This window comes from Vibrio sp. T13N, from assembly GCF_032970445.1.
In the GTDB taxonomy this organism is placed as follows: Bacteria; Pseudomonadota; Gammaproteobacteria; order Enterobacterales; family Vibrionaceae; genus Vibrio; species Vibrio diabolicus.
Genome location: NZ_JAWJYE010000004.1, coordinates 115,343 through 230,685, shown reverse-complemented (window position 1 = coordinate 230,685; position 115,343 = coordinate 115,343). Strand labels below are relative to the sequence as shown.

Genomic DNA, 115,343 nt, shown 5'->3' with positions numbered 1-115,343 from the left:
ATTTAGTCTCTCATTTGTCATCTTTTTTCCCCTCGCATTATTTGTAGTGGTTTTGCTTGTTACGACAAAAAACTACTACGATGCGGTCAATCGCTATATTGATTCTGAGTATGCACGTATTGATCGTGCCATGTCCCGTGGTATTAAAGTCCTCACCGCCTTAGATTATAGTTTTACTAACTATACGAATTACGCTAACCCATTGTCTGAAGAGCACAATTCTTTAGTCAAAAAGGGGCTTTGTTATATTTGGCCGATAGACGTCTTGTTGCTAGAGAGTGTCTACAGTGAGGGGTTACCTGCGGTTGATCTTGATTACATGATTGTGGGCGATGAAAGCTTATGTCAGCAAGGTTCAACGATTAACCAATTAGCTGAACAAAAGGCGGGTTTTGCACCGTCATTGTCTTTTCTGCACGATATTGAATCCCATATCGTTGGTATTCATTACATCGATAAGCGTGGTTACGTCATTTCGTCTCCTGACACGTACGCGAAAAACTTCACTAGAGAGCTTTGGTCAACGCTAAAAGCGCGCCCATTTTGGCAAAAAACCGCACAAGATAAAGTGAACATCACATTGGCCGGACCTGGGCCGATGTTGGATTCGATGGAAGGTCAAATCATTAGTATGACGGTGCCTGTTTACGAAAAAGGGAGGCATCAAGGTGTGCTGTCCATTGATTTTGATGTCAATGCGTTGATGGCTTCGTCGCTAGGTCTTGTTGGTAAGTTTCATTTGGTTTCCAATTTACAATCCATTCCTTCAAACAGTACACGAATCAAACCAGTCGAGTTAGAGCGATTGAGTGCGAATCACAGCATGTATTACGAGTACAACCTTTGGGATGAAGCTAAGAACCTAGCGGTGTTCGAAAAATACAGCCTTATTGTTGCGATCTCTATTTACGTTTTGAGCACAGTCGTATTGTTCTATGTGAATATGCATAGTGAGCGACGTTATTTTAAAGATCTCGCCGCCAGAGATCCGATGACGAGCTTGTTGAACCGTCGAGGAATGCAAACCGTGTGGCGCAATAAGATGACGAAAAAACAGGTTGCATTAGCAGTGTTCGATATTGATAACTTCAAGAAGATCAATGATACCTATGGTCATGATGTCGGCGATTCTGCGATTCAGCTAGTTGCAAAATGTATACGTGAAAATATTCGCCACACAGATGTCGCCTCAAGATTTGGTGGCGAAGAGTTTGTGTTGGCGATTTACGACGAAGACTCGGAAGGCATTAAGCTAATTTTAGAGCGGGTAAAAAAAGCCATAGACGAACGCTCGACACGCGTGACTAAAGAAGGCTTTACGATCTCTGGCGGTGTGGTGTTCAGTAAAGAGAACCGAGTGGAAAGCTTTGATGAGTTATTTAAAGTGGCGGATGAAAAGTTATATCAAGCCAAGAGTACAGGCAAAAATAAGATTTGCTACGAAGATCTAAGCGCTTAAAGGGCGAGCAGTTCGCCCTTTGCAATGCTCAGATTTTATGCAACCTGAGAATTTAACTCATCACGATAACGTTGAATATGCTCAACAATCGGCGCGGCTTTGTTAAACGTTCGGATTTCTCTGAATAGATCTTTTGCTTCAGGATAGGCCTGACGTAAGTAAGAGAACCATTGTTTTACACGGTTTGGATAGTACAAGCCTTTGTCGCCTTTCATCTCAAACTTGGAGTAGTAGATCAGTAGCTCAACCACCTCGGGCCATGACATTGGCTGGTGGTTGTGTTTTACCATGTTGCCCAAGTTAGGGATATTGAAAGCGCCGCGGCACACCATCAAAGAGTCAACGCCAGTCGTTTCAATGCAACGTTGACCATCTTCATAATTCCAAATTTCGCCATTCGCAATAAGCGGAATATCAAAACGTTCGCGAATTTGGTTGATGTAATCCCATTTTATCTCAGACGCTTTGTAACCACCCTGCTTAGTCCGAGCGTGAACGGTGAGTTCATTTGCACCAGCAGATTGAATGGCATCAACAATTTCAAAGCAATCTTCAGGGTTTTCCCAGCCAAGACGAATTTTTGCGGTCACAGGAATAGCCTCTGGAACAGCTTCTCGACAAGCTTTAACCACACGGTGAATTAGCTCAGGATGCTGAAGTAGAGCAGCACCACCCTTACTTTTATTGACCATTTTGGCTGGGCAACCAAAATTTATGTCGATGCCTCTGGCGCCTAGGCTCGCCGCTTTAATTGCGTTCTCAGCCATCCAGTTTGGTTCTTGTCCTAACAATTGCACATGTACTGGCACACCTGATGCGGTTTGAGAACCTTGCAACAGCTCCGGGCATAAACGGTGAAATACATGATCGGGCAATAACTGGTCGATGACTCGAACAAATTCCGTAACACATAGGTCATAGTCGTTTATCTCGGTCAGGATTTGGCGCATCAAATGGTCTAAAACGCCTTCCATTGGGCCTAGTACAACTCGCATAGTTTGCCTAATACAGTTTGGTGATAAAAAGGAGGGCGATTGTAGCGATGTCAGCTAAGTTTGTCATTAAAAGACTCAAAGCACTCAATACAGTCAAACTCGCAACTCCCGGTTACGTGCTTTTATGCTCTGAGGTATAATGCCGCCAAATTTATGGGAAACCAGATGTCATGCAATACACATTGATTGAGAAAGGCGAAATTCACATCGATGAATCTTGCCTATTTATCGAAGGCGCAGTGCTCGCTGCTAATCTGACGACAAAACCACTCGCTCCTGAAAAGTGGTTAGAGCCGCTATTAGGTGAAGGATTCAAAGCGATTCAACCGGCAGTAGAAGAGCAAATTCACAAGCAGCACAACCGAATTCAACGAAACGAATATTCCGTGCTAGAGCTAACAGGCAAAGAACCTGAACAACTTGCTGATTTTGCCGAAGGCTTTATGTCTGTTTGGCCAATGATTGAAGAACAATGGCAAGACGTTGAGCTCAATGATGGATTGCAGCGTATGCTACAAGCATTACTGACCACTTTGATGCTGGCTATCGATGAGTCGGCGACGCAGCAACAGATGCGCGACGCCGGTATTGAAACGCCTCCAGCTCTTGCAGACTTGATCGACCAGCTTGATTTGATGGTCGGTGAAGTGGCGTTAGGTGCGGATGAGTTGATGGTAGGCAATAAGGCTCAAAGCCTAAACCCATTCAAAGGTATCGGGCGCAATGATCCTTGTCCTTGTGAGAGCGGCAAAAAGTTCAAGCAGTGTTGTGGTCAATCACGTGGTTGAGTTAACGTGGTTAAGTTAAATAGCCGCGATGTTTACTCAGTAAAAAGCCGACCATCTGGTCGGCTTTTTTCGTTATCATTTCTCGGAAGGATTAACGAATCGGATTAGTGCGTCTTGCTGGGAAGAATTGTGCGATCACAATTAATGCTAAAGCAATTAAATTGCCAGCGAAAATAACTACTAACCATTGTGGCATTGATAAATCGAGGAATTGCCAAACAATCTTCGAGCAATCGCCGTATGCTTCGAACATCCAAGGAACCCACTGATTAAGCGGAGCCCAACTAGGGAATGTTACGAATAAATCACAAGTCGCGAATGGTGATGGGTTAAACTGATAATCAACGTGCTGCTGAGCAAGCAACAGTCCTTTGTAAGAGCTTAATCCCCAGCCAATCAAACCTAGCCAACGGAAAACTGGGTTATTTGGTGCCATAAGACCAACGATTGCAGCGACACCCACTCCCATCATCGCGACTCGTTCGTAGATACACATGACACATGGTGCAAGCATCATGACGTGCTGAAAATAGAGGGCACATGCTTCAAAGAAAACGACGAATAGCAGAAGCAGCAGCCACGATAAGCGTCCCTTCGAAAACTGGTTAAGTGAATTTAAAATAGTCACGTTTTTGTTCCTGTCTGAAATAGAAAAAGCTCTGAATACTCAGAGCTTTTTAACGTGGATAAGTTTCCTAATCAACTCAAATTTTAGTGACCGCCAGAGACTACGGGAGTCAGATCACCACTATGAGGTAAAATCCAGCCTGCATCGTAGAAAGAAGCCGTTGCAGGCTCTAGGAAGAACATAATGCCCATTAGCCCGACAATCGCAAGAACGATGGTGTAAGGCAGCGCCATGATAACCATTCGACCGTAAGACAGACGAATTAATGGAGCGAGAGCCGAGGTGAGTAGGAATAGGAATGCTGCTTGACCGTTTGGCGTAGCAACAGATGGTAGGTTAGTACCAGTGTTGATAGCAACTGCCAGTAAGTCGAACTGCTCGCGAGTAATGAGACCCTCAATGAGTGCTGTTTTTACTTCATTGATGTAAACCGTACCGACGAATACGTTATCCGACACCATTGATAGTAAGCCATTCGCGACATAGAACAGAGCTAACTGAGTGCCTTTATCTTCAACGGCAAGCACCGCGTCGATAACTGGTTTAAACAACTCTTGGTCGATGATTACCGCAACGATCGAGAAAAATACCGCAAGTAGTGCAGTGAAAGGCAGAGCCTCTTCAAACGCTTTACCCATGGAATGCTCTTCAATGACGCCAGTGAAAGCCGTCGCTAAGATGATCACTGAAAGACCAATTAAGCCTACCGCCGCCAAGTGCAAGGCTAATGCCACGATCAACCAAACGGCAATAAGCCCTTGAACCCATAGCTTTGCAACGTCTTGATTGGTACGCGTTTTGCGCTCTTCATTGTCAAAGTCAACGAGGATTTGACGAACGTTGTTAGGAAGTTTTGCACCGTAGCCAAACACTTTAAGCTTTTCGACTAGAGCACAAGTGATGAGACCGCAGAAAAATACGGGTAGCGTCACTGGAGACATACGGATTAGGAATTCACCAAATAACCAACCCGCTTGGTCTGCAATAATTAAGTTCTGAGGTTCACCCACCATAGTGGTTACGCCACCTAACGCAGTACCTACACCAGCGTGCATCAACAATGAGCGTAAAAAGGCGCGGTAATTTTCTAAGTCATCACGCGTTAGCTCAGTGATCGTGTCATCTTGTGTGTGGTCATGGTCACCAATCGGGTTACCTGACGCCACTTTGTGGTAGATAGAGTAGAAACCGATCGCCACACTGATAACAACGGCGATAACCGTCAAAGCATCCAAAAATGCAGATAAAAATGCAGCGGCAAAGCAAAACGCAAGTGATAGAAGGGTTTTGGAGCGAATACCAAGTAAAATTTTGGTAAAAATGAACAGCAATAAATGCTTCATGAAGTAGATGCCCGCAACCATAAATACCAGCAGCAGTAATACTTCAATATTTGCCACCAACTCGTGCTTAACTTGCGCAGGGCTAGTCATGCCGATAGCGATGGCTTCAATAGCAAGTAAACCACCAGGTTGTAATGGGTAGCATTTTAATGCCATTGCAAGCGTGAAAATAAATTCAGCAACCAGCAACCACCCAGCAACAAATGGGTTTATTAGGAAGAATACAATCGGGTTAATTATTAAGAAGGCTATAATGGCAACTTTGTACCAATCAGGCGCTTTACCAAGAAAGTTCTTGATAAAAGCGTTTCCGAGCGATATCGGCATGATAATTCTCTTTATAACAAAATTATGAATAGACACTACAATAGTGCTTAAGTATCTGTTTGTTAGACTTATTAACTAGTCTTTTAAAACAATAACTTAGTAAAACAACAATCCTTTGTTTATTGCAGTCTTGCCAAGTTACTTCCCCTGAACTCAAGCACCGCTCACTTTCGACCGCAAACTCTACACTCAGGCATTTATTAGTCAATAACAAAACGTGATGCTACCGACTAAAATGACTTTTTAAATGTAATAACGCGATCAAAACGGCGTTACTATATCATGAAAGGCTCAAAAAAATCCTCTTGGATTTTAAATGACGGTCAGTGACGAGAAAAGGCAAATTAAGAAAGAATATTAACTGTGATATACAAAGTAATTTTTCATATTTTGAATATAAAATTGTGACGCAGTAGTCTTTATTTCTCCGCAATTTGTGAGCTGTTTAATTAAACGAAAATTCAGATTTTACCGCTTTCACTCGCACGTCAGACCGTCCTAGATTGACATAACATATAGAGTATTAACTCTATATTGTAGAATCGTTTCAATTATTGATCGTAAATTTTCTCAAACCGTTAAGTAGTGGTATGATGAGTAGTATCGACCCTCAGAAATCAATATTGGATAAAAAGTAGAATGGTCATAAAGGCGAAAAGCCCTGCGGGATTCGCAGAAAAATATATTATCGAGAGCATTTGGAACGGCCGTTTTCCTCCTGGCTCTATTTTACCTGCTGAACGCGAGCTGTCTGAGCTAATTGGTGTTACTCGAACGACTTTACGAGAGGTTCTTCAACGACTAGCCCGTGATGGTTGGTTAACAATCCAACACGGTAAACCAACGAAGGTAAACCAATTTATGGAGACCTCTGGTCTGCATATTTTGGATACGTTGATGACGTTGGACGTAGATAACGCAACAAACATTGTAGAAGATTTGCTTGCAGCACGTACCAACATCAGCCCTATCTTTATGCGTTATGCATTTAAAGCAAATAAAGAGAACTCTGAGCGCACGATCAAGAATGTAATTGAATCTTGTGAAGCTTTAATGAATGCTGCTTCTTGGGACGATTTCATCGCTTCTTCACCTTATGCTGAGAAAGTCTTACAGAACGTGAAAGAAGACAACGAGAAAGATGAAGCGAAGCGTCAAGAAATCTTGATTGCTAAAACGTTCAACTTTTACGACTACATGTTGTTCCAACGCCTAGCATTCCATTCAGGGAATCAGATTTACGGTTTGATTTTTAATGGCTTGAAGAAGCTCTATGATCGCGTTGGTAGCTATTATTTCTCAAACCCAGCTTCTCGTGAGCTAGCGCTGAAGTTTTACCATCAGTTGCTAGAAACTTGTGAAAGTGGTCAGCGTGAACAACTGCCAGTTGTGATTCGTCACTATGGTATGGAAAGCGCGCTAATCTGGAATGAGATGAAAAAGCAATTACCAACGAACTTCACAGAAGATGACAGCTAAGCGCTAAGAAGTTAGATGAATGAAAAACCGCAGAACCTAAGGTCTGCGGTTTTTTTGTTTTTACCAATAGATACCAGTTACGTTCCTGTTGTGACAATTGGCACGGTACTGTATAGAGCTTATCTTGCTACAGAGAGTTTGGGCAACGGTAGATACAATGCTTCAACGATGTCTGAAAGGACGTGGTCGTAAGTATTGAAGATGGTCAACGATAAGTCTGATGTGACTCCATAAAGTTCTGCTTCTGTTAAATCGACATGACTGCCTGTCACATAGTTATTTAACGTCTGTATTGAGCGTGTGGAAGCTGGAGAAACGATACTAAGCGGAGCGATAACCGCTAATTGATTTAGCTTACGTGTCATAACCGATGCGTAATTTTTGAAACGCTCATTTCCGCCTTGCTCTCCCAAGTCTTGAATGCTAATTCTCAATTGAGTCAGGGTTTCTAAGCTATCCATAATGTTTTGCCAGTTCATGTGGTACTCATTATGTAGATCATCTCGTTGTTCTACCGCTAACCAAGCAATCGTGACTTCATCCATCAAGAACAAGCAATGACGAATTAACTTACCATGCTCCATCTGGTTCCTTGCAACACTGTGATCGTTCCATTGTTCAAGCAGTTTTCCTACTTTGATCTGCAGCACGCGATACATGGGTTTATTTTCAAAGCGTGAGGTTTCGACCAAAAGATGCAGTTTGTTGGTGAGATCGTTATGAAGGACTTCTAATTCTTGTTCGTTATTTTGTTGAAATTGAAGTGAGTAGTGTGTCGCAGCTCGATGGCGTCTCAGCAGATGAACAACATCTCGCAATAATGTTAATAGCTGATATTTACGCGCGTGTTGCTGCTCTCGTTTAGAAGATAAGTGATATATTCCGGCTAAAATAGCGATAGATAATAATGTGGAAATCAAAACAAACATAACCAACTCCTTGTTAGTGTTTGGACCTAGCAAGGAAGGTTTGCAGTTTTGATGCCAAACAAAAATTAAATTAAAACAACTGGTTATGTTAAATGTTCTTTTGGGGCGGTCGTTATTGGTGCATGGGTTCACCAAAGTTGTGAATATGATCAAAAAATCCCTGCCAAATTGGCAGGGATTTTATAGTGTTATATTTGGAATGCGACTTACATTACGCGCATGCCAGGTTGAGCGCCTTCGTGTGGCTCAAGAATCCATAAGTCGCTGCCACCAGGGCCCGCTGCTAGGATCATGCCTTCTGACATACCAAACTTCATCTTACGAGGTTTTAGGTTTGCTACCATTACCGTTAGTTTGCCTTCTAGCTCTTCAGGTTTGTACGCTGACTTGATGCCAGAGAACACTTGACGAGTTTCACCACCGATGTCCAGTTGGAACTTAAGCAGTTTGTTTGCTTTTGGCACTTCTTCACAAGAGATGATACGAGCGATACGCATATCTACTGCTGCAAAAGCGTCGAACTCAATCTCTTCAGCGATTGGCTCTTTGTCTAGCTCAGTTTGGCTAGCCTTGTTCTTTTCCGCTTCTGCTTTCTCTTTCGCCGCCATTTCTGCCGCCGCATCTTCTTTAGATGCTTCGATCATCGCTTCAACATTCTTCGGATCGATACGGTTGAACAGTGCTTTGAACTTAGTGATCTCGTGGCCTGTTAGTGGCGCAGCGATGTTTTCCCAAGTCAGCTCTTGGTTTAGGAATGCTTCAGTACGTGCAGCAAGTGCAGGCATCACTGGTTTCAGGTAAGTCATCAGTACACGGAACAGGTTGATACCGACAGAACAGATGTCTTGTAGCTCCTGATCTTTGCCTTCTTCTTTTGCTACAACCCACGGTGCTTTTTCATCAACGTATTGGTTAGCTTTGTCTGCCAGTGCAGTGATTTCACGGATTGCACGACCAAATTCACGTGTTTCGTAAAGCTCAGCGATACGGTCAGCCGCAGCAACAAATTCGTTGTAAAGCTCAGGCTCTGCAAAGTTGTCAGACAGTTTGCCTTCAAAACGTTTTGCGATGAAGCCTGCGTTACGCGATGCTAGGTTAACGATCTTGTTAACAACGTCAGCGTTTACACGCTGAGTGAAGTCCTCAAGGTTAAGATCTAGATCGTCGATACGGCTGTTTAGCTTCGCCGCGTAGTAGTAACGTAGACACTCAGGGTCTAGGTGCTCTAGGTAAGTGCTTGCTTTTACGAAAGTACCTTTAGACTTCGACATTTTCGCACCGTTTACCGTTACGTAGCCGTGTACGAATACGTTGTTTGGTTTACGGAAGCCAGAACCTTCTAGCATTGCTGGCCAGAATAGGCTGTGGAAGTAAACGATGTCTTTACCGATGAAGTGGTACAGTTCTGCTGAGCTGTCTTTCTTCCAGTACTCGTCGAAATCTAGGTCGTCGCGCTTGTCACATAGGTTTTTGAAAGAGCCCATGTAGCCGATAGGTGCGTCTAGCCATACGTAGAAGAATTTGTTCTTCTCTCCTGGGATTTCGAAGCCAAAGTATGGCGCATCACGTGAGATATCCCATTGCTGCAAACCAGATTCGAACCATTCTTGCATTTTGTTCGCTGTTTCAGCTTGTAGCGAGCCAGAGCGAGTCCACTCTTTTAGCATGCTTTCAAACTGAGGCAGGTCGAAGAAGAAGTGCTCAGAATCTTTCATTACTGGCGTCGCACCAGAAACCGCAGATTTAGGATTGATCAGTTCTGTTGGGCTGTAAGTCTCGCCACAGTTGTCACAGTTGTCACCGTACTGGTCTTCTGACTTACATTTTGGACAGGTACCTTTTACGAAACGGTCCGGTAGGAACATCTCTTTTTCTGGGTCGAACAACTGAGAAATTGTGCGGCTAGAGATAAAGCCGTTTTTCTTCAGCTCAAGATAAATGTGTGACGCTAGCTCACGGTTCTCATCTGAGTGTGTGCTGTGGTAGTTATCAAAGCTGATATCAAAGCCAGCAAAGTCTTTCTGGTGCTCTTCGCTAACTGCGGCAATCATTTCTTCAGGAGTAATACCCATCTGTTGCGCTTTAAGCATGATTGGCGTGCCGTGAGCATCGTCAGCACAGATGAAGTTTACAGTGTTGCCGCGTAGGCGTTGGTAACGAACCCAAATGTCCGCTTGGATATGCTCAAGCATATGACCAAGGTGGATCGAACCGTTAGCGTACGGAAGGGCACAAGTTACCAGCATTTTCCTTGACGGAAAGTTTCTTGGATCGTTTGCCATACTTAATATTCGCTTTTCTTGATAGGTATAAATAAATTTTGATGGATAATACTACCCCATGAACTCACTAACTCCAAGGTGTCAAACTGCGGAATGCCTTAGTTTTTTTGGGGTTCTGGTTGAGGCAGGACGGTGTTAGCATGACATCTAAAAGGAGGACTTATGCATCAGTTCACTTCAAAACAAGATTTTTGTCACTGGTTTAACCAATTCCAGCATCCACAGTTGGTGGAAAATTGGGCAGATATTCATGGCGCAATTTCGATTACGGCACAAGGTTCTGTTGAGATAACGTTGCCATTCGCAAGTAATGAGCTTCAAACCATATTGCATGACTGGATTAAACAGCAACAAACCGCAGATAAAGTGGCTGAATTCCCATTCAATATTCGCTTGGGAGTTAAAGCACTAGAAACTCAAGTGGCCAATCCGGTTAAAGGTGTTAAGAACATCATTGCCGTTAGCTCTGCGAAAGGTGGGGTCGGTAAATCAACGACTGCGGTTAACTTAGCGTTGGCGATTGCTCAATCTGGGGCGAAAGTGGGATTGTTGGATGCGGATATCTATGGACCTTCCGTCCCTATGATGTTAGGGCAAGAAGATGCAAAACCAGAAGTTCGTGATGGTAAGTGGATGGAGCCCATTTTCGCTCACGGCATCTATACTCACTCTATCGGCTATTTAGTGGACAAATCAGAAGCGGCAATATGGCGCGGTCCAATGGCTTCAAAAGCGTTGTCGCAGTTATTAACGGAGACAGACTGGCCCGTTTTAGATTATTTGGTGATTGATATGCCGCCAGGTACGGGTGATATACAGTTGACGTTGTCACAACAGATTCCGGTGACAGGTAGTGTGTTAGTCACGACACCGCAAGACTTGGCGCTTGCCGATGCAAGAAAGGGAGCGGCAATGTTTAACAAAGTCCATGTCCCAGTTATTGGTGTTGTGGAAAACATGAGTTATCACATTTGTAGCCAATGTGGCGCGAAAGAGCATATTTTTGGCATGGGTGGTGCAGAAAAAATGTCGCAAGAGTTTGGCTTAGCACTGCTAGGACAAATTCCGCTTCATATCTCTATGCGAGAAGATATTGATGCTGGCGTGCCAACAGTAGCAAGGCGCCCAGAAAGTGAGCATGCAGGGTATTACAAGCAGCTTGCCGATCGTGTGTGTAGCACGATGTTTTGGCAAGGCAAAGCAAAACCAGATGCGATTAGCTTTACAATGGTGAACTAAGTTTACTATGCCTGTTGGTTGATAATTGCACATTTTAACGTTTGCTCGGAGGTTAATCCTCTGAGCAGGCAGAAACTTATGACTAAACCCTAATTCCAGCTAGTAACTATGGGGTGAACTCCCTATAATCAGGCAGTTTATCTTTTTATGTGACTAGAAATCATCATCGGGTGCAAACTAATGTCTGATAATAATCAATGCGTCATCGTAGGTATTGCTGGCGCTTCTGCTTCTGGAAAAAGTCTGATCGCGAGCACTATTTATAATGAGCTTCGCGCGAAAGTAGGCGATCATCAAATCGGTGTCATCACGGAAGATTGCTACTACAACGACCAAAGCCACCTAAGCATGGAAGAGCGAGTAAAGACGAACTACGATCACCCGAGTGCGTTGGACCACGACCTACTGTGTGAGCACCTTGAAAAATTGGTACGTGGTGAAGCAGTAGAAGTACCTGAGTACAGCTACACTGAGCACACAAGAACAAGTAACACGACCACAATGACGCCTAAAAAGGTGATCATTCTAGAAGGCATCCTTCTTCTTACTGACCCTCGTCTTCGTGATTTGATGCACGCGACAGTATTTATGGATACACCGTTAGATATTTGCTTGCTTCGTCGTGTTAAGCGTGACGTGGAAGAACGAGGCCGAACTATGGAATCTGTTCTCAAGCAGTACCAACAAACAGTACGTCCGATGTTCATGCAGTTTATCGAACCTTCTAAGCAATATGCGGACATTATTGTTCCTCGCGGTGGTAAAAACCGTATCGCAATCGATGTATTAAAAGCTCACATTGCAAGACTTTTGAAAGCTTAAGCCTTTAGACGGCTATATCGCTTTATTTTTAAGAGAAGAAGTGGCACCTTAAGTGCCACTTCTTTTTTTGTTTTTAAATTAGTCAGTTGCAGGTTAAAACCAGACATTTTTCACGCTTTTGTGGAACTGTCAGCGGTAAATGGAGTCTGCGCTTATAATTGTAAAAACACTCGAGCAAGGAAAAACAAATGAAGAAACTGCTCTTAATTCTAGCAATACCGATTGTGGTCATTTTGGTCGCAATTTTAGCGTTAACCATCTTCGTCAATCCTAACCAGTTTAAGCCCCTTATTGTTGAGCAAGCGCAAAAGCAAACGGGATTAGAATTGGTGATTGAAGGTGATATCAGTTGGCAATTTTTCCCATCGATCGGCTTTGAGTTGGGACATACAGAATTGCGAAACCCACAAGGCTTTAGTAAACCCAATTTATTCAAAGTTGATACCGTTGGTGTAGATATCTCTGTCATGCCACTTTTTAGTCAACAGCTTGAAATTGGAAACGTCACGCTTGATGGGGCTGAGTTCTACATTGAAACCAAGAAAGATGGCAGCAAGAATATTGATGCATTGACGAAAGCCCAAACACAACAAGCAGAGCAAGCGAGCGATACTGCGCCTACGCAAAATGGTGAAACGCAGCCTTCTGGCTCTGATTGGAGCATTAATCTTGCTGGTGTTACGGTTTCTAATGGCTCATTAGAAATGCAGGATAAGCAAGCCGGTAGTTACACCAAACTTTATGATATCTCATTAAACCTTTCCGAATTCGCTTTTGACAACTGGACAACGGCTGATTTTGGCGTGAAGGGCGAAATGAATGACCAAAAGTTCACAGCGAAAGGTCAGGCCGACTTTAAGCTAGAAAAAGGTTTGGCAAACTACGCGCTAAAGAACATCAACTTTGATGCGACATACTCTGACCCTGCCAATAAGATTGAATCGGCAACGATCGGTTTAGATACGTTTGAATTCGATAAAGTAAATAACCTGACTTATGCCATGAAAGGCGACGCTGGTGGTATGAAGTTAGATATGCAGGGTGCTGGTCAACTTAGCGTGGACAAGGCTATCAGCAAAGTGCAGTTGGATAAGCTAACTCTTAAATCGACTTTTGAGGGGGATGCTTTACCTCAGTCACCGATGAAAGTCGACATGGTGTCTGATCTGTCTTTCGACCTAACGAAAAACCACCTGAGTTTTGTCCTAGAGAAGTTAACAGCGAATGCTATCGCCTTAGATGGTAAGGCAGATGTGACACTTGGCGATATTCCTAAAGTACGATTTGCTCTCCACAGCCCAAATATCGATCTTGATGAATTCTTAGGATTAGATCAGCAAGATTCCGAAGGTAATAAGCCTGCTTCTGGTGGCGAGAGTGCTCCAGCTGGGTCTGAGGTTGAGCCTGATTTGTCTGCGTTGAAAACGTTAGATGTAAAGGGTGACATTACCATCGACAAATTCAAAGCGGCAAATGCGAAGATGGAAGCGGTAAAAACGAGCTTCACTGTAAATCGTGGCGTATTTGAGCTTACTTCATTTAGTTCGAAGCTGTACCAAGGCTCAATCTCAGCGACAGCGAAGTTAGATGCACGCAAGTCACCAGTGACTTACAGTGTGAAGAAGTCAATCAAAGGCGTGAAAGTTCAACCGTTACTTATTGATGTCGCTGATAACGACAAGCTTGAAGGGACGGGTAACATTGATGTGAATGTTACCGGTAAGAGTCTAACGCCTACCGGTATCAAGAAGAATCTTTCTGGTACGGTTGTTATCAATTTTGCTGACGGTGCGGTAAATGGCATCAACGTTGCTCAATTGATTCGTGAAAACTACGCGAAATTTAAAGGGCAAAAAGTCGAAGGCACCAATGAAGTTAAGAAAACAGATTTTAGTGCGATGACGGCGACATTGAAGCTCAATAAAGGTGTCGTATCAACGGATAATATGCAAGCTCAGTCTCCATTGCTCCGTGTTCGTGGTAAAGGCACCGCAAACTACATCAATGAAACTGTTAACTTTACTATCAGCACATCAGTCGTAGGTAGCCTAGAAGGCCAAGGCGGCAAAGATATAGATGAGCTGAAAGATATCACGATTCCAATCAATGTGTCTGGTAAGTGGGCGGATCCTAAATTCAAGCTCGTATTTGATGATGTTCTGAAGCAGAAAGCTCAGAAAGAAATCGATCGTGGCGTAGAGAAGCTAACGGACAAGATCAAAGACGAAAAAACCAAAGAAGCAGTCGATGGTTTGATAAAGAATCTATTCAATTAGATTCGAGCCAAAGCAAAAAGGGTTGGCATTAGCCAACCCTTTTTTAATTCTGCTGGTGAGCTTTACCAGTCGACACCTTTCAGCGCTTTGACGCCTGACTCAAATGCATGCTTTACATTCTTCACTTCAGAAACGGTATCAGCCATTTCAATCAGAGTGCGATGAGCGCCACGACCAGTAATGACAACCGACTGCATTTTAGGGCGGTTGTTCAGCGCTTCAACGACCTCGTCTAAATCAATGTAGCCGTAGCTCACCATGTACGTCAGCTCGTCAAAAAGAACCACATCGATAGATTCATCTTTGAGCATGCGCTTACATTCTTGCCATACGCCTTGCGCTGCTTCGGTATCAGCGGCTTTGTTTTGAGTTTCCCATGTAAAGCCGGTCGCCATTACTTGGAATTCAACGCCGAGTTTCTCAAGTAGGTTGCGCTCACCATTATCCCAAGTACCTTTAATAAACTGCGCGACAGCACAATTCAAACCATGACCTACTGCGCGTGCTATCGTACCGAACCCTGATGTCGATTTACCTTTACCATTTCCGGTAATGATCAGTAGCAGACCTTTTTCCTCTTGAGCAGCAGCAATTTTTGCGTCTACCTGTTCTTTGACTTTTTGTTGGCGAGCCTTATGGCGTGCTTCTTTATTTTCTTCGATAGACATAATACTTCCTCAATTCCTTTTCGTGCTGTGCCCAAGCTAATTTGGGTTCATTGATTTATCTCGCTATGATAGACCAACATATCGTGAAGAAAAACCACCGATAATTCAGGGAATAAAATGAAGAAAATACTTGTTGTTTGTATGGGAAACATTTGTCGGTCACCAACCGGAGAAGCAGTGTTAAGAGCGAAAGCTCAAGAGTTGGGTATTGCCGTGGAGGTTGATTCGGCAGGTACGATTGGCTACCACGCAGGAAACCCACCGGATTCAAGGGCAATGGCCGCAGGAAAGCAGCGAGGTTACTCTTTTAAAGGAATGCGTGCGCGTCAAGTTACCATTGATGACTTTGAAAAGTTTGACCTGATATTAGCCGCAGATAAAGCAAATTTAGCCGATTTATTGGATATTTGTCCGTTGAAGTATCGACACAAAGTATCGTTATTTTTAAGTCATTCTGGGTCAGATTACGATGAAGTCCCAGACCCATATTACGGTGGAAAAGATGGCTTTGAACTGGTGCTTGATTTAATCGAAGAGGCATCAGAGGAGATTTTGAAGAAGCTATAATCGCCGGGCTTAAAGACAATAGGAAAAGGGATGAGCTGAGCCCATCCCTTTTTATTTGTATTAACCCGCTAAAATGTCGGTTGCCACTTTGTAGCTTGGGTCTTCCTTCACATTGATTTCAACCAAGCTGCCCGCTTTATCTAAAAGCTTGCGGCAATCTGGACTTAGGTGGCGAAGGTGTAGTGTTTTACCTTGAGAGTTGTAACGCTCTGCTAGTGTTTCAATCGCTTCAATTGCGGAGTGATCCGTCACGCGAGAGTCTGCAAAATCGACAATCACATCTTTTGGATCTTCAGGCGCGTTAAACAACTCCAAGAAGTTAGCGGCAGAGCCAAAGAAAATAGGACCGTGAATCTTGTACTCTTTTGAACCTTCCTCGTTTAAGCACGTGTCGGCATAGATATGCTTAGCGTGTTGCCATGCAAACATTAATGCAGAAACGATAACACCAACTGCTACGGCAACAGCAAGGTCAGTAAGAACAGTAACAACGGTCACAAGAACAATAACGAAGAAGTCTTGCTTCGGTACGCGGCGCGCTAGCTTAAATGTTGCCCATTCGAATGTACCAATTACAACCATGAACATCACACCAACCAGAGCAGCGAGTGGGATCATTTCAATTAGCGAAGAAGCGAATAAGATAAACATCAATAGAGCGATAGCAGCAACGATACCAGATAGACGACCGCGACCACCTGAGTTTACGTTGATCATCGACTGACCAATCATTGCACAACCACCCATAGCCCCAAACACAGAACAAGTCATGTTTGCCATACCTTGACCGATACATTCGCGGTTAGATTGACCACGAGTGTTCGTCATCTCATCTAAAACTGTCAGCGTTAGCAGAGATTCAATTAGACCAATGGCCGCTAGAATGATCGCGTATGGCAGAATGATTTGTAGAGTTTCTAGCGTAAATGGCACCGCCGGAATAGAGAAGGTCGGCAGTGAACCTGCGAGTGTTGCCGCTTCATCACCAGACATTGTACGCAAGAAGTCAACAACAGTGCGAGTTTCCAGATCCAAACCAACCACTAAAGCAGTCACCGTTACGATTGCAACAAGTGAAGAGGGTACAGCCGTTGTGATTTTTGGTAGAAAGTGAATGATTGCCATAGTTAGCGCAACCAAACCAAGCATTAGCAGCATTTGGTCTTGTGGTAGCCAAGTAAGCATGCCGTTGATATCTGGCGCTTTAAACTGACCCAACTGAGCTAGGAAGATAACAATAGCCAGACCGTTCACAAAACCAATCATCACAGGGTGAGGCACGATACGGATGAACTTACCCAATTTAAACATACCAGCGGCAATTTGAAGTATACCAGCGAGCATGATGGCTGCGAATAGGTACTGGACACCGTGAGTCGCGACAAGCGAAACCATTACGACTGCCATGGCACCGGTTGCACCAGAGATCATGCCGGGACGACCACCGAAAATGGAAGTAATAAGACCAACGATGAATGCAGCGTAAAGACCGACCATCGGATCTACGCCTGCGACGAACGCAAATGCGACAGCTTCAGGAACCAATGCTAGCGCAACGGTTAAGCCTGATAGCACATCATTTTTTACGGAGTGCTTAGAAAATTGGGGAAATTCGAACATGTTTGTTTTTAAGTTCTCTTTGCAATGAGTTAAACCCGACACATATTCGTATTTGCACAAGCCACTGAGTGGTTGATTTCTAATCAAACATTGCAGTGTAAACCGTAGTATTAAAAGAGCAGCATCAGAATGGTGTCGAAAACTTGAGTCGGCGCATGCTACCGAAAAGTGTGATTAAGTTCAAGAATGATACGAATAATGGCGTACAAATGTGATCACGAATTGGTATTTATATGAACAATTTATTGGGCAGATATGAAGATAAAAAAGGCTACCAGATGGTAGCCTTTAATTTATTTATGCAGTTAAGCAGTTGAACGTAATGATTTAGCCTAGTTAAAGTTAGGCTTTGTCATCTCTGCCGATGCGCGGTTTTTAGCCACTTGGCTACCCGCACCTTTAGCTTGGTAACGTTCGGTTTTGAACGGTGCTGCTGCAACAGTGATTTCGCGTAGCTCTTGAGGGCCAGGTGCTTTTGTCATCGGTGCGCTAGCGTTTAGCTTAGCAGCAACTTTGATGGCTTCGACTGGCGCTTCGGCTGCAATCTCTTTTGCTGCTTCAACCACAGGCTCTTCAGCTGGTGCCGTTTCTACAATGGCATCAACCGATTCAGCATGTTCAGTTGCAGGAGTTTCAACGATAGGCTCTACAGAGGCTGTTTCTACTACTGCCGATTCAGTTTTTTCTGCGATTACTGCTTCCACAACAGGTGCTTCTACTGCTGGAGATTCAACTTTCGCTTCAACTGTTTCTTGAACCTTTGATTCAACAACTGGTGCTTCTGTTACAACAGGTTGCTCGCGTCGAATAATCACTTTACCCATAGCCATTTCTGGGCAAGCAAAACCACCTTGCATTGCAGGTACTGCTGCTGCTACTGCTTCTTCCTTAACTTGCTCTTCTTTCTTAGGTGCTGGTTTCGGAATGTAGCGTGGCATTACTTTACCCATAGCCATCTCAGGAGAAGCTACACCACCTTTACGCAGGCGGAACGGGTTAGGACGGCGATCGCGACCACGGCGACGGCGCTGACCGCTTGCACGCAGGTGACGTGGCGAACGACGGTTACGACGTTGCTTAGACTCTGCTTGCTTGTTGTCTTGCTGTGCTTCTACCGCTGCTTCTGTTGGCTTCTCAACTTTGGTTTCAACCGTTTCTTGAGTCTTAACCGCCGTTTCTTCTGCTTTCTTCTCAACCGCTTCTTGGTCTTTAACGCGTACAGACTTGTTCAGTTTGCGACGTTGGCGACGCTCCTTCACTTTTTCTGCTTTCGTGTTTTGTTGCTTTGGTTTGCTCTCTTCTGGTTTTGTTTCAGTTCGAGCTTCCGCTGCTAGCTGCAGACCTTTTTCCGCTACTTTTGCATTTGCTTTTTGCTCTTGGGCTTTGTCTGCTTGTTGAGCTTTAGGCTTACGCTTTTGGTTGCGGTTTTGCTGTTTATTGGTTTGTTGTTGCGCTTCGTTTTGCTCATTCGCTTGCTCATCACGAGGCTTACGACGACGTCGGTTATCACGGTTATCACGATTGTCGCGGTTCTCACGATTATCGCGTTGGTTGTTATTGCGACGACGATCATTGCGATCACGTTTGTTGCGTCGATTATCGCGATTTGGCTTTTTCTCTTCCTGAGGTTTCGGTTCTTCTTTTACTTCTTCAGAACCGCCGAATAGGAAACTACCAAGTGCTTTAAACAAACGGCTGAACAGTCCAGGTTTTTCTTCTTGTTCAACTTTCTGTTCTTTCTTCTTCGCCTCAGGGGCAGGTTTAGCTGCTGGTGCAGGTGCCGTTTGAGAAGGAGCCGCAAAGCCTTTAAGAACAGGTTCTTCGATTCGTTTAGGTTTTACGTCAACTTCCGCTGGCTCTTTACCTTCCGCTTCTTTCATTGCTTCCAGTTTTTTAGGAAGTAGGTAAGAAATCAGATCGAACTCTTCACCTTCACGAACACGGATAACTTCGAAGTGCGGCGTTTCCATGTCAGAGTTTGGAACAACCGTAATCTTCACTTCTTGAATGCGTTCGATATGGTTAACTGAACGACGTTTTTCGTTCAACAAGTAAGAAGCGATAGGCACAGGTACAACTGCGAGAACTTGCGCTGTATTGTCTTTCAGTGCTTCCTCTTCGATTAAACGAAGTACAGAAAGTGCTAGAGATTCGTTGTCGCGAACGACTCCAGTACCGCTACAGCGAGGACAGATGTGGTGGCTTGCTTCTGCTAGAGAAGGGCTTAAACGTTGACGTGACATCTCCAACAAACCAAAGCGAGAAATACGACCGATTTGTACACGAGCGCGATCAAGACGAACGGCTTCACGTAGACGGTTTTCTACTTCTCGTTGGTGGCGAACAGGTGTCATATCGATAAAGTCGATAACCACTAAGCCACCCAAGTCACGTAGACGTAACTGGCGAGCAATTTCGTCGGCTGCTTCTAGGTTCGTGTTTAGAGCTGTTTCTTCAATATCGCCGCCCTTGGTTGCACGAGCAGAGTTGATATCGATAGACGTTAGTGCTTCGGTTGGGTCAATAACAATAGAACCACCAGATGGCAGACGCACTTCACGTTGGAAAGCTGATTCAATTTGGCTTTCGATTTGGTAGTGGCTGAATAGTGGAACTTCGCCTTCATATTTCTTAACGCGGTTAAGGAAATCAGGGCGCACCAATTGAATGTGCTCTTTTGCACGTTCGTAGATGGTGTTGCTGTCAATTAAGATTTCGCCAATATCACGACGTAAATAGTCACGGATTGCACGAACGATAACGTTACTTTCTTGGTGGATTAAGAATGGAGCAGGGTTAGAGTCCGCTGCACCTTTGATTGCACCCCAGTGGTTAAGTAGTACATTCAAATCCCACTCAAGTTCTTCAGCACTCTTGCCAACGCCAGCAGTACGTACGATTAGGCCCATGCCCTGAGGCAGTTCCAAAGTACTTAATGCGGCTTTTAGTTGAGTACGCTCGTCACCTTCGATTCGGCGAGAAATACCGCCAGCACGAGGGTTGTTAGGCATAAGAACAAGGTAACTACCAGCAAGAGAAATGAAAGTAGTAAGAGCTGCGCCCTTGCTTCCACGTTCTTCTTTTTCCACTTGAACGATAACTTCTTGGCCTTCCGTTAGCACTTCTTTGATGCTTGGACGACCTTGGTAGGTGTAACCTTCAGGGAAATATTCGCGGGCAATTTCTTTGAGAGGGAGGAAACCGTGACGCTCGGCGCCGTAATCAACAAATGCGGCTTCTAAGCTTGGTTCGATACGTGTGATACGTCCTTTGTAGATATTCGCTTTTTTAGATTCATGACCTGGACTCTCGATATCAAGATCGAAAAGTCGCTGGCCATCAACCAGAGCGACACGCAACTCTTCTTTTTGAGTTGCGTTAATTAACATTCTTTTCATTGAAAATTCTCGTTGTCTTTTCTTTTATATCTTTCTTGTCGACTTGCCACTGTTTTTTCGCTCTTTCACGGTGCCTGATCCCATGGCTTGTATTTTGCAGCCTCCCGGCTGGAAGGGGATGCTCTCGGGCACTTCAGTCATCACAAGCCTCTTGTGGTTTCTGTTGGAAACGTAGACTTGTGACCCGCTATTTGGGCGGTAGGTACTCAACGTGAATATGCGAGGAGTAGGGTGGCAAGAGTGTTGAATTCGATGTGTCTCACGCCAATGCTGCACTCGACCTTCAACGATCTACTCACATTGCTTGAGGATAAATGATTGGTAATGAATAAAATGTAACCAAACCTTCCTTAGCAGCTGTGAACTATAGCAGTGCGCGTGGCTATCAGCAATCTGCTTTCACGCAAACGATAGAAAATTTGCCGCTAAACTCAAAATTTCTAATTTATAACTGGCTGTTTCATAAGCAATTGAGATGTGCAAACTGATCAAGACAGAAAACAAATCGAGAACTCGATCGAGAGTTTTAATAATTTAAACAAAAGCTTGGCGAAATTTAGACCAGTTCGTACTACCAAGTGTTTCTTTTACGACAAGAATAATGTGAAGTCGCGCGAAATTGAGTTTACAATACCGGCCATGAGCGAAATAAGAACAAAAGTCCAGTTCGTCGACATTGACGAAGATATGGCGGGTCAGCGCATTGATAATTTTTTGCGCAACCAATTAAAAGACATCCCTAAAAGCATGATTTACCGAATCGTGCGTAAGGGCGAAGTACGTGTAAATAAAAAGCGTATAAAAGCAGAGTACAAGTTAAAAGCAGGCGATCTCGTTCGTATTCCACCGGTGACAGTCGAGAAAAAAGATGACGATGTTGCGCCAAGTACGAAACTAAACAAAGTCGCAGAGTTGGAAGATATGATCATCTTCGAAGATGATCATATGTTGATTCTAAACAAACCATCTGGTACCGCTGTGCATGGTGGCAGTGGCTTAAAGTTTGGCGCGATTGAAGCGCTTAGAGCTCTGCGTCCTCAAGCTCGCTTTCTTGAACTTGTGCATCGTATTGACCGTGATACTTCAGGTATCTTGCTGGTTGCTAAGAAGCGTTCTGCACTTCGTCACTTGCAAGCCCAGTTTCGTGAAAAGACAGTGAAGAAGTTTTACTTAGCTCTTGTCATGGGACAATGGAAAAGCAGTTGTAAGGTTGTGAACGCGCCACTGCTTAAAAACGAAGTGAACAGTATTGTTCGTGTTAACCCTAACGGTAAGCCGTCTGAAACGCGTTTTAAGATTTTGGAAAAGTTTGAACAAGCAACATTGATTCAAGCGAGTCCGATTACTGGTCGAACTCACCAAATCCGAGTTCATACACAATATACGGGCCACCCAATCGCTTGGGATGATCGCTACGGTGACCGCCGCTTTGATGCTTACACAGGTCAAGTTGGTTTAGATCGTTTGTTCCTACACGCGGCAAACATCAAGTTCCAACACCCATCAAATGATGAGTGGATGGAAATCAACGCACCGATGGAACCGAAGCTAGAAAAAGTGTTGGCGGGTTTAAGAAACGCGTAACCATGTTTTCCTCGCGGATGCAAGAAGGGAGCCTGTGGCTCCCTTTTATCATATTTTGATCAAAGGACATCGAGTCCTTGAACATGCAACATATCAATCAAATCAATCAATGGTAGTCCGACAAGTGTGTTCGGGTCTTTCCCCACTAATTTGTTAAACAAACAAATTCCCATTCCTTCGCTTTTAAAGCTGCCTGCGCAGTAAAAGGGTTCTTCCCTGTCGACGTAGCGCTCGATTTGTTCAAGCGTCAAATCTCTAAAGTGTACTTCGAAAGAATCAAAGCCGACTTCTGTATGGTTTGTGACGGTGTTATGTACCGCAAGACCAGTATAGAAAGTGATGACTTTTCCACTTTGAGACAAAAGTTGATTTATTGCGTTGTCTCTATTTAAAGGTTTGCCAACGATTTCACCATTAATGACACAAACCTGGTCACTGCCGATAACTAAACTTGCTTTATCCGTCTGGCAAGATGTTGCTTTCTCTTGGGCCAATCTTTGCACCAGTTCAAGAGGCGTTTCCTGGTCAAACGGTGTTTCATCGCAATCAGGTGATAAACAAATGAACGGTAGTGAAAGCTTTTCAAGCAGTTGTTTACGAAAAGGGGAGGTTGAAGCTAAAACCAGTTGGTAATTTTTCATTTTGAATTACAATTCGTGGGAGCATTTCCGATAGGATAATCGATCAAAAATGATTCTGGCTAATGCTCTGTATGTTAAGCGTAAAAAAGTACAACTTTTTTGCCTTTTTCTTTGACTAATTTTGATTTGGAAGATAATATTCGCGCCCTATGCAAAAGGTAAAAATACCGCGAACGGTTGACCCAGCGAAAGCTGCACAGAAACGATTAGATTACGATGGCATCATCCAAGCTAGTCTTTTCAAGCGCTTAGCGGAAACAACTGAAGGCGTAAAACGCGACGCAGAAGTCTCATTGTCATTTGGGATGGATGAACAGCGACTCGTTGTTATCTCTGGTAAAGCTAACATCGAAGTCGATTTAGAGTGTCAGCGTTGTAATGAGGTATTCGCACATGAGTGCGAAGTTGAATTCCTTTCTACTCCTTACTACGGTGAGAAAACGGAACAGGAAGCACCAGAAATTTATGATTTGGTAGATCTAAATGAATATGGTGAATTAGACCTTATACAACTGGTTGAAGACGAGTTCATCTTAGCATTACCTCAAATTGCGATGCACGATGAAGCGGATTGTAGCGTTGATTCAAATAACATGGTTTTTGGTGAGATTCCTGAAGAAATTGAGGAAGAAAAACCGAATCCATTCGACGTTTTGAAAAGTCTGAAAAAGTAATAGGTGTGGTAACCGATTCTTCTTCAGGTTTTTAACCCAATAGTATAGGAGTAGGGTCAATGGCCGTACAGAAAAACCGTAAAACTCGTTCTAAGCGCGGTATGCGTCGTTCACACGATGCGCTAACTACAGCTGCTCTATCTGTAGACGCGACTTCTGGTGAAACTCACCTACGCCACAACGTAACTGCTGAAGGTTACTACCGTGGTCAAAAGGTTATCAACAAGTAAGGTTGAACCTTTGCAAAGTATTACCGTTGCACTTGATGCAATGGGCGGGGATTTCGGTCCACGCGTAACAGTGCCTGCCGCCGTGCAGGCACTGTCTCATTTCCCAGAGCTAAAAGTGATTCTTATAGGTGATCAATCTCTGATCACGTCTCAATTATCTCAACTCGATACCTCGACCAGTTCCCGCTTGACTATTCTTCATAGTGAGAAAGTTATCTCGAACTCAGAAAAACCTTCATTGGCACTACGTAATAGCCAAAATAGTTCCATGCGTATGGCTATCGATTTGGTTTCTGAGCAGAAGGCGGATGCTTGTGTTAGTGGTGGCAACACCGGTGCATTAATGGCACTATCGCGTTTCATTCTTAAGTTACTTCCTGGTATTGAACGTCCTGCTTTAGTTTCAGCTTTACCGACGATTACTGGAAAGCGTACTTGGATGCTAGATCTAGGTGCGAATGTATCGTGCGATGCTGATAGTTTATTCCAATTTGCTGTAATGGGCAGTGCATTAGCAGAAGAACACTTAGGTTGTCCTCCTCGCGTTGCTGTACTCAATATTGGCGCAGAAGAGATTAAAGGTAACGATTTAGTCAAACGTTGCGCAGAAATGCTTTCTCAGACCGACGCGATTAACTTTGTTGGTTATATTGAAGGTAATCAAATTTTGCATGATGTTGCAGACGTCATTGTATGTGATGGGTTTGTCGGCAACGTATGCTTAAAAGCCAGTGAGGGAACAGCTCAACTTTTTATCGAAAAAATTAAAACCAGTATGATGGCGTCAACGATAAAGGGTTGGATTGCTAGAAAGTTGTTTTCTCGGCTATTTAATGAACTAAAAACACTGAACCCCGACCAGTATAACGGCGCAAGTTTGCTAGGATTGCGCGGCATTGTCATAAAAAGCCATGGAAGTGCGGATGTATCTGCGATTGTCAATGCACTTGGCGAGGCAGTACACGAGGTCAAACGACAAGTACCAAGCCGTATTAGCGATCGTTTGGAAGCGGTTTTACTCGAGAGGCATTATTAGTCTTCATGTATAGCAAAATTTTAGGTACTGGCAGCTACCTGCCATCTCAGGTGCGTACAAACGCAGATCTAGAGAAAATGGTAGATACAAGTGATGAGTGGATCGTTGCTCGCACGGGTATTAAAGAGCGTCGAATTGCTGCAGAAAATGAAACTGTAGCGGACATGGCATTCTACGCAGCTGAAAACGCTATCGATATGGCGGGTATTGATAAAAACGATATCGACCTGATTATCGTAGCCACAACGAGCAGTAGCCATACTTTCCCTTCATCTGCGTGTCAGGTGCAGGCAAAGCTTGGCATTAAAGGTTGTCCAGCTTTTGACTTAGCCGCTGCTTGTTCTGGTTTTGTGTACGCATTATCTGTTGCAGACCAACATATTAAATCGGGTATGTGTAAAAACGTACTTGTTATTGGTTCAGATGCTTTGTCTAAAACGTGTGATCCGACAGACCGTTCAACCATTATCCTATTTGGTGATGGTGCTGGAGCCGTTGTCGTAGGCGCTAGCCAAGAGCCAGGTATTATTTCTACCCACATATACTCGGATGGTCAATTCGGTGAGCTACTAAGCCTACCTGTACCTGAGCGTGGTCAAGATGCCGACAAATGGCTTCATATGGCAGGTAACGAAGTATTCAAAGTCGCTGTCACTCAGTTATCGAAACTAGTAAAAGATACGCTTGAAGCCAACAACATGCATAAGTCTGAACTAGACTGGCTAGTACCGCATCAAGCGAACTATCGAATTATTTCGGCAACAGCGAAAAAGCTTTCAATGTCTTTGGACCAAGTCGTGGTGACACTAGACCGACACGGGAATACTTCTGCGGCGACAGTACCATCTGCGCTGGATGAAGCTGTGCGCGATGGTCGCATTAAACGCGGGCAGACTTTATTGCTAGAGGCGTTTGGTGGCGGTTTCACTTGGGGCTCTGCTCTGGTGAAGTTCTAAGTTTCACGAGAATTCAAAATTTAAGGTGCACTTGGTGCATCTTATTTCTTTTTACTTTGCTTAAAGGAAAACAACATGAGCAAGTTTGCTATCGTATTTCCAGGTCAAGGTTCTCAAGCTGTAGGTATGCTTGCAGAACTTGGCGAACAATATGACGTAGTAAAACAAACATTTGCAGAAGCATCTGACGCACTAGGTTACGATCTATGGGCGCTTGTTCAAAATGGACCTGCAGAAGATTTAAACGAGACTTTCCGCACTCAACCAGCTTTGCTAGCTTCATCTGTTGCAATCTGGCGTGTATGGCAGGAGCTCGGTTTAGAGCAACCAGCAAACCTAGCCGGTCACAGCCTAGGTGAGTACTCAGCACTTGTATGTGCGGGTGTCATTGACTTTAAAGAAGCAATCAAGCTGGTTGAATTACGCGGTAAGCTAATGCAAGAGGCGGTACCAGCAGGTACTGGCGCTATGTACGCGATTATCGGTTTGGCTGATGATGCGATTGCAAAAGCGTGTGAAGACGCAGCGCAAGGTGAAGTGGTCTCTCCAGTAAACTTTAACTCGCCTGGTCAGGTAGTTATCGCGGGTAGCAAAGACGCAGTAGAGCGTGCGGGAGCGCTATGTAAAGAAGCTGGTGCGAAACGTGCGCTTCCTCTTCCTGTTTCAGTGCCATCACACTGTGCGCTTATGAAGCCAGCAGCGGAAAAACTTGCAGTAGCTCTTGAGTCTATCGAATTTAACTCACCACAGCTTCCAGTTATCAACAACGTTGATGTGGTCGCTGAGACAGATCCTGCAAAAATCAAAGATGCGCTTGTTCGTCAGCTACATAGCCCAGTTCGCTGGACTGAAACAGTCGAGCTTATGCACGAGCAAGGGGTAGAACAGCTTCTTGAGCTTGGTCCTGGTAAGGTTTTAACAGGCCTAACAAAACGTATCGTGAAAACGCTAACTGCAGCAGCAGTGAATGATGTTGCGTCGCTAGACGCGGCGAAGTAATCCATCAAGCGATAAAACTTGCGATAAGAAAAGGAAACACAACATGATGAATCTAGAAGGTAAGATCGCGCTAGTTACCGGCGCAAGCCGTGGTATTGGCCGCGCGATCGCGGAACTTCTTGTAGAGCGCGGTGCGACGGTTATCGGTACGGCTACTTCTGAAAGTGGCGCTGCTGCTATCAGCGAGTATCTTGGTGATAACGGTAAAGGTCTGGCACTGAACGTGACCGATGTCGAGTCTATCGAAGCGACACTAAAAACGATCAACGAAGAATTTGGTGTGATCGATATTCTGGTGAATAACGCTGGTATTACTCGTGACAACCTATTGATGCGTATGAAAGATGATGAGTGGAACGACATCATCGATACCAACCTAACGCCTATCTACCGCATGTCTAAAGCGGTTTTACGCGGCATGATGAAAAAACGTGCGGGTCGTATCATCAACGTAGGCTCTGTTGTTGGTACCATGGGTAACGCAGGTCAAACTAACTACGCAGCAGCGAAAGCGGGCGTGATTGGTTTTACTAAATCAATGGCTCGTGAAGTTGCGTCTCGTGGTGTAACAGTGAACACTGTTGCCCCTGGTTTCATCGAAACTGACATGACGAAGGCACTAAATGATGAGCAACGTGCGGCAACGTTGTCGAACGTGCCAGCTGGTCGTTTAGGTGACCCACGTGAAATTGCATCAGCAGTAGTTTTCCTTGCTTCTCCTGAAGCAGCGTACATTACTGGTGAAACTTTGCATGTAAATGGTGGCATGTACATGGTTTAATGAGACAGTTTGTGCAAAATAAGCTATTTTACATTGTGAAAAATAGCCTATAGTTGCAGTTAACTGTCATGAACTTGTCATGCTTATGCGCAAGATTTGTGCATGATTTAAGTCAAAAATGTATTGAAATTCGGTTAAATTCGCTAATTTTGTGGTTTGACCAGCAAGGACCCCCTTGCAACTTTCAATAGTTCGAATAAACTACGGAATCATCGCATTAGGCGAAATCTGTAAAGGAAAAGAAAAATGAGCAACATCGAAGAACGCGTAAAGAAAATCATTGTTGAACAGCTAGGTGTAGACGAAGCAGAAGTTAAAAACGAAGCTTCTTTCGTTGACGATCTAGGTGCTGATTCTCTAGACACTGTAGAACTAGTTATGGCTCTAGAAGAGGAATTCGACACTGAGATTCCTGACGAAGAAGCTGAGAAGATCACTACTGTTCAAGCTGCAATCGACTACGTAAACAGCGCTCAGTAATTAGCTCTCCCAGGCGGTCTCCTAGACCGCCTGTGTTCTTTCTAACTTCTTCTATCCTCTCATAGAAATATTCAATTCCCGGAGAATTATATCGTGTCCAAGCGTCGTGTAGTTGTCACTGGCATGGGTATGTTGTCACCGGTAGGCAACACAGTAGAATCATCTTGGAAAGCCCTGCTAGAAGGTCAAAGTGGTATCGTGAATATCGAGCACTTTGATGCTACGAACTTCTCAACTCGTTTTGCAGGTCTTGTTAAAGATTTCGATTGCACAGAGTACATGTCTAAAAAAGATGCTCGTAAGATGGATCTTTTCATCCAGTACGGCATTGCAGCGGGTATTCAAGCTCTTGATAACTCTGGCTTACAAATTACCGAAGAAAATGCGGCTCGAGTTGGTGTTGCTATCGGCTCAGGCATTGGCGGTCTAGATCTGATTGAAACAGGTCACACTGCATTAGTAGAAAAAGGCCCTCGCAAAGTTAGCCCATTTTTTGTCCCTTCGACCATCGTAAATATGGTTGCAGGTAACCTATCTATCATGCGTGGTCTTCGTGGTCCAAATATCGCGATTTCTACAGCATGTACTACTGGCCTACATAACATCGGTCATGCTGCACGAATGATTGCGTACGGCGATGCAGATGCGATGGTTGCTGGTGGCGCAGAAAAAGCGTCTACGCCTCTTGGCATGGCTGGCTTCGGTGCAGCTAAAGCACTATCTACTCGTAACGACGAACCTCAAAAAGCGTCTCGTCCATGGGATAAAGGCCGTGATGGCTTTGTTCTAGGCGATGGTGCTGGCATGATGGTGCTTGAAGAGTACGAACACGCGAAAGCACGTGGCGCGAAGATTTACGCAGAACTGGTTGGTTTTGGTATGTCTGGTGATGCTTACCACATGACTTCTCCAAGCGAAGATGGCTCTGGTGGTGCACTTGCGATGGAAGCGGCAATGCGTGACGCGAACATCACAGGCACCCAAGTAGGTTATGTGAATGCTCACGGTACATCTACTCCTGCTGGCGACGTTGCAGAAATCAAGGGCGTGAAACGTGCTCTTGGTGAAGAAGGTGCGAAGCAAGTACTTGTATCATCAACTAAGTCTATGACTGGTCACCTATTAGGTGCAGCAGGCTCTGTTGAAGCAATTATCACGGTTATGTCTTTGGTTGACCAAATCGTTCCACCAACGATTAACCTTGATGATCCAGAAGAAGGTCTAGACATCGACCTTGTGCCGCACACTGCGCGCAAAGTTGAAGGTATGGAATACGCTATCTGTAACTCGTTTGGCTTTGGTGGTACAAACGGTTCTTTGATCTTCAAAAAGTTCGCTGAGTAACACTATCTAACCTTATTTAGATAAGCGAAACTTGTATTCTAACGGCTCGATGCTTAGCATTGAGCCGTTTTGTTTTATTTGTTGTCTGCTAATTTGAAGGTACGCGAATGTTTTGGGTAAATGGAGTTCCACAAACGCATGTAGAACTGGGTGATCGCTCATTCCAATACGGCGATGGAGGCTTTACCACCATCCTGACCCAAAACGGAGAGTTGGTTTACTGGCAAGAACACATTGAGCGTATGAAGTCCTGCCTTGACGTATTGAAGATCTCTTCCCCTGACTGGCAAGTTGTGCGTGATTGGGCAAGCAAAGCGGCTTTATCTGATGCACAAGCTGGGGTGAAAATTCACGTTAGCCGTGGTATTGGTGGGCGAGGGTATAGTCCTAATGGGATTGAAGGCCCTATCGTGACTATCTCCAATTTTGCGTTTCCTTCTCATTACTCTTCTTGGCAAGAAAAAGGCGTGGATTTGGGCGTTTGTGAGACTCGTCTCGGGATTCAACCTTTACTTGCTGGACACAAGCACAACAACCGTTTAGAGCAGATTCTCGCCAAGGCTGAAATCGACGATACCGAGTTTGCAGATGCAATAACGTTAAATGTGCAAAACCATGTCATTGAAACTACAATGGCCAACCTTTTTTGGGTTAAAGGTAATAAAGTATTTACACCGGAGCTGACCTTATCTGGCGTTGCGGGCGTAATGCGTCGTAAGGTGCTTGAGTTACTAAAAGTAAGTCATATTGAAGTCATCGAGGGGCGTTTTATACTTCCAGATTTGCAGAGCGCAGACGAGGCTTTCATGTGTAACTCAATATTAGGTGTCGCACCAATTCGCAGCATAGTGGCATCTAACTCTAAGACTATATTTCCGATAGGAAAATTGACTCAACGACTGCAAGGGAATTTAACTACGTGATTAAAAAACTGTTGGCTTTTGTTGTGCTGATCGCAGTGATAGGCGCAGCAGCTGTTTTTTATATAATTTCACAGGCTAAACAATACGTTGAAAAGCCTATTCTATTGGAACAACCTCAGCTGTTTACTGTAGAAAGTGGTACAAGCTTTCATCATGTCATGCGTGCCTTAGTTGAAGATGAGGTAATTGAAACGTTGGAGTACATCCGTTTAATACCTCACTTATATCCAGAACTGTTGCAAGTGCGAGCGGGTACTTATCAACTAGAGCCTGGTATGTCGCTTTCGCAAGCATTGGAGCACCTGAATACCGGAAAAGAATACCAGTTTGCGATCACTTTTGTTGAAGGCAGCCGCTTTTCTGAGTGGGTAGAGCAATTGAAAAGTGCTCCTTATTTAGAGCATGATTTAACCGATCTTTCAGAAAAAGACATGGCTGCGAAGCTTGGAATTGAGAGAGAAAAGCTAGAAGGGTTGTTTTTAGCAGAAACCTACCATTACACAGCGGGTGCGAGTGAAAGCCAGTTGTTAAAACGAGCGCATCGAAAACTCAATAAAATACTGGATGCTAGCTGGGAAGCTCGTCAAGAAAAGCTGCCATTGCAAGACAAATATGAAGCCTTGATTCTGGCGTCTATCATCGAGAAAGAGACGGCCATTGACTCTGAGCGTGAGCGCGTCGCTTCTGTGTTTATCAACCGATTGAACAAACGCATGCGTTTACAAACGGATCCGACGGTTATTTATGGTATGGGTGATGCTTACGACGGAAATATTCGTAAGAAAGATTTGCGCACGCCGACACCATATAACACCTATACCATCAATGGCTTACCTCCAACCCCAATTGCGATGGCAGGTGAAGCCTCTATTGAAGCGGCTTTGAATCCAGAAAGCAGCAACTATTTATATTTCGTAGCAAGTGGAAAGGGCGGACACGTATTTTCGAAATCCCTTGCAGAGCACAATCGTGCTGTTCGAGCCTATTTAAGAGAACTAAGAAAGAACAAATGATGAAAGCAAACTTTATTGTCGTTGAAGGCCTAGAAGGCGCGGGTAAAAGCACTGCGATTAAAACCGTTTTAGATACGCTAAAAGCGGCAGGTATTGAAAATATCGTAAATACTCGTGAGCCAGGAGGCACGCCGCTAGCAGAAAAGATGCGCGCTCTGGTGAAAGAAGAGCATGAAGGCGAAGAACTTAAAGACATGACGGAGTTGCTTCTTCTATATGCTGCACGTGTCCAGTTGGTTGAGAACGTGATCAAACCAGCTTTGGCGAACGGTCAGTGGGTGGTGGGTGACCGCCACGATATGTCGTCGCAGGCTTATCAAGGTGGTGGCCGTCAGATTGACGCGTCGCTAATGAAAAACCTTCGAGACACAACGCTTGGTGATTTTAAACCTGCTTTCACTCTCTATATGGATATCGACCCTCGCGTTGGGCTTGAGCGTGCGCGTGGGCGTGGTGAGCTCGATCGTATCGAGAAGATGGATATCAGCTTCTTTGAACGTACACGAGAGCGTTATTTGGAGATTGCTCATGCTGATCCTTCTGTCATTATCATTAACGCTGAGCAGGCGATCGAAGACGTGTCGCGTGATATTCGGGACGCTCTTAACGAGTGGTTAGCTCGTCAATAATAAGTGAAACTTAAATTTAGGTGACTCATGTTAAATGATTATCCATGGTTGCAGCCAGTATGGGATAACCTCAAAGTAGGGCTAGAGTCGGACAGAATACCAGGTGCGCTTTTATTGCAAAGCGAGCAAGGCTTAGGCATCGAAAAACTTATCGAGTTTTTTAGCCAAGCACTTCTTTGCCAAAATTACGCCAGTGAAGCGTGCGGTTTTTGTCATAGCTGTCAATTAAATCAATCACACAACCACCCAGATTTACACTGGATCAAACCAGAAAAAGAAGGAAAAGCGATAACGGTGGACCAAGTTCGAGCTTGCAACCGTCTTGCTCAGGAATCATCACAGCTTAATGGTTATCGCCTATTTGTTATAGAGCCAGCGGACTCTATGAATGAATCGGCATCGAATGCATTGTTAAAAACGCTAGAAGAGCCTGGGGCAAAGTGCTTGTTTTTGCTCGTTACCCACAATCAGGAGCGCCTGCTTCCAACTATTCGTAGCCGTTGCCAACACTGGGTTGTTGCGCCGCCGTCAACGGAACAAGCGATGCAATGGATGCGCGAACAAGGGGCGCAGCAAGTTCCTGCTTACGCCTTAAAACTGAATATGGGCTCTCCGATAAAAACATTGGATGCGTTAAATAATGGCGATCTCGATGCTTACTTGGCTTTTGAGCGCACTTTTATTAAGGCGATATCTTCTCCTACCTCAGACATTTCTGAGTGTGCTTCTTTAATGGCTAAACACTCGGAGCAATCACTAGACTGGGCGTGGTATTTACTGACAGACGCTCAGAAAGCGCAGTTTGGTGTATCAGAAGCACAAATGCTTCCTGGCGCTATAAAGTTTCAGCCGAACAACTACAACGGTTTGTACTCATCAGCGAAGGCGCTGATGGACCTCAAAGCTCAGGTGCAAGCCTTTCCTGGTCTAAACCTTGAGCTACTATCAATGAACTGGTTAATTGAATCACGAGAGGCATTATGTTCGTAGATTCTCATTGTCATTTAGACAAATTGAATTACGACGATCTCCACATCAATGTGGAAGACGTTATTAACAAAGCTAAACAAGCAAAGGTAACCGAGCTGCTTTCTGTGGGAGTCACGCTGGATTCTTTCCCTAGAATGATGGAAATGATTGAGCCTTATGAGAATGTTTATGCTTCGTGCGGTGTACACCCACTTGATGTTGAAAGCGACTTTTCGATGGACGTGCTACGTCACCACGCATCGAATGAAAAAGTCGTTGCCATTGGTGAAACAGGCTTGGATTATCATTATAAGCCAGAAACGGCAGCGTTACAGAAAGAGCGTTTTGAGCAACACGTTGATCTTGCGGTGGAGCTTAACAAACCTTTAATTATCCATACCAGAAACGCACGTGCGGATACTCTAGATATTTTGCGTAAGGGTGGGGCGGAGAAATGTGGTGGTGTTATCCACTGTTTTACAGAAGATCTTCCATTTGCTGAAGCTGCACTTGAGCTGGGGTTTTATATTTCTATCTCGGGGATTGTCACTTTCCGTCAAGCTACAGAGTTGAAAGAAGTGGTGAAGACTCTACCTCTAGAGAAGCTTCTCATTGAGACAGATTCTCCTTACTTGGCTCCAGTCCCTCATCGAGGTAAAGAGAATCAACCTGCTTATGTTGTCGAGGTGGCTTCTTATATTGCGCAACTCAAATCGTGCTCTCTTTCTGAAGTGGCACAAAAAACCACCGAAAATTTCCGAAATCTTTTTTTGCGATGAAAAATCAATAAGAGCATAAAAAAGGAGCGTACGCTCCTTTTTTGTTGATAAAAACAACAGATATACTCATGAGTTTAATGTTTACTAAAAATGTTGATTTAATAACATTCAAAAATCACAAATGTAATTTTGTTACTAAAAATAACATTGGGGCGTATTTTATTTACGCCTTAAAATTAATTATGTAAATAATAAACTCTTTATAAAACAGTAATATAACTGCAATGCAAACCTTTTCATCAGCTGTTTTTGGGTGTGATCCAAGACTTGTTTTGAAACTAAATTTCGTAACTGTGTGGAAAGTTTGAGGGTCATCAATATATATTTAGAGCCGGAAAATATAATGCAGTTGTGGTTACATTTTCATTGGGTGCTAACCTTTAGGCTACGGGGGTGTGCCGTTAGTGCCCAAATAATACTTATAAATTTATCAGGAGCATAAACATGTTTAAGAACCTTTTTGCTAACCTGCAAAAAGTTGGTAAGGCGCTGATGCTTCCAGTATCAGTTTTACCAGTTGCAGGTATTTTATTAGGTGTGGGTGCTGCCCATCTAAGCTTTATTCCAGAGATCGTTTCTAATCTTATGGAACAAGCTGGTGGTTCAGTATTCGGCCAAATGGCACTTCTATTTGCAGTAGGTGTAGCTCTAGGCTTCACTAATAACGACGGTGTTGCTGGTCTTGCAGCAATCGTTGGTTACGGCATCATGACGGCAACGCTAGGTGTAATGGCGGGTGTTATGGGTGTTGAGAAAATCGATACAGGTGTACTAGGTGGTATCCTTGTCGGTGGTGTGGCTGCTTGGGCATTCAACCGTTTCTTCAAAATTCAACTTCCAGAGTATCTTGGCTTCTTCGCTGGTAAGCGTGCAGTGCCTATCATCACTGGTTTTGCAGCGATCATCCTTGGTGTTATCCTTTCTGTAATTTGGCCACCAATTGGCGGTGCAATCTCTGCATTCTCTGATTGGGCTGCGCACCAAAACCCACAACTAGCATTCGGTATCTACGGTGTTGTAGAGCGTTCTCTAATCCCATTCGGCCTACACCACGTATGGAACGTACCGTTCTTCTTCGAAGCTGGTTCTTGTGTTAACGCTGCTGGTGAAGCTCAAAACGGCGTACTAACTTGTTACCTAGTTGCTGATGAAGCATCTCGTGCTGCTGGTAATGGCTTCGGTCAGCTAGCGGGTGGTTACATGTTCAAGATGTTTGGTCTACCAGCTGCAGCAATCGCAATTGCTCACTGTGCTAAACCAGAAAACCGCGCAAAAGTAATGGGTATCATGGCGTCAGCTGCACTGACTTCATTCCTAACTGGTATTACTGAGCCTATCGAATTCTCATTCCTATTCGTTGCTCCACTACTATACGGTATCCACGCTCTACTAGCTGGTTCTGCATACATTGTTTCTAACACTCTAGGCTTTGTACACGGTACTTCTTTCTCTCACGGTCTGATCGACTTCCTAGTTCTATCTGGTAACGCTCAGAAGATGGGTCTAATGATTGCTGTTGGTCTAGTATACGCAGTGATTTACTACGTAGTGTTCCGTGGCGTAATCACAGCACTTGACCTAAAAACTCCTGGTCGTGAAGATGAAACAGAAAGTGCGGCAGCAACTTCTGGCTCTGACATGGGTGGTGAACTGGTTGCAGCGTTCGGTGGTAAAGCTAACATTACTGGTCTAGACGCATGTATCACTCGCCTACGTGTAGCGGTTGCAGATACAGCAGCTGTTGACCAAGACAAACTGAAACAACTTGGCGCTGCTGGTGTTGTAGTTGTTGCAGGTGGTGTACAGGCTATCTTCGGTACTAAGTCTGACAACCTAAAAACTGAAATGGATGAGTGGATCCGTAACCACGGCTAATCACCGTCATTCATAACAATGAATAAAAGGAGGCTTCGGCCTCCTTTTTTAGTTCCTCTCCCATTGCTAAAAGTGCTTTCTGAGTGTGATCCTAAACTCATCTTTACTTTTGCCAGTCTTTTCATACATCGCGCTTACTCATCGTTGACATATTGAAACACCACTATGTTTGAATAACGCATGATGTTTTTTAATAATTGATAACGTGTATGAAGAGCAAATTAATTTTATTAGCAGGACTAGTTTCTAGTACCGCAATGGCGGCAAATGAGCCAACGAACTTGTCTGTTGGTATGGCTGTCGATCAACAGTTGAGTGTTGTTGTTGAGTTAGATAATAAGTATCGCGGCATTATAGGTAACGATGGTATGGCGTTTGATTACATCGCTAAACGTGGAACATTCGATCAAAACATGCCTGTGACCTGGTATGTTGGCGTTGGTGGTTGGTATGAATGGGATGATGAGTTTGGCGTGCGTGTACCTCTCGGTGTGAACTGGGATTTATCACGCGGCTGGGATCTTTATGGTCAAATACACCCAGAGCTAGATCTTTACAAAGGTGCTGACTTACAACTTGGTGGTGCCGTTGGCATCAAATACAGTTTCTAGAATAAAAGAAACATAAAAAACGCCGGTATTTACCGGCGTTTTTTGTTTGGAATGCAATACTGCTATTGTTTATCCATGGCTCGCTTGATACAAACGGCCGCGCCGCCCCAAGTGATACCTAAACCAATAACCATCATAATAATTGCGCTGATTGTCATTTTGCTGTCTCCTTGCGGTTCACTGCGTTGATCACTAGACCAAAGATAAAGAGTGCGGCGATAAGTGCCCAGCCTAAAGTTAGATCATAACCACCGTAGCCTTCAGTAAATAAAGCATAAAGCTTAGTCGCTAAGATAATGGCGAGCATAATCGGTGTTACGAAGCGTAAACAGATCTCAAACCATTGACTAATAGAGAAATCAGAGCGCTCATTTACGTAATTACGTACTTCAGGAACTCGTTTCAATAGCCACGCCATCAATACAATCTCAACCAAGCCGCCTACCATAATGCCAACGTTGTTTGCGAAGTGGTCTACTAGGTCTAGCAGCAATAGACCGCCATTTGTTGCGAACGCCATAGAAACCACAAAACCAGTTCCAATTACAACGTTTGCAGCTTTTTTTCGGCTCCACTTTAGCTTATCGATGATGGCGGATGTTACGGCTTCCATGATAGAAATGTGCGAACTTAGACCAGCAACCACCAGTGCAAAGAAGAACAGAGGACCAAGAATATATGGTGCGGGTAATAAGTTAATTGCCGCAGGTAAAGTAACAAAAGCAAGGCCAACGCCAGCAGATACCACTTCTGTTAGCGGTTTACCTTGTTCTTGAGCCATGTAACCCAAGACAGAGAAGATCATAATACCAGCTAGGATGGAGAAGCCACAGTTGATCAACACGGTCATAAACGCGTTATTCGTGATGTCTGATTTTTCTGGCAGATAACTAGAGTAAGCCAGCATGATCGCGAAGCCGATGCTTAGGGTAAAGAAGATCTGACCGTACGCAGCAGCCCATACTTTCACATCCCAAATTTTGCTGAAATCGGGTTCAAACATGTAGTTAACGCCATCCAAAGCTCCTGGCAAGAAAACCATACGTCCGATTAAAAAAATCACCATCAAGAATAGTATTGGCATCATGATTTTAGATGCGCGCTCAATCCCTGATTTCACGCCTTTGGCAATGGCGGTATAAGTAATGGCCCAAGCAATCACCATAGATAAGGCAATCTTCCATTGAATACTGCCTAAGTCTGTTGGTGAGTTGTCACCTAACTTTAGGTACTCACTAAAGAAAAATGCGTTTGTATCGGTTCCCCAACCTTGAGTGAACGACAACCCAAAGTAAGAAATTGACCAACCGATAACAGCAACATAGTAAACGGCGATAACTGCTGCAACACCAACTTGGAACCAGCCAAGCCATTCAAATTTAGAATGAATTTTCGCTAGCGTTTTTGGTGCTGAGCCTCGGTACTTTTGTCCCATACTGAACTCAAGGATCATAAATGGAATACCGGCCGTGATCATGGCGAAAATGTAAGGAATAAAAAATGCGCCGCCACCGTTTTCATAGGCCATGTATGGAAAACGCCAAATGTTTCCTAAACCGATAGCAGACCCGACTGCTGCTAAGATGAATCCCGCTCGGGATCCCCATTGTTCTCGCTTCATATTTGACTCCTATACGACTCCCTGAGGAATGAAGCTCTCTCCGTAACACAGTAATATTTGCGCAAACTGTTGGAAGAAAGGACCGCTGTTATCTATCAGCTTTTCTATCCTTAATTCTAGCTTATTATAATTTTCTAGAGCTATATTCTGGTTACTGTGAGAGAAAGTAGATTATTAATCTTAAAGTTTTGATGTGTGTTTGATAAAACTGAAATATTTATCTGTTTTCACTAATCAGACTAACTTCTAATAATACTTAGCGCAATAGAATCTAAATGTTAACTCGGATGCGTTGTCTGGTTTTAATCTTGTTAAATTTGAGTTTGATTATGGTTTTGTGTGGGGGATTGGTTGGTTGTATGGAATAAATGACTAGAATCCAATAATTGACTTGGTATTTAAAACTATTTTGATGAACTAGGGCGTACGGCTATCTTTTGCGCACCCCGCTAGAGAATGCTTCGTTACTTTTCTAAGCGATGATGTTTAGATGATATTCTCTATCTGCTTTGTGTAGGGCTCGCCCAGCACTCTTTGTGGCGAGCCCTACGAAGTGAAGTGTACAAAAAATTAGAAACGGAAACTAAAACCAATATTTGATTGGAATTGGTTTATCCAATCGGTATCGAACTTAATGATGCAGTTTGAGCCGTCATTAGGTAGGGTGCAGGCTCCAGAGGTATCGTTATCAACGACCGTTCCTAACCATCTCAATTGGGCTGTCAACGCAAAGTTCTTTGAAAACTCATATTCCAGCCCTGCAAAAGCGCTAGCCGAAAATCCGTATTTTTTGTCTACCCAATCAACATCTGCGTAAGAGGCTCCCAAGCCAACACCAATATAGGTTTGCCAGTTTTCTGCAACAGGGTAGTACATGCTGCTTTGAAATTGCAGGTAATGGATATCTGCCGAATTTGATAACTTTTCAAGTTCTGTTGATTGGTTGGAGTAAAATAATCCAATTCTTCCTTTCTCAAAAGGCGTCTCGATTGAAATTGCGTAGTTCACTGCGGGATCGAGGTCGTATGTATTGCCACCTTCGTCTTCTACTTGACCGCCACCTGTATAGCCTATGAATGGAGTAACGATAATATTGGCTTGTGCACTTACCGCGGTGCTGAGCAGTATGCTTCCTACCAGCCAGCTGAGTTTTTGGTTCATGTCCTATCTCCTTATTATGACTAAGCTAATTGTGATGGGTTAGTCAAAATTGCGCGACTAAATTAAGCAAATCTTGAACATATTTCACACTGGTGTTATTAATTTGTTACATATTAAGGAGGTATTTATGGAACACGATCTAAAATCCGCGTTAATCATCGTGGTGACTGTTTTTGCAGTACTTTTGTCGTTTGGCATCATTGCGATTACAACGGCTTAAGATAACTACTTTTACTAAGTGTTTTAACAAAATGGCGTGAGCCTATGATACGTAACAGCGGTATAATCACAGAAAGCCATACTGAGCTTGATGTCAAAGTTTATGAGCATTTCAGGCATGGAAAAACTGCTTTAGTCACGCAAGGTGGCGGGCAGAGAGGGATTTTTACCGCTGGCGTATTAGACGCATTTTTACTTTCCAACTTTGATCCTTTCGATGAATTCTACGGTACCTCTGCTGGGGCACTCAATTTATGTTCTTACTTATGTCGTCAACACGGTATGGGCAAAGCTTTTATTACCGAGCTGACAACGTCTCCTGAGTTTTTTAATCTGTTTCGTTATATTCGAAAGCAGCAGTACTTGGGTTTAGAGTGGGCGTTAGAGCGGATTCAAGATTTCCCTTACAAGCTTGATCTTGATTTAGGCCGCAGTGCACTAGGAGGACGAGGTGCGTTTGCAGCGGTAACAAATGTAGAGACGCTATCGGATCAATATTTACCAATCTTGGGTGACACGTGGTTTAACACTATGTTAGCAACATGCGCGATTCCTAAGTTGTACCACGGACCTGTCGACGTTAATGGCAATAAGTTTGTTGATGGTGGTGTGTCGGCTTCTATCCCTGTTCAAGAAGCGTGGCGTCAGAATGCTCGCAACATTATTGTCATCCGAACAGAACCGTTCTCGGAGATTGAAGCGAGAGCGCAAAGTGAAGTAGGGGATGTGCCTGTCGAGTGGTATCGAGAGTCTATTAATTCGGTGCAGCAATCATGGCAGCAAAAAGTGAATCGATGGAAGTTGGATTGGGCTTCGTTCTTCCAACAAAAAATTAATGCCGCCCATCAATCGAAGCTTGCCGGAAAAATGCTATTGAATGGAGGCCGTTGGTTGTTCGGTGCTGATAATTTGTATCGTTTAAGCCATTTAATCGGTGAGAATTTTGACTCAGGTTTAGCCGACATGCTGATGATTCACTATCAAACATTTGAGCTCACTCAGGCCTTTATATCTGCTCCACCTGACGATACTTTCATTTTACAAATCGCGCCTAAAGAGGGGCTTCGTTCTTCTTCTTTGTTAAGTGACCAAGAATCACTAGAGCATGATTATCAACTCGGACTTCAGGCGGGGTTTAATCTGGTTCAACTCTATGACCAACTGAATATTGAAATTGATGGCAGAGAGAGTGCATAACCTTTTGTATTAACGACATAAGCTAAATACAAAGTGAAGTGTAAATAAATGAGGCTCCGTTTTCGGAGCCTCATTCGTGTGCGTACCTAATCTCTGTGGTTAATAGGGTTAGGTATAAAGGTTATGCTTGCAGAATTCTCATGCAGTTGGTTGAACCAACGACATCCATTACATCGCCTTGAGTGATCATGACTAAATCACTCTTGTGCAAGAACCCTTGTTCTTTAAGGCTGGCAATCGCAGCTTGAGCTGTCGGTAAACCTGCATCACTTTTTGACTCGAAATATACCGGTGTCACGCCTCGGTATAGTGCAGCTCGATTGAGCGTTGATTCATTACGTGATAAGGCAAATATTGGTAAGCCAGAGCTTAAGCGAGACATCATCAACGCAGTCCTGCCAGATTCTGTTAACGAGATCATCGCTTTAATTCCTTCCATGTGATTCGCAGAGTACATGGTTGCCATTGCGATGGTTTCTTCAGCGGTTTCGAAGGTGCGATCTAAGCGATAAGTGGATAGGCTTGCCTCAGACATTTTTTCTGCGCCCACACATACCTCGGCCATGGATTTGACCGTTTCTACAGGGTATTTACCTGCTGCGGTCTCTCCAGACAGCATCACGGCGTCAGTGCCGTCTAGAACCGCATTGGCCACGTCCATCACTTCAGCACGCGTCGGCATCGGGCTAGTAATCATGGACTCCATCATTTGTGTCGCAGTAATTACGATGCGGTTTAAGCTGCGTGCTCGGCGAATCAGCTTTTTCTGGACGCCAATAAGTTCAGGATCGCCGATTTCTACACCCAGATCGCCACGCGCAACCATCACCACATCGGATGCGAGAATAATATCGTCAATAGACTCATTGGTCGCGACGGTTTCTGCTCGTTCGACTTTAGCCACCAACATGGCTTCAAGGCCTGCATCTCTGGCTAGACGTCGAGCGTAATGCATGTCTTCGCCGTTACGTGGGAACGAAATAGCAAGGTAGTCCACTTGAATTTCTGCGGCGGTAAGAATGTCGGCTTTATCTTTCTCTGTGAGCGCATCGGCTGACAATCCGCCGCCTTTTTTGTTGATCCCTTTATTATTAGATAGTGGGCCACCAACAATCACACGGGTATGAACTTTATTGCCTTCGACGCTGGTGACTTGCAGTTGAACGCGTCCATCATCGAGTAACAGAATGTCGTTTGGTGAAACATCTTGCGGCAGTTCTTTATAATCTAGCCCTACGGACTCTTGGTTGCCTTCACCTTTTGGTAAATCACTGTCTAATGTGAATTTATCGCCCACATTTAACATGACTTGGCCATCTTTAAAGGTCGATACGCGGATTTTAGGGCCTTGCAAGTCGCCGAGGATAGCAACTTGACGCCCAAGCTTTGCCGCAATGGTACGGACTTTTTTGGCGCGTTGAATGTGGTCTTCACTGGTTCCATGTGAGAAATTCATACGGACAACGTTTGCACCGGCTTTGATGATCTCCTCAAGTACATTGTCCTTATCCGTTGAAGGACCAAGCGTGGTGACAATTTTTGTTCGTCTTAGTTTGGAAGTCATAGATTCTCCGATGAATGTATGTGTAAAGGTAACTTGAACTCTATCCTTACTTTCCTCAATCGCTCTCAAGGTCTGCCTCGTTGCTGAGCCCACACCTTAAAGCTGCTTGAGTATAAGTATATGCACAGAATGTTTACATTAAGAGTAATCCCGGTAAAACAGACAGATAATCCATAGGTTTCAGCCCCTATTGATGAGAATGCGCTGGTGTAACAGGAGTTACTTCATAATTTAGTGAATAAAAATAAGTTATTTTTCAAACAATTTAACAGGAGTAGATTCTTCGTTATTTGATTGAATACACAAACAAACAGGTTTATACGTGATGCTTGTCACGGGGATTTATTAATTCACTTCACAATTAGTTCGCAAAGTAAAAAAATTGTCTCGTTATAGAATTTCGGAGTGCAAGATGTACATGGCTCAACCGGGCCATATTGATCATATCAAACAGGTCAATGCTGGTCGTGTATATAAACTAATTGACCTAAAAGGTCCTATTTCTCGAATTGATTTGTCCAAGCAGAGTGAGCTTGCTCCTGCCAGTATCACCAAAATCACTCGAGAATTAATTGAAGCGCACTTGATTCATGAAACCACAGTACAAGAAGCGACGAGTCGTGGTCGACCTGCCGTCGGTTTGCAGGTCAACAACGAAGGGTGGCAATTTCTGTCAATGCGTTTGGGGCGAGGTTATTTAACTATTGCTCTGCATGAGCTAGGTGGCGATGTGTTGATCGATACTAAAATCGAGATACACGAACGTGACCAAGACGATGTGCTTGAGCGTCTGCTCTACGAAATTGATGAATTCTTCCAAACTTACGCGGATCAACTTGACCGTGTTACCAGTATTGCAATTACGCTGCCTGGCCTTGTGAATTCAGAGCAAGGTGTCGTGCTGCAAATGCCTCATTACAATGTCGAAAATCTTGCTCTTGGACCAGAGATATATAAAGCAACAGGCTTGCCAGTTTTCATTGCCAATGACACGCGAGCTTGGGCATTAGCAGAAAAGCTTTTCGGCCATTCTCAAGACAATGACAACTCTGTTCTTATCTCTATTCACCATGGTTTAGGTGCCGGCATCATTCTGGATGGGCGCGTTTTGCAAGGCCGTCACGGCAACATTGGTGAGCTTGGGCATATTCAAATCGATCCAAATGGAAAACGTTGTCATTGTGGCAACATTGGTTGTTTGGAAACCGTTGCCAGTTCTCAAGCGATTCGTGAAGAAGTCGTAAGACGAATTGCTGATGGCGAAGACTCTATTCTTGCTGAACAAGAAGAAATGAGTATTGAGAGCATTTGTGAAGCGGCAGCGAACGGTGATCCGTTGGCAGTTGATGTGATTGAAAAGCTTGGACGCTACTTAGGTTCCGCAATTGCTATTGTGATCAACTTATTTAACCCTGAGAAGATCTTGATCGGTGGTGTGATTAACCAAGCAAAAGATGTACTTTATCCTGCGGTGCGTCGCTGTATCGAAGAGCAGAGTTTACCGGTTTATCACCAAGATCTTGAGCTGGTGGAATCTCGTTTCTATAAGCAAGCAACAATGCCTGGTGCCGCGTTGATCAAGCAAGCGTTGTACGATGGTCAGTTATTGATGAAGGTTGTGGAAGGCTAATTGCTTCAAACATGATGAAGTGCTTAGGTGTCGAGCCTATACATTTTTAGATGATTTAGGGTGAGGCTTAACAGCTCACCCTTTTTGATCGCCTATTACTAGAAGGTGAATTTGAGTTGTGCTGCATTGCTATATCTGCGCCATTCATGTAATTTCCTAAAAAGCTCAAGTAAATAAACCCAAATGGCTTTCAATGTGTAGAGTGACTTTGTGTCTGATACAAATAGAAGGGAAGTAATGCGCTGAAACCGTTGTACTTTCAAGCCATGCTCGAAAAACAAATATCTTAAGGTTATTTGGGTTTAGAACCTTGATGTGTCTGTATTGATTTCGAGTAAAAATAAGAATTATCCATAATTTAGGTAGTAGTATGTCCGGAGTGTTAAATACGGTTGACCAGCGTACGAACTTGGTTGGTGAAAACCGACTAGAGCTTCTGCTGTTCACTTTAAATAGTCGCCAATTGTTTGCGATTAATGTGTTCAAAGTGAAAGAGGTCATCAAGCTGCCACCGTTAACCAAGCTTCCTGGCTCACACTACAACATTCGTGGGGTCGCTTCTTTACGAGGTGAAGCGGTGCCAGTGATTGATTTGCGTGGCGCAATAGGTTTCCCAGCTTTGCGTGGTGAAGCGGAAGAAGAAAACTTGATCGTGACAGAGTACAACCGCACGGTGCAGGGCTTCTTAGTCGGTCCGGTTAAAAACATTATTAATACGGCATGGACTGAAATTCAGCCGCCTCCTTCCACGTCTGGTCGCTCGAATTACCTCACAGCTATCACGCAAATCAAAGAGGGGGATGCCTCTCAAATTGTCGAAATTATTGACGTTGAAAAAGTTTTAGCAGAGATCGTGCATTACGACGTCACGATTTCAGCGGACATTCTGGATCAAGAACTTGCCCAAGCAATGGTCGGGCGTAATGTTCTGATTGTGGATGATTCCTCTACAGCTCGTAATCAAGTTCGCGATACGCTTTCTCAATTGGGTATGAATATCATCGAGTGTCGTGACGGCCTAGAAGCGCTAACGGTTTTAAAACGCTGGTGTGATGAAGGGAAAGACGTGGAAAAAGAGCTGTTAATGATGATTACGGATGCTGAAATGCCTGAAATGGACGGTTATAAACTGACTCATGAAGTGCGCCAAGATCCACGTATGTCTAAGTTGTTTATTACGTTGAACACCTCTCTGAGCGGCAGCTTTAATGAAGCCATGGTACAAAAAGTAGGCTGTGACCGCTTTATATCTAAATTCCAACCGGATCTGCTGGTTGAAGTTGCTCAAGACCGATTACGTCAGATGCTTTCTAAAAGTGCATGATTAGATATAGTGAAATCAGAGGGGGAGCAGCTCTCCCTCTGATTTTTAACCCCTCGCTTATTAATATCTCTGTACTAATGAAAGTCGCGAGATTTACTTTGTAGATTATTCAAATAGTGCGTGCAATCAATTAACTTGCCAGCAATAACGTGCGTGACTTCTCCCTCTCTTTCAAGAATGCCTTTCACCATTAATACTTTAGCGCCTAAATACGCTTGCTTTTGGGCTCGTGCTGTCGCTTGCCAAACGACCACATTAATGTTGCCTGTGTCATCTTCTAACGTAAAAAATGTCACGCCAGCGGCGGTGCCTGGAGATTGTCTTCCCGTTACCACGCCTACCACTGTGACCAATGACCTATGTGGTTTCTCTGCCAATTGCCTCATGCGGGTAAAATGAGGGAGTTTGCCCGTTTCTTCTAATAATTTAATCGGGTGGCGGCTAAGAGATAGTCCTGTGCTCGCGTAATCCTCAATTAAATTTTCATATTCAGAGGGCTGAGTTTGGTAGCTAACACCAGGTTCTTCGACCTTGTGAAACAATGGTAGGTCAGATAAGGAATCCATTGCTGCCCAGCGTGCGTTATAACGATTCCCCGATAGGATCTGAAATGCATTGGCTGAAGCCAATAATTCAATGTCACTTCGGCTTCTTAATATCTGCTTTACTTCTTGAATCGAGCGGTAACCATTAAGTGGTTTGCGCTCAATAAGCCTTTGCGCACTTTCTGCGTTAAAGCTTTTCACCAAGCGAAAACCAAGTTGCACGCCGAGTCTGCCATTCGGACGTGAGACGAGATGATGCTGATATTTTGAGTGATTGACGCACACCGGCAATACTTCGACGCCATGTCGGCGGGCATCTTGTACTAATTGCGATGGGCTATAAAATCCCATTGGTTGGCTGTTCAACAGTGCAGTGTAAAATTCTGCTGGGTAATAATATTTTAACCACGCAGAACAATATGCCAGCACGGCGAAAGACGCTGAATGGCTTTCAGGGAAGCCGTACTCACCAAAGCCGCAAATCTGATCGAAAATGCGCTCAGCAAACGCTAAGTCATAACCTCTATCTTGCATACCATTGATCAGTTTTGGTCTGAATTTAGCGAGATCGCCATTCTTCTTCCATGATGCCATCGCTCTACGGAGTTGATCGGCCTCGCCACCGCTAAACCCTGCGGCTACCATGGCTAACTTGATGACTTGCTCTTGGAAAATAGGGACGCCCATAGTCCGCTCAAGAACGCTTTTTACTTCTTCCGATGGATAACTGACTGGCTCTTTGTGATCACGCCGTTTTAAAAAAGGATGCACCATATCACCCAGAATAGGGCCTGGACGAACAATCGCAATTTGAATCACTAAGTCGTAATAACAAGCAGGCTTTAGGCGAGGAAGCATGCTCATTTGTGCACGAGATTCAATTTGGAATACGCCTATCGTGTCGGCTTTTTGGATCATGCGGTACACGTGTGGATCATCTTGTCGGCGAGTGATCTCGGAAATAGAGAGGGAGCGCTGGTGGTGCTTCTCGACCAGTTGAAAGCACTTTCTGATGGCGTTTAACATGCCGAGTGCGAGCACATCGACTTTTAGTAGCTTCAAGCTTTCTAAATCGTCTTTGTCCCATTGAATGATAGTGCGATCTTCCATCGAGGCATTTTCAACAGGTACTAACTCATATAAAGGGCCAGATGAAATTACAAAACCACCCACGTGCTGAGATAAGTGGCGTGGGAAGCCAATTATCTCGTTGACCAATTGGATAAACTGCTGCCCTTTGAGAGATTCTGGTTGTAAGCCAAGTTCAATAATTTGAGCTTGCCAGCCTTGGCTGCGATCTCGGCGATTAACGTTCTTAATGAAAAAATCTAATTGGGTCTCTTCAATCCCTAGCGCTTTACCGACTTCACGCACGGCACTTTTAAAGCGATAGCTGATCACTGTTGCAGCAAGTGCTGCACGCTCACGGCCATATTTTTTGTAAATATATTGGATAACCTCTTCACGGCGCTCGTGTTCAAAGTCCACATCAATATCCGGCGGTTCCTTACGTTCTTTACTGATAAATCGTTCGAATAAGACTGCGATTTGTCGAGGGTCGACGGCGGTAATTTCCAGGCAATAGCACACCACAGAGTTTGCGGCGGAACCTCGACCTTGGTAAAGAATGCCTTGTTGTTTCGCGAACATTACGATGTCATGGATGGTAAGGAAGTAGTAGTGGTATTTCAGCTCTTGAATAAGCGCAAGTTCATTCTCGATGGTTTGATTGACTTCTGCTGGCACGCCTTCAGGAAAACGCAGCTTTTTACCACGCTCGACTAACATACGTAAGTAAGAGTCGGGTGTATAACCATCTGGGATCAGCTCGGTAGGATATTCGTATTTTAAATCGGAGAGCTTAAACTCGCATAAATCGGCGATGTAAGTACTTTCTTCCAGCCATTCTGGTTTGTAAATCCGAACCAGTTTTTTAAAAGGACGAAGCGCTCGTTCTGTATTCGAAATACGATCAAAACCGAGTTTATCGACGCTACACCCATGCTTTATAGCGGTAAGTACATGCTGTAATGGCAAGCGTTCAACATCATGCATGAGAACGCCTCCGCAGGCAGTTATAGGTAATTGAAATTCATGTGCTAACTGCTCGCAGTGCGCAATGTACTCAGTATCGTTGTTACTCAAATGGCGCTGAATCGCTACCCACAAACGATTAGCGTGGTGTTGATTGAGCCAGCGTCCCCAATAGTGGTCACTCTCTTGATGTGTGGGCAGCCACAATACCAAGCAATGTCGAATCGACATCAAATCCCATTCGAACAGTTGATAGTTGCCTTTTTCACTTCGTCTTCTTGCGTTTGTGATGATACGACACAACTCGGCATAAGCCTTGCGACAAGGGCAAAGCAGTACGATTTGGCATTCATCATTTAACCAAAACATACTTCCAACGATTTGTTTGATATCGAGTTTATGTTGTTCGATGGTCGCATGGGCTTTGACAACGCCCGCGACCGAACATTCATCAGTTATGGCTAGAGCTTGATAGCGATAGAAAGCAGCTTGGAGTACCAGTTCTTCTGCATGAGAAGCCCCAGTCAAAAAAGAGAAGTTAGACTGACAAAATAGTTCCGCGTAACTCATAATGATCCAACAAAAATAACTGTCGATTTAACAAAAATAGCCATGAAGAAACCAGTGCTTGTGCTGATCGCGAAATATCCATAACCAGCGGCCTTGCTTGGTGTGTGCAATGTAGTAATCACGCATGATCTCATCACCATCCCACCATCCAGAAACGATTCGCTCAGGTCCGTGGACCAAAGAGACTTGCTCTTGCAATGCAATGGGAGTGGGCAATTGCATTGCGGGGCGTAGTATGGATGGTATGGCGTGCTCCTTTTCATCTGGAGCATCAGCAGGGCGATACTGACTGGCCTTTTCTGGTCTAGGATCGCAAGCGATGTTGGGTTTTAACACGGCACTTTTCCCCAATTTAGCTTGCAGTAAAGAGAGCAGTTCTAAAGCATTCATGTTCCCTTTTTGCCCAGCAAAGAGATCGCGTGATGCACTAAGAGGCTCACCTTGACGGACGACTTTTAACGTTAGCCCTGTGACTGGGCCATTGAGCGAGAGTGACTCTAAGCTTAAACTCGCTAACTGCTGCCAACGCTGACATAGGTAATCACCTTGCGCAGAAGTGAGTTGAAGGTGTTGCTCTTGTTTCTCACGCTGGTGGAGTGTTAAACACAGCTCAAAAGCGACCTTATCTCTTAATTTAAGAAAGGTTTCGAGTTGACGAAGTAACTTGGCCAGCGGCTTTTCAATCCACTGGACGTTTTCGAGCTCAAATAACAGCTCTAAATAAACTTGGAAGGATTCGGTCGGGTGATAAAAGTCTACAGGATGCTTGAACTGCCCTGTCAGTCGACCAACGTAGTTCACCAAATCGATATCAAAGCGTCGTGCGATGTCTTGCAATGGCAGTTCAAGTAACCCTTTTAAGGAAGTAACGCCTACGCGGTGCAGCTTTTCAACCATAGAGATCGATAAATCGGTTAGAGGCAGAGGTAATGGGAATAACATTTGTTCGATAAGAGATTTGTCGTCACTAAGAACATTTGCTCCTGCCAATGCCATTAACTTGGCTGACAAAGGTGAAAAACCACAACCAAATTGAAAGCTTAACTGCAGTTTAGTTAAGTGAGCACTGACTTTATTCCAGTAATTGTCCAACCCTTCATATAGGGTGAGCATCGGTGTGGCACGCAGCAAAATGCCTTGGTTTGGCATCAACACAACGTCAGATGTGATCAAATACAACCACTGAGCTACCTCTTGTAATTTATTTAATTCGGTTTGTGGATGATAAGGATGCACTTGTAAATCTCGACACAAGGACGCAGCACTGCCTAAGCCCATACCAGGCTTAATACCTTGTTGCTCGGCAATGCCGTTGTATTGAATGATCTGACAACGTTGGCTTTCTACAATCACCACGGGTTGATTTTGGTTATCACCAAAGAGTGCGTCTAGCTGTAGGCGAGGGAAGTGCAAGTAAATCCATAAAGCCATATCACTAACCTTGGTTCGCCAATGGGAAATTGACCACCGTTGATGGAATGTGAGTCGTGCTTGGCATTACCAGTTGTGGGTAGTGGTGTTGGAAACTGATATCGACACTGCCTTTGCTCCAACCGCCTTTTCGCTTGAGAACTTCCACTTTGACGCCTTGTACATTACCTTGCAGCTTTAGGCTTAATGAAACAGGTAAAGACAAGCGGTTTGTCATATTAGGCTTGAGCATGAATAGAGGACAAGTGCCTTGCTCACTCGCTACCTGTAAGCGTTTCACTTGATGTATTTCAAGCTCTTCTTGCCATAACAAAACATTACTGCATACCCCACTTTTCAGACATTGCTCTGCAGCCCAAAGAGCATCTTTGGGATGAGCTGGATTAACGACCCACACTTGGTTTATATCCAAACCGATGTAGTGTAAGAACAGAGAATTCACTAACGCGGGAGGTTGAATAAATGCAGTCACACCATTGGTCTGGGTGGCTTTTAAATAAGGAGCGAGCAAACGCAATTCACCAATACTACCAATAGATTCCATCTCCACTACGCCATGAGGTGGAAAGCCTCCGCCGAGCAAATCATCTAATTCAGAAAACCCGGAACTAGTCCGCAACTGCTGAGGATCTGTTTTCGTTAAATTTGCTTGCCAAACAAGGTGCTGGCTTTTTAAGTGCTGAATAATATCGTGCATAATAAATACCTGTATATATGTACAGTATATTTCTATAGCAGAAAGTCGCAAGATTTTTATGAAGAGAGAAATGAAAAAAGGCAGCGTTTGCTGCCTTTTCAATCGATTATGTGAGGTAACCTGAATTCGTTATTTACGCTTCGGTTGAGCGTCGATGCACTGACCATTCACATCGGTAACCGCTGGATCCATTAAGTGCAAATATAGCGGCATGAGATCCAATGGCGTTTTGAGAGTATTTGCATCTTCACCCGGGTATGCTTTTTCACGCATGCGAGTACGAGTTGCACCAGGGTTAATTGCGTTAACACGGATCGGCGTATCACTCAGCTCGTCAGCCAAAACTTGCATCATGCCTTCTACGGCAAATTTAGAGATAGCGTATGGCCCCCAGAAAGCGCGACCAGAGTGGCCGACGGTCGAAGAGGTAAAGATAATACGCCCAGCTTCTGATTTACGCATCACAGGCAGTAGTGCTTGAGTCATTAACACTTCTGCTTTCACGTTGATCTGCATGATATCGTCGAAATCTTCCTCTTTGATTTGATCAAATGGACACAGCGAACTCAAGACACCTGCGTTGTGTAATAAGCCATCCAAACGACCAAACTGTCCTTCGATTGTCTCTGCCATATCAATGTAATTTTGCTTAGTTGCGCCCTTGAGATCCAGAGGAATGATAGCAGCTTGTGGGTAGCCAGCGGCTTCAATCTCATCATAGATAGATTCAAGGTTTTGCACATTTCTACCCAAGAGAATAACAGTTGCACCGTGCTCGGCATAAGAAAGCGCGGCTTGACGGCCGATGCCATTACCAGCGCCAGTAACAAGAATGACTTTACCTTTTAGAGCATCAGCTGAAACGGAGTAGTTCACGGCGATAAATCCTTATTATTGTAAGAGGGTCCATGATAGTTAATTGACGCTAAAAAACGCCTGTTTCTCAATGGAAAATCTTGGTAATCGTGACAAGATGGTTACAATACACCAATTCATGTGTTATACCAATTCCAGAACTTTCGTTAGGTATGCTATCAATCAGAACAAGTGGTTACAAACCGCGCTGCCTTCTCGCTGATGTTTCTGCGTAACATACTAACGTCATCTGAAATGAGATAAAGGAGCTCTCGTTGGAATTTTTATTAGATTATGGTCTGTTTCTGGCCAAAATTATCACGGTGGTTGCTGCGATAATTGTTCTGCTCATTATTGCAAAATCGGCTGGTGGCAAATCGGGTGCGGCGAAAGGGGAGTTAGAGATTACCAACCTTTCAGAGCAACACAAACAATCTGTTGAACAGTTAGAGCATCATTTGCATGACGATGCTTTCATCAAGGCTCGAGATAAAACCGTCAAAAAAGAAGAAAAAGAGAAGAACAAATCTCGCGAGAAAGAAATCAAACAAGCGAGCAAAGACGGTTCATTAGATAGCAAGCGTGAACCACACCTATTTGTTCTTGATTTTAACGGTAGCATAGATGCAAAAGAAGTCGCGTCTCTACGTGAAGAGATCACTGCTATTTTGGCTGTCGCACGTGAAGGTGATGAAGTATTACTTCGTTTAGAATCTGGAGGTGGTATGGTTCATGGCTACGGCCTTGCCTCTTCTCAACTGGACCGAATCAAAGCTGCGGGTCTTCCTCTGACTATCTCTGTTGACAAAGTTGCGGCAAGTGGCGGTTACATGATGGCATGTGTAGCAGATAAGATTGTTTCTGCACCATTTGCAATTGTAGGTTCTATTGGCGTTATCGCACAAATTCCTAACTTCAACAAACTGTTGAAGAAACATGACATTGAGTACGAACAACTAACCGCGGGTGAATATAAACGCACGCTAACGATGTTTGGTGAGAATACCGATAAAGCGCGCGATAAGTTTAAGCAAGAGCTTGAAGAAACACATGTCTTGTTTAAAGACTTTATTCGCGAGCGTCGTCCTAGTTTGGACCTAGACAAAGTAGCTACAGGTGAGCACTGGTTCGGTACACAAGCGAAAGAGCTTGGTTTGGTGGATGATATTAGTACATCTGATGATATCGTTGTTGCGGCATGCAAAGATAAAACCGTACTTTCTGTGCATTATGTGCAGAAGAAAAAACTGGCAGACAAGCTAGCAGGTGTCGCAGGCAAAGTTGCTGACAGTGTGATCTTAAAGTTAGCTGAGCGTGGTCAAAAGCCGATTGTTTAATCGAACCTAAGAGCATGACATTTAAAACGGCGAGGGTGGAAGCTCTCGCCGTTTTTGCTGAACCTTATGTTTATTGATGAATCCAATTGCGCATTAGGTGTAATGCTTTACACGACATTTTTCCTCGCTCCAAAGGGCGATTACCCGTATAATACGCGCCTCGAAAACCGAGCAAATTGCTGAAAAGAAACTATAGGTGGAGAAGAACATGTCCTCTCAAACTCCGGTTGTAACCGTAGATGGACCTAGTGGTGCAGGTAAAGGCACTTTATGTATGTTGCTGGCGAAAAAGTTGGGTTTCCAACTCTTAGATTCTGGCGCAATTTATCGTGTACTTGCACTCGCTGCGATTCACCACGGTGTCGACACAGAGTCAGAAGACGCACTTGTCCCACTGGCAACACACCTAGACGTTCAATTTATCGCAGAGGGTGACTTAGTTAAGGTCGTTCTAGAAGGCGAAGATGTGTCAGGGGAGCTTCGCAAAGAAGAAACGGGTATGGCAGCATCTAAAGTTGCGGCTCTGCCACGTGTTCGTGAAGCATTATTACGTCGCCAGCGTGCATTTGAGGCCGCTCCGGGTCTGGTTGCTGATGGTCGTGATATGGGCACAATTGTATTCCCGAGTGCGCAAGCGAAAATCTTCCTTGATGCGAGCGCAGAAGAGCGTGCAAATCGACGCCTTAAACAGTTGCAAGAGAAAGGGTTAGATGTTAAATTTGCTGACCTTTTAAGCGAGATCCAAGAGCGTGACGACCGAGATCGTAACCGCCCAGTGGCGCCACTACGCCCTGCTGAGGATGCGCTTGTGCTAGATTCTACGTCGATGACTATCGACGAAGTAGTAGAAAAGGCACTACAATATATCGAATCGAAGCTAGCTGAGTAATGATACTCGGCTAGACTAAGAGCGTTGGTCGCAAGGATGATGACTGGCGAATTTAATAACCCCATGCGGTAGGATACCCGTGGACGTTTAATTTATTGAAGATTAACTAAATGACTGAATCTTTTGCTCAACTCTTTGAAGAGTTTCTAAACGAAACAGAATTCCAACAAGGCAGCATCGTTAAAGGTACTGTAGTAGCTATCGAGAACGGTTTCGTTCTTGTTGACGCTGGTCTTAAGTCTGAATCTGCTATCCCTGCTGAACAGTTCAAGAACGCTGCTGGCGAACTTGAAGTTGAAGTTGGCGCTGAAGTAGACGTAGCTCTAGACGCTGTTGAAGATGGTTTCGGTGAAACTCAACTTTCTCGTGAGAAAGCTAAGCGTCACGAAGCTTGGATCGTACTTGAGAAAGCTTACGAAGAAGCTGAAACTGTTGTTGGTATCATCAACGGTAAAGTTAAAGGCGGTTTCACTGTTGAACTAAACGGTATCCGTGCTTTCCTTCCTGGCTCTCTAGTAGACGTACGTCCAATCCGCGACACTGCTCACCTAGAAAACAAAGAGCTAGAGTTCAAAGTTATCAAACTTGACCAAAAACGTAACAACGTAGTTGTTTCACGTCGTGCTGTTATCGAATCTGAAAACAGCGTTGAGCGTGACGAGCTTCTAGAAACTCTACAAGAAGGTTCTGAAGTTAAAGGTATCGTTAAGAACCTTACTGACTACGGTGCGTTCGTTGACCTAGGTGGCGTTGACGGTCTTCTACATATCACTGATATGGCTTGGAAGCGCGTTAAGCACCCATCTGAAATCGTTAACGTTGGTGACGAGATCCAAGTTAAAGTTCTTAAGTTCGACCGTGAGCGTACTCGCGTATCACTAGGTCTTAAGCAACTAGGCGAAGATCCATGGGTAGCAATCGCTAAGCGTTACCCAGAAGGTCACAAACTAACTGGTCGCGTAACTAACCTAACTGACTACGGCTGCTTCGTTGAAATCGAAGAAGGCGTTGAAGGTCTAGTTCACGTTTCAGAAATGGATTGGACTAACAAGAACATCCACCCTTCTAAAGTTGTTAATGTTGGCGACGAAGTTGAGGTTATGGTTCTTGAAATCGACGAAGAACGTCGTCGTATCTCTCTAGGTCTGAAACAGTGTAAAGCTAACCCATGGCAGTCATTCGCTGAAGCACAAGCTAAAGGCGACAAAGTTACTGGTAAGATCAAGTCTATCACTGACTTCGGTATCTTCATCGGTCTAGAAGGCGGCATCGACGGTCTAGTTCACCTATCTGACATTTCTTGGAATGTTGCTGGCGAAGAAGCTGTACGTGAGTACAAGAAAGGCGACGAGATCTCTGCAGTTGTTCTAGCAGTAGACGCTGAGCGTGAGCGCATCTCTCTAGGCATCAAGCAAATGGAAAACGACCCATTCAATGCTTACGTTGCTGACAACAAGAAAGGTGTTCTAGTTAACGCTACTGTAACTGCTGTTGACGCTAAAGGCGCTACTGTTGAAATCGCAGAAGGCGTTGAAGGTTACATCCGTGCTTCTGAAGTATCACGCGATCGCGTAGAAGATGCTTCTCTAATCCTAAGCGCTGGTGATGTTGTTGAAGCGAAGTTCACAGGTGTAGACCGTAAGAACCGCGTAATCAACCTATCTATCAAAGCTAAAGACGAAGCTGACGAGCAAGAAGCAATGGCATCTATCAACAAGCAAGATGACAATGCATTCGGTAACGCAATGGCTGACGCTTTCAAAGCTGCTAAAGGCGAATAATATACTCGCTTAAGCAAAAAAGGAGCCGCAAGGCTCCTTTTTTATATTTGAGCATATTTAAGTAGTAATACTAATGACGGTAAACTATCTTAATAAAAGGCATTTCTTCATTGCGCATTTTGCATAAAATTTGTCTAGAATTGTCAGCAAGTGTTTGTTGGAATTAGTATTACTTACTATAATAAGTGATAAAGATACTCAAAGAGGGCAACTATGACTAAGTCTGAACTGATTGAAAGACTCTGCGCTGAGCAAACACACTTATCAGCGAAAGAGGTAGAGGATGCTGTAAAAGATATTTTAGAGCACATGGCCTCTACGCTAGAGAGCGGTGACCGTATCGAGATCCGTGGCTTTGGTAGTTTTTCTCTTCATTACCGCGAGCCTCGCGTAGGTCGTAACCCTAAAACGGGCGATAAAGTGGAATTGGAAGGTAAATACGTTCCACATTTCAAACCTGGTAAAGAGCTTCGTGAGCGTGTAAATATTGGCTAACGCACTCTTATTAGTTTGAAAAAAGCGGCATACGTTTGTGTATGCCGCTTTTTTGTAATGTGTCCAAGCAGTTTACGAAGCGAGCTGTTGATTCTGGCTGTTTTCTTTGCAGCTTTCTACACCCAAGTAACTTTAACTTCTAGGCGTGTCTACAAACTAAGCATCTTGAGGTTACTTGGGTATAGATTATTGCTAATATACGTAGTCTGAAGAAGCATTTTCCTGCATAATCTTACCGACTTACTCCTAGAAGGGTGATGTAAATGAAAATTATAAAAATCGTTGCTGTTTTAGCTCTCTTTTTAATTGCATTGGCGTTAGGTTCTCAAAACCAAGAGCTAGTGACTTTTAACTATCTTCTAGCCAAAGGAGAGTTCCACTTATCTACACTATTAGGTGTGGTATTTGTGGTTGGCTTTGCTTTAGCGTGGGTTATCTTTGGTAGTATCCAGCTGAAAACTCAGCTACAAGTTCGTCGTTTAAAGAAAAAGCTGAAAAAGTACGAACCTACAGATGCAAACAAACCTGCTGATAAGCCAGCCATCGAAAAACAGGCATAAGGATAAGGCTTAACTTTAATGCTTGAACTACTCTTCTTGTTATTGCCTATAGCTGCTGCGTATGGCTGGTATATGGGGCATCGCAGCGCTCAGCAAGACAAGCAGAAGCAATCTCATCAAATCTCTCGTCAGTATATGACGGGTCTTAATCTGCTGCTCTCTGACCAATCAGATAAGGCTGTTGATCACTTTATTGAATTGCTCCAAGTTGATAACGAGACAATCGATACTCACCTTGCGTTGGGTAATTTGTTCCGGTCTCGTGGCGAAGTCGACCGCGCAATCCGAATTCACCAAAATCTCATTTCTCGCTCTGGCTTAACACTGGATCAAAAGAATCTTGCACTTCAACAGTTGGCGAAAGATTACATGGTCTCTGGTTTTCTCGATCGTGCAGAGAAAATCTTCGAACAGTTAGTCGAAGAGCCAGATTACAAAGAAGCGGCCCTTCAGCAATTGGTAACCATTTACCAACAAACACGTGAATGGGAAAAAGCAATTTATTACGCCAATCAATTGGCTAAGTTGGGTAATAAACGCTCCAGAATGCGTGCGAATATTGCTCATTTTTGGTGTGAAATTGCCATGCTCGACCAAGCCGATGGTAATACTAATAAGGCAATACAGCACTTTAAAAAAGCCCTAGCAGAAGACCCAAAGTGTGTTCGAGCGAGTATTGCTTTGGGACGAATTTATCTAGAGTCTGAAGATTATAAACACACGATAAAATACCTAACGGGTGTGCTTGAGCAAGACAAAGACTTTATCAGCGATGTCTTACCAACCATTGCAGAGTGCTACCATCATTTGGGCCAGGAAGATGAACTTGTAGAGTTTCTGCGAGCTTGTATTGATAAGAAAGCAGGCGTATCAGCCGAGTTAATGTTGGCTCAGTTGGTTGCTCACCACGAGAACGTAGGGGCTGCACAAGAGCTGCTGACCAAACAGCTGCTGAAAAATCCAACCATGAAGGGCTTTTATCGATTAATTGACTACCACATTGCTGAAGCAGAAGACGGTCGCGCGAAGGACAGTCTATCGACGCTACAAGCGATGGTGGGTGAACAGTTAAAAGTGAAACCACACTACCGATGCCGGAAGTGTGGGTTTTCTACTCATTCCCTTTATTGGCACTGCCCGTCCTGTAAAGGGTGGGGGACGATCAAGCCAATCCGCGGATTGGATGGTGAATAATTTTAATGCAGCTGGCAGAATTTCTGTCCGCTGCATTTTTTTAACTTTTTATTTAATAAGAACCAAAATAGTTAGGAGATGAAATGATCGACCAAAAAGTTATTGTCGCACTGGATTATGATAACCAAGCAGACGCACTTGCGTTTGTAGATAGAATTGATCCTGCGTCATGTCGCCTAAAAGTTGGCAAGGAAATGTTTACGCTATTTGGTCCTGATTTCGTACGTGAACTCCACAAACGTGGTTTCTCAGTCTTCCTGGATTTGAAATTTCACGATATTCCAAATACCTGTTCTAAGGCGGTCCGCGCAGCCGCGGAATTAGGGGTTTGGATGGTGAATGTGCATGCGAGCGGTGGTGAGCGTATGATGACGGCATCACGTGAAATTCTTGAGCCATACGGTAAAGAACGCCCATTTCTGATAGGAGTAACGGTACTAACCAGTATGGAACAAAGTGATTTAGCGGGTATTGGTTTGAACATTGCGCCTCAGGATCAAGTTATTCGTCTGGCGACATTGACCAAAAACGCTGGTTTAGATGGTGTCGTATGTTCAGCTCAAGAGTCTTCATTGCTTAAGAGCGAACTTGGTCAAGACTTTAAGTTAGTTACACCAGGAATCCGACCTGCTGGCTCTGAGCAAGGTGACCAGCGCCGTATCATGACACCAGTAGAGGCTATTCAGTCAGGCTCTGACTATCTTGTTATTGGGCGTCCAATTACTCAAGCTGTGGATCCTGCTGCAGTGTTAAAATCGATCAATGATAGCTTGTCTAGTATGTAAGCACAGTCTTGTATTGTATAAAGAAAGGTGAGGCTGTGATGCCTCACCTTTTTTGTATCTAATAAAAATACCAACCGTAGTAAGCAACTGCTCATTTTTACCAGTTGTATCTGCTCGCTTACTTGCTTGCTTTAATTGGTGTAGGGGGGATCTTATTCGGATAAAGGTTCTACGGTTTATTATGAGGAAAGTAGGGCTTGGTACTATATCGATCACACTTTTGTAACATAACTCACTGTGATGTATAGAAAATGCGACCATGTATTATTGATGACTTGCGTTACAAAAGCCTAAAGAATACTATGGCGAAGATGCATTCACTGCGTTGTAAGGTCTAGGATGACCTAGTGAAACTCTTTGAAATTAATATAGAAGCTGGCAGGAAGTCACTTCATATTACGCTCCTATTATTTCCTATCTGCGTATTTTCTATTTGCAGCTTTCACACTCCGTCTTCCTTGCTACGACCTTAATCGCAAACACAACAAGGAAGAAACATGACTAAAAAACTGCCATTTTCAGTACTTGCAACACTGACCGCTGCCAGTTTTCAACTGAGTGCGGCAGAGCTACCTGCTGATATAGAATGGATTTCAAATAACAATGAACCTCTGTTCGCCTCTGAAGAAGCGGTACGAGGTGGTACTTATCGTACTTACATTCAGAGCTTTCCTCAGACATTACGAAGTGTTGGTCCAGATGCGAACTCCGGCTTGCGCCAATATTTAATGGATGGTTCACCAAAGCTTGCTCAGCGTCATCCAAATACTGGTAAATGGATCCCCCAACTTGCTAAGTCATGGGCATTTGGAGAGGACAACAAAACCGTATTCTTTAAGCTTGATGAAACGGCCGAGTGGTCAGATGGTGAAAAAATTACGGCAGATGATTACGTCTTTATGATGAAGTACTACACGTCAAAAGACATTATCGACCCGTGGTACAACGACTTCTTCACGAACAGCGTTGTTGGTGTTGAAAAAATTGACGACTACACGATCAAAGTCAATCTTGCTGTAGCTCAAAGTCATGACTCGCTCATGGTTATGATTAACATGCCGAGTAATGGTTTTCAGCCTCGTCCGGAACACTTCTTTGAAGGAGAAAAGGACGCAAATAACGATGGCATGCCTGATAACTTCGTCAGGAAGTTCAACTTTAAATCTGAGCCAACTGCGGCGCCTTACTACATTGATAAAGTGAAGAAAGGTAAGAGCGTGACATTCAAACACGTGGGCGAAGATTGGTGGGGGTATAACAACCGCTACTATAAAAACCGTTACAACGTAGAAAAAGTCCGCATTAAGGTGATTCGCGATCCTGATATTGCCATGAAGCACTTTGAGAAAGGCAACTTGGACTACTTTGAGATGGTGCTACCAAGCTTTTGGCATGACAAAACCGATAGTGATGTGTACAAAAAAGGCTATATCCAAAAGTACTGGGGCTTTAACGAAGCACCACAAGGCGCTGGTGGCCTTTGGATGAACACCGCGATGCCGATGTTGGATAACCTAGAAGTGCGCAAAGGCGTTATGGCAGCCACTGACTATGACGGCATGATTGAAAATATCATGCGTGGAGATTATTCACGTAAACCACATGGACTCGGCTTTGGTCATGGCGAATACGATGATCCTAACAATACACCGCCTAAGTTTGATGCCGATACGGCGGTTAAACATTTCGAAAAAGCGGGCTTTGACAAAGTTGGCGCAGACGGTATTCGTGTCAATGACAAGGGCCAACGCTTGAGCTTTGCTATCACCTACGGATACAACTCTTGGACACCGCGTATTGCGTACTTAAAAGAGCAAGCGAAACTTGCAGGTCTTGAGTTCACGTTAAACTTGGTTGATGGTTCATCTGCGTTTAAATACATTCTTGAGAAAAAGCATCAGTTAGCGTTCTTGAATATGGGTTCTGGTGAGATTCCTGCGTATTGGGAATATCTACACTCGGATAATGCGAATCGACCACAAACGAATGCCCACACCAACTACAGCAGCCCTGAGCTGGACCAGTTGATTGAAGCTTATGACTCTGAGTTTGATCAGGAGAAGCGTTACGATTTATCGCATCAAATCCAAAACTATGTCAGCAAAGCGAATATCATCGTTCCTGGATACATGGTGCCTTATTCTCGAGTTGCACATTGGCGCTGGGTTAAAATTCCTAAAGATGGCATGACAAAAGCGACAGAATGGGTGCTTCATCCAATGGATATTGGTAATTTCTGGATCGATAGCAAAGTAAAAGAAGAGACTGAGGAAGCGATGGACGAGGGTAAAACCTTCCCAGAGACAACGGTTATTGATGATCGCTACAAGTTGTAACTCCACAACTTAGCGGCGATAAAAATGAAAGCCCCGGTAATTAAGTTACAGGGGCTTTTTTATTTTTACTTAACTAAGTAAGACGCTTCTAAAAGGTAGGTTTTCACATCACCAAGCAAAGAGAAGGCCTTGTCGATGGTTTTAAATCGCTCATCAAGTGAGTCACTAGATATAAGTTGGCTGAACGTTTTTACCGAGAAAGCTTCGTTTGCTTTAAAGAACTGATGCACATTTTCAAGCTGAACTTTATGAATATGCTCCACCTTATTTAGGGCGGTGGTTAAATCGGAAATGTTAATCGACATTGCTACTCAAGAACCTTATCAACAAGACCTCTACATAAGGTCATAGGATGGGGCTTTATATTTTGCCGTAGAGTAGCACCAAAGAACGGATTGCAGTCTGACTAAGATCAATTTGTCTCGCTTGATTATCTACATCTATTTCGATCGAAAAACTTCTCGCAGCACAAAAAGGGAAGCAACTTGCTTCCCTGTAATTAACATCGATCTTAGATTTTTTTGGCAATGTCCGAAGTCAGTTCTTCCAACCCGACGGACAGTGCGTCGACAAGTGCTCCATAGCCTTCGTCCTGTAGAGGCTGAGAGATTTGTATTGGTGCACTGTTTTCTACCTTACCTTCAGCATTGATGAGTAACCATTCCCCCTCAATTTCGATATTGCCTTTGTAGCTACCATTAAATTTATTTAACGTAAGCTGTAGTTTGGCTTCACCATTTTGATCCAACAGGTTGTTCATTTCAGTCGGCCAGTAATGAGTCTGTTTGTGGCGTAGTTCTGTGACGACTCTCTGAGTGATTTGCTCGGAAATACTATGCGCCCATTGATTGTTTCTTGCCTGGATAACTTGAGTCTCAGAGGTTCGGTAAACGATACCACTGTCGTTTAAATAACTTGCCAGTTTTACTGGACGAACAACTAAAGTAGGGCGCTGTGAGATATCAGAAGAGCTCAGAGTCACTGGTTCCGCCTTAGGTAGAAGGTACAAAGCCCCTTTAGTTTCTGGAGCGCTACTGCAACCCGTTAGACCGACAAATAGCGCGATAGACAAAAAGAATACTCGTTTCATTAGTTTTGGCCTTTAACTGGGATTGGGTCACTGATTTCATCTTCTCCAAACACGAGAGAGTTTGGCTTTTCGTTTAGCTGTTTAAGTACGGGTTTAAACTCTGTCATCACGCTTTCTAGTTCTTTGAGCGTGGCTTCCATTTCATTGTACATGGTTGAGTTTGGTCCATAACCATCGAGTGTTTTTTGCAACTGCTGCAAGCTTTGGCGAATATCTGTTGGGATCTCTTGAGTCTCTTTTTGATTTAAAAGTTTATCAATACTGTCCGCGACACGTTCTGCTGACGCCAACGTCTTTTCCGACGTTTTTAACGTTGAATTGAGAGAGTTAAGCGTTTCTTCCATTGGTAAGCTATTAATCTTATTTAGGAAGTCATTGACTTGGCGCTGGACTTGGGCAAAACCACCACGCATGGTTGGGAAAACATCTAAACCTTCAAATTCACTTGGAACGTACTGATCATCATTAGGGTAAAAGTCTGCATCAATATAAAGCGCGCCAGTTAACAAGTTACCAGTCTTTAAGGTGCCACGGAGACCGCGAGCAAACTCTTCCTTCAACTTCTCTTTGAACATAGATAAAGATTGGGATTCTAAATCTCCGTACACTCGACCGAGCTCAACGCGCACCAAAACAGGAATTTTTTTCGCAGAGAAGTTTTCTTCTGGTGTTGGTAAACGCATCGGTACTCTCGTTACGGTACCAATACGAAGACCGCGGTACTCAACAGGCGCATTCGCTTTTAAGCCACGTACCGATTCATCAAATAACATGACGAACTCAATGTAGTCATCGTACATGCCTTCTCTCAGCTGCTTAATATCATCGTACAAGCGGAAGTTAACCATGTCTTCTGTGAGTAGTTCGCCGGACTCAAGACCTGGAACGGTATCGAAGGTAACGCCACCCGTTAGCATGCTCTCTAGCGAGCCAAACTTAACTTCAAACCCTTCGGCATTGAGCTGTAAATCAACACCAGAATTCAGCCAAAACTTAGTACGAGTGCGCACTAAGCTGTCATAAGGTTTGAAAATAAAGAGTTGATACAGCGCCTTGCGAGTATCAACATCAAAGCTGGTTTTCTCTACACGACCAACGGTAAAGCCTTTATAAATAACCGGGTCACCAACACCTAGTTTGCCAGCTTCGCGGTGCGTTAATACAAGACGCAGGCCTTCTGCATCAGGAGAAGCGACCGGTGGCACATCTAATACCGTAAAGTGCTCCTTTTCTACTTTAGATTTACCCGGCTGAAGTTGGATATAAGCGCCAGAGAGCAAGGTCTCTAAACCTGAAACACCATCACGGCCAATTCGAGGCTTCACCACCCAAAACATGGTGTCATTTCGCAGCATGCGCTTCGCGTCTTTATTCATCTGCGCCTTAGCGATGATGTGATCGTAGTTTTCACTGAGAGTAACTTCAGTAATCAGTCCGACTTTTACATTCAATGCTCGGATCTCGGTTTTGCCAACCTCAATCCCATCTGCGGTTGGTAGTTGGAGAGTAATTTGTGGGCCTGTACTGTTGATGTATTGGAACAGCATCCACGCTCCCATGGCTAGCGCAAGGATCGGTACAATCCAGATTGCAGAAATCTGCTTTTGCGGTTTTATTTGAGCGGTTACGTTGTTCTCATCACTCATATTTGGCTTTCTCGTTTAAGTTGTCAGAAATCGGCTCCTGCACTTCGTTTTGTGGCAACTGCCACAACAAACGTGAGTCAAATATCATTGCAGAAAGCATAGTGAAAATGACCACTGCCGCGAAAGAGAGCGCAGCAGGGCCTGGATAAATCGCCATTAAGTTTTGCAACTGAACCAGTGCAACTAAGATGGCAACGACAAAGATATCGATCATGGACCAACGACCAATAAACTCAGTTAAGCGGTATATCTTTAAGCGTGAAATACTTTCTTCAGGAGGAAGATATCGCGCTTTTTGCGCATTGTAATACAGCCACGCGAGTGCCAGCATTTTCGCCATTGGAATGAATACGCTAGCAAAGAAAATTACCATCGCAATAGGGTAAGAACCTAAATGCCAAAGCAGTATTACCCCTTCCATGATAGTTGAACCTTCTGAATGTCCAAGGCTTACGGTATACATCATTGGGTAGAGGTTCGCTGGGATATAGAAAATGACTGACGCAAACAAAAGCGCCCAAGCTTTTTGTAAATTATCTGCTGGGTTGTATTTATGAATAGGGCTTTTACAACGAATGCAGTATTGGTGCTTTTTCGCTTCAATTGGGTTGAGTTGGTGACATGTATGGCAACCAATATGGTTGTGGTTATGGTGTGTATCGCCCTCATTTACATCGGGCAGCACGATGGCTGGAATGAAGTGTCCCCAGAGCCAGCTTTTGTCAACCATAGAAATACATTTGACTACCAGTACGGTATAAACGCAGAACGCCCAGAATGAAGTCCCCATTCCAATGTCTGCCAGAGAAGCGATTTTAATTAAGCTGACTAATACGCCAATCAAGAATACATCGACCATCAGCCAGGGTTCGACTCGAAACAGAAGGCGACATAAAACTTTCGCCATTCGTTGCTGTTTTTTGGATGGCGTATGTTTACGCGCTTTTAATGCTTCGAGATGAAGAAAGAGAATGAGACCGACATAGATAGCAGGCAATACGACGACCGTTGCGAGAAGCAACACACCTAAAAGTACATTTTGAAATTCAGCCAGCATTTTGGCTGCATGCAATAAGGTGATTTCTTGCGATAGCCCTTGCACACTGAACGACATAAAAGGGAAAGAAATGCTTAACACCAACATGATCAAACATGCCGATGAAATGGCGATCACGCTTTGATAGGGTTTAGCATTCACTTTTGTCAGAGAATGCGCGCATCGAGGACATTGAGCTTTTTGCCCTTGATCGATATCGGGAATACGAACAACAAGGCCGCACTCTTCGCATGAAATTAACTGACGGGAATTAGGTTGAATACTCATCGGGTAGGTTTTGGATTCATTTGTCCTAAGAATACTCTTTTTTCATTAGACACGCTTGTTTTGATTCAGGAGTTTACGAGTTTCTTACTTTTGGCACCATAGTATATGGAAGCTCTAAGATATAAACAAAGTCGCGTTTGGCGCATTATTTTACTGCGAAGATTGGTATGTTGGAAGCCGAAAACCACTTAACGTTGCTGGTTTGGAGGGGGGGGGGGCAGTGATTGCTTCAGGAGAGTAAAACAACCCTGCCCAGAGAGCCTGAGCAGGGAGGTGGGAGCACTGGTATTTAAGATGAACGGTTGTCTTTTACTCGACGGTACCGCTCTTGAAAGCATTCGAGCCGACTTGCTTACCACTAAGTGTTTTTCCGTAATAGCCTTGATGTTGGTGATATCTCTCTGCGTTTGCGCTCACGTTGCCTTTAAATCGAGGATCTTGTGGACGCTCGTGGCTATTGACGTATGCCGCGACATCCCACGCTTCTTGTTTGCTTAACTGGACACTTTTCCCAAGCGGCATGTTTTCGTAAATAAAATAGGCCGCGGTGTTAATCCGGTGCATACCTGCACCCCAGTTATACGAATATTCGCCCCAAAGTGGTGGAATGTATGAATGGCCGTCGGTGCCTTTGATACCCGAGCCGTCGGCGCGATGGCAAGTTTCGCAGTTCTTTTCGTAGACCAGTGCGCCTCGCTCTGGTGATGGTTCTTGCTCAGGGGCGGCGATTTTTGGGTAACCACGTCCAGAGAGATTACCTCGTTCTTCAATTGGTAATGCTTGCGCGATGGCTTCTGGCAGCGGGAAGTCTTTTGCTTTTCCACCAACTTGCAACGCTTTAGCATCTAGCTCTGGCACCGCTTCATCGCTCATACCATAACTATCGAGTAATCCACCCATTGCCAACCAATAAGCGTAAGCGCTGAGGGCAACAATTTCGGGTGAGTCGTAAGCGGGGGCTTTGCCGTTCATGGAGTATTCGAAGCAACCTTGAATACGGTCTGCGTAGCTGTTTACGCGATCGTTTTTCTTGCGATAAGCCGGGTAGGCCATGTACGCCGCCCACAGCGGTGCTGCATTGGCTTTTCGTCCTGCTTCCATATGGCAGTTCACACAGTTTTGCTCATTGCCAACGTATTTGCCGCGCATCTGTTGCGAGTTAACAAAGAGCGAGTAACCACGTTTTACTTGCTCACCAAATGCGGTGTTTGGAATTTTACTCAGATCGCGAGGTTGCAAATATTCGCCATGATTTTCTTTTTTCACAGCTGGCAGTTCAGTTTGACGATCCGGTAGTGGCTCGTTGGCCAAAGTAGCAGAGATGAGAGGCAATGCGAACAAAGAATAGAAACGTTTCATGTCTGCTCCTAGTAACGTAATGAGGCAAAGTAGTAGGAAAGGTTTTCAATCTCTTCGTCAGTGAGATTTTTCGCGATAGTACCCATCATATTGAGCGGGTCACCACTGCGAGTGCCGTTTTTCCATGCCATCAATTGCGTTTTTAAGTAATCAGCATGTTGGCTTGCGAGGCGAGGGAATTTGTCGACGCCCATTCCGCTGGCTCCATGACAAGTCGCGCAAGCTGGAATGTTTCTATCCCAATCACCTTGGAAGATTAATTTACGATACGGGTTACGAATGTCGGCTTGGTCGCCGCGTTGCTCTGGGTTAGTGAACTCGTAGCTCGGGAGGTTAGCAAAGTAATCCATGACTTCTTTACGAACGGCAGGATCGCTAAGCTCTTTCGCCATGCCTTGCATGACTACGTTTTGGCGTTCACCACTAAGGAATAGTTCGATTTGAGTGTTGAGATAATTTGCGTTTAAACCAGCGATCATCGGGGCGATATTTGGCTGTCCCATGCCATCTTGGCCGTGACAACCACTACACACGCTGGCTTTTTCCGGAATAGACGAGGCGCTTGCGCCCATAGTGGTGGCTAGCAAATAGGCTGTCACCACTGGAAGAATCTTTGACATGCTGACTCACTTTAATTGTTATTAATATGTCCAAGTGCTACTTGGTAGTCACTGGGACGATATTGTCGGCCTTGTCAATAAGGAAAGGTATTGTGGATTTCCACATATTTAGAGGATGTGAAGAGCTGCTAAATGGCAGCTCTTCAGGTTTGGTTGTCTACTACGCCTTGCGTATTTTGGCTGGCAGGGACTGACGCGCCGCAGCGCCCACTACCCAATCCAACAACACGCCTTTGCCTTCTCTGGTTGGGTCAATTAAGCCAATGTCGTTAATGTTGACGCCATCTTGGCTGCGCGCTTTTACAGGTTGCTGTTTATCGCCAATCCAATGTGAGCGTTGTCCTAGCTCGGTATGGCCAAACCCATGTTCAAATCCGAGTGTGCCGGGGCGAATCCCGCTGACTATCATCGCAAGTGCTATGGTGCTTGCAGATGGAGTCTCGATAACAAACTCATCACCCGTTTTAATGCCTGCGCGCTCGGCATCGATTGGATGGATGTACACTGGGTTTACGCCTTTGATCGAGTTCAACCTTGGCGATAGGTTGGATACCGCACTGTGAATGTTGGATTTAAAGTTCGTCAGGCTGAATGGCCATTCTGAGCTTGGGAACTGGTCTTCCATTGGTGTGCCATCGGCCAGCTTTTGTGGATGCCATGTTGGGCAACCGGTGTAGAAATCACCGGTCATGGTGTTTCTTGCGCTGCCGACACGTTCATTCCATATCGCAACTGGTCGTGTCCATTTATGCTTCATCTGCTCACCTTGATACGCTTCGCTGGCATTTTCAAAGCGTCCACCGCGAGCAAAAATAAACGCCACACGTTTCATCTCATCTGCTGTCAGCGTCTTCTGCATGGCTGGCATTAAACGCTCTAGGCCGGACCACGCAATGTCTTCTGCCGAAACTTCAGGCACGCCGCCTTTCACATAAGCCAAGTTTGCCGCAGAGCGTAAGTAGAAATCTTCGGCGCGATGGAGAGCGTGCCAATTTCCTTGTGCATCTTGAATCGCGTTGTCACCAAAGCCGCCTAGTTGCATTTTCTTGGCGACATCAATCAAAAAGTTTTCTAAGCAAATCGAACGACCATCGGCGGTTTTCTCTGTTCGCGCTTCCACAATCGGCCAGCGAGCGGTGACGGTTTTCACCGGAACGTCGTGCCAAGGCGTTGCCATACCCCAGCTTTCGTAAGTAACGGTGTCTGGCACAATGTAATCCGACAATGCGGTGGTTTCGTTAATGAACGCATCAACAGATACAATCAAACCGAGCTGCTTTGGATCTTTAAGCTTGTCTTCCAGCAGCGTTTTCAAACCGGGTACACCATACATTGGGTTTGCCATGTGGTTGATCCACGCTTTAACGCGGTATGGATAACCATCAATAGCCGCAGACAGGTGCTCCGTTAGCAGTGGCGCGGCGAACGGATACCAAGGTGCGCGAGTAGGGTACGGAGACTCACCAGCCTCAACGCGACGTTTGTATTCGCTGGTTTTGTGGTATGGGAATTTACTGCGTGACAGAAAGACGCCTTTCGGGCCGACTTTGCCAGCAAATTTGGTGAAGTCGTAACGAGGACCCGCAGCGGAAGTTGGGTAGCCACCCGCTTTGGCCATAGCGCCGCCTTTCATATTTATGTTACCAATCAACGCATTGAGCATCATGATGGTAAACGAGTTATAGAACCCATTGGTGTGCATGTTGCCACCGTGGGTATCGACCACCGCTTTTGTGCCATAGCTTGTGAAGCGTTTCGCTAGTTCTGCGATTTGCTCAACAGGGATGTCACATTGTTGGCTGTAGAACGCAAGGCTGTATTTAAACGCCTCTTCTTTGAGCCTTTGTAGAGACGATTTTACTCGCACTTCGCCTGATGCAAGCGAAACCGTTTTATCGACAAAAAGGGCCGCTTCCTCAGCTTGGGTATGAAGACCAAATTCGCCGCTTTGATCATCCACGATGACGTACGGATCGGAGTCAGACAACGCTTCGCCTTCGAATGGCAGGTTCAGATCCGACGCGCGTAAAAACGTGCCGTTTCTCGGGTGCTGCTCATCGCTTATCACGAGATGTGTCGCATTACACCAGTGCGCGGTGCCTGCTCGTTTCATCGCGTTCGCGCCCGGCTGCGCCAAGAAGGTTTTGTTGTAGCGTTGGTTTTCGATGATCCATTGGATCATGCTAAGCACGAGGGCAGAGTCGGTGCCTGGTTTGATTGGTATCCAGCGGTTATTGTCACCTGCCGCCAAGCTTGATGAACCCGCAGGCAAACTTGGCGTGATGATGGTGTATTCCAAGCTGCCTTCTGTTCGCGCATTGGCGAGTTGGCGCGCCTGACGCTTAAAAGGGTTACCCGCTTGAGCAGGTGACATACCAATAAAGATGATGTATTCGGCATTATCGAAGTCTGGTTTTAAATGGGCAAATTTATCCAGATCATTCATAAATGCACCGCTGCCAGCACGAAATGCGTAGCCGCAGTACGAACCGTGGTGCCCAAAGTTTCGCGTACCATAGCTGTTGAACGCGAAGCGCTTGAAGATGTCGTCTCGGCCTTCGTTACCGGCGTTGGTCATTAACAGTTGGTTGGCTTTCGGGCCATATTCTGGGTTTTCAGGATCAACGGGCGTTGTTAAATCGCGAATGTCGCGCAAGCCATCAACATGGCCTTCACCAAATAAATCTCCGCCTTCTACGACTTCTTCTATCAATTGCTCGTAGCTGATCGGAATCCATTTCCCCTCGCCGCGTTTGCCTACTCGTTTCAGCGGCTGAGTAATGCGGTACGGACTGTTGCGAATTTCTAGCATCCCATTGCCACGAGCACAGGCGGTGGAGCGACCTTCAAGACCCGCTTCTCCTGCCAAACTTAAATAAGCATCTTTGACTGGAGTTTCGAACGGAATGTGTTGCTGATGAGACAATGGGTGATATGGGTTGCCAGTAATACGCAAAATCTCGTCGTTACGGTTATCAATGCGCACACGCAACCCGCACAGTGACCAACAGCCAAAGCACATGGATGGAGCGACGCGCTGATTTGGATTCGGGATTAAGTTGCCTTTGTTGTTGACCGTGTACTCTGGTTCAAGCGAGTTACCGTGGTGAATATCACGCGTTTTTTCTCCTGCGGTGCCTTCGAGCGCACCCTCGACCATATGTTTGGTAGTGGTGGCGTAACCCGCAGCGAATGCGCCAAGCCCACCCACTGCAATACCTGATTTCAAAAACTGACGGCGTTTGTTATCCATGATGAAATCCTCTTTGATTAGCGTTCAGTTAAGGTGAGTGATGAGGCTTTTGCTTCGATATTTTGTTTTGGTTGAACCAGCTCTGAGCCGAGCAGTGCCAGTGCAAGCCATAATCCGAGCATGCCGATAATGCCTATCCAACCATTTCCATCCATAGTGAGTTGGTATGGATAAAGCCCTGCATCAAATTTAGCGATGGTTTGTACTTCCATGATGGTAAACCAGCGAATCAGCCACGCGCTTGCCAACGTGATCAACGACAGGCACAACGAGCCCATGACACGATGTATACGAGACGTTGTTGACGATTTGGTGTCTCTCATCGTCATAAACGCGAAGGTAATGCTGCCCAAAATAACGAAAGTGAGCAGCGCTATGTTTTGTATCCATTGCTCACTGGAATAAAGTGAAAATGCGGAATTGTTAGATGCCCAAATCGGTAGCAGTATCAGCGTCAATACACCGCTGGTAACCACCGATTTCTTTAGTAGATTGGTATCGCCAGATGTCAGCGTTTTTGACTGACTAGGTAGCAAGATCCAAATCAGCAGAGCGAAGCCGACTGCGCCCATAAAAGCAGTGACAAACCAAAGAATCGGCGATGCTGGTTGGTGCCATAATGAGCGTGATTTAACGACCGTAATTTCAGCGCCTGTGTAGACTGCAATGGTGATGCCTGATAGCACAGTGATGGCAGACACCATAAGCATGGCTCTACGAGAGAGCACCCACTCACCCAGTGATAGCTTTGAAATTAGAGGCAGTACTTTCCCTGGCTGATTACGTAAGTTGATCAGATCCTGGCGGAGATACAGCCATGCAGTCACTACCGCTAAACCTGAGAAAACAGGCAAGAAAAGCGACCCTAAAGACATCCATGACCACGGCGTGATGTGCGCGTAAAAATGCCAAGCGCGTCCCGGTTGGTGTAAATCACCAGTTAACGCCAATGGCCCCACGATGGCACCGATGGCCAGCGTCAGCACAAGTGCAGCGCGCAGTCTGTGGCTGGTGTGTTTTTCAAATAATAGGGCGATTAGGAATAAAATAGCGGCCGCATAAGCCGAACCGATGTAGAAGAAATACTGCACCGCCCACGGTAGCCATGCCATCGCTTGAGGTTGGACTAACACTTCGGTGATGTTCATGCGTGCTCTCCTTGTGGGTCGTAAATAGCTGGCTGCCCGTCGATATGGCTGGTAAAGCGTTCATCCATGCCGATATAAAATACATGTGGATTTGTACCTTCATTGGGTTTCAATACTTTGATGTCGTCCTGATGCTCTGTTATTAAGCGGCGAATCTCGCTTGTTGGGTCGTTTAAATCACCAATTACACGTGCACCGCCAACACAGGTCTCCACGCAGGCAGGTAATAGGCCTTGCTCTAGACGGTGAGCACAGAAGGTGCACTTATCTGCGGTGAGGGTGTCCTCATTGATAAAACGCGCATCGTAAGGGCAAGCTTGTACGCAATACGCACACGCTACGCAGCGACTGTTATCCACCATGACGATGCCATCTTCGCGCTGAAAGGTCGCTTGAACCGGACACACAGCCACGCAAGGTGGGTTTTCGCAGTGGTTACAAAGCCGAGGCAGCATAAAGGCCTTTGCTTCTCGCGTGGCTTTCGAACCGTCATCCAGTGTGACTTCGTATTGCTTTACGGTGGTCCGGAACTGGCCGATAGGCGCTTGGTTCTCAATGCTGCAACCCACGGTGCAAGCCAGGCAGCCGACGCATTTTCGCAAATCCACCACCATTGCATAACGTTTCCCCACTTGTCCTTTTCGGTCGGCGGACTGGTTATTTCGAATAATGTTTCCCGCGGTTGCCGTGCCAATGCCCGCGACTGGAATTAACGCGGCTCCGGCTGTGACCGCGCTGAGAAAGCGACGTTTGGTGGAATCCATAACTCACCTGCTTTTTTGTTGTATTTGAATTGACTGATTCCATTGTGAGAAATGCACCGCGAGGCTTATATTGTGGATTTCCACATACCCAGATCAAACTTGATCTAAAACAAATGTGGTTTAGGGAAGGTAGCTGTTATTCTTGTCGTACTCTCTTGAAGGAACGATTCGACTCATCATGAAAAAAGCACTGTGGCTTCAGCTTTGGATTCTTTGCTTAGTTGCCTTTGCATCTTTGGCTCAGGGCGCAGTTTCTGAACAAGCAGATCTGCAAGGAATGCAAGAGCAAAAAGCAGAGCAGCCACAGGCCAAGCAAAAAGTCGAAGTGGGCGTGTTAGCTATACGTGGTCATCTTTATGCCGAGCAGAGATGGCAACCGACCATTGATTGGCTCAATCAGCAAATTTCCGATGTGCATTTTGTCCTTCATCCCCTTAACTTGGATGAAATGGGCCAAGCGGTGAAGTTTCAGACCATGGATTTCATCTTAACTAACCCAGGTCAGGCAGTGCGGTTGGGTAGGCAATACGCACTGTCGTGGATGGCAACGCTAACCAGCAGAGCACCACAAAACTCGAATTACGGCATTGGTTCGGCGCTGGTGGTTCGAGCCAATTCAAGTTATCAAACGGTGCAAGATGTCTCAGGACGTCCTGTTGCGGCGGTATCAGAAAAAGCGTTTGGTGGTTATCTAACGATGCGCTATCAAATAGTCAAAATGGGGCTTAATCCAAACGATTTCTTTTCTGATGTCCGCTATCTTGGTTTTCCTATTGATGCCAACCTGTATCAATTACGTGATGGCAATGTGGAAGCGGCCGTTGTCCCTGCTTGTTTATTGGAACAGATGCTAAATGAAGGGCTTTTACAACCGAGTAATTACCGAGTTTTAAATCAACAGCCGAACGAGCGCTCGTTATGCGCTGTTTCCACACCGCTTTATCCTAACTGGTCATTTGCCAAAACAGAGCGCGGCTCAGCTCAGATCGCCAAACAGATTGCGCAAGTATTGTTAGCGATGCCACCTGAACACCCTGCGGTTATTGCGGCAGGCGCGTCAGGTTGGACGTCCCCCGTCAGCTTGCTGAGCATCGACAAACTTTATCAGGCGTTGGATCTCCATCCGTTGCAACAACCTTGGTGGAGTGAGGCTCTACGCTGGCTGCGTAGTCATCAAGAATGGGCATGGGCGCTGTTCATGTTTGTGATTGTGTTGAACGCGTACCACTTTTGGCTTGAGTATCGATTTAGCAAGAGTAAGCAAGCGTTGGAGCAGACATCGTTACGATTAAAAGAGAAAAGTGAACAGTTAGAACATTCACAAAGGGTCGCGATTGTCGGAGAAATCGGCACTAGTCTTGCCCATGAGCTCAATCAACCATTGGCGGCCATTCGCAATTACAGTGAAGGCGGTTTACTTCGCTTGGCCAAAAAACGCCCTCATGAAGATATTGTCCCTGTGCTTGAGAAAATACAGGGGCAAGTTGAACGAGCCGATGCAATTATTCAGCGCTTAAGAACGTTGATCCGCAAGCGCAGTGTCGACAAAGCGCCGTGCGATCTTCAAGTTCTTATTGATGACACGATTGAGTTGCTCCATTTTCGAATGCAGAAGCAAAATATTTCGATTGTGACCAGTATAGAAGGGAACGCCCGTCCGGTACTTGTCGACGCTGTGGGCGTTCAACAGGTTTTAGTTAATGTGATCAGTAACGCGATTGATGCGTGTACTTTGTTCCAAGAGAAATATCACTCGTCAGGTTATCAAGGTAAAATTGCCCTGCATAGTGACTACCAAGTCAATCAACTTTCCATTCGAGTATTGGACAACGGCACAGGGTTGCAGCAAGAGAATCCAACTCAAGCGTTTGTGAGTAGCAAAGAAGAGGGGCTCGGGCTGGGGTTAGCCATTTGTCGTGATGTAATGGAAATGCATGGTGGCGAGTTTCTCATCAGCTCGACAGCGCCACATGGCTGTTTGGTTGAGCTCGTGTTTCCATATCAAAACTAATCTGAACTAGGCATAGGAGCATTCAATGAGCAGCGGTGAAAAGCAGCTACCTGTTTTTGTAGTCGATGATGATGAATCGGTGCGTGACTCGCTCGCTTTTATGTTGGAAGAACATGACTTCAATGTCACCACTTTTGCTGATGGGCAGTCTTTCCTTGATGAGGTGGACGTTCAGCAAGCGGGGTGTATCATTCTTGATAGTCGAATGCCAAATCTTCGTGGTCAGCAAGTCCATCAAATTTTAAATCAAGCCAACAGTCCCTTAGCTGTTATTTACCTGACGGGGCATGGTGATGTCCCGATGGCGGTCGATGCATTGCAAGCTGGCGCGGTCAATTTTTTCCAAAAGCCAGTCAAAGGAGATGAGTTGGCACAAGCCATTTTGCAGGGACAAGCGCAGTCGGCTGTAAACCTTGATATGGCGGCGGCAAAATCGGCGTATGAATCGCTCACTCCCAGAGAAAAAGACATTTTACGTTTGATCATTGCAGGCAAGCGCAACATTCGAATCGCTGACGAACTTTGCATTGCAATGCGCACGGTTGAAGTACACCGCGCCAACCTATTGAAAAAGTTCTCAGCGAAAACCGTCGCAGAGTTGGCATATATTTATGGCAAGCTAGATTAGAGCTTAGTGAGTGAAGCTTCTTAATGCTATTTTGTGGATACAACTTGAGCTTTATGACGACTCGCGTATTATCTTCTTCGTTCCTACTTTATCTGAATTCTTATGAGTTTATTGACTAAACGACATCACACGCCACATAAACGGGTGAAATGGCTACTAGCGATTATTGGCTGGGTGGTTGTCGTGTGTCTGATGCAAAATTCAGGTTTTGCATCGTCATGCTCTATGAAGTACGAGACGGTATCGCCTGCTGTTTCACTTACTGATGAGGGTTCGAGCGTCAAGTCGATTGATGCTAAAGAAACCAGCAAATGCGAATTGTCTGAAAAGTTAATTCAATTTTCTCAACATCAGATCGATGCATTTATTGTTGTTCTGTTTGTCGGTCTTTTGGCGTCGGCTATTTGGATGTGCTGCGCTTATATTCGCGCACAACATTGGACGGAGCCGATAGGTCGTAAGTATCGAGTCCATCTGACTTTCTGTGTATTCCAAGAATAAAAACGTGTTTTCTGACCAATAACGTCAGCGATTTAACACATTTTGTTTTTATTATTAGGAATTACTATGAATCAAACTACCAAACTGACTCAGTTCGCGTCTATGTTCTTTATGACGCTGGCGTTGAGTTTGTTCTCTCTGAATATTTCAGCACAAACTACCGATACCGGTTGGATGACCAACCCGCAGCATCCTCCAGTGCAAACGCGCTTTGTACTAACGGGTCAACAAGATCCGCAAGCCAAAACACTTACAGGTTATTTGGATGTTAAGTTGAGCGGAGACTGGAAAACTTATTGGCGATCGCCGGGCGAGGGTGGTGTCGCGCCATCGATAGATTGGCAAAACTCGCAAAACCTGAGCAAGGTTGATTGGCAATGGCCATATCCGCAAAAGTTCGAGTTATTGGGCATTGAGACTCTCGGTTACAAAGGTGACACTTTGTTCCCAATGACGCTGCATATCGACGATATGTCGAAACCCGTCACGATTGATGCAGTGCTCACGCTTTCTTCCTGTACGACGATTTGTGTGCTGACGGACTACCAAATTCAATTGACGTTCTTACCTTCTGAGCTGAAAGTGGACGAAGAGGTGATGTTCAGTTACGCCCAAGCGGTGAGTAATGTTCCTCAACCTTCGCCTTTTGTTGAGGTCACGCAAACAAACTGGGATGCGACTCAATCCAAATTACAAATCAAACTAAAGAACACGCAAGGTTGGCAAAATCCTCAAGTGTTGGTGGATGGTGTTGGTGATGCGATTCGTGACTACAGCTTCAAGTTGGATGGACTTCAGCAAGAAGGTGATATCGTCACAGCAAATTACTCGGTTGATACCTGGCTGGGTGAGGTAGAGCTTAATGAACAATCGTTATATGTTTCTATCAAAGATGATAACTTGCTGGTCGAAGAGGTAACACAAGCACAAGCAGGAGCGGTTACATCGTCACAGCCAACTACCTCTTTAGCGAGTATTTTCTTATTTGCATTGTTAGGCGGTTTGATTTTGAACATCATGCCGTGTGTGCTGCCTGTATTGGGGATGAAGCTCAGTAGTATTGTGGCTGCACATGGTGTAGAGCGCCGTCAAATTCGTACCCAGTTTATCGCTTCTTCTCTGGGGATTCTCACTTCGTTCTGGCTGATAGCTGGATTCATTTTGGTGTTGAAGCTTACGGGTAACGCGATCGGTTGGGGCGTGCAGTTCCAAAGCCCTTGGTTCCTAGGATTGATGGTACTAGTCACTGCTTTGTTCGGCGCCAATATGTTGGGATTATTTGAAATCCGTCTGTCATCGGGTACTAATACATGGCTCGCATCGAAAGGTGATAACTCTCTAGTGGGTCACTACGTTCAAGGTATGTTCGCTACTTTGCTTGCGACACCTTGTTCTGCACCGTTTTTAGGCACCGCCGTTGCTTTTGCCTTGGGCGCGGACGTATTAACGTTATTTGCAACCTTTACAGCATTAGCATTGGGTATGGCACTGCCTTGGATCTTAGTCGCTGTGTTTCCAAGTATCGCGCTAAAACTACCAAAGCCCGGTCCATGGATGAATGTCGTTAAGATCGTGTTTGGCATAATGATGTTGGCAACCAGCGTTTGGCTACTTTCATTAATGGCAAATCATGTACCGATGTTATGGATTGCACTCATCGCTGTGGTTGCTTTTGTCGTCATGATGGCAAGAGTTAAGCGTGTGTATGGTGAGAAAGCACTTGCTATATCAGGGACCGCATCGTTAGTGTTAATAGCTGGAGGCTTACTACTTGGCAGTGTCACTGCCGACCAATGGGCGACACCGCTTCCTGAGGACTTAGCTTGGCAAAAGCTTTCTAATTCAGCGATTGAAGAGCACGTCAGTAATGGGCGAGTGGTGTTTGTGGATGTGACTGCGGATTGGTGTGTCACGTGTAAAGCGAACAAGATCGGTGTGATCTGGCAAGATCCTGTCTACTCATTGCTGCAAAGCCCTAATGTGGCGAAGTTAAAAGGGGATTGGACACATCCGGACGGCTCGGTAACGGACTTTTTACGAGCTCATGGGCGTTACGGTGTGCCGTTTAACATCGTCTATGGCCCGGCGGCGCCACAAGGTATCCCGTTACCCGTGATTCTGACTGATGATGTTGTTTTAAGCGCCGTGAAACAAGCGAGTGGGGGATCCATTCAATGAGTTCGACAAAGCAGCGTAGAACATTCCGATATTGGCTCGTTCAAATCGTACAGGTGGTGCTCATTGTCACCGCCATTTCCATCGCGATGGATTGGTATCGCACTAAAGATATTCCTAAACAGGAGGCTCCACCATTGAGCTCCGTATTGAGCGATGGTGAATACTTCGATGCAATCGCGCAAAGTCATGAACAACCTGTCGTTGTTTATTTTTGGGCGACTTGGTGTCCCGCGTGTAAATTTGTAAGCCCAAGCGTGAGCTGGCTGAGTGATGACTATGCCGTAGTTGGTGTTTCTGGCTCATCAGGGCCAAATGAGCGTGTGGCGCAGTTTATGCGGGCAAAAGAATATCGTTTTGAAAACATAAACGATCCTTCAAGCGATATTATGCGTGAATGGAAAATTAGCGTGACTCCAACCATTTATATTTTAAGAAATGGTGAAGTGACCTCTATTACGACAGGCATCACAACGCCGATAGGAATATTGGCGAGAATTTGGTTGGCTCGATAACGAAATAAAAATCCGATATTCAAGATACTGAATATCGGATTTTTTCTTTTTATTTTCTCGCTCCAACGGGAATCATAATGTGTGCGTATGGAGTGCCTTTCCACATCACGTATGGGCCACCATAACTTGGGTCGGTTGGTAGAGAGTCGAGCAACGCTTGGTCTGGGGTAATAATCATCAAGTGTGGTCCTTCCACAATCCATTGATTGTCGTCCGTCATCCCTTCTGCAAATGGGTCGGTGTTACTGGCACCGCCATCACCCGCTAACATGTAAGAAATACCTAATGCTTTGGCTTGGAAAGGTTTTTTGTTCATCCAAGCGTCTGCCCATTCCATCCAAGGACCATCCATACACATTGGCGCTGTGCCTTCCAATTGAGGAGGTGTTGGGAAGCAAGTGTATTGGCTAGAACCTTCTTGCAGAACATTATTGTTCCAGTCCATCACCGTTACTTTATCGCGAATAGTCGGTGGCGCTGCACTCAGTGCATCTTCTAAAAGTGCTTTTGAATCATCGGCTGCGAATGCGCCAAAAGCGCAGCTGACCGAAACAACAGCAGTTAAATAAGGAATTAGTTTCATAAATTAAACCTCAAGTTAATACAACATGAGAATTTGAGCACTTTAATTATAGAATGATATTAAAAATAAGAATCATTATTTAAATGGAAAATAATAAGCGATAGGTTTGTTATGTTAATTTAAATATTGTTTTTATATACAGCGAATAGAATGATGGAAATAAGATTCGCTGAATAATCGAAGCAGATTATCAGGACATATTTTTTCTTTATGCACTTAAAAATTCCATCGGAATCACGGGCTAGTACTTTTCAAAATTTCATCTATTTCTACTGGTTATCGCTGAATAACCAGTCGGTTACGTTTCATAGAAAATTAGCTATTTAATAAGTGCCTAGGTGCGTATTGCGTGTTACATTCGAGCATCGTTCTGGTTATCAAGGAGGAAACGATGAACGTAGCAAAAATGTATGATGATGTGTCGGAGCGCTATCAAAAGTTGGTGGATGACAGCCATTACGTCGGCCCACGTTGGATTTCTGGGAAGTTAAAAACCTTTCCCATCGAGCAAGGCTCGGCTCTCGACCTAGCCTGTGCGACAGGCAGTATCGGTCATGTCGTAAAAAATCACTATCCAGATCTCACCATCCATGGCTTAGACATCTCGTCCAAAATGGTTGATAAAGCGCGCCAAACTAACCTCTATCAAAGCGTCGCGGTTCATAACCTCGATGAGCCATTTTCCCCTTTGTTTGAGCAAACCTTTGACCTTATCACCGCACTTGGTTTTACTGAGTTTCTAGCAGAGCCTCAACAACTGCTGGAGTGCATTTCGCGTAAGCTAACGGTGAATGGAAGATGTTTTATCAGCTTTCAATACCACGATCCGGATGGACAAGATTTGCCTCGAAATACTTATAGTGGATCGGTCGTGCATACGGCATATACCGAAAGTGAAGTTGAACAACTCTGTCAGCAGGCGGGGTTGGAAGTGGTTTCCCTAGAAAATGTGATTGGTTACGTATCTGGTGTTGGTTATGTGTGTCGATACTTGATGCTAGAGCTGAAAAAGTCACACCGCTGAAATAAGTAACAAACAAGGACTGTTTTTGAAAACACAAGATTTAACCGAGTTCGGGTCGGGCATTGAATACGATGCTCAATACGACCAGCATTACCATCACGACATTGCTTTCATCACAAGGTTAATCGAAGAAACCAATGCTCGAAGTGTACTGGATGTCTGTTGTGGTTCCGGCATTGTCACGATTCCAGTCTCTGAGCAACTCAACGAAGCCATTGGCATTGATATTTCTGAAGGGATGCTCAAACACGCAAAGGACAAAGCCAAAAGTAGGAGTAACTTACGTTTTCTTCATCTCGACGCAACCCAGTTTTCGTTAGGTAAGAAGTTTGACCTAGCCATAATGACAGGGAATGCATTCCAAGCCTTTTTAAGTGACGACATGCTGGCAGGCGCACTGAGCTCAATATCAAAGCACCTAGAAAAAGGTGGGCGATTTGTCTTCGATACGCGGTTACCAACGCCAGAGAATCTAGAATTGGATCATGAGATGGCGCTGTGGCAAACCTATGTTTCTCCAACTTATGGTGAAGTGAATTATTTAGGTATGAAAGCCGAGTATGACTTGCAAACGTCCATCATGTATTTGAAGAAAGAGCGCCATTTTGAAGGTGGAACGATTGAGTATTCCAGCATTGATTTAAAATATCGTCCGCTGGAAGACATAGAGGTTTTCCTTGAACAAGCGGGATTCAGAATCATAGAGAAGTACCAGTCTTGGTCAGCGCAAGCATTTGAGGCGAATGCCAACTCGCTTGTCTGTGTGGCTGAGAAAATATAAATCAATGTTGAGGGATACAGTGCAAGGATTTCAAATTACTACGTCGTTAGATGACATGGATTTAGACGTTATCTACCAGTTTATTTCAAACAGTTATTGGGGGAAGGGCATTCCAAGAGAACGCTTTGAGAAGTCATTGCGCCATTCGTTCTGTTTCGCGGTTTTGGATGACGAAAATCAACTCGTTGCTTTTGCTCGGTTAATTACCGATCGCACCACGTTTGCGTACCTTGCCGATGTGTTTGTAGTGGAGGTACACCGTGGTAAAGGCATCAGTAAGTGGTTGATCTCAGAAATTGTTGCTCATCCAGATCTGCAAGGCTTACGCCGTATGATGCTTGCAACTCGTGATGCTCATGGGTTGTACGAACAGTTTGGGTTCACTCCTATTGCTCCAGTAGAAAACTTCATGCAAATCTGGAAACCGAATGTTTATCAGAGCTAAATCATGATGAGAGTTGAAGCTCAACAAGTGGCAATCAGATACCTCAAAACAACAGACGCTGCTCCCCTGTTTGAAAACTATTTAGGCGATGAGCAAGCATGCCGCTTCCTCAATCGCCAAGCCCACCAAAATGTTAATCAAACCCTTGAAGCTATCGAAAGATGGCGTGCTCAATATGATCAAAAGTCTCCCAATCTATTAGTCTTCACCATTGAAGAACTTACTTCTCAAACTCCCATAGGCTGTCTGGTGCTGATACCTGAGCAAGACAGCAGTGAAATCCATTTTGGTATTTCTGCTCGCTATCAGGGAAAAGGCTATGCAACCCAAGCCTGCAAACTTGGCGTTGTTTACTTGCAAAGCTTAGGTATAACGCGCATTCGCACTGCCCCGCATATTGGCAACCACGCAAGTATTCGTGTGTTGGAGAAATATGGCTTTATCAGCCGAGGCATTTTAAAAGCGCATGCGGTTTTTCCTGCTTTAGGACGTGAGGCGCAAGACTGTATGGATATGCGATTGGAGGATACAGAACTGCGCCATTTTGCACGTTGTTCAGAATGAAAAGGGGGGCGGTTGAAACGAGCGGTTACAGAGCTTGTTAGTCGCCATCGTAGACAGCGTCTTTGCTGAATGATTCGTCGAGATTTTTTAATCTTTGATTGTCAGAGACGACTGACAAAGCCTTACCAACTGTGACAACCAAACCGCTATTAAAGCAGGATATTATTCCTTCAACTTTGTGTTTTAGGAGCAGTCATTAGACTACTCAATAATTGTTGGAATAAATAATGACGAAACGTTGGCTTGTCTCCGCTGTGAGCATCGCGCTGCTCGGCGGTGCTACGTATTTCTATCTCCAATCTGCTGCTCAACCAGAATTGCTGCCTACATTGATTGTGGAAAAAGGCACGATTGAAAAACAAGCTGTGGCTGTTGGTAAAATTGTCCCTGCACACTCTGTGTCTATTAAGTCACAAATCGACGGTATCGTCGGTGAAATTTACGCGAAAGTTGGTGAAAAGGTGAAGCAAGGCCAGCCGCTGATCAAAGTGCGTCCAAACCCAACTCCCCAAGCATTAACGGATGCATCGGCAGAACTCATGCGTAGCGAAGCCGATCTGGAATCCGCCAAACAAAAACTGTCCAACTTAGAAAGCTTGGTCAAGCAGGACATTATTCCAAGTAACTACGACGAATACGTAAGTGCGCGCTCGGCAGTCAAATCTGCGCAAGCGGACGTATTGCAAAAGCGCCAGAATCTCGAACTCATCCGCAGTGGTGAGGCGTCTATCGGCGATGCGCGTTTAACGTCGACGATCTACGCGCCAATTGATGGCACAGTACTCAACCAGAAAGTTGAGGTCGGAGAGCCGATCATCTCGACTCAATCAAGCCAAGCCGCGACTGAAATGATGTCATTGGCCGACATGAACAGTCTGATTTTTAAAGGTAGCGTCAGTGAGCATGATGCTGCGCAGTTGTCTCCGGGAATGCCCGTTATGCTGACGGTTGCGCCTTATCCTGATGTGGCGATTTCTGGCGTGCTAACCAAAGTGGCGATTCAATCTGAGAACCTTAACTCACCAGAGGGCAATGCTTCGGCAAAAAGTTTTGATAACGGTTTTGAGGTTGAAGTGGGAGAACTCAAGATCCCACAAGATGTGTTGCTTCGTTCTGGTTTTTCATCGACGGCTCAAATCATACTGAAGAAGTCTGAAAACGTGCTCACTCTACCGGAGCGCGCTCTGCAATTTGATGGTGACGCACCGAATGTTCTGATTCCCGACAGCTCAGAAGAAGGGTTTCATAAACAACCGGTGAAACTCGGTCTGTCAGATGGCATCAATGTCGAAGTGCTTGATGGCGTGGAGCTTGATGAAGAGGTTATCGACAACAGCATGATGGGAGCGGCGCATGGTTAAGCTGCAACGATCAAAAATCGCCTTTGCATTGTTGGCTGCCACGCTCAGTTTGCCTACCTATGCAATTTCTATTGAACAAGCTTGGCAACAAGCAAAGCATAACGAGCCAAATTACGAAAAGGCGAAAATCGGCGTCCAGCTTGGCGAGGTTGGCGTACAGAGTAGCCGCAGTGCGTTATTACCGGGTTTAAGTGCCAGTGCGTCAGCGGATTGGAATGAGTCCTCAAGCCATTCGAACAGTTACGGCGCTACCTTATCTCAAACTATTTGGGATAGCAGTTTGTGGTCGGAACTGGATCAAGCGAATGCCAATTATCTCAAAGCCCAGTTAGAGCTATCTCAATCGCATAACGAGCTTGCGCAGAAGTTGCTCACCGCTTACCTAGATGTGGCAAGCGCACAGGGCGACCTCAAATTGGCACAGTCCAAGCTGGAGGAGGGGAAAGAACTTCTCAACATCATTGAGAAACGCTATCGAGCAGGCAAAGTGAAGTCGGTTGATGTTGAAGAGATGCGAGCGAATCAAGTCTCTGAGCAAGCAAGTATCCTCAATGCAAAAGCCGATCTCGAAGTGAAAAAAGCAGAGCTTGCGGCGTTAATCAATCAAATGCCGGAGAGTGTCGACCAAATTCGAACGGATTCTCTAATTCAGCCGCCGATGCTGGTGGACTCTCAGGAGCAATGGCTAAAGCTGGCGAAAGACAGTAGTCCAGAGCTGTTGGTAGCGGCGCAGATGGTGAAAGCGAGCGAGTTCGCGAAAGATTCAGCTAAAGGTGGATACTACCCAACCGTCAAAGGCAGTGTGGGCTACAACGATGGTGACAATCGTTCAAACGGTGAGTTTAACGCTGGGATTAGTTTGAGTTTGCCGATTGACCTCAATGGTGCAGTGCGAGCGAAAGTGGACGAAGCATCGTTGAACATTTTAAGTGCTAAGCAAGATATGCGTAGAGTGGAAATTGATATTCAGAAACGAGTTATTCAGCAGTTTACGCAGGTCGATATCAACTGGAATCAAGTTTTGATAGCGAACGAGCTGGTTGAGTCGCGCGCCAGAGTGTTGCAAAGCAAAGAGAAACTTTACGACGCTGGCCTGCTTGAAGTGTCGGAAGTTATCAGCGCACACAACAGCTTGTTTGAGGCGAAAAACAGTCTGCAAACCAACTTGTACAGCTACTGGCGTAAGAGAATCGGTTTACTGCAAACCGCAGGGAAACTTGATGACGATACCATGGCGTTGATCTCTCGGGCTTTTCATTCATGAGCAGTCTATTGCAACAAACTTGGCAAACGTTGATGGCGCACCGCATGAAGAGCGTGCTAGCCATCATCGCGATTGCTTGGGGCGTGATCTCTGTGGTGGTGTTAATCGCACTTGGCGAAGGCTTTTATCGCCATCAGACCCAGTCGTTTTCATTTATGATCAACAATGTGCAAGTGGTGTTTCCGTCGAGCACCAGTAAACCGTGGCAAGGGTTACCTTCAAGACGACAAATTGATATTCCACAAGAAAAAGTCGACATGATCAAACAGTCGGGCTTCGTGCAACAGGCGTCGAGCGTTTACGCCAAATGGGATGCGAATATCACCAATCTCAAAGGACAGAACTTATCGAGTACGGTCAGCGGTATTGATACGTCTTACTTTCCTTTAATGCAACGCAAGCTGCAATCCGGTTCGAGAAACCTGTCACCAAGTGATATGAACAACCACACTCGCGTGGCAGTGTTAGGCGATCAAATTGCGCAAATGGGCGGAATCCAAATCGGGGATAGGCTCAAAGTCAACGGCATTCCGTTTTTGGTTATTGGGATAACCGTCGGTGAGGACACTGGCATTTCATTCGGCGATAGCCGCACGGTTTTCATTCCTCAAACAACGTACCGCGATTTGTGGGATGCGAAACCTTGGATGGTATTGATGAAGCCAAGAGATGGGATGGATGCACCGTCGTTTCGACAAAATATCGTGAACTTTTTCGCCAAGCAGCTTCATTTTGACCCAACTGATAAAGATGCGGTCGAATTACCCGATTTTAGTGAAGGTGCGGCGGTCATCAGTGGAATTTTACGTGGCATTCAGATTTTTCTCGGAGCGAGCGGCGCGATGACCATGGCGGTCGGTGCGCTTGGCGTTGCCAACATCATGTTTTTATCTGTCACGGAGCGCACGCGTGAAATCGGTGTGCGTTTGGCGATCGGGGCGACTCAAAAATCCATACTCAGTCAGTTTATTCTTGAAGGGCTTATTTTGGTAGCTGTGGGCACGGCATTAGGTCTGATGTTTTCGTATGCCGTGGTGTCTGTCCTAAGCAGCATGGCATTACCGGAATGGATTGGTTTACCTGTGATCACGCCAGATTCCATTGCTTGGTCTTTACTTGTGACGCTTATCTTGGCATTGATGGCATCGTATTTCCCAGCAAGGCGAGCATCGCGTCTCACGCCAGTCATTGCTTTGAGTGCGAGGGCTTAGTCATGTTGTTACCGATGAGACAAATTTTCCAAGAAATGGCCGCAGAAAAGCTGAGATTGGGTTTGACCATTCTGGCAGTCGCGTGGGCGACCCTCTGTATCGCTGCTATGTTGGCGGTAGGTGAGGGCATTCGTCAGGGCGTATTGAAAACCGCACAAAATGGTAACGGCAACTTGATCTATTTGACCGGAGGGATGGCCACCGTCGACCACGGTGCTTTTCACCAAGGCAAGTTTCTGACATTAAAAATGGACGATTCAGAGGTCGTTCGAGCGTTACCCGATGTAAAAAGCGTTGCGCCAACTGCGAAGTGGAAAGAGCGCATCACCGTTGGTGACAGAAGCTCGTGGCAAGAGCCCTTAGCGGTCACGAGCGAGTTTCAATCCATGACCAATTTGGTGCCGATGGCGGGGGGACGATGGTTAAATCCACTCGATCAAAAAGAGACGCGCAAAGTCGTTGTACTGGGTTATGAACTGGCAGCCGACTTATTCAACCCGAATGAGGACTTTAGTTGGTTTGCGACAGTCACATTGCAAGTCAACCCTGTGGGGCAAAAGGTAAAAATCGGCAATGAGGAGTTCACCGTTGTGGGCGTATTGGAGAAAAACAGCGCCCAAATAGAACAGGGGGATCTTATCAACTATTCCAGCTTTGTGCCGTTAGCGACGTGGAAGCGATTTCATGTCAACGGTGAAATTGGTGGCATCAATGTGCAACCACAAGCCGATGTAGACCGAGAAGCCTTAGCAAAGACGATCAGGCAAGTGATTGCCCGTAAGCACGGGGCAAGTGTCAGTGATGAACAGGTCGTCCAAGTCGATGATATGTTCCTTAAACAAAAGAGTATGCAGCAGTTTCTGATAGGTTTGCAGAGTTTTCTTGGCATTATCGGCTTCGTGACGTTAGCTGTTGCTGGCGTCGGCATTGCCAATGTGATGTATGCCACCGTAAAGCGATCTACGCGTGATATCGGCGTGCGCATGGCAGTCGGTGCAACCCCAACGGCCATTCGTATGCACTATTTAGTGCAGTCTTTATTGACAATGATGATGGGGGGCGCGCTTGGGTTAGCTGTGACGTACGCGCTGGTGTCTGCCATCAGTTCCATTCCTTTAGAGGGCAATGCCTTTTATGAACAACTGGGTAAACCTGTCCCGGAGTTGTCGTGGGTCGTTGTCGCGATTGTCATCCTCACCTTAGTGATCATTGGTGTGGCATCTGCATGGTTACCTGCAAACCGAGCCGCAAAAGTCAGCCCGTTGGAGGCGCTACAAAGTGAATAACAACAATAACTCTGGAGAGAACATGTCGAACAAGCCGCTTGTTGAGCTGACCAACATCTGTAAATACTACTCAAGCGGGGAGGCGGAAGTTCGCGCGTTAGACGGCGTTGACTTAACCATCAATCAAGGCGAGTTTCTTTCGATTCTTGGCCCGTCCGGTTCGGGTAAATCAACGTTGATGAACATGCTCGGCTGTTTAGATAAGCCCACTGATGGCGAGTACCAACTTGGCGGCCAAAACGTCGCAAGTTTAAGTGCGAATGAGCTGGCTGGCATTCGTAACCAAAAGATTGGATTTGTCTTCCAAAGCTTTAACTTATTGGAATACGCGACGGCGCTCGATAACGTGGCACTGCCGTTGGTTTACTCTGGCATCAAAGCCAAAGAACGTCGCCAGCGCGCCGCCAAATTGCTAGAGCAAGTCGGGCTAGGGGATCGTTTAGACCACAAACCAAACCAGCTTTCTGGCGGTCAAAAACAGAGGGTCGCGATTGCAAGAGCCTTGGTCAACGATCCGCAAATCATCTTAGCGGATGAACCAACGGGTGCATTGGATTCAAAATCCGGCGCAGAGATTGAAGCCTTGTTCAACCAACTCCACGCCGAAGGCAGAACATTGATCATCGTGACTCACGATAACGCTCTGGCAGAGCGCACCAAACGCATCATCACGATCAAAGATGGCAAGGTGACTTCGGATAGGGCTCCGGAGGGAAGATAAATGAATTTTTCTTGATTGAGACTGGAGTTATTTTAAGGAAGATAGCCATGGAATAGGAGACGCTATCTTCCTTTATTTTTATTCGCGATGTTCGCCTTGTCTCTCTTTTATCAAGTCATGCTTTTGCTCTTTAAGTAGAGTGATTGCGAGCTTAGTGTCCTCAATCAATTTACTGCTATCGTTGAGATCTTTGCTCTTCAAAGGCAAAACCAGATAATGAATGCTGCCATCCTCATTCTGTACTCCGGTAGCAATGATGACATCACCTTCAGACGCCGTACCAAAATACTCTGAAACCACTTTGGTTTCGCTGACACCGTAGCTATCCAAATAGGATGACTCCGTGTTGTCAAACAAGATAGGAACCCCTTGCTTAGCTAATGTTCGCAATTGTTCTTGCTTTTGCTCGTCGAATGGATAGTCGGTTGTACTGATATAACTTACCTGTTCAGCTTCAATAAAATCGTACAGTTCATTGCTCAATTCATTTAATGGGGCAGATATCCAAGGTGTAGCTGGAATGACATCGGAAGTAGCGTCATTGTCATTCTGTGGTGTTGGAACGGTAACCACCTCTTGAGCTGCATCGCTCTCAGGAGGCGTTACACTTCTTGTTTCAGTTTTCTCTGTCTTGATTTGCTCGTCAAAGCTTGCAACAGAATCGCTCTGGGAATTCTTGTTATTTGAATTAATTAGAAATATGGCGAGTACTGCACCAAGTGCTAGCGCCGATCCAGTCAAGAGTTTTTTATTACTTGTCATGTCTTACCGTTTATTTCATTAGTAAATACGGCGGCCACTTATTCATTCCGTGGCCGCAGGCTAATAAGTTAGTGGTAGAGCGCGTCATTCCAAGAGATAGTTACGGCTCGGCTAGTCTCTGTCCATTGACTGCTATCACGATTTTTCTTCCAGGTATTTTCTGGGGTGGTATACCAGCTACACCAGTCACGACCAAAGTAGTAATTGGTTTTTCGCCAACCTGCAACCAGCTTGACTTCTGACGTATCTAGGCCATCTTGAATATCATTTTTTCGATATACAACACCGACTTGCGGTTTAAAGTCAGAGCGCATCACGACAGGTAATTCGCTATAGTCAATTAGGTTGCCCATGTCACAGCTGGTCCAACGGTACAATAACCAGTCTTTAGGTGGAGTATTGTGGCGGATAGTCTGGTTTTCGATAAGCCAATTAATGCTCTCATTGGTCTGATCAAAATCAGCCACCGTCTGAAATTCTGGTTGATCGTAAGTTACGCGGTTGCTCCAGGAGATACCACCGTTAATATTTGGAGAATCAGAAGCACTGAAGCCAAGATTAAAGTCCAAAGACTCACTGACAGATGCTGTTGCAATAGTGTTTTCTGGAGCATGGCTCATATGACGTAAAGGGGCACCATTTAAATAACTCAGTGCCAGTTTAAAGGCTGTTGGGATTGTGTAACGGTAGTCTCCACCGGTGGCAAAACCATAGATCTGCTCTTTATTCGGTACATTAGTCATGTCGAAACCAGAGCCTCCGTTTAGAAGCAACTTGGCTTCCTTAGCTCCATTCGGCAGCAAAGATTGGTTCCAGACATTTTCTAATGAGTAAATTAAGCGGATTTTCTTCGAGCGTGCATCGCTATCATCGAGCTGTAGCAAGGTCGAAGTGTAAGCTTTTAATGTATCTTCAGCATGTGCTGGAGCTAGAGAACCAAGTAATGCGAGCGCGATAATACTCGCGGAAAGATGCTGTTTTTCCATTGTTGTTTCCTATTAGTCAGCCCATAAAGGTTATTATTGGGTTTTAACAATAACTCTATGGGTGTTTTATAATTATGGACTGGTTATTAATTGGTGCTCAATAATTGAGCGGTGAAATATTGCATCTTGTTTTTTAATAAAAAAAGGAAAAGTATAGATTCGTGGGATTAATGTCTCATAGTTTTTAAATTCATTACTCAACTATAATAAATAAGAATTTGGTTATTAAGTTTTACCTTTTTAAGTTATTACTTAATTTTTATCTTCTAATGTTATGTTTAAAATTCCTTATTGATAGAAGTGAGGTTTATAAGTGTTAACCATGTTATTGTTGAGGTTTCTGTTATGCCAAACTAAGTAAAGTGTCGTTATGTGGTCATTACGGCTTCCTGAATTTAATTTAAATTAAAACAGTAGGTTATGTTTGTTTTATTATTGGTTATTTCTAGCTTCATGTAATAGTTGGGTGACAAAGCTTGTCAATGAAGTTGTCATATTCGTGTATGAGGTTATATGTGCTTTTACAACAGAAAAATGAAACTTTACGTTTGAGATGGTAAATATAGGAAAAGAAAGAAATAAGATAATTAAATAATAATTTTTCCGAAAATATTAAATGTAAGGTGCTTTTAATTAAACGAATGCTTGAATAAATGATTGAATGTGAAAAGTACTATTTAAGCTACGCTGTCCTATATTCCAGTTAGCATCTTGTTTATATAATGCGTTTTCCAAGTTTAAAACTGGTTCACATACAGCTAATCCCTCACGAGTCATCAGTTTCTTAATTACACATATTGGCACTATGCTCGCCAAGTTACGTGTATTGGTGTCAATGAATAACAGTATCTACGATAGTTCCCTCTGGGTTGGAACTCCCACTATGAATTTCTTTCATGTTCAATGTGAAACAATACCAATATTACTCAACTCGTGAAGCAAGTATAAAAAAAGGACTGCTCTGGTGTTAGGCACTGCGACCGTCATTTTTAGTACGAACTGTTCGTCGTAAGTGCTGTGCAACCTAACGATTGGGAAAACCAAAAAACAAAAATGTCCCCATGCACAGAGTTAGGAAAAGTCTGCTTTATCTAAGGAAATAGGATACCAACTCACGATGAATAACGATTTCACATTTGCTATCAAAAGCATTCGCTTTGATGAGAATTACCAACCATCAGACAACACGCGAATCACTACCAACTTTGCTAATCTGGCTCGCGGAAACTACCGCCGAGAGAATCTGCGCAATGCACTCCGAATGATCGACAATCGTTTTAATGCCTTGGCATATTGGGATAACGCGCAAGGTGACCGCTACTCCGTTGAGCTTGAAATCATCTCCGTTGATATGGGTATCCAAGGTAGTGGAGAAGCCTTCCCATCGATTGAAGTGCTCAAAACTAACATTGTTGACCACAACACTAACGAGCGCATCGAAGGCATTGTGGGTAACAACTTCTCTTCATACGTGCGTGATTACGACTTTAGCGTTTTGCTGTTGGACCACAACAAAAACCAGCCACAGTTCAGCATCCCAGCGAACTTTGGTGATTTGCATGGCAAACTGTTCAAAGCTTTCGTTAATTCTGAGTCTTATAAACAGCATTTCAAAAAGCTGCCTGTGATTTGTCTGAGCGTATCGGACAACAAGGTATACCGACGTACCGAAAACCAACATCCGGTTTTGGGCTTTGAATATCAGCCGAACGAATCTTCGTTGACGGAGCAGTACTTCAAAAAGATGGGCTTGCTGGTGCGTTACTTTATGCCGCCAAACAGTGTTGCTCCGTTGGCATTCTACTTCTTCGGTGACTTGTTGAACGACTATTCAAACCTAGAGCTTATCAGTACGATTAGCACGATGGAGACATTCCAGAAGATTTACCGACCAGAGATTTACAATGCCAACGCGGTTGCCGGTAATTGCTACCAGCCAAACCTAAAAAACCTAGACCACTCGCTAACTCAAATCGTTTACGACCGAGAGGAGCGCAGCCAACTGGCAGTTGAACAAGGGAAATTTGCCGAGGAGCATTTCATCAAACCTTATCAATCTGTGCTTGAACAATGGTCTGCAAACTACGCGTAAAAGATAACGAGAATCTAGAAAGGAATGACGATGAAAACATTATTACCGACTTCAACGGCTGGCAGCTTACCGAAACCTTCTTGGCTAGCGGAACCAGAAAAACTTTGGTCACCGTGGAAACTGCAAGATGAAGAACTGATTGATGGCAAACGCGATGCGCTACGTGTCGCTTTGCAAGAGCAAGAATTGGCAGGCGTTGATATCGTCAGTGATGGCGAGCAAACTCGCCAACATTTTGTGACGACCTTTATTGAGCATTTAAGCGGCGTAGATTTTGAAAACCGTAAAACGGTGACCATTCGCAACCGCTATGAAGCAAGTGTTCCGACGGTGGTTAGCCCAGTAAGCCGCACAAAGCCCGTGTTTGTTGAAGATGCAAAGTTCTTGCGTCAGCAAACTAAGCAACCGATCAAGTGGGCGCTGCCAGGCCCTATGACGATGATCGACACGCTTTATGATGATCATTACGGTAGCCGTGAAAAGCTGGCTTGGGAATTTGCGAAGATCCTCAATCAAGAAGCGAAAGAGCTTGAAGCTGCAGGTGTCGACATCATTCAGTTTGATGAGCCTGCGTTCAATGTGTTCTTCGATGATGTGAACGAGTGGGGCATTGCATGTTTAGAGCGTGCGATTGAAGGGCTGAAATGTGAAACGGCGGTGCATATCTGCTATGGCTACGGCATCAAAGCGAACACGGATTGGAAGCAAACGCTAGGCACTGAATGGCGACAATACGAAGAAGTATTCCCTAAATTGCAGCAATCGAATATCGATATTATCTCGCTTGAGTGTCATAACTCGCGAGTGCCTATTGAGTTGCTTGAGTTGATTCGCGGTAAGAAAGTGATGGTTGGTGCGATTGACGTTGCAACCAACGAAATTGAAACGCCAGAAGAAGTGGCGAACACACTGCGAGAGGCATTGAAGTACGTTGATGCCGACAAGCTTTACCCATGTACCAACTGCGGTATGGCACCTTTGTCTCGTGAAGTATCAACCGCTAAGCTCAATGCGCTAAGTGCGGGAGCGGAGATCATTCGTAAAGAGTTGGTGGGTTGATATTAAGACTTAGGCTCGACACCATAAACTAAAGTTAGGGTCATTCCAGCGAGTCTAGGAATCTACTAACAACTCGACGGGAAATGGCGATAACCTCCAAGCTTTACAGCACTCGGTGGGTAGATCCTGAATCACGCTCGTTCCTCGATGTTCAGGATGACCGTTTTAAATAAAAATGCCGCTCGCAGTAAAGTGAGCGGCATAGTTTGTTTTCCGTTTTCCGTTTTCCGTTTTCAGCCTCGGCCAAGGCTTAATTCAACTCCACGTTCCTCATCTCAGGATGCTTTAGCAACATCACACGAATCCAGTGATGCACCACCCACATCACCATCGCGGTGAGCAAAACCGCAACGAAAATCGAGCTGAAACGGTACAAGATCGAAAAGAACGCGTCTTTTTGTTCTGGCACCAACGAGGTCGTCAGCGGAACCGATAGGGCAGACATGGCAGAAAACGCGATAGCTGCTTTAATTTGCCCCTTGGTGAGCCACAAGCAGAATGGCCCCATAGCAATGGTAAAGGCGAGCCAAAAGAGTAGCCCATGCCCATACCAACTGCCCAATATGAGCTGAACAGCCATCCCTGCGATGCAGCCTAGTGCGGTGCCGATGATGCGGATTTTTGCCATGGCGAGCGAGCCCGCTAAAGTCATTGGGGTTAGGATGATCAAAATGGAAGCTTGTGCGGATAGCGAGTCATATAAGTCCGCTACTTGGAATACGATAAACGCCGCCATCGCAACTACCCAACCCATGGCAACTTGGCTGATGTAGTCAATATCGCTTTTCACTGGGGTCGACATTTCAATGTGCTCGGCGGGGGATTTTGGCTCCGGGAACAACCAATACGCGAATGCGCAAACAAAAATATTGCTGAACGCCATCACCCACATGTTAACGTTGAACTCTTCAATATCCATGAAGTTATAGCTGGCAAAGTTCAACACAATTGAACCCACCAACAGCCCCATGTAACCAAACAAATAGGTTTTCTGGTTCATCATTGCAATGCACTTAAACAGCATCATGATTCCGACGGCAACGGTCATTAATGTTGGATGAAACTGCAAGTATTCCAGTAAAAATGTGGCTTGTATGGTTGTCCACACCGCAGAGAAAAACACAATCAATAAAGCCGAAAGATTAAAGTGGTCCATTCTGCCCAAAATAAACAGCGGCATCATGATGGCAAAAAATCCGTAAGACCAACCGAAGATCATGCTTAGCGCGAGCCCTAAAGAGCAGCCGAACCAAATTCGTAAGGTTTTCATTGTCGCCACCTAGTAAATGAAGTGGAACCAGCTTGCGAGGTGAATCTGTGCTTGCGCCATCCACTGCCAGAAAATGTTGTTGTCTGGGTACAAAACAATGGTAGCGCGAGAGCCAACAAACAGTGCTGGTGGTAACTCTTCGCTGCTGGTTAGGTTCACTCGTGTACGCTGCGCATCACGTACCCAGCGGTTGTTTACTTCCACTTTGGTTAGTGCGCCATTAGGCGTTTGTTGTGCGGCTGCTACACCGTAATCGCGGCTAGCTAAATCAAAGTCGTACACCGAACCTGGGTTGGCATCAAATGTGACCAGGGCGTGGAAAGTCTTGTCTACGTTCGCGACGGATTTTTCACGAAAATCAGCGGCTACCCAGAGTGATCCTGTTGGTACAAATGTCAGCAATGGCATGTTGGTGTTTGCCATCGTGCCAACTTCTAGTTGCAGGTTGGTCACGACACCATCACTGGGAGCGAGTACCGCGGTATTTGCCAAATCAAGTTGCGCCTTTTCGATGCCGTTTTTGGCAATTCGAACGGCGGTGCTTTGACCTTTTTGATCGCCTAATTGCGCCTCAATGACTTTTAAGTTTTGTCGTTCCGCTTTAAGCGCTGCACGTGATACCTGATTTTGGGCAAAGGCATTATCGAGTGTCGATTGAGAGATGACTTTCTGCTTCGATAGCGTCAGTAAGCGGTTGTACTCGCGGTGTGCATTATCAAATGTCGCTTGGGCGCGGGCAATATTGGCAAGAGCGGCTTCGCGTTGAGAATACAGCGTTGCTTCCTTTTCATAAGCGGATTGCAGAGACAGCTCCGCCTGTTCAAGCGCTATCTTGTATTTACGATCATCAATCGTAAACAACACATCGCCTTTTTGAACGGACTGGTTATTCTCGATGAGAACGTCGGTCACTTTACCAGATACCTCGGGCGCGACTTGGACAACGTATCCTTGCACTCGTCCTTCGGTCGTTAAGGGGGCGTGGCGGTCAGCAATGATAATGTACAAAAATAGTACGATGAACAGGACAATCAAAGTTCGCATCCAGTGTTTGAATTTTTGGTCAGCCGTCATTACAAGTTCCGTTAAACATATTGGATAGCGGATTATAGAGAAGTCACTCACAATTCAGTAGAATGATAATACGAACATAAATGACCTAAAAATAGGACAATGAACGTTAGTTTTGATGATATTTACCTATTCACTCAGACGGTGGTTCACGGCGGTATAAGTGCAGCGGCAGAGGCGAATCAACTACAACGCTCAAAAGTGAGTCGTCGCCTGCAAGAATTAGAGAAATCGCTCGGGGTACAGCTTTTGATCCGCACAACACGCAGCATTGAGTTGACGGAGCACGGGAAACGCTTGTTTGAGTTGGTGGGGCAGCCTATTGACCATATTCAGCAAGGTTTAAATGCCATGCACGAATATCAACAAGAGCTGACGGGCAAGGTGCGTTTAGCCATTCCTTCTGCATTGATGAGCTCTGCCGCGTTTAACGCGATCATCACCGAGTACACAACGCGGTATCCGGAGATTTCGGTCGAGATTGAAAACCATCAAGAGAGTGTCGATCTCAAGCGTCAATCGTTTGATTTACAGCTTCTTCCGAGCGTGGTCAAAGTCACCGATGACAGCTATGTGCAGTTCAGTCTTTTGCCTTATCGTAGTCACTTTGTTGCGTCAAAAGCCTATCTAGAATCGCATCCGCCAGTAAAAACGGTGGAAGATCTTAAGCAGCATCGCCTTTTAACTAATCGTTACAATGCCGATTTGCTCGATTCAGATCTGCATGTGGCGTTGCGTTCGGATGACCTCAACTTGCTGCGCTCGATGGCGATAGCAGGAAACGGCATCGCGTTTATTCCTCAAATTCATTCTAAGCCTGCATTGCGAGATGGTTTGTTGGTCGAGGTGCTGCCTCAATTCGCGCATCCGAAGCAGCATCTTACTCTGATTTATCCCTCGGCCTTATTTCTGCCCAATAAAGTCAAAGCCTTGATTGAACTAATTCGAGAGAAATTTAAATAGTCAGTTCAAACCACACTTAACTAAGGGCAAATGTGTGAGCGAAGGTCATCTTTCTAGGTTTTATTGCTCTAACATGAAAGGGTTCTGATACATTAACTGTTGCTCAACTTGTTGAGTATGGTTTGTGGTCGCACAAGATAGGAGATGGAAATGTTATCGAAAGGAAACACGGGCCTGATTGTGGTGGATGTTCAGGGCAAACTCGCTACATTAATGCATGAAAGCGACGCACTGATTGAAAATATCACGAAACTGGTAAAGGGTGCCAAAGCACTAGATTTGCCTATTCTGTGGCTAGAACAGAATCCAGAAAGGTTGGGCTCAACCGCGGAGCCGATTCGTGAAGTGCTTGAAAGCACGCATTTACCTATTACCAAGTACACGTTTGATGGCTGTAAAGAGGCGACGTTTAACGTCGCGGTGGAGAACGCGAAAGTTGATACCTGGTTGGTTTGCGGTATTGAATCCCACATTTGCGTCTATCAAACCGCGGTTTCTCTGCGCCAGTCCGGTTATCGCGTTGAATTAGTCACGGATTGTGTATCTTCCCGAACCGCTGCCAATAAGGCGCTCGCTCTTGCGAAGCTAACCGCTAACGGTGTGGTGCTCACTGGGCTAGAAATGTGTTTGTATGAAATGGTCGAAGATTGCCGAGCACTTGAATTCAAAGAAATTCTGGCGCTCATCAAATAGTGGAATCACTGTAATCAGCAACAACTTTATTTGAACACGCTATTCAAATTCTCGTTGATATCTTGGCAACATTGACTCGTTGCCAAGTAACCCGCCTTGGTGAATATAAATCACTGTTTTATCTGTATTCTCTTCCAACCAAGGGGTGAGGCATTGCCACATATACGGGTCGTATAACAGGTCAAATTCGAGGTCGGTTTGTTCAAAGAGTGCTTTCCATGTGATGTAATCTTCTTCGTACAAGCGACCAAAATGGTGTTTGTTGCGCACGGTTAAAATGGTTGGGTGGCTGTTTTCATCGAGCTTGTAGAACTGCTCAGCTAAGTAATCTGCATCGCCTACGCAAGGGCAAGTTAGCACTTCAATGCCGTGTGGGCTTAAATGTTTATGAAGATATAAAGCCGTCGTGCCGGTGCCTGATGGTAGGGCGACGGTAAACTGCTCTTTACCTCTTAATCGCGTCCAATCAAGAATTTCTCGTGCTAACTGTTTGATGCCAGCTTCAGCTAGGTGGGAACGTCCGCCCTCTGGAATAAGCAATGTCGACTCATCTAATCTTCGTACCTGGTGGATGTATTCACTAGGGTGGAGTTCGCTACCGATGTCTTGCATGGCGGTGATTTTCATACCCAAATCGAGAGCGCCGCGATAGTTTCCGATGGGGGAGCTTTTTAGCCAAGATGGAATGTGATGAACATAAAACTCAAATGCCCAACCTTTAATCTGGGCGAGAGCCGCTAGCGAGTACATGGCATTGGATTGAGCGGAGCCAAAGCTTATTAACGTGGTGATGTCGGGATTTTGCTCTTCCATTAACGTCATAAACTTACGTGCTTTGTTCCCAGAAAAGTGGGAGTGGAGCATGTCGTCACGTTTAAGGAAAAATTTGCGCCCATTAAAGCTATGTTGGGTGATGGGACTTTCTGAGAGTTTCATGTCGATGCTGACGGAATAAACCGTGTCACCTTTGCCATTTAAAAAGGTGGCACAGTGTACCCGTTATTGAATGAAGATCAAAAGTATCGAGATCTTGTGTTCTACATTTCTTCGTCTTGCGACTCGCCATCAGTTACCTCGGTTGAAAGATCGATAGTAGCCACGCAGCCGTCATTTGGATGTGTATCAATAGTGAATTGCCAGCCATAGCGTCGGCATAAGTCGTCCACAATCATGAGTCCCAAACCATGACCTTCGGCATCTGGTACGGAAGAGAAGCCTTCGCCTTCATCTCTCACCGACAGCGTGGTATCGGTCATGGTGATATGAATCGTTCCCGCTGACGTGGCTGCAATGCCGTTGCGAATTAAGTTACTCAACGTAATGTTGAGTACCGCGGTGGTCGCTTTGGTTTGCGGATGACCCCATATCTGTACATTAAATTCCAACGACTTTTCATCAGCTTGCGCTTGGCTAAGAGCAACGATATTGTGAAGCTCTTGCTCTGAGATAGTTCGGACGGGGCTGTCGTCAGTGTTGCGTTCATATCGAACCAAACCTAACAAAGCATCAACCATGGTCGACATCTGCTGAGTTGCATCTTGAATACGGCCAATCTGACGTTCTTGAAATGACGTACTTGGGCTTCTGGCTAGCAAGCTGCTTGAACCTTTCATCACTGTGAGCGGAGTTCTCAGTTCATGACTGGCATATCGTGCAAAAGCTTGTTCACGTTTAATCACTTGATTGATTTGATGTCGATATTCATTAAGCTGATTTGCGAGCGTTTGGAATTCATTTGCAGAGCCTTCAGGGACAACAAATTTTTGTGTGGTGTCACCTTGATGGCGGTCCAGTTGCGTTTTTAGGGCACTAACAGGTTCAATGAGACGCAGAGAAAGTCTCGATAATAGGCTGCCAAAAATCAAAAGTAACCCGATTACAACCGCAAGCACCATAACGAGAACAAACATGAACTCGTTAGATGTAATTTCTATCTCATCAATCAGAGAGATCAGAATAATAGGATGTTCCTCTCCATCTTGCGTGTAGGTGCTCATGTAAATCATGCGAGTGTCTGGTTCGTCAGCAACTTCAGCGAGAAAGTACTTTTTATCTTGAATGAAGGGTTGATAGAGCTCAGGGACGAGATTGATGTCGTTGTATGCCGTTGTCAGTAAATCGAGTTTGATGATTCCGCTATCAGGATGGTTTCGAAAGTGCTCAATCGCCTCTTTTTTATCGATCATAATACGTCGTTCACCGACGCGATCTTCCGACCATAATAGCGCTCCGCTAACCAATGCGAAGCATAGCAAGCCAATCACAACCGACACTAGAAGGAAGAAGAGTTCAAGGCGTCCGGTTAAGCTTTGTGTATTGTTAAATAAGCGGCGAATCATGCCCCGGGCTCCAATCGGAAGCCGACTTTTGGAATGGTTTTCAAAACGTGCTCTTTGAATGGTTTGTCGAGCTGCCCACGCAATTGATAAATATGGCTACGCAACACATCGTTATTTGGCTCATCTTCTTGCCATAATCGGAAAGCAATCTCCTCACGTGTGACCACTTCTGGCGCGTTTTTCACCAGCATTTCTAGAATCGTGTACGTGGTTGGATTCAACGCCAACAGCTTATCTTGACGGTAGGCTTGATGCGTTTTTTGATCGATAGACACTTCGCCATACTGGAGTTTGGTTGATGCAACCGTACCGCGGTAGCGTTTAATCAATGCAGTCATGCGTGCTTCAAGAATATCGAGATCAAACGGTTTGGTGAGGTAGTCGTCGGCGCCGTGTTGGAAGCCTTTGAGCATGTCGTCTCGGCTATCAAGTGCTGTCAGCATCAACACCGGAGTGTTATTACCTGCATCGCGTAGCTTGTTGCACAGTGTTAGGCCATCCATGCGCGGCAGCATGAGGTCGAGCAAAATGATGTCAAACGCATTATCCATCGCCAGTTTTAAGCCTAGCTCACCGTTGTCGGCATAATCCAGCTGCATGCCAGCACACTCAAAATAATCAAACAACATTCCCGCTATTTCACGATTATCTTCTACCAAAAGTACACGCTTCATTTATTCTTATCCAATCTCGATAAATTCGAATGTTGATCTTAACGAACATTATTCACTATAGGTGTGAAAAAGTTGTCGACGATGATTTTCTCACCTTTGTGTCGGTTTTCAATGTCTAGCTTGAATACCGTCTTATTATCCAAGTAAATCTACGATCTTTTGTTCATATCTATCAATTTCTCTTGATGTATAAATGGGGTGGATTATTTGATTCTGTTAACTCTATATAAAACATGAAGATACTAAATTATTTATGTGACCTTGAGCACGTTGTTAGTAATTACTGATTTTTACTGACTCACTCATAGAAAAAGTTCTTACTTCTCTTAAGTCCCTTTTTTAATTATGGTTATTGCTTTTAAATACAAACGCTTAGATTCTCCTTTTTGAGATAATTCAATTAAATCAATGGCTTCATGTATAAGCGAAAACCTGCATTATTTTATTTTTATTAATAAAACTTCATTTTCTGTTCTTGCTCTGTTCGTAAATGAAAGCCTTCCATTAACTTTACTTGTTTAAAATCCATGATCCTTCCAATGCTTAATGCCAGATAAAAATCAATTTGTGAGGCGATCATGTTTAACAGTATACGCACTCGAATTGCTGTCAGTGCGGGTGGGGCAATGGCCTTCACTCTATTGATTGCAATGGGTATGACAACCAATGCGTTCACGCAAGTGAATGAACAAATCACTACAAAAGTAAAATCTCAACTGACCGAAGCCACCACGACCGACCTGAGCAATACGGCGATTCAGCAAGGGCTGAATATTTCCAACCAGTTAGAGCCAGTGTTGGCGAACTTAAAGCAAGCGCGTTCAATTATCGAATTAAGCGCAGAGACGGCCGCAACGCCAGACATTATTGTTAAACAGTTTATTGCGTCGCTAGAAGCTCAGAACAAAGCTGTGTTTGCTGGTTACATGGTATGGGAAAAGCCATCGTGGGTTGAGCCAACGATTCAAGACAAAAGCCTTGGCTTTAATAGCGAAGGCTACTTAGCGCCATTCTTTTCGCCAAATTCGCACAACAGTTTTGATGTCGTGGCGATGGATAGCTTTAGCAATACTGAATTAAACAACAACGGTGAGCGTAAAGACGATTGGCACTTGATGCCTTACGAAACGGGCAAAACGTTCGTGATGGAACCGTACATGTATCCGGTTCGCGGCAAACAAGAACTGATCACGACCATTAGCCAACCAATCAAGTTACGTGGCGAGATCATTGGTTCTCTCGGTTTTGATTTGTCATTGAACGAGTTACAAAGCCAAAGTGAAGATTACGCGAGCGATTTATTTGATGGACAAGGCCGTATTCTGATTTCTTCGTGGAAAGGCATCACGCTGGCGAACAGCAGCCAAGCGGATCAAGTGGGTAAGAAAGTCTCTCATGAGTTGGCGTCTCAATGGGCGCGTATTCAATCCATTGCGAAACAAAAAGGCGCAGGCCTTGTGACGTTTGGCGGGGATGAGTATGCGATTACTGCAATTGAAACCAGCGATGCGCCTTGGATCGTTATGGTGTCGGTTCCCAGTAGCTTCCTTAAAAAGAACGTGGATGACTACGAGCGATGGAGTGAAGAACAAAGTGCAGAAGCTCTTGAAAAGGGAGTGTGGGCAGGGATTATTGCGGCTCTGATTGGTATTGTTGCGATGACGATGATCGCGACCTCGTTGGGTAAAGTGTTAACTAACTTAGTGGAGCGTTTTAAAGACGCAGCGCAAGGCGAGGGCGACCTAACTTACCGCATTGAGGTGAAAGGTAAGGACGAAACTGCCCAACTGGCGCACTGGTTTAATACCTTCCTCGCTCGCATTCAGGAAATGCTTTTAACCGTAATGGCGACGGCAGACCAAGTTGATAAAAACGCAAGTGAAGGCCAAGCTCGCGCGGCGGCTTCGAGAGATCAACTGAACGTTCAAGTGAACGAAGTCAACTCGCTAGCAACGGCGATTAATGAGATGAGCGCAACCGCACAAGAAGTGGCAAATTCTGCGGTACAAGCAGCAGCGGCGGCAAGCCAAGTTCAAAGCAATAGTGCGAATGGCATGTCGCGTATGGACAATGCTGCAAGCGCGGTGGATAACCTCGCTTCGCAAGTGAATGATGCACAGCACCAGACGCAGAATTTGGTGGCTTCAAGCACGGCGATTCAGGGTATTCTGAGTGAGATTGGTGGCATTGCCGATCAAACCAACTTGTTGGCTCTGAACGCTGCGATTGAAGCTGCGCGTGCTGGTGAAGCGGGTCGTGGTTTTGCTGTGGTAGCCGATGAAGTCCGCAACCTTGCAACGCGGACACAAGGCTCGACAGAAGAAATTCGTGCAATGTTGGCTCGTTTGGAGCAAGAAACGCAATCAATAGTCGTGTTAATGGAGCAAAGCCAGAAGCAAGCGGTGGATACCAAAGAAGAAACACAAGCAGCGCAGTTGGCGTTGGCCGAAATAAACCAAGCTATTGAAGTGATTAATGATATGAATAATCAGATCGCTTCAGCGGCAGAAGAGCAAAGTTCGGTGTCGGAAGAGATCAACCGTAATGTGGTTGTGATTAATGATACGGCGATGGAAGTGATGGATAGCATGTCATCTTCTGTAGCGATCAGTAACGAACTGACAGTAAAAGCCAGTGATCTTCACGGCGAGTTGAGTAAGTTCAAGTTGTCTTAATCAAGTAAGTGAGAGAGTTTAACCCGACTTAAAACGTTTACTGATCACAAAACAAAGGGCTCCAGAGTTGTCTTTGGAGCCCTTTTTCATGCTTGTTTTAACTATGAAGCGGGATTGGCTTGCTATGCACCTTCCGCTTTTAAGCGTTCGATTTCTGATTCCGTTTGCCACTTGCCGTTGTAAAGGTATTCTTGCTCTGGGAGCGGGGCTTTCGAAGCCCTAAAATCAAAGACCTCATCGGTTTGATATTCTTTACTACAAACCGGAATACTAAAGAGCCTTGATTCTGGCTTTGCTTCAAACAACTTTTTATGGTCATCGACCTCGGTACAGTTCAGTTTGTAGACCTTTGACAGTTGCGCGACCATGGATTCTAAATCCGCTTCAGTTTTAAAGAAAACATAACAATCTGCTCTATCTTGTGAGCGAAAGATAGTCTTATGAGCAGTATCTCGATATCTGCATATGTCATGCTTAAAATAGAACTGGAGCACTTTCCTTTTCTTGTTGTAGTCCGCAAAAAGCCAATCTTCTCGTTCGCTCACTTTAACTTCTGTTCGTTCATCAGGCTGGCGTTTTAACATACCAAATGAAAGCAAAATGAAGGCACCTGCTCCAGCTAATGCCATCGGACCAACCAGTGCTACCATAATCACACACACCACTGCACCTATCCAGCCAACAGCTTGCGTAGCGGTATTTACCCATTTAGGCATATTGCGACGCTTTTTCATCACAAAGCCTTTGCTAGAAAAAATATAGTCATAGCGATAATCGAGGCCAAACAAAAGGTAGCTGAGTCCGTACCCCATTATTAGTACACCAACAGCAACATACCCCATCAGAGGGTCTTGGCCTAAGGTATACCAAAACAAGAAAAGAACCACTGACATGATGGCAATTGGAACTAAGCTGTCAAATATATATGCAAAACGATTCGCTTCCTCGATATCATATTTACGCCATGTTGTTAAATTGTCTCCTGAGAGGATCTCTTGCTCTTGCGCCTCTTGATAAACCGCCAACTCTTCTGGGGTGATATAAAATGGTGAATATGCCAAGGGTTACTCCTGAAAACCTAATGTACCAACAGCGGGTGTGAGTGATTTTTTAATGATGTTTTGTTTGGTATTGTCTGAAATCACGCTATGAGTTGCACTCTGTTTTACGCTATTTTGGAACCAATACTCACGCTTTGATGGGGCATCATCTTCCATATCATACGCTACTTGCATGGCAAGGTATTGATCGGTCTCTTTAATCGGCAACGTTACCTTATACACCAGTAACTCTTTGCTAGCTTGGCTCTGCGTTTCTAGCGTGACTAAATCTGCGTTTTGATGCCAAGAACCTGACGTCAAATCATCTTCTGTTGCCTTGGTGTTGGTACGCACTGTAACACCATTCGTTGCAGCACGACGTGGCAGCTGAATATGCACTTCCAAGCCAACTAACTCACGATGTGTATAGCCTGGATAAGCCTGAATTTTTTCAATCGGCTGATGGTATACCGTTGGCTGTTGAATAATAGATTGTAAGTCAAACAGTGCTTGCTGCACCAATGCTGAATTGTGCTTCTCTCTTTCGGGCAAACTTGCAGATTGGCTCCACTGAGTACGACTCGGGTGATAACCCCAAGGCAGTTTATCTAACCATTTTTGGAAGTCATCTTGTTTCAGTTTGTTGAGTTTATAATTGATGGCTAGGTATGCTAACGTGAGAACAGCTAAAACTGCGGTAACAGGTCCACCAAAGGTTAAGTTTAGTGTTAATTTCCCTGTAAATCCTCCGTACGCTTGGATTATACCGACTATCGACATGCCGGTTAATGCAGCAGCATTAGCTACATGCAGATATTTTTCTTGACCATAAGCGTCATCAGCACTCTGCCAAGAACGATATGCCTCAATACCCGCAGCCAACGCTCCTAAAGCCCCTGTAATCGCGAGCCATTTATTAAATACTTTTAAGTCATCAAGAATCAGGTTTTCAAAGCCTTTTGTATTTCGTTCTACTAACTTTTTAAGAGTTTTTAGCGAGTGCTCTCTGAGTTCGTCATTTCCCTTAACTTTATCCCATAACTTCCCTGTTCGAATGCCCGTCCAAGCACCGGCCGTGTAAAACAGCTTTTGTTGAATATCTAAGAAATCATCTTGTGACATTAACCCTGTTTCTTGAATACTGTTCATTGCATCAGCAAGTGCGAGGCAGTTGAAAATCAGAGCTAAGAAGCCTAGACCGCCTACATTTTCAAACCGTTTATTAAGGTTTTTTAATCTGTTATCCCATATGTCTTTACGCATTTGAATTGTTGCCTCAAGTACGTCATCTGGAAGCTCTACGTACTGTGGGTATTCAAACGTCGCAACGGCTAAGCTTTTTTGAAGGTGCCGCTGTTGCTGGAGAGCCTTCTTATACTGCGTGTTTGATATAGTTTTATCACCCTTGTTGAAGGCTGCTAAAACTTCCTTGTTTTGGTTGGATGCGATAAGTTTTTTATCATGATTGGATTTCCAAGAACCAAAATTTTGTGCGTAGCCTTTGTTGACATTGAGCGGAGTATCTATCGATAAACGTTCTACAACGGCAGCTCTTATGTAAAAACTTGTTCGGGTGAGCGGTTTTGACAATAGAGATATCATTAAGATAGACGCTTGGGCTGTAAGGCTAACACCAACCTCTATTGCCCCCTTCAGTAAAGCACTGTTAGTCGCTTTGAATATGGTATCTAGCCCATCGAATCCTTTTGCTATATCTCTTAAAAACTCGGTTTCTGCAGTATTTGGGTTAGAAATAAAGTCCATTACTTTTGCATACATACCCACACGGTTACTTGCTGCCGAAACGTAGTCCATAAACTGTTTGTCTGAGCTTTCAGTGTCTGGAACAATTTTGGCGACGTCTACTTCACCTACCTGATTTGAAACTTGTTCAGGAATTAATTTCTCCACTTGTTTAAAGAGACTACGACTAAACCCGGAAGTGTAGAGTGCGAGTAAACTGGTTGGTTTCTCCCATTGGCTTTCAGCCCATTGGCGGTCTTCTTCTTGCATCACCAGAGTAAATGACTCAACGGCTTGCTTGTGCAGTTGATACAAGCTGTACTGCGTGTCTTCGCTGTATAGGTCGAAGGTTCTCTCGAGATGATGGGGCGTTAAGGACTCCATGACTGCTATAAAGTCTCGTTTTACTGAGACAACTTCGGCAAGCATGGTCTCTTTTTGTTCTGACAGCTCTTGCATTTCACTCAGCATTTGCTTCCAGTTGAGCTGCTTGCGCCAGCGTTCAGTCGCTATCCATTGTTCGTATTTACCAAATCGACTCGCAGAAATTCGATATTTGTCCTGTATTGCTTTGGCAATGTCACTTTGGGTATGTTGGTGTGATTCAATCGCTCCAGCGGAAAATTTAGCGGGATAGCCTGATTGAACTGAACTTTTGTTTTGTTCTGCCAAATCGAGTTGACTAGATGAGTCATAATATTCTGCCATGTCGGTATAAAACGACAGCTCTTCACTGTTACGCTTAACGCTAGCTGGCATGTCTATCTCGTCACTTGCCCCGAACATGCACAGTTGCATGGCAGTTTGCATCAAGCTCCACTGGTTCGAAAACTGGTCAGTGAAAAGACGGTAAGGGCTTGCAGCACCAACAAAATGCAGCGACATGTCTTGAATGTCTGCGGCGTAATCTTTTATCGCGACGAAGTAGCCCGATTCTTCTTCTGGAATCGCAGAGGTTAAGTCACTCTCGGCTGCGACAGGTTTAAAGACGGAACCATCTTCATCAGCTTTGGTAGCGATGCCAGAATCTGCAAAACGCCCATCATCAACGGCAGAAGATTCAATATCAGCCACTTGAGTTAACTTATCGATTGGTGCAATGTTGTGCTGATTCTCGTTTGCAGACAGAACAACAGTCTGCATGCGATCGATATGATTACTTGGATTGTTAAGGACGCGCATGAACATGTTCCATGTCCAACGGTGTTCAGAGTAACAAATCGACAGCACGCTCCCATCTTCGTAAGTAAGAAAAGGTTTTGCCCCTTCTGGTGTCCCACGCTGTTCGGATTCTGGGCTTTCCGACTCTCCCAGCTTGTAGAGCGTGAATTGCGTTCCTTTGATTTCGTATTCGTCTAGGCTTTTATTGATTGCATCATAGACATACAACCAACCATCACGAAGCTGACGCAGGGTGTAGCCAACGGTATTGAGTTTGGCTGGGCCTTGGCCTTTCCATTCTTCAGGCAAACCAAAAGATTGTGTTTCTTCCGTTTCTAGCTGATCGATGGCGTAGCGAACAGGGATGAAGTGTGCCGGTAAAGCCTCTGTTGGTTCTTTCTCGTTTTTTAAATTGAGAGGTTCTGGTTCTGACGGCGGTGGCGGATCGATTTTTTTTGTTTCTCCCTCCCAAAACATACTGCGCTCTGGGGGTGAGCCAGCAAGATCATCGGATTCCGTGGTTGGAACGATATTCAGCGATTTCAGCGTACCATCGCTTTCAAATGCCTGAACGGCCTCCTCATAGGTATAGCTGTTGTCATACCAGAACATAGAAGTTTTTGGTGGAAGTGGATTACTCATCGTTAGCCCATGTTTAAGAGTTTTACTCTATTACGCAAATATCGCACCAAAATAAAGTAATTAAAAATCAATGAGTTAGTTTTGTATTGTTTTGATTCAATCAAATAATTGTTTGTTTTTCCAATAAGTTGGTTGGTGTTTACCATTTTTTGTATTGATTGAATCAAAGTTTGAGTTGTGAGTGATACCTCAATGAACCGACAAAACAAAAGGGCTCCAGAGTTAMCTCTGGAGCCCTTTCTAGTATTTAAGTGCTAAAGAATTAACGACGCTTTGGTTTACGTTGACCAGCTGGTTTGCCTTGTCCTTGTGGGCGACCTTGACCTTGCGGCTTGCTACCTGCCGGGCGGTTTGCACCGTTGCCGCTAGGACGTTGGCCGTTGCTTGCAGGGCGTTGACCACCTTTTGCTTTGTCAGAGCCGTTACGGTTGCCAGATGGTTTACCATCTTTTGAACCGCCTTCAGAGCGTTTGTTCAAATGACCACCAAAGCCCGGTTGGTTTTTGGTATGTTTCGTAGCAAAGCGGTTTGCCCCGTGACGACCAGATTTACGACGTTGTGCAGGTGTTTGTGCTTCAATGTCTTCCGCAGGAACGAGACAGCCTTGTTTGTCACCAATCAGATGTTTTTTACCCATGCTGATTAGGGCTTCACGGATCATTGGCCAGTTTGCTGGATCGTGGTAACGCAACAGCGCTTTATGTAGGCGACGTTGACGCTCACCTTTTGCTACAGGTACATCTTCACGTTTTTTATACTTCACTCGTTTCAGAGGGTTTGTCTCTGAGTAGTACATCGACGTTGCGTTACACATTGGCGAAGGGTAGAAGTTTTGTACTTGGTCACACTCGAAGTTGTTTTTCTTCAGCCACAGAGCAAGGTTCAGCATGTCTTCGTCTTCTGTGCCTGGGTGCGCAGAGATAAAGTAAGGGATTAAGTACTGCTTCTTACCCGCTTCTGCGCTGTACTTCTCGAACATCTCTTTAAAGCGATCATACGTGCCCATGCCAGGTTTCATCATCAGATCAAGAGGGCCTTTCTCTGTATGTTCCGGTGCAATCTTCAAGTAACCACCTACGTGATGAGTTACGAGCTCTTTCACGTATTCTGGTGATTCAATCGCAAGGTCGTAACGTACGCCAGATGCGACCATCACTTTCTTCACGCCTTCAACTTTACGCGCTTCGCGGTATAAATCGATCGTGTGTTTGTGGTCTGTATTTAACTTGTTACAGATGCCCGGGAATACACAGGATGGACGACGACAGTTCGCTTCCGCTTTTGGATCTTTACAGCCCAGACGGTACATGTTTGCAGTCGGCCCACCAAGATCGGAAATTGTGCCGGTAAAGCCCGGAACTTTGTCGCGAATTTCTTCAATCTCGTTAATGATTGACTCTTTCGAGCGGTTTTGAATGATTCGGCCTTCGTGCTCGGTAATCGAACAGAAAGAACAGCCACCAAAACAACCACGCATGATGTTCACAGACGTTTTGATCATGTCATACGCTGGAATTTTCGCTTTGCCGTACATAGGATGAGGAACACGCGCGTAAGGCAAGCCAAACACAAAGTCCATCTCTTCGGTTGTCAATGGGATTGGGGCTTGGTTTACCCAAAGTTCACGATCACCATGGCTTTGAAGTAACGCTCGGCCAGAGTACGGGTTTGTTTCTAAATGCAATACACGACTTGCATGAGCATAAAGAATGCGATCGTTTCTTAGTTTTTCAAACGAAGGTAAGCGAACCGCAGTTGTTGCAGCATCGTGGCGTGATGGGCGAATCGTGATTGGTTGTGCAACTGGCTCATCTTTTTTAGTTTCACACTGAGTTTCTACTTCGTATGGGTTCTTTGGTACGAACGCTTCTTTACGAGGTTTTTCAATGCGAGAAGAATCGATAACCGTGTAGCCTTCTGGCGCGGCTGGCAAGTTCACGGCAGTACCACGAATATTGGTCATGGTGCTGATGTCTTCACCATTTGCGATGCGATGCGCCACTTCTACAAGTGCGCGTTCTGCGTTACCGAAAAGTAGGATGTCTGCTTTTGCATCAAACAGTACCGAACGGCGAACTTTGTCTGACCAGTAATCGTAGTGCGCAACACGGCGTAGGCTGGCTTCGATACCACCTAAAACAATAGGCACTTCTTTATAGGCTTCACGACAACGCTGAGAGTAAACCAAAGTCGCGCGGTCTGGGCGTTTGCCACCTTCGTTGTTTGGTGTGTACGCGTCATCGTGACGAAGTTTTTTATCCGCGGTGTAACGGTTGATCATGGAGTCCATGTTACCCGCAGTGATCCCGAAGAACAGATTTGGCTTACCAAGCTGCATGAACGCATCTTTGTTTTGCCATTCTGGTTGAGCAATGATACCGACACGGAAACCCTGCGCTTCTAGCAGACGGCCAATGATAGCCATACCAAAGCTTGGGTGATCTACGTAAGCGTCACCGGTTACGATGATAATGTCACAGCTATCCCATCCTAGGGCGTCCATTTCTTTGCGACTGGTCGGCAAGAAAGGTGCCGTACCAAAACACTCTGCCCAGTATTTTTTGTACTCATGAATAGGAGTGATGTTATTGGTCATATTTTGCTCTCTGTTCCAGGGAGCGCGAATTATAGCGATTTGAGGATCAGGTATCTATACCAAACTCATCTATTCAAGCTTAGTTCATCGAGTTTTATTTGGTTTGCAAAAATATCAAGGCTATATCGGCGATTTTATGTCTAATATCACCTTGAAAGCCTCATGGTTATAGGTCGAGTCGTGAAAAAATGTCGCAATGTTAATACAACCAATAAGCAATGGTGTGCTTATTAAAAACAACGCCTATAATCAAATTAATGCATAGGAAAATGCAAAAAGCCGAACAAGCTCTGAAAAGGTTCTAAGTCGATTGGCTTACGTTGCCAGAATCTATTTTACAAGAGGATCAGCAGGTCCCAAATGGAATAAGGCACGTTGACTACGAACCTTGAGCATGAGGCTAATTAAAAAGGGGGCTAGGGAATGAGTGACTCAACAACAATAGCGCATGAAAAAGTGCAACCGACATCCAATCCGACTCCAGTGATTGAATGGTCTTACAAGATTGATACTCGCGAGTTCGAATGCGACCAGCTAGGAATGGCAAATGCTTTTGGGTTAAATACGCCAGTCACCTGCTTAGATGATTTATTTGAGCACATGCTGATGGGGCAACAGGAAACACTAAGACAACGAATTTTAGAAGTGGAGCTCCTAGGTGGGCAAGGTCGTTTTTCTTGTTGCATGATGCTTAATGAAGCTCGCTTAATACATGTCACAATTAGCTTTGAAAAGCTCAATGAGCGTATTGTTCAAGGCTCTATCATCCCGCAATTGACGATCACTGGCTGCGAAGAGTTAGCGAAAATTCTCGAAACGATTTTTGATTTACCGAATGTAGGGGTTTTAGTCGCGGACGAAGACACCCGAATCTTGGGTTGTAACCGCGCCTTTGAATTGCAAATGGGTTATCAAAACCGTGATTTGGTTGGACTTAAAACCTATATCTTTAGCACATCTCACCATAGTCAGGCGTTTTACGACCAACTCTGGCAACATATTGATGATGAAGGATACTGGAGCGGTAATTTATTGAGTAGAACTGCAAATGGTAGTAATCAGGCACATCATCTTTGTATCTATCGGCTAACGTTTCATTCTGGACGGATTCTTTATCTCGGCTTCTCTACTGACATTTCGGCTTCCTTGTTGTGGATGAAAAATCGCTGTGAACAACCACATGATTGGTCAGCGTTTTTGCCTTCTAGAGAAGAGTTCGAACTGCAATTAGCTAATTTGGCGAACGAAAGTGGGAGTAAAGAACTCAATATCGTCATGACTCTCAGACCAAATTTTTCTGAAAAATGCTTACTTGAACAGCAATTAGGCTTCGCCGATTTTATTATGCGAAGCCGCTACACCAGTATAGCGGGTCAACTTTCTAGGGATGTGTTTGTTGTCTGTTTACAAACTCCTCACTGTCAATGGCTAAGTCCTTTACGTTTGATTCAAATTGCGATGAAAGGGTTCTTCACTGAGCTTAGGAATGAAATGGGAACAAAAATGCATACCACTATCGTCGAGGGACAAACGGGTGTGTCAATCCTCGGCTATGATACTAACAGGCCAAAGCAAGCGTTAGCGCATGCAGCCCAGGCGATGTTGTCCTCACTTTCTGGAGAAGGTGGCTATTTTAATTTTTATAATAGTGAGCTTCATTCTGAGTTAGTAAAACGCCAGCATTTAGAGGCGTTTTTGGAAGCGCAAATAGACAGTGGGCTGGTGGATGTTCATTTTCAACCAATAATTGACAGCCGAACTGGTAAAGTCGTTAAGTTCGAGGCCTTAGCGCGCTTTTATCATGAAAGTGATGCCTATAGCACTCAAGAGATGATTACTGTTATTGAAGATTTAGAGTTGATTGCGGCTCTGGATGATGAGGTTTGTCAAGCCGCGCTCAAACACTTTCCGCGCTTGCAAGACATATATGGCGAGGAAATAGGGTTAACCATCAATCGCTCACTGAATACTAAATTGGATTCGCTCCAGGTTCTTCAGCGTTCGCATGACCTAATTAAAGCCAGTGGTGTCGATCCTAAACGAGTCACGATTGAGCTGACGGAAACAGCGTATTTTGAGCAAGACGAAGAGCATACGCAAGCGCTAGAGCAAGTGCGCAAAGAGGGCATTAAAATTGCGATTGATGACTTCGGTACAGGGTATTCTTCTTTTTCTTACCTAGAGAAAGGGCAGTTTGATTTACTGAAAATCGACCGAAAATTCGTTAAGAACATTCAGCATGGCAATACCAGTTATAATATTGTCAAAATGGTCACTGATCTTGCTCAGCAAATGAATGTAAAAGTGGTTGCCGAGGGCGTGGAGTCAGAACAGGAGCTTCAAACATTGGCTGAAATAGGTGTTGATTACATGCAAGGCTTTTTGTTCTCTCGTGCTCGGCCTGTCGATTTGATGGAGAAAGCGGAAAGTTACGAACATTTGTTTTCGGGTGTTGCTGTCAAACCAAAACAAGATGATGTATTGCAATCACTGAGCCATGAAGAGGTCAGGCACCTTGATCCCGGGGAGCCATTATCGTTGGCGGTGGAATATATGAATTTAAGTCCAAGTTCGCCGTTGGTTGTCATTAACGAAAAGCGCTGTGTTGGCTTAGTTACCAAAGAGCAAGTTAACTTACACCTAACGCCTTCCATGGGGACAGAATTAGAGACTGAGCGAGAAAATTGGATTTGGAAACGCCCGGTGAACCAGATAATGAGCACGGAGTTTGTGCTCGTCAATGCGCACTTATCTGTCGCTGCTATTCGAGAGCTAATCAAAACAGGCATTCGCTTCCCGTGGGTTTTATGTGATGAAAAAGAAGAATACAGAGGCGTGTTAACTCAAGAAGATGCGTTGAAGTATCTCGCTTCTTGTTGAATAAAAAGTCTCGCTGTTCTAGTACATTTGGGGATAGACTTTCGGTGGTTTGACGATAGGTGATTTGCTATTATCGCACCCCAAAATGACTTTTGAGCGTGCATTTAACATGATTCAACAATTGCTGGTTACTTTTCCTCCGATGCTATTTGGCGCGCAAGCGCTACTGACTTTACTTCTCATCAAGGGCGATATTTGTCCGGGTCAGAGAGGCCGTCTTCATAAAATGTTGCCAGCAGTGGCGTTATTGTGGCTTGCGGTTGCTTCTCTTCGTATTGAAGCATTTATGATCGTGTTCGCTATTTTCTATTTCTACTCTCAGGTTCAAACCAAGAAAACGCGTGAAAAAGGCCCTCTTTGGGCGATGCATTTAGCGAATGGTTTGGCTTTTGCGTATGTAAGTATTCAAGCATTTGAACAGCCAAACTGGCCTGCGTCTATTGCGATGGCAATAATGATATTTTTCCTTGGGGCGTCATTTTCTCAATTGCTTCTGACTATCGCTCGTAGCAGATTGCAGGCATTTCACCGCATTTTGCCAGTTACGGGCATTGTGTCTGGAATGCTGCTGGTAATCGCAACGCTATTTGCTTCTTACCAGTTAAATGAAGCGACATTGAGCGCCGCAACACAACCAATTTTATTATCTTTAGCCATGCTAGTTTCTTCAATCATTGTTTGGTGCTGGCATATCTTCACACATAAAAAACCAGAAAAGGTTCAACTGAGCGTCGCCCTGTTGCTCGCGCTCGCGTCAATGACGAGCCTACAAGGTTTATTCTCTCTGGCGGCTTAATCTCGAGTCGAGAAACAGATCAATACTGCTTGTACTCAAGTCCTTTCTAGGTTGCTTGAATATAAGGCACTCACGTTTTGGATCGCGCTCACTTTAAATTCACGTGATTACGTCTACGCTTGTTTATATACCTTGTCGAAGAGGAGAGTCGCGATGGATTTAAGCAATGTAGGTAATTTGGACAGCATTATTTTGCTAGGTATCGTCAATGAGAAGCTACGTTTAGAGTGCGACAGTTTTGACGAGTTAGTATCGGTGTATGAAATGGATGTAGAGTCCGTTGTAGGCAAGCTTGATATGCTTGGTTATCAGTACGATCCATTAACCAACCAATTTAAAGCATATCAACGCTAAACCTTCCTTAATCCATATCCCTAAGCCATCTTGATTCCGTCAAGGTGGCTTTTACATTGTAGCCTTGCGGTTGCGAAAAAGGCTTGTAAGTAACGTTTATCTTTCTCTGAGTGACGCGTTGCAGCAAATAAGCGACGCCATAAGCCTTGGCCAAAAGGTTTACTGGTAATAAGGCCTTGGCGAGAAAATTCAGAAATCGCCCAATTTGGCAGTGCTGCAACCCCTAATCCAGCGGAGACCATTTGCACTAACATCAGAGTATTGTCGGCTTGCTTCCATTTGGCGGGTTCTACCCCCGCTGGCTGCAAGAAGTGTTTTACGACGTCTAGCCTTTGTTTTTGAACCGGATAAGAGAGCATGGTTTGATCTGCGAGATCTTGCGGATCAATAACTTCTTTTTCCGCCAGTGGGTGGTTGGTCGCGGTAATTAAGCGCATTTCAAAGTCGAACAAAGGTTCATAATGTACTTCAGAACGAGGTTGAATATCCGACGTGATAACGAGATCTAACTCGCCAGCCAACAATGCGGGTAGGGGCTCAAACCCAAAGCCGGACGAAAAATCCAACGTGACGCTTGGCCACGCCAATTGATACTCCCTAAGAGCAGGCATGAGCCATTGGAAACATGAGTGACATTCAATCGCCATATGCAACCGACCATTGACGTCTTCTTTCAAGCTTGCCAAATCATTTTCTGCTCTTGCGAGTTTGGGAAGAATATCTTCTGCAAGACGCAATAGGATTTCTCCCTCTGAAGTGAACTTCACCGGACGAGTTTTTCTAAGGAATAATTGTCCCCCAATCCGCGACTCTAAATCTTTGATCTGGTGAGACAAGGCCGATTGAGTGAGATGCAACGCGGTCGCGGTCGCGGTTAGAGAGCCGGTGTCTCGAAGCGAAGTGAGTGTCCGCAAATGTTTTAGCTCTATCATGAATTCCTTTCATCCTTTGTTGCTCGCTATGAACAGAATAGCAATCGTATAAATAACTTAACGACAAAAAATGGATATGTAAACGTCTAGACGTCTGTTTGTTGTGTTTATTTGCGAATCATGCCGCCTCATGATGAATTTTTATAATAAATAAGTTGAATAAATGGACGTTGTTCAAACCGCAGATGAGAGCGATAGTTTAGCCATCCAGACATCTTTTATGACGAAAGATACTCTGACCCAAACAAATTAAACAAGATTGAAAGAGGAATAGGGACATGGCTACAACAACGCACGTACTAGGTTATCCACGCATCGGTGAAAAACGAGAATTAAAATTCGCTCAGGAAAAATACTGGCGCGGAGAAATTGATCAAGCAGAGCTTAAAAAGGTTGGGGAAGATCTGCGCGCTAAAAACTGGCAAACACAAGCAGATGCTGGCTTGAGTTTTACCACCGCTGGCGATTTCGCTTGGTACGATCATGTACTGACGACCACGTTGTTACTGGGTCACGTGCCAAAACGTCACGCAGAAGGTTTCCCTGATTTGGATACGCTATTCAAAGTGGGTCGCGGTCAATCTCAAGCTGGTTGCGGCTGTGCGGGCGCTGCAGCATCGGATATGACTAAATGGTTCAACACAAACTACCACTACATCGTACCTGAATTCAGCAAGGACGATACATTTGAAGTGAGTTGGCCTCAACTGTTTGAAGAAGTCAACGAAGCAACCCAAGCTGGGCATAAAGTGAAGCCAGTTTTGCTTGGCCCAGTCAGTTATCTTTACTTAGGTAAAGAGGTAGAAGAAGGGTTCGATCGCCTGACGCTACTGCCACGATTGCTTACGGCTTACCAAGCTATTTTGGCAAAGCTCGCGAGTCAAGGTGTTGAGTGGGTTCAGATTGATGAGCCAATTTTGTCACTAGAGCTTGAAAGTCAGTGGGCTGATGCGTTCAAGCTAGCGTACCAAGTGATTCGAAGCGATGTAAAAGTGCTGCTAACGACGTACTTTGACTCTATAAGCGATACGCTAGACAAAATTGTAAAGCTACCAGTGGATGGTTTACATATCGATTTATCTGCCGCGCCTCAGCAGCTTGACGACGTGGTTGCCAAACTACCGGAGGGTTGGGTGCTGTCTGCTGGCGTGGTCAACGGTCGTAACGTGTGGCGCTCGGATTTGAGTGCGCAACTTGAACGCCTACAGCCAGTAAAAGAAAAACTGGGCGACAACCTTTGGGTGGCGAGCTCATGCTCTTTGCTACATAGCCCGGTTGATCTGGAACTGGAAACAGAACTCAGTGAGGAAGTGAAAAGCTGGTTTGCGTTCGCAAAACAAAAAGTAACAGAAGTCGCCTTGCTTGGCCGCGCACTCGATGGTGATCAAGATGCGATTCTCGCTTGTGATACCTACAGCCAGCCAATCAAAGCACGTAAAACGGCAACGCATGTGAATAAGCCACAAGTTCAAGCACGTTTAAACAGTATTACTGCGTCACTTGCCGAGCGCAGCGCACCTTACGCGGAGCGTGCTGCGCATCAATCTGAAGTATTGGGCTTGCCTCTGTTGCCAACCACGACAATCGGTTCTTTCCCTCAAACGGGTGAAATTCGTGTTCAGCGCAGTGCTTATCGCACTGGCCAGTTATCTGAGTCCGACTATATCCAAGCACTAAAAGGACATATTGCGGATGCCGTAAAACGTCAAGAAGCCCTTGACCTAGATGTGCTTGTGCATGGTGAAGCAGAACGTAACGACATGGTGGAATAC

The 115,343-nt window shown here is 44.9% G+C and carries 96 protein-coding genes (2 of these 96 running past the window's edge); 58 read left to right on the top strand and 38 right to left on the bottom strand.

What is annotated here, in order from left to right; all coding sequences use genetic code 11:
* A protein-coding gene (locus R2S67_RS08620; protein WP_317343315.1) for a GGDEF domain-containing protein crosses the window boundary here: on the top strand, window positions 1-1,459 show its 3' portion. The gene continues 17 nt to the left of window position 1, outside the view; the window shows 1,459 of its 1,476 coding nt (coding positions 18-1,476); its start codon lies off the left edge, out of view; it ends in the stop codon at window positions 1,457-1,459.
* 35 nt (window positions 1,460-1,494) lie between these two features.
* Here the strand turns inward: R2S67_RS08620 and dusC are convergent, their stop codons facing one another.
* Window positions 1,495-2,454, bottom strand: coding sequence for a tRNA dihydrouridine(16) synthase DusC (dusC, locus tag R2S67_RS08615; protein ID WP_006742820.1), 960 nt, complete (start codon window positions 2,452-2,454; stop codon window positions 1,495-1,497).
* A gap of 170 nt (window positions 2,455-2,624) precedes the next feature.
* Between dusC and R2S67_RS08610 the strand changes: the two genes are divergently transcribed.
* Window positions 2,625-3,242 (top strand): YecA family protein, encoded by a 618-nt coding sequence (locus R2S67_RS08610; protein ID WP_048625767.1) that lies wholly within the window; start codon window positions 2,625-2,627, stop codon window positions 3,240-3,242.
* Window positions 3,243-3,333: 91 nt separating this feature from the next.
* On the opposite strand, the gene dsbB is transcribed toward R2S67_RS08610, so the two are convergent.
* On the bottom strand, window positions 3,334-3,870 hold the full coding sequence (dsbB, locus tag R2S67_RS08605; protein WP_005396949.1) for a disulfide bond formation protein DsbB: 537 nt from the start codon (window positions 3,868-3,870) through the stop codon (window positions 3,334-3,336).
* A gap of 83 nt (window positions 3,871-3,953) precedes the next feature.
* A complete protein-coding gene (gene nhaB, locus R2S67_RS08600) occupies window positions 3,954-5,540 on the bottom strand; it encodes a Na(+)/H(+) antiporter NhaB (protein WP_005396952.1) in 1,587 nt (528 codons plus the stop codon).
* Window positions 5,541-6,179: 639 nt separating this feature from the next.
* On the opposite strand from nhaB, the gene fadR reads away from it, so the two are divergent.
* Window positions 6,180-7,019, top strand: coding sequence for a fatty acid metabolism transcriptional regulator FadR (gene fadR / locus R2S67_RS08595; protein ID WP_005396954.1), 840 nt, complete (start codon window positions 6,180-6,182; stop codon window positions 7,017-7,019).
* A 119-nt stretch (window positions 7,020-7,138) separates the two neighbouring features.
* On the opposite strand, the gene R2S67_RS08590 is transcribed toward fadR, so the two are convergent.
* Together R2S67_RS08590 and metG are read right to left on the bottom strand one after the other, a co-directional pair.
* A complete protein-coding gene (locus R2S67_RS08590) occupies window positions 7,139-7,948 on the bottom strand; it encodes a hypothetical protein (protein ID WP_046874414.1) in 810 nt (269 codons plus the stop codon).
* Window positions 7,949-8,154: 206 nt separating this feature from the next.
* A complete protein-coding gene (gene metG / locus R2S67_RS08585) occupies window positions 8,155-10,230 on the bottom strand; it encodes a methionine--tRNA ligase (protein WP_046874415.1) in 2,076 nt (691 codons plus the stop codon).
* 162 nt (window positions 10,231-10,392) lie between these two features.
* Here metG and apbC point away from each other — a divergent pair, with 162 nt between their 5' ends.
* From apbC to R2S67_RS08570, 3 genes are all read left to right on the top strand, one after another.
* A complete protein-coding gene (apbC, locus tag R2S67_RS08580; RefSeq protein WP_317343313.1) occupies window positions 10,393-11,469 on the top strand; it encodes an iron-sulfur cluster carrier protein ApbC in 1,077 nt (358 codons plus the stop codon).
* A gap of 180 nt (window positions 11,470-11,649) precedes the next feature.
* Window positions 11,650-12,291 (top strand): uridine kinase, encoded by a 642-nt coding sequence (gene udk, locus R2S67_RS08575; RefSeq protein ID WP_005396962.1) that lies wholly within the window; start codon window positions 11,650-11,652, stop codon window positions 12,289-12,291.
* A 188-nt stretch (window positions 12,292-12,479) separates the two neighbouring features.
* Window positions 12,480-14,567 carry an AsmA family protein gene (locus R2S67_RS08570; RefSeq protein WP_317343312.1) on the top strand — a complete coding sequence of 696 codons (2,088 nt, stop codon included), beginning with the start codon at window positions 12,480-12,482 and terminating at the stop codon, window positions 14,565-14,567.
* A gap of 62 nt (window positions 14,568-14,629) precedes the next feature.
* Here the strand turns inward: R2S67_RS08570 and cobO are convergent, their stop codons facing one another.
* Window positions 14,630-15,235 carry a cob(I)yrinic acid a,c-diamide adenosyltransferase gene (cobO, locus tag R2S67_RS08565; RefSeq protein WP_005396966.1) on the bottom strand — a complete coding sequence of 202 codons (606 nt, stop codon included), beginning with the start codon at window positions 15,233-15,235 and terminating at the stop codon, window positions 14,630-14,632.
* Window positions 15,236-15,352: 117 nt separating this feature from the next.
* On the opposite strand from cobO, the gene R2S67_RS08560 reads away from it, so the two are divergent.
* Window positions 15,353-15,802, top strand: a complete 450-nt coding sequence (locus R2S67_RS08560; RefSeq protein WP_046874419.1) for a low molecular weight protein-tyrosine-phosphatase — start codon at window positions 15,353-15,355, stop codon at window positions 15,800-15,802.
* 60 nt (window positions 15,803-15,862) lie between these two features.
* Here the strand turns inward: R2S67_RS08560 and R2S67_RS08555 are convergent, their stop codons facing one another.
* Both R2S67_RS08555 and rne read right to left on the bottom strand, forming a co-directional pair.
* A complete protein-coding gene (locus tag R2S67_RS08555; protein ID WP_005396973.1) occupies window positions 15,863-17,422 on the bottom strand; it encodes a SulP family inorganic anion transporter in 1,560 nt (519 codons plus the stop codon).
* Between the two features lie 332 nt (window positions 17,423-17,754).
* Complete coding sequence (gene rne / locus R2S67_RS08550) at window positions 17,755-20,820, bottom strand: ribonuclease E (protein ID WP_317343309.1); 3,066 nt, start codon at window positions 20,818-20,820, stop codon at window positions 17,755-17,757.
* Between the two features lie 639 nt (window positions 20,821-21,459).
* Here rne and rluC point away from each other — a divergent pair.
* The gene (gene rluC, locus R2S67_RS08545) at window positions 21,460-22,404 is read left to right on the top strand and encodes a 23S rRNA pseudouridine(955/2504/2580) synthase RluC (RefSeq protein ID WP_005396975.1); all 945 of its coding nucleotides are present in this window, start codon (window positions 21,460-21,462) and stop codon (window positions 22,402-22,404) included.
* A gap of 59 nt (window positions 22,405-22,463) precedes the next feature.
* Here the strand turns inward: rluC and R2S67_RS08540 are convergent, their stop codons facing one another.
* Window positions 22,464-23,045 (bottom strand): Maf family protein, encoded by a 582-nt coding sequence (locus tag R2S67_RS08540; protein WP_005396976.1) that lies wholly within the window; start codon window positions 23,043-23,045, stop codon window positions 22,464-22,466.
* A 149-nt stretch (window positions 23,046-23,194) separates the two neighbouring features.
* Here R2S67_RS08540 and yceD point away from each other — a divergent pair, with 149 nt between their 5' ends.
* From yceD to R2S67_RS08465, 15 genes are all read left to right on the top strand, one after another.
* Window positions 23,195-23,719, top strand: coding sequence for a 23S rRNA accumulation protein YceD (gene yceD / locus R2S67_RS08535; protein ID WP_005396977.1), 525 nt, complete (start codon window positions 23,195-23,197; stop codon window positions 23,717-23,719).
* A 59-nt stretch (window positions 23,720-23,778) separates the two neighbouring features.
* Entirely contained in the window at window positions 23,779-23,949 is a 171-nt protein-coding gene (rpmF, locus tag R2S67_RS08530; protein ID WP_005396978.1) for a 50S ribosomal protein L32, read from the top strand.
* Between the two features lie 10 nt (window positions 23,950-23,959).
* Window positions 23,960-24,985, top strand: a complete 1,026-nt coding sequence (plsX, locus tag R2S67_RS08525; RefSeq protein ID WP_182033173.1) for a phosphate acyltransferase PlsX — start codon at window positions 23,960-23,962, stop codon at window positions 24,983-24,985.
* A 5-nt stretch (window positions 24,986-24,990) separates the two neighbouring features.
* Complete coding sequence (locus R2S67_RS08520; RefSeq protein ID WP_005396980.1) at window positions 24,991-25,941, top strand: beta-ketoacyl-ACP synthase III; 951 nt, start codon at window positions 24,991-24,993, stop codon at window positions 25,939-25,941.
* A gap of 75 nt (window positions 25,942-26,016) precedes the next feature.
* On the top strand, window positions 26,017-26,940 hold the full coding sequence (gene fabD, locus R2S67_RS08515) for an ACP S-malonyltransferase (RefSeq protein ID WP_012841591.1): 924 nt from the start codon (window positions 26,017-26,019) through the stop codon (window positions 26,938-26,940).
* A 46-nt stretch (window positions 26,941-26,986) separates the two neighbouring features.
* Window positions 26,987-27,721: a 3-oxoacyl-ACP reductase FabG gene (gene fabG / locus R2S67_RS08510; RefSeq protein WP_031780596.1), complete on the top strand. Its 735-nt coding sequence runs from the start codon at window positions 26,987-26,989 to the stop codon at window positions 27,719-27,721.
* Between the two features lie 246 nt (window positions 27,722-27,967).
* Window positions 27,968-28,201, top strand: coding sequence for an acyl carrier protein (gene acpP / locus R2S67_RS08505; protein WP_004406112.1), 234 nt, complete (start codon window positions 27,968-27,970; stop codon window positions 28,199-28,201).
* A gap of 93 nt (window positions 28,202-28,294) precedes the next feature.
* Complete coding sequence (fabF, locus tag R2S67_RS08500; protein ID WP_005396984.1) at window positions 28,295-29,545, top strand: beta-ketoacyl-ACP synthase II; 1,251 nt, start codon at window positions 28,295-28,297, stop codon at window positions 29,543-29,545.
* A 107-nt stretch (window positions 29,546-29,652) separates the two neighbouring features.
* Window positions 29,653-30,468, top strand: coding sequence for an aminodeoxychorismate lyase (gene pabC / locus R2S67_RS08495; RefSeq protein WP_317343249.1), 816 nt, complete (start codon window positions 29,653-29,655; stop codon window positions 30,466-30,468).
* Window positions 30,465-31,481, top strand: coding sequence for an endolytic transglycosylase MltG (gene mltG, locus R2S67_RS08490; RefSeq protein ID WP_317343247.1), 1,017 nt, complete (start codon window positions 30,465-30,467; stop codon window positions 31,479-31,481). Before pabC ends, mltG begins: the two co-directional genes overlap by 4 nt.
* The gene (gene tmk, locus R2S67_RS08485) at window positions 31,478-32,110 is read left to right on the top strand and encodes a dTMP kinase (protein ID WP_054867665.1); all 633 of its coding nucleotides are present in this window, start codon (window positions 31,478-31,480) and stop codon (window positions 32,108-32,110) included. Before mltG ends, tmk begins: the two co-directional genes overlap by 4 nt.
* A gap of 27 nt (window positions 32,111-32,137) precedes the next feature.
* Window positions 32,138-33,100 (top strand): DNA polymerase III subunit delta', encoded by a 963-nt coding sequence (locus R2S67_RS08480; RefSeq protein ID WP_317343245.1) that lies wholly within the window; start codon window positions 32,138-32,140, stop codon window positions 33,098-33,100.
* Window positions 33,091-33,858, top strand: coding sequence for a TatD family hydrolase (locus R2S67_RS08475; protein WP_145532886.1), 768 nt, complete (start codon window positions 33,091-33,093; stop codon window positions 33,856-33,858). The genes R2S67_RS08480 and R2S67_RS08475 overlap by 10 nt, the downstream gene beginning before the upstream one ends.
* A gap of 444 nt (window positions 33,859-34,302) precedes the next feature.
* Window positions 34,303-35,733, top strand: a complete 1,431-nt coding sequence (gene ptsG / locus R2S67_RS08470) for a PTS glucose transporter subunit IIBC (protein ID WP_006743155.1) — start codon at window positions 34,303-34,305, stop codon at window positions 35,731-35,733.
* Between the two features lie 209 nt (window positions 35,734-35,942).
* Window positions 35,943-36,344, top strand: coding sequence for a hypothetical protein (locus tag R2S67_RS08465; protein ID WP_005396996.1), 402 nt, complete (start codon window positions 35,943-35,945; stop codon window positions 36,342-36,344).
* Window positions 36,345-36,406: 62 nt separating this feature from the next.
* On the opposite strand, the gene R2S67_RS08460 is transcribed toward R2S67_RS08465, so the two are convergent.
* The 3 genes from R2S67_RS08460 to R2S67_RS08450 form a co-directional block, all read right to left on the bottom strand.
* Complete coding sequence (locus R2S67_RS08460; RefSeq protein ID WP_005372963.1) at window positions 36,407-36,502, bottom strand: MetS family NSS transporter small subunit; 96 nt, start codon at window positions 36,500-36,502, stop codon at window positions 36,407-36,409.
* Window positions 36,499-37,965 (bottom strand): sodium-dependent transporter, encoded by a 1,467-nt coding sequence (locus R2S67_RS08455; RefSeq protein ID WP_317343241.1) that lies wholly within the window; start codon window positions 37,963-37,965, stop codon window positions 36,499-36,501. The genes R2S67_RS08460 and R2S67_RS08455 overlap by 4 nt, the downstream gene beginning before the upstream one ends.
* A gap of 570 nt (window positions 37,966-38,535) precedes the next feature.
* Window positions 38,536-39,126, bottom strand: a complete 591-nt coding sequence (locus R2S67_RS08450; RefSeq protein WP_317343239.1) for an outer membrane beta-barrel protein — start codon at window positions 39,124-39,126, stop codon at window positions 38,536-38,538.
* Between the two features lie 127 nt (window positions 39,127-39,253).
* On the opposite strand from R2S67_RS08450, the gene R2S67_RS08445 reads away from it, so the two are divergent.
* Both R2S67_RS08445 and R2S67_RS08440 read left to right on the top strand, forming a co-directional pair.
* Window positions 39,254-39,346, top strand: coding sequence for a YnhF family membrane protein (locus R2S67_RS08445; protein ID WP_005372970.1), 93 nt, complete (start codon window positions 39,254-39,256; stop codon window positions 39,344-39,346).
* A gap of 44 nt (window positions 39,347-39,390) precedes the next feature.
* Window positions 39,391-40,542: a patatin family protein gene (locus R2S67_RS08440; protein WP_005398215.1), complete on the top strand. Its 1,152-nt coding sequence runs from the start codon at window positions 39,391-39,393 to the stop codon at window positions 40,540-40,542.
* Window positions 40,543-40,663: 121 nt separating this feature from the next.
* On the opposite strand, the gene pyk is transcribed toward R2S67_RS08440, so the two are convergent.
* Window positions 40,664-42,106, bottom strand: a complete 1,443-nt coding sequence (gene pyk, locus R2S67_RS08435) for a pyruvate kinase (protein ID WP_317343237.1) — start codon at window positions 42,104-42,106, stop codon at window positions 40,664-40,666.
* A gap of 412 nt (window positions 42,107-42,518) precedes the next feature.
* On the opposite strand from pyk, the gene R2S67_RS08430 reads away from it, so the two are divergent.
* A complete protein-coding gene (locus tag R2S67_RS08430; RefSeq protein ID WP_005398213.1) occupies window positions 42,519-43,736 on the top strand; it encodes an ROK family protein in 1,218 nt (405 codons plus the stop codon).
* 370 nt (window positions 43,737-44,106) lie between these two features.
* A complete protein-coding gene (locus R2S67_RS08425; protein WP_005398212.1) occupies window positions 44,107-45,060 on the top strand; it encodes a chemotaxis protein CheV in 954 nt (317 codons plus the stop codon).
* 74 nt (window positions 45,061-45,134) lie between these two features.
* On the opposite strand, the gene R2S67_RS08420 is transcribed toward R2S67_RS08425, so the two are convergent.
* The 4 genes from R2S67_RS08420 to R2S67_RS08405 all read right to left on the bottom strand — a co-directional run bounded on the left by R2S67_RS08420 (window position 45,135) and on the right by R2S67_RS08405 (window position 51,213).
* Entirely contained in the window at window positions 45,135-48,209 is a 3,075-nt protein-coding gene (locus tag R2S67_RS08420; RefSeq protein WP_317343232.1) for an error-prone DNA polymerase, read from the bottom strand.
* 27 nt (window positions 48,210-48,236) lie between these two features.
* Window positions 48,237-49,640, bottom strand: coding sequence for a Y-family DNA polymerase (locus R2S67_RS08415; RefSeq protein ID WP_065646083.1), 1,404 nt, complete (start codon window positions 49,638-49,640; stop codon window positions 48,237-48,239).
* Window positions 49,641-49,644: 4 nt separating this feature from the next.
* Window positions 49,645-50,337, bottom strand: a complete 693-nt coding sequence (gene imuA / locus R2S67_RS08410; RefSeq protein ID WP_012841595.1) for a translesion DNA synthesis-associated protein ImuA — start codon at window positions 50,335-50,337, stop codon at window positions 49,645-49,647.
* 129 nt (window positions 50,338-50,466) lie between these two features.
* On the bottom strand, window positions 50,467-51,213 hold the full coding sequence (locus R2S67_RS08405; protein WP_006743161.1) for a YciK family oxidoreductase: 747 nt from the start codon (window positions 51,211-51,213) through the stop codon (window positions 50,467-50,469).
* Between the two features lie 254 nt (window positions 51,214-51,467).
* Here R2S67_RS08405 and sohB point away from each other — a divergent pair, with 254 nt between their 5' ends.
* From sohB to R2S67_RS08365, 8 genes are all read left to right on the top strand, one after another.
* Complete coding sequence (gene sohB, locus R2S67_RS08400; protein ID WP_317343231.1) at window positions 51,468-52,529, top strand: protease SohB; 1,062 nt, start codon at window positions 51,468-51,470, stop codon at window positions 52,527-52,529.
* A 208-nt stretch (window positions 52,530-52,737) separates the two neighbouring features.
* Window positions 52,738-53,418 (top strand): (d)CMP kinase, encoded by a 681-nt coding sequence (gene cmk, locus R2S67_RS08395; protein WP_005397113.1) that lies wholly within the window; start codon window positions 52,738-52,740, stop codon window positions 53,416-53,418.
* 110 nt (window positions 53,419-53,528) lie between these two features.
* Window positions 53,529-55,199, top strand: a complete 1,671-nt coding sequence (gene rpsA, locus R2S67_RS08390) for a 30S ribosomal protein S1 (protein ID WP_005385817.1) — start codon at window positions 53,529-53,531, stop codon at window positions 55,197-55,199.
* Between the two features lie 213 nt (window positions 55,200-55,412).
* On the top strand, window positions 55,413-55,694 hold the full coding sequence (gene ihfB, locus R2S67_RS08385) for an integration host factor subunit beta (protein WP_005385816.1): 282 nt from the start codon (window positions 55,413-55,415) through the stop codon (window positions 55,692-55,694).
* A gap of 263 nt (window positions 55,695-55,957) precedes the next feature.
* Window positions 55,958-56,254: a LapA family protein gene (locus tag R2S67_RS08380; protein WP_005397112.1), complete on the top strand. Its 297-nt coding sequence runs from the start codon at window positions 55,958-55,960 to the stop codon at window positions 56,252-56,254.
* Window positions 56,255-56,272: 18 nt separating this feature from the next.
* The gene (lapB, locus tag R2S67_RS08375) at window positions 56,273-57,448 is read left to right on the top strand and encodes a lipopolysaccharide assembly protein LapB (protein ID WP_005376665.1); all 1,176 of its coding nucleotides are present in this window, start codon (window positions 56,273-56,275) and stop codon (window positions 57,446-57,448) included.
* Window positions 57,449-57,531: 83 nt separating this feature from the next.
* The gene (pyrF, locus tag R2S67_RS08370) at window positions 57,532-58,233 is read left to right on the top strand and encodes an orotidine-5'-phosphate decarboxylase (protein ID WP_253651825.1); all 702 of its coding nucleotides are present in this window, start codon (window positions 57,532-57,534) and stop codon (window positions 58,231-58,233) included.
* Between the two features lie 497 nt (window positions 58,234-58,730).
* The gene (locus R2S67_RS08365; protein ID WP_317343229.1) at window positions 58,731-60,569 is read left to right on the top strand and encodes an extracellular solute-binding protein; all 1,839 of its coding nucleotides are present in this window, start codon (window positions 58,731-58,733) and stop codon (window positions 60,567-60,569) included.
* A gap of 65 nt (window positions 60,570-60,634) precedes the next feature.
* Here R2S67_RS08365 and R2S67_RS08360 read toward each other — a convergent pair whose 3' ends face one another.
* The 9 genes from R2S67_RS08360 to dsrO form a co-directional block, all read right to left on the bottom strand.
* Window positions 60,635-60,874, bottom strand: a complete 240-nt coding sequence (locus R2S67_RS08360; protein ID WP_005397103.1) for a hypothetical protein — start codon at window positions 60,872-60,874, stop codon at window positions 60,635-60,637.
* Between the two features lie 206 nt (window positions 60,875-61,080).
* Window positions 61,081-61,659, bottom strand: coding sequence for a membrane integrity-associated transporter subunit PqiC (locus R2S67_RS08355; protein WP_046874433.1), 579 nt, complete (start codon window positions 61,657-61,659; stop codon window positions 61,081-61,083).
* Window positions 61,659-63,305, bottom strand: a complete 1,647-nt coding sequence (gene pqiB, locus R2S67_RS08350) for an intermembrane transport protein PqiB (RefSeq protein ID WP_253651826.1) — start codon at window positions 63,303-63,305, stop codon at window positions 61,659-61,661. The genes R2S67_RS08355 and pqiB overlap by 1 nt, the downstream gene beginning before the upstream one ends.
* Window positions 63,298-64,629 carry a paraquat-inducible protein A gene (locus tag R2S67_RS08345; RefSeq protein ID WP_006742665.1) on the bottom strand — a complete coding sequence of 444 codons (1,332 nt, stop codon included), beginning with the start codon at window positions 64,627-64,629 and terminating at the stop codon, window positions 63,298-63,300. Before R2S67_RS08345 ends, pqiB begins: the two co-directional genes overlap by 8 nt.
* 309 nt (window positions 64,630-64,938) lie before the next feature.
* Entirely contained in the window at window positions 64,939-65,988 is a 1,050-nt protein-coding gene (locus R2S67_RS08340) for a c-type cytochrome (RefSeq protein WP_253651827.1), read from the bottom strand.
* 8 nt (window positions 65,989-65,996) lie between these two features.
* A complete protein-coding gene (locus R2S67_RS08335; RefSeq protein WP_180766580.1) occupies window positions 65,997-66,560 on the bottom strand; it encodes a c-type cytochrome in 564 nt (187 codons plus the stop codon).
* A gap of 208 nt (window positions 66,561-66,768) precedes the next feature.
* Window positions 66,769-69,861: a tetrathionate reductase subunit A gene (locus R2S67_RS08330; protein ID WP_253651828.1), complete on the bottom strand. Its 3,093-nt coding sequence runs from the start codon at window positions 69,859-69,861 to the stop codon at window positions 66,769-66,771.
* A gap of 17 nt (window positions 69,862-69,878) precedes the next feature.
* The gene (gene nrfD, locus R2S67_RS08325) at window positions 69,879-71,009 is read right to left on the bottom strand and encodes an NrfD/PsrC family molybdoenzyme membrane anchor subunit (protein ID WP_317343225.1); all 1,131 of its coding nucleotides are present in this window, start codon (window positions 71,007-71,009) and stop codon (window positions 69,879-69,881) included.
* Window positions 71,006-71,773 carry a sulfate reduction electron transfer complex DsrMKJOP subunit DsrO gene (dsrO, locus tag R2S67_RS08320; RefSeq protein WP_317343223.1) on the bottom strand — a complete coding sequence of 256 codons (768 nt, stop codon included), beginning with the start codon at window positions 71,771-71,773 and terminating at the stop codon, window positions 71,006-71,008. The genes nrfD and dsrO overlap by 4 nt, the downstream gene beginning before the upstream one ends.
* Window positions 71,774-71,951: 178 nt before the next feature.
* On the opposite strand from dsrO, the gene R2S67_RS08315 reads away from it, so the two are divergent.
* The 5 genes from R2S67_RS08315 (at window position 71,952) to R2S67_RS08295 (ending at window position 77,603) form a co-directional block, all read left to right on the top strand.
* Window positions 71,952-73,784: a sensor histidine kinase gene (locus tag R2S67_RS08315; RefSeq protein ID WP_317343221.1), complete on the top strand. Its 1,833-nt coding sequence runs from the start codon at window positions 71,952-71,954 to the stop codon at window positions 73,782-73,784.
* Window positions 73,785-73,809: 25 nt separating this feature from the next.
* Complete coding sequence (locus R2S67_RS08310; protein WP_048625745.1) at window positions 73,810-74,412, top strand: response regulator transcription factor; 603 nt, start codon at window positions 73,810-73,812, stop codon at window positions 74,410-74,412.
* Between the two features lie 102 nt (window positions 74,413-74,514).
* Window positions 74,515-74,913, top strand: a complete 399-nt coding sequence (locus R2S67_RS08305) for a hypothetical protein (protein ID WP_145473703.1) — start codon at window positions 74,515-74,517, stop codon at window positions 74,911-74,913.
* A 66-nt stretch (window positions 74,914-74,979) separates the two neighbouring features.
* Window positions 74,980-77,091, top strand: coding sequence for a protein-disulfide reductase DsbD family protein (locus R2S67_RS08300; RefSeq protein WP_317343218.1), 2,112 nt, complete (start codon window positions 74,980-74,982; stop codon window positions 77,089-77,091).
* The gene (locus R2S67_RS08295) at window positions 77,088-77,603 is read left to right on the top strand and encodes a protein disulfide oxidoreductase (RefSeq protein WP_045545741.1); all 516 of its coding nucleotides are present in this window, start codon (window positions 77,088-77,090) and stop codon (window positions 77,601-77,603) included. The genes R2S67_RS08300 and R2S67_RS08295 overlap by 4 nt, the downstream gene beginning before the upstream one ends.
* A 49-nt stretch (window positions 77,604-77,652) precedes the next feature.
* Here the strand turns inward: R2S67_RS08295 and R2S67_RS08290 are convergent, their stop codons facing one another.
* A complete protein-coding gene (locus R2S67_RS08290) occupies window positions 77,653-78,186 on the bottom strand; it encodes a hypothetical protein (protein ID WP_317343215.1) in 534 nt (177 codons plus the stop codon).
* A gap of 391 nt (window positions 78,187-78,577) precedes the next feature.
* On the opposite strand from R2S67_RS08290, the gene R2S67_RS08285 reads away from it, so the two are divergent.
* The 9 genes from R2S67_RS08285 to R2S67_RS08245 all read left to right on the top strand — a co-directional run bounded on the left by R2S67_RS08285 (window position 78,578) and on the right by R2S67_RS08245 (window position 86,843).
* On the top strand, window positions 78,578-79,210 hold the full coding sequence (locus R2S67_RS08285) for a class I SAM-dependent DNA methyltransferase (RefSeq protein ID WP_023585293.1): 633 nt from the start codon (window positions 78,578-78,580) through the stop codon (window positions 79,208-79,210).
* 25 nt (window positions 79,211-79,235) lie between these two features.
* A complete protein-coding gene (locus R2S67_RS08280; protein ID WP_083140545.1) occupies window positions 79,236-79,991 on the top strand; it encodes a class I SAM-dependent methyltransferase in 756 nt (251 codons plus the stop codon).
* 19 nt (window positions 79,992-80,010) lie between these two features.
* Window positions 80,011-80,436, top strand: coding sequence for a GNAT family N-acetyltransferase (locus R2S67_RS08275; RefSeq protein ID WP_024700270.1), 426 nt, complete (start codon window positions 80,011-80,013; stop codon window positions 80,434-80,436).
* A 3-nt stretch (window positions 80,437-80,439) separates the two neighbouring features.
* Window positions 80,440-81,000 carry a GNAT family protein gene (locus R2S67_RS08270; protein ID WP_317343209.1) on the top strand — a complete coding sequence of 187 codons (561 nt, stop codon included), beginning with the start codon at window positions 80,440-80,442 and terminating at the stop codon, window positions 80,998-81,000.
* Window positions 81,001-81,227: 227 nt separating this feature from the next.
* Complete coding sequence (locus R2S67_RS08265; protein WP_317343208.1) at window positions 81,228-82,361, top strand: efflux RND transporter periplasmic adaptor subunit; 1,134 nt, start codon at window positions 81,228-81,230, stop codon at window positions 82,359-82,361.
* On the top strand, window positions 82,354-83,625 hold the full coding sequence (locus tag R2S67_RS08260; RefSeq protein ID WP_317343206.1) for a TolC family protein: 1,272 nt from the start codon (window positions 82,354-82,356) through the stop codon (window positions 83,623-83,625). Before R2S67_RS08265 ends, R2S67_RS08260 begins: the two co-directional genes overlap by 8 nt.
* Window positions 83,622-84,836, top strand: a complete 1,215-nt coding sequence (locus R2S67_RS08255) for an ABC transporter permease (protein ID WP_317343204.1) — start codon at window positions 83,622-83,624, stop codon at window positions 84,834-84,836. Before R2S67_RS08260 ends, R2S67_RS08255 begins: the two co-directional genes overlap by 4 nt.
* A 2-nt stretch (window positions 84,837-84,838) precedes the next feature.
* Window positions 84,839-86,122, top strand: a complete 1,284-nt coding sequence (locus R2S67_RS08250; protein WP_085576846.1) for an ABC transporter permease — start codon at window positions 84,839-84,841, stop codon at window positions 86,120-86,122.
* A 22-nt stretch (window positions 86,123-86,144) separates the two neighbouring features.
* Window positions 86,145-86,843 (top strand): ABC transporter ATP-binding protein, encoded by a 699-nt coding sequence (locus tag R2S67_RS08245; protein WP_317343440.1) that lies wholly within the window; start codon window positions 86,145-86,147, stop codon window positions 86,841-86,843.
* A 78-nt stretch (window positions 86,844-86,921) separates the two neighbouring features.
* On the opposite strand, the gene R2S67_RS08240 is transcribed toward R2S67_RS08245, so the two are convergent.
* Both R2S67_RS08240 and R2S67_RS08235 read right to left on the bottom strand, forming a co-directional pair.
* Entirely contained in the window at window positions 86,922-87,605 is a 684-nt protein-coding gene (locus R2S67_RS08240; protein WP_317343201.1) for a topoisomerase I, read from the bottom strand.
* A 68-nt stretch (window positions 87,606-87,673) separates the two neighbouring features.
* On the bottom strand, window positions 87,674-88,591 hold the full coding sequence (locus R2S67_RS08235; RefSeq protein ID WP_317343199.1) for a leukocidin family pore-forming toxin: 918 nt from the start codon (window positions 88,589-88,591) through the stop codon (window positions 87,674-87,676).
* Between the two features lie 1,117 nt (window positions 88,592-89,708).
* Here R2S67_RS08235 and R2S67_RS08230 point away from each other — a divergent pair.
* Window positions 89,709-90,683, top strand: coding sequence for a DUF1852 domain-containing protein (locus R2S67_RS08230; protein ID WP_317343197.1), 975 nt, complete (start codon window positions 89,709-89,711; stop codon window positions 90,681-90,683).
* A 30-nt stretch (window positions 90,684-90,713) separates the two neighbouring features.
* Window positions 90,714-91,742 carry a methionine synthase gene (locus R2S67_RS08225; RefSeq protein ID WP_268845306.1) on the top strand — a complete coding sequence of 343 codons (1,029 nt, stop codon included), beginning with the start codon at window positions 90,714-90,716 and terminating at the stop codon, window positions 91,740-91,742.
* 250 nt (window positions 91,743-91,992) lie between these two features.
* Here the strand turns inward: R2S67_RS08225 and R2S67_RS08220 are convergent, their stop codons facing one another.
* Entirely contained in the window at window positions 91,993-93,012 is a 1,020-nt protein-coding gene (locus tag R2S67_RS08220; RefSeq protein WP_048625735.1) for a DUF2955 domain-containing protein, read from the bottom strand.
* Window positions 93,013-93,021: 9 nt separating this feature from the next.
* A complete protein-coding gene (locus R2S67_RS08215; protein ID WP_025794957.1) occupies window positions 93,022-94,086 on the bottom strand; it encodes an HlyD family secretion protein in 1,065 nt (354 codons plus the stop codon).
* 99 nt (window positions 94,087-94,185) lie between these two features.
* Between R2S67_RS08215 and R2S67_RS08210 the strand changes: the two genes are divergently transcribed.
* Together R2S67_RS08210 and R2S67_RS08205 are read left to right on the top strand one after the other, a co-directional pair.
* A complete protein-coding gene (locus tag R2S67_RS08210) occupies window positions 94,186-95,046 on the top strand; it encodes a LysR family transcriptional regulator (protein ID WP_005376746.1) in 861 nt (286 codons plus the stop codon).
* 150 nt (window positions 95,047-95,196) lie between these two features.
* Window positions 95,197-95,739, top strand: coding sequence for an isochorismatase family protein (locus tag R2S67_RS08205; RefSeq protein ID WP_182033153.1), 543 nt, complete (start codon window positions 95,197-95,199; stop codon window positions 95,737-95,739).
* A 39-nt stretch (window positions 95,740-95,778) separates the two neighbouring features.
* Here R2S67_RS08205 and R2S67_RS08200 read toward each other — a convergent pair whose 3' ends face one another.
* The 3 genes from R2S67_RS08200 to R2S67_RS08190 all read right to left on the bottom strand — a co-directional run bounded on the left by R2S67_RS08200 (window position 95,779) and on the right by R2S67_RS08190 (window position 98,752).
* Window positions 95,779-96,675 carry a 1-aminocyclopropane-1-carboxylate deaminase/D-cysteine desulfhydrase gene (locus tag R2S67_RS08200; RefSeq protein WP_317343188.1) on the bottom strand — a complete coding sequence of 299 codons (897 nt, stop codon included), beginning with the start codon at window positions 96,673-96,675 and terminating at the stop codon, window positions 95,779-95,781.
* Window positions 96,676-96,776: 101 nt separating this feature from the next.
* Complete coding sequence (locus tag R2S67_RS08195) at window positions 96,777-98,078, bottom strand: HAMP domain-containing sensor histidine kinase (protein ID WP_317343187.1); 1,302 nt, start codon at window positions 98,076-98,078, stop codon at window positions 96,777-96,779.
* Entirely contained in the window at window positions 98,075-98,752 is a 678-nt protein-coding gene (locus R2S67_RS08190) for a response regulator transcription factor (protein ID WP_048625732.1), read from the bottom strand. The genes R2S67_RS08195 and R2S67_RS08190 overlap by 4 nt, the downstream gene beginning before the upstream one ends.
* 578 nt (window positions 98,753-99,330) lie before the next feature.
* On the opposite strand from R2S67_RS08190, the gene R2S67_RS08185 reads away from it, so the two are divergent.
* Window positions 99,331-101,427, top strand: a complete 2,097-nt coding sequence (locus R2S67_RS08185) for a methyl-accepting chemotaxis protein (RefSeq protein ID WP_317343185.1) — start codon at window positions 99,331-99,333, stop codon at window positions 101,425-101,427.
* Between the two features lie 122 nt (window positions 101,428-101,549).
* Here R2S67_RS08185 and R2S67_RS08180 read toward each other — a convergent pair whose 3' ends face one another.
* From R2S67_RS08180 to R2S67_RS08170, 3 genes are all read right to left on the bottom strand, one after another.
* Complete coding sequence (locus R2S67_RS08180; protein ID WP_317343183.1) at window positions 101,550-102,488, bottom strand: hypothetical protein; 939 nt, start codon at window positions 102,486-102,488, stop codon at window positions 101,550-101,552.
* 3 nt (window positions 102,489-102,491) lie between these two features.
* Window positions 102,492-106,013, bottom strand: coding sequence for a T6SS effector BTH_I2691 family protein (locus R2S67_RS08175; protein WP_317343182.1), 3,522 nt, complete (start codon window positions 106,011-106,013; stop codon window positions 102,492-102,494).
* Window positions 106,014-106,275: 262 nt separating this feature from the next.
* Complete coding sequence (locus R2S67_RS08170; RefSeq protein WP_048625729.1) at window positions 106,276-108,609, bottom strand: YgiQ family radical SAM protein; 2,334 nt, start codon at window positions 108,607-108,609, stop codon at window positions 106,276-106,278.
* 423 nt (window positions 108,610-109,032) lie between these two features.
* Here R2S67_RS08170 and R2S67_RS08165 point away from each other — a divergent pair, with 423 nt between their 5' ends.
* The 3 genes from R2S67_RS08165 to R2S67_RS08155 all read left to right on the top strand — a co-directional run bounded on the left by R2S67_RS08165 (window position 109,033) and on the right by R2S67_RS08155 (window position 112,639).
* Window positions 109,033-111,489 (top strand): EAL domain-containing protein, encoded by a 2,457-nt coding sequence (locus R2S67_RS08165; RefSeq protein ID WP_164666463.1) that lies wholly within the window; start codon window positions 109,033-109,035, stop codon window positions 111,487-111,489.
* An 85-nt stretch (window positions 111,490-111,574) separates the two neighbouring features.
* On the top strand, window positions 111,575-112,285 hold the full coding sequence (locus tag R2S67_RS08160; RefSeq protein WP_317343181.1) for a hypothetical protein: 711 nt from the start codon (window positions 111,575-111,577) through the stop codon (window positions 112,283-112,285).
* Between the two features lie 153 nt (window positions 112,286-112,438).
* Window positions 112,439-112,639, top strand: a complete 201-nt coding sequence (locus R2S67_RS08155; RefSeq protein ID WP_005392843.1) for a DUF4250 domain-containing protein — start codon at window positions 112,439-112,441, stop codon at window positions 112,637-112,639.
* Between the two features lie 20 nt (window positions 112,640-112,659).
* Here R2S67_RS08155 and metR read toward each other — a convergent pair whose 3' ends face one another.
* Window positions 112,660-113,571: an HTH-type transcriptional regulator MetR gene (gene metR / locus R2S67_RS08150; protein ID WP_256965501.1), complete on the bottom strand. Its 912-nt coding sequence runs from the start codon at window positions 113,569-113,571 to the stop codon at window positions 112,660-112,662.
* Between the two features lie 278 nt (window positions 113,572-113,849).
* Here metR and metE point away from each other — a divergent pair, with 278 nt between their 5' ends.
* Window positions 113,850-115,343: the 5' portion of a 5-methyltetrahydropteroyltriglutamate--homocysteine S-methyltransferase gene (metE, locus tag R2S67_RS08145; RefSeq protein WP_317343180.1), read on the top strand. Its footprint extends 789 nt past the window's final position; only the first 1,494 of its 2,283 coding nucleotides appear in the window; the start codon lies at window positions 113,850-113,852; the stop codon falls past the right edge of the window.

Bases quoted from the DNA above. Each gene is read 5' to 3' on its own strand.
- dusC (WP_006742820.1), bottom strand. From the start codon at position 2,454: ATGCGAGTTGTACTAGGCCCAATGGAAGGCGTTTTAGACCATTTGATG.
- R2S67_RS08610 (WP_048625767.1), top strand. From the start codon at position 2,625: ATGCAATACACATTGATTGAGAAAGGCGAAATTCACATCGATGAATCT.
- nhaB (WP_005396952.1), bottom strand. From the start codon at position 5,540: ATGCCGATATCGCTCGGAAACGCTTTTATCAAGAACTTTCTTGGTAAA.
- fadR (WP_005396954.1), top strand. From the start codon at position 6,180: ATGGTCATAAAGGCGAAAAGCCCTGCGGGATTCGCAGAAAAATATATT.
- R2S67_RS08590 (WP_046874414.1), bottom strand. From the start codon at position 7,948: ATGTTTGTTTTGATTTCCACATTATTATCTATCGCTATTTTAGCCGGA.
- metG (WP_046874415.1), bottom strand. From the start codon at position 10,230: ATGGCAAACGATCCAAGAAACTTTCCGTCAAGGAAAATGCTGGTAACT.
- apbC (WP_317343313.1), top strand. From the start codon at position 10,393: ATGCATCAGTTCACTTCAAAACAAGATTTTTGTCACTGGTTTAACCAA.
- udk (WP_005396962.1), top strand. From the start codon at position 11,650: ATGTCTGATAATAATCAATGCGTCATCGTAGGTATTGCTGGCGCTTCT.
- R2S67_RS08570 (WP_317343312.1), top strand. From the start codon at position 12,480: ATGAAGAAACTGCTCTTAATTCTAGCAATACCGATTGTGGTCATTTTG.
- cobO (WP_005396966.1), bottom strand. From the start codon at position 15,235: ATGTCTATCGAAGAAAATAAAGAAGCACGCCATAAGGCTCGCCAACAA.
- R2S67_RS08560 (WP_046874419.1), top strand. From the start codon at position 15,353: ATGAAGAAAATACTTGTTGTTTGTATGGGAAACATTTGTCGGTCACCA.
- R2S67_RS08555 (WP_005396973.1), bottom strand. From the start codon at position 17,422: ATGTTCGAATTTCCCCAATTTTCTAAGCACTCCGTAAAAAATGATGTG.
- rne (WP_317343309.1), bottom strand. From the start codon at position 20,820: ATGAAAAGAATGTTAATTAACGCAACTCAAAAAGAAGAGTTGCGTGTC.
- rluC (WP_005396975.1), top strand. From the start codon at position 21,460: ATGAGCGAAATAAGAACAAAAGTCCAGTTCGTCGACATTGACGAAGAT.
- R2S67_RS08540 (WP_005396976.1), bottom strand. From the start codon at position 23,045: ATGAAAAATTACCAACTGGTTTTAGCTTCAACCTCCCCTTTTCGTAAA.
- yceD (WP_005396977.1), top strand. From the start codon at position 23,195: ATGCAAAAGGTAAAAATACCGCGAACGGTTGACCCAGCGAAAGCTGCA.
- rpmF (WP_005396978.1), top strand. From the start codon at position 23,779: ATGGCCGTACAGAAAAACCGTAAAACTCGTTCTAAGCGCGGTATGCGT.
- R2S67_RS08520 (WP_005396980.1), top strand. From the start codon at position 24,991: ATGTATAGCAAAATTTTAGGTACTGGCAGCTACCTGCCATCTCAGGTG.
- fabD (WP_012841591.1), top strand. From the start codon at position 26,017: ATGAGCAAGTTTGCTATCGTATTTCCAGGTCAAGGTTCTCAAGCTGTA.
- fabG (WP_031780596.1), top strand. From the start codon at position 26,987: ATGAATCTAGAAGGTAAGATCGCGCTAGTTACCGGCGCAAGCCGTGGT.
- acpP (WP_004406112.1), top strand. From the start codon at position 27,968: ATGAGCAACATCGAAGAACGCGTAAAGAAAATCATTGTTGAACAGCTA.
- pabC (WP_317343249.1), top strand. From the start codon at position 29,653: ATGTTTTGGGTAAATGGAGTTCCACAAACGCATGTAGAACTGGGTGAT.
- tmk (WP_054867665.1), top strand. From the start codon at position 31,478: ATGATGAAAGCAAACTTTATTGTCGTTGAAGGCCTAGAAGGCGCGGGT.
- R2S67_RS08480 (WP_317343245.1), top strand. From the start codon at position 32,138: ATGTTAAATGATTATCCATGGTTGCAGCCAGTATGGGATAACCTCAAA.
- R2S67_RS08475 (WP_145532886.1), top strand. From the start codon at position 33,091: ATGTTCGTAGATTCTCATTGTCATTTAGACAAATTGAATTACGACGAT.
- ptsG (WP_006743155.1), top strand. From the start codon at position 34,303: ATGTTTAAGAACCTTTTTGCTAACCTGCAAAAAGTTGGTAAGGCGCTG.
- R2S67_RS08465 (WP_005396996.1), top strand. From the start codon at position 35,943: ATGAAGAGCAAATTAATTTTATTAGCAGGACTAGTTTCTAGTACCGCA.
- R2S67_RS08460 (WP_005372963.1), bottom strand. From the start codon at position 36,502: ATGACAATCAGCGCAATTATTATGATGGTTATTGGTTTAGGTATCACT.
- R2S67_RS08455 (WP_317343241.1), bottom strand. From the start codon at position 37,965: ATGAAGCGAGAACAATGGGGATCCCGAGCGGGATTCATCTTAGCAGCA.
- R2S67_RS08450 (WP_317343239.1), bottom strand. From the start codon at position 39,126: ATGAACCAAAAACTCAGCTGGCTGGTAGGAAGCATACTGCTCAGCACC.
- R2S67_RS08445 (WP_005372970.1), top strand. From the start codon at position 39,254: ATGGAACACGATCTAAAATCCGCGTTAATCATCGTGGTGACTGTTTTT.
- R2S67_RS08440 (WP_005398215.1), top strand. From the start codon at position 39,391: ATGATACGTAACAGCGGTATAATCACAGAAAGCCATACTGAGCTTGAT.
- pyk (WP_317343237.1), bottom strand. From the start codon at position 42,106: ATGACTTCCAAACTAAGACGAACAAAAATTGTCACCACGCTTGGTCCT.
- R2S67_RS08430 (WP_005398213.1), top strand. From the start codon at position 42,519: ATGTACATGGCTCAACCGGGCCATATTGATCATATCAAACAGGTCAAT.
- R2S67_RS08425 (WP_005398212.1), top strand. From the start codon at position 44,107: ATGTCCGGAGTGTTAAATACGGTTGACCAGCGTACGAACTTGGTTGGT.
- R2S67_RS08420 (WP_317343232.1), bottom strand. From the start codon at position 48,209: ATGAGTTACGCGGAACTATTTTGTCAGTCTAACTTCTCTTTTTTGACT.
- R2S67_RS08415 (WP_065646083.1), bottom strand. From the start codon at position 49,640: ATGGCTTTATGGATTTACTTGCACTTCCCTCGCCTACAGCTAGACGCA.
- imuA (WP_012841595.1), bottom strand. From the start codon at position 50,337: ATGCACGATATTATTCAGCACTTAAAAAGCCAGCACCTTGTTTGGCAA.
- cmk (WP_005397113.1), top strand. From the start codon at position 52,738: ATGTCCTCTCAAACTCCGGTTGTAACCGTAGATGGACCTAGTGGTGCA.
- rpsA (WP_005385817.1), top strand. From the start codon at position 53,529: ATGACTGAATCTTTTGCTCAACTCTTTGAAGAGTTTCTAAACGAAACA.
- ihfB (WP_005385816.1), top strand. From the start codon at position 55,413: ATGACTAAGTCTGAACTGATTGAAAGACTCTGCGCTGAGCAAACACAC.
- R2S67_RS08380 (WP_005397112.1), top strand. From the start codon at position 55,958: ATGAAAATTATAAAAATCGTTGCTGTTTTAGCTCTCTTTTTAATTGCA.
- lapB (WP_005376665.1), top strand. From the start codon at position 56,273: ATGCTTGAACTACTCTTCTTGTTATTGCCTATAGCTGCTGCGTATGGC.
- pyrF (WP_253651825.1), top strand. From the start codon at position 57,532: ATGATCGACCAAAAAGTTATTGTCGCACTGGATTATGATAACCAAGCA.
- R2S67_RS08365 (WP_317343229.1), top strand. From the start codon at position 58,731: ATGACTAAAAAACTGCCATTTTCAGTACTTGCAACACTGACCGCTGCC.
- R2S67_RS08360 (WP_005397103.1), bottom strand. From the start codon at position 60,874: ATGTCGATTAACATTTCCGATTTAACCACCGCCCTAAATAAGGTGGAG.
- R2S67_RS08355 (WP_046874433.1), bottom strand. From the start codon at position 61,659: ATGAAACGAGTATTCTTTTTGTCTATCGCGCTATTTGTCGGTCTAACG.
- pqiB (WP_253651826.1), bottom strand. From the start codon at position 63,305: ATGAGTGATGAGAACAACGTAACCGCTCAAATAAAACCGCAAAAGCAG.
- R2S67_RS08345 (WP_006742665.1), bottom strand. From the start codon at position 64,629: ATGAGTATTCAACCTAATTCCCGTCAGTTAATTTCATGCGAAGAGTGC.
- R2S67_RS08340 (WP_253651827.1), bottom strand. From the start codon at position 65,988: ATGAAACGTTTCTATTCTTTGTTCGCATTGCCTCTCATCTCTGCTACT.
- R2S67_RS08335 (WP_180766580.1), bottom strand. From the start codon at position 66,560: ATGGGCGCAAGCGCCTCGTCTATTCCGGAAAAAGCCAGCGTGTGTAGT.
- R2S67_RS08330 (WP_253651828.1), bottom strand. From the start codon at position 69,861: ATGGATAACAAACGCCGTCAGTTTTTGAAATCAGGTATTGCAGTGGGT.
- nrfD (WP_317343225.1), bottom strand. From the start codon at position 71,009: ATGAACATCACCGAAGTGTTAGTCCAACCTCAAGCGATGGCATGGCTA.
- dsrO (WP_317343223.1), bottom strand. From the start codon at position 71,773: ATGGATTCCACCAAACGTCGCTTTCTCAGCGCGGTCACAGCCGGAGCC.
- R2S67_RS08315 (WP_317343221.1), top strand. From the start codon at position 71,952: ATGAAAAAAGCACTGTGGCTTCAGCTTTGGATTCTTTGCTTAGTTGCC.
- R2S67_RS08310 (WP_048625745.1), top strand. From the start codon at position 73,810: ATGAGCAGCGGTGAAAAGCAGCTACCTGTTTTTGTAGTCGATGATGAT.
- R2S67_RS08305 (WP_145473703.1), top strand. From the start codon at position 74,515: ATGAGTTTATTGACTAAACGACATCACACGCCACATAAACGGGTGAAA.
- R2S67_RS08300 (WP_317343218.1), top strand. From the start codon at position 74,980: ATGAATCAAACTACCAAACTGACTCAGTTCGCGTCTATGTTCTTTATG.
- R2S67_RS08295 (WP_045545741.1), top strand. From the start codon at position 77,088: ATGAGTTCGACAAAGCAGCGTAGAACATTCCGATATTGGCTCGTTCAA.
- R2S67_RS08290 (WP_317343215.1), bottom strand. From the start codon at position 78,186: ATGAAACTAATTCCTTATTTAACTGCTGTTGTTTCGGTCAGCTGCGCT.
- R2S67_RS08285 (WP_023585293.1), top strand. From the start codon at position 78,578: ATGAACGTAGCAAAAATGTATGATGATGTGTCGGAGCGCTATCAAAAG.
- R2S67_RS08270 (WP_317343209.1), top strand. From the start codon at position 80,440: ATGATGAGAGTTGAAGCTCAACAAGTGGCAATCAGATACCTCAAAACA.
- R2S67_RS08265 (WP_317343208.1), top strand. From the start codon at position 81,228: ATGACGAAACGTTGGCTTGTCTCCGCTGTGAGCATCGCGCTGCTCGGC.
- R2S67_RS08260 (WP_317343206.1), top strand. From the start codon at position 82,354: ATGGTTAAGCTGCAACGATCAAAAATCGCCTTTGCATTGTTGGCTGCC.
- R2S67_RS08255 (WP_317343204.1), top strand. From the start codon at position 83,622: ATGAGCAGTCTATTGCAACAAACTTGGCAAACGTTGATGGCGCACCGC.
- R2S67_RS08250 (WP_085576846.1), top strand. From the start codon at position 84,839: ATGTTGTTACCGATGAGACAAATTTTCCAAGAAATGGCCGCAGAAAAG.
- R2S67_RS08245 (WP_317343440.1), top strand. From the start codon at position 86,145: ATGTCGAACAAGCCGCTTGTTGAGCTGACCAACATCTGTAAATACTAC.
- R2S67_RS08240 (WP_317343201.1), bottom strand. From the start codon at position 87,605: ATGACAAGTAATAAAAAACTCTTGACTGGATCGGCGCTAGCACTTGGT.
- R2S67_RS08235 (WP_317343199.1), bottom strand. From the start codon at position 88,591: ATGGAAAAACAGCATCTTTCCGCGAGTATTATCGCGCTCGCATTACTT.
- R2S67_RS08230 (WP_317343197.1), top strand. From the start codon at position 89,709: ATGAATAACGATTTCACATTTGCTATCAAAAGCATTCGCTTTGATGAG.
- R2S67_RS08225 (WP_268845306.1), top strand. From the start codon at position 90,714: ATGAAAACATTATTACCGACTTCAACGGCTGGCAGCTTACCGAAACCT.
- R2S67_RS08220 (WP_048625735.1), bottom strand. From the start codon at position 93,012: ATGAAAACCTTACGAATTTGGTTCGGCTGCTCTTTAGGGCTCGCGCTA.
- R2S67_RS08215 (WP_025794957.1), bottom strand. From the start codon at position 94,086: ATGACGGCTGACCAAAAATTCAAACACTGGATGCGAACTTTGATTGTC.
- R2S67_RS08210 (WP_005376746.1), top strand. From the start codon at position 94,186: ATGAACGTTAGTTTTGATGATATTTACCTATTCACTCAGACGGTGGTT.
- R2S67_RS08205 (WP_182033153.1), top strand. From the start codon at position 95,197: ATGTTATCGAAAGGAAACACGGGCCTGATTGTGGTGGATGTTCAGGGC.
- R2S67_RS08200 (WP_317343188.1), bottom strand. From the start codon at position 96,675: ATGAAACTCTCAGAAAGTCCCATCACCCAACATAGCTTTAATGGGCGC.
- R2S67_RS08195 (WP_317343187.1), bottom strand. From the start codon at position 98,078: ATGATTCGCCGCTTATTTAACAATACACAAAGCTTAACCGGACGCCTT.
- R2S67_RS08190 (WP_048625732.1), bottom strand. From the start codon at position 98,752: ATGAAGCGTGTACTTTTGGTAGAAGATAATCGTGAAATAGCGGGAATG.
- R2S67_RS08185 (WP_317343185.1), top strand. From the start codon at position 99,331: ATGTTTAACAGTATACGCACTCGAATTGCTGTCAGTGCGGGTGGGGCA.
- R2S67_RS08175 (WP_317343182.1), bottom strand. From the start codon at position 106,013: ATGAGTAATCCACTTCCACCAAAAACTTCTATGTTCTGGTATGACAAC.
- R2S67_RS08170 (WP_048625729.1), bottom strand. From the start codon at position 108,609: ATGACCAATAACATCACTCCTATTCATGAGTACAAAAAATACTGGGCA.
- R2S67_RS08165 (WP_164666463.1), top strand. From the start codon at position 109,033: ATGAGTGACTCAACAACAATAGCGCATGAAAAAGTGCAACCGACATCC.
- R2S67_RS08160 (WP_317343181.1), top strand. From the start codon at position 111,575: ATGACTTTTGAGCGTGCATTTAACATGATTCAACAATTGCTGGTTACT.
- R2S67_RS08155 (WP_005392843.1), top strand. From the start codon at position 112,439: ATGGATTTAAGCAATGTAGGTAATTTGGACAGCATTATTTTGCTAGGT.
- metR (WP_256965501.1), bottom strand. From the start codon at position 113,571: ATGATAGAGCTAAAACATTTGCGGACACTCACTTCGCTTCGAGACACC.